106 protein-coding genes (2 of these 106 cut by a window edge) are annotated in these 111,634 nt (G+C 67.0%); 51 read left to right on the forward strand and 55 right to left on the reverse strand.

Annotation, left to right across the window (positions count from 1 at the left end; genetic code table 11):
- From AVME950_RS19065 to apaG, 4 genes are all read right to left on the reverse strand, one after another.
- Positions 1–500, reverse strand: partial view of a YbdK family carboxylate-amine ligase gene (locus AVME950_RS19065; RefSeq protein ID WP_284394324.1) — the beginning only. Its footprint begins 625 nt before the window's first position; the window shows 500 of its 1,125 coding nt (coding positions 1–500); the start codon lies at positions 498–500; its stop codon lies beyond the left edge, outside the window.
- Positions 490–1,749 carry a cation:proton antiporter gene (locus AVME950_RS19070; RefSeq protein WP_272565687.1) on the reverse strand — a complete coding sequence of 420 codons (1,260 nt, stop codon included), beginning with the start codon at positions 1,747–1,749 and terminating at the stop codon, positions 490–492. Before AVME950_RS19070 ends, AVME950_RS19065 begins: the two co-directional genes overlap by 11 nt.
- Before the next feature lie 190 nt (positions 1,750–1,939).
- Entirely contained in the window at positions 1,940–3,919 is a 1,980-nt protein-coding gene (tlpB, locus tag AVME950_RS19075; protein WP_284431012.1) for a transporter-like protein TlpB, read from the reverse strand.
- On the reverse strand, positions 3,916–4,323 hold the full coding sequence (gene apaG / locus AVME950_RS19080) for a Co2+/Mg2+ efflux facilitator ApaG/CorD (protein ID WP_272565684.1): 408 nt from the start codon (positions 4,321–4,323) through the stop codon (positions 3,916–3,918). The genes tlpB and apaG overlap by 4 nt, the downstream gene beginning before the upstream one ends.
- Positions 4,324–4,392: 69 nt before the next feature.
- Between apaG and rpe the strand changes: the two genes are divergently transcribed.
- On the forward strand, positions 4,393–5,073 hold the full coding sequence (gene rpe / locus AVME950_RS19085) for a ribulose-phosphate 3-epimerase (RefSeq protein ID WP_092745201.1): 681 nt from the start codon (positions 4,393–4,395) through the stop codon (positions 5,071–5,073).
- A gap of 38 nt (positions 5,074–5,111) precedes the next feature.
- Here rpe and AVME950_RS19090 read toward each other — a convergent pair whose 3' ends face one another.
- The 4 genes from AVME950_RS19090 to AVME950_RS19105 all read right to left on the reverse strand — a co-directional run bounded on the left by AVME950_RS19090 (position 5,112) and on the right by AVME950_RS19105 (position 7,498).
- Positions 5,112–5,528 carry a hypothetical protein gene (locus tag AVME950_RS19090; RefSeq protein ID WP_284431013.1) on the reverse strand — a complete coding sequence of 139 codons (417 nt, stop codon included), beginning with the start codon at positions 5,526–5,528 and terminating at the stop codon, positions 5,112–5,114.
- A gap of 152 nt (positions 5,529–5,680) precedes the next feature.
- A complete protein-coding gene (locus AVME950_RS19095) occupies positions 5,681–6,013 on the reverse strand; it encodes a DHCW motif cupin fold protein (protein ID WP_272565681.1) in 333 nt (110 codons plus the stop codon).
- A gap of 42 nt (positions 6,014–6,055) precedes the next feature.
- On the reverse strand, positions 6,056–7,099 hold the full coding sequence (locus tag AVME950_RS19100) for an NAD(P)H-dependent flavin oxidoreductase (RefSeq protein WP_284431014.1): 1,044 nt from the start codon (positions 7,097–7,099) through the stop codon (positions 6,056–6,058).
- Between the two features lie 66 nt (positions 7,100–7,165).
- Positions 7,166–7,498 (reverse strand): hypothetical protein, encoded by a 333-nt coding sequence (locus AVME950_RS19105; protein ID WP_284431015.1) that lies wholly within the window; start codon positions 7,496–7,498, stop codon positions 7,166–7,168.
- Between the two features lie 157 nt (positions 7,499–7,655).
- Between AVME950_RS19105 and ku the strand changes: the two genes are divergently transcribed.
- The 4 genes from ku to gph all read left to right on the forward strand — a co-directional run bounded on the left by ku (position 7,656) and on the right by gph (position 10,786).
- Positions 7,656–8,573 (forward strand): non-homologous end joining protein Ku, encoded by a 918-nt coding sequence (gene ku, locus AVME950_RS19110; RefSeq protein ID WP_284431016.1) that lies wholly within the window; start codon positions 7,656–7,658, stop codon positions 8,571–8,573.
- Positions 8,574–8,606: 33 nt separating this feature from the next.
- On the forward strand, positions 8,607–9,419 hold the full coding sequence (locus AVME950_RS19115; protein ID WP_284431017.1) for an exodeoxyribonuclease III: 813 nt from the start codon (positions 8,607–8,609) through the stop codon (positions 9,417–9,419).
- Positions 9,420–9,507: 88 nt separating this feature from the next.
- Entirely contained in the window at positions 9,508–9,984 is a 477-nt protein-coding gene (locus AVME950_RS19120; protein WP_284431018.1) for an RDD family protein, read from the forward strand.
- A 79-nt stretch (positions 9,985–10,063) separates the two neighbouring features.
- Positions 10,064–10,786: a phosphoglycolate phosphatase gene (gene gph / locus AVME950_RS19125; RefSeq protein ID WP_487088161.1), complete on the forward strand. Its 723-nt coding sequence runs from the start codon at positions 10,064–10,066 to the stop codon at positions 10,784–10,786.
- A gap of 30 nt (positions 10,787–10,816) precedes the next feature.
- Here gph and AVME950_RS19130 read toward each other — a convergent pair whose 3' ends face one another.
- From AVME950_RS19130 to AVME950_RS19155, 6 genes are all read right to left on the reverse strand, one after another.
- On the reverse strand, positions 10,817–11,458 hold the full coding sequence (locus AVME950_RS19130) for an NrsF family protein (protein WP_284431020.1): 642 nt from the start codon (positions 11,456–11,458) through the stop codon (positions 10,817–10,819).
- Positions 11,455–12,063: a sigma-70 family RNA polymerase sigma factor gene (locus tag AVME950_RS19135; protein ID WP_284431129.1), complete on the reverse strand. Its 609-nt coding sequence runs from the start codon at positions 12,061–12,063 to the stop codon at positions 11,455–11,457. The genes AVME950_RS19130 and AVME950_RS19135 overlap by 4 nt, the downstream gene beginning before the upstream one ends.
- 113 nt (positions 12,064–12,176) lie before the next feature.
- On the reverse strand, positions 12,177–12,446 hold the full coding sequence (locus AVME950_RS19140; RefSeq protein WP_284431021.1) for a pentapeptide MXKDX repeat protein: 270 nt from the start codon (positions 12,444–12,446) through the stop codon (positions 12,177–12,179).
- Positions 12,447–12,538: 92 nt separating this feature from the next.
- Positions 12,539–13,330 (reverse strand): molybdopterin-dependent oxidoreductase, encoded by a 792-nt coding sequence (locus AVME950_RS19145; protein ID WP_284431022.1) that lies wholly within the window; start codon positions 13,328–13,330, stop codon positions 12,539–12,541.
- Positions 13,327–13,947: a cytochrome b/b6 domain-containing protein gene (locus AVME950_RS19150; RefSeq protein ID WP_284426248.1), complete on the reverse strand. Its 621-nt coding sequence runs from the start codon at positions 13,945–13,947 to the stop codon at positions 13,327–13,329. Before AVME950_RS19150 ends, AVME950_RS19145 begins: the two co-directional genes overlap by 4 nt.
- Positions 13,948–14,212: 265 nt before the next feature.
- The gene (locus tag AVME950_RS19155) at positions 14,213–14,809 is read right to left on the reverse strand and encodes a chalcone isomerase family protein (RefSeq protein WP_284426249.1); all 597 of its coding nucleotides are present in this window, start codon (positions 14,807–14,809) and stop codon (positions 14,213–14,215) included.
- A 342-nt stretch (positions 14,810–15,151) separates the two neighbouring features.
- Between AVME950_RS19155 and trpE the strand changes: the two genes are divergently transcribed.
- Both trpE and AVME950_RS19165 read left to right on the forward strand, forming a co-directional pair.
- Positions 15,152–16,651, forward strand: a complete 1,500-nt coding sequence (gene trpE / locus AVME950_RS19160) for an anthranilate synthase component I (protein WP_284431023.1) — start codon at positions 15,152–15,154, stop codon at positions 16,649–16,651.
- Complete coding sequence (locus AVME950_RS19165; protein WP_284426251.1) at positions 16,651–16,986, forward strand: chorismate mutase; 336 nt, start codon at positions 16,651–16,653, stop codon at positions 16,984–16,986. The genes trpE and AVME950_RS19165 overlap by 1 nt, the downstream gene beginning before the upstream one ends.
- Before the next feature lie 43 nt (positions 16,987–17,029).
- On the opposite strand, the gene AVME950_RS19170 is transcribed toward AVME950_RS19165, so the two are convergent.
- On the reverse strand, positions 17,030–18,457 hold the full coding sequence (locus AVME950_RS19170) for a helix-turn-helix domain-containing protein (protein ID WP_284426252.1): 1,428 nt from the start codon (positions 18,455–18,457) through the stop codon (positions 17,030–17,032).
- A 633-nt stretch (positions 18,458–19,090) separates the two neighbouring features.
- On the opposite strand from AVME950_RS19170, the gene AVME950_RS19175 reads away from it, so the two are divergent.
- Positions 19,091–19,804, forward strand: a complete 714-nt coding sequence (locus AVME950_RS19175; RefSeq protein WP_272565656.1) for a winged helix-turn-helix domain-containing protein — start codon at positions 19,091–19,093, stop codon at positions 19,802–19,804.
- Between the two features lie 311 nt (positions 19,805–20,115).
- Here AVME950_RS19175 and AVME950_RS19180 read toward each other — a convergent pair whose 3' ends face one another.
- From AVME950_RS19180 to sctU, 8 genes are all read right to left on the reverse strand, one after another.
- Positions 20,116–20,571 carry a CesT family type III secretion system chaperone gene (locus AVME950_RS19180; protein WP_272549503.1) on the reverse strand — a complete coding sequence of 152 codons (456 nt, stop codon included), beginning with the start codon at positions 20,569–20,571 and terminating at the stop codon, positions 20,116–20,118.
- On the reverse strand, positions 20,568–21,590 hold the full coding sequence (locus tag AVME950_RS19185; protein WP_284431024.1) for a hypothetical protein: 1,023 nt from the start codon (positions 21,588–21,590) through the stop codon (positions 20,568–20,570). Before AVME950_RS19185 ends, AVME950_RS19180 begins: the two co-directional genes overlap by 4 nt.
- On the reverse strand, positions 21,587–21,850 hold the full coding sequence (sctS, locus tag AVME950_RS19190; RefSeq protein WP_284431025.1) for a type III secretion system export apparatus subunit SctS: 264 nt from the start codon (positions 21,848–21,850) through the stop codon (positions 21,587–21,589). The genes AVME950_RS19185 and sctS overlap by 4 nt, the downstream gene beginning before the upstream one ends.
- Positions 21,851–21,866: 16 nt before the next feature.
- The gene (gene sctR, locus AVME950_RS19195; protein WP_272565652.1) at positions 21,867–22,538 is read right to left on the reverse strand and encodes a type III secretion system export apparatus subunit SctR; all 672 of its coding nucleotides are present in this window, start codon (positions 22,536–22,538) and stop codon (positions 21,867–21,869) included.
- Positions 22,535–23,521 (reverse strand): type III secretion system cytoplasmic ring protein SctQ, encoded by a 987-nt coding sequence (gene sctQ / locus AVME950_RS19200; protein WP_284431026.1) that lies wholly within the window; start codon positions 23,519–23,521, stop codon positions 22,535–22,537. The genes sctR and sctQ overlap by 4 nt, the downstream gene beginning before the upstream one ends.
- 62 nt (positions 23,522–23,583) lie before the next feature.
- The gene (locus AVME950_RS19205) at positions 23,584–24,348 is read right to left on the reverse strand and encodes a type III secretion HpaP family protein (protein ID WP_284431027.1); all 765 of its coding nucleotides are present in this window, start codon (positions 24,346–24,348) and stop codon (positions 23,584–23,586) included.
- An 11-nt stretch (positions 24,349–24,359) separates the two neighbouring features.
- Entirely contained in the window at positions 24,360–26,414 is a 2,055-nt protein-coding gene (gene sctV, locus AVME950_RS19210; RefSeq protein WP_284406609.1) for a type III secretion system export apparatus subunit SctV, read from the reverse strand.
- A 26-nt stretch (positions 26,415–26,440) separates the two neighbouring features.
- On the reverse strand, positions 26,441–27,514 hold the full coding sequence (gene sctU / locus AVME950_RS19215) for a type III secretion system export apparatus subunit SctU (protein WP_284406608.1): 1,074 nt from the start codon (positions 27,512–27,514) through the stop codon (positions 26,441–26,443).
- A 247-nt stretch (positions 27,515–27,761) separates the two neighbouring features.
- Here sctU and AVME950_RS19220 point away from each other — a divergent pair, with 247 nt between their 5' ends.
- The 5 genes from AVME950_RS19220 to AVME950_RS19240 all read left to right on the forward strand — a co-directional run bounded on the left by AVME950_RS19220 (position 27,762) and on the right by AVME950_RS19240 (position 34,482).
- Entirely contained in the window at positions 27,762–28,298 is a 537-nt protein-coding gene (locus AVME950_RS19220) for a type III secretion protein (RefSeq protein WP_284426258.1), read from the forward strand.
- A gap of 7 nt (positions 28,299–28,305) precedes the next feature.
- On the forward strand, positions 28,306–29,169 hold the full coding sequence (gene sctT / locus AVME950_RS19225; protein ID WP_284394248.1) for a type III secretion system export apparatus subunit SctT: 864 nt from the start codon (positions 28,306–28,308) through the stop codon (positions 29,167–29,169).
- A 319-nt stretch (positions 29,170–29,488) separates the two neighbouring features.
- Positions 29,489–31,558 carry a pectate lyase gene (locus AVME950_RS19230; RefSeq protein ID WP_284431028.1) on the forward strand — a complete coding sequence of 690 codons (2,070 nt, stop codon included), beginning with the start codon at positions 29,489–29,491 and terminating at the stop codon, positions 31,556–31,558.
- A 253-nt stretch (positions 31,559–31,811) separates the two neighbouring features.
- Positions 31,812–32,267, forward strand: a complete 456-nt coding sequence (locus AVME950_RS19235; protein ID WP_284431029.1) for a hypothetical protein — start codon at positions 31,812–31,814, stop codon at positions 32,265–32,267.
- 49 nt (positions 32,268–32,316) lie between these two features.
- The gene (locus AVME950_RS19240; protein ID WP_284431030.1) at positions 32,317–34,482 is read left to right on the forward strand and encodes a hypothetical protein; all 2,166 of its coding nucleotides are present in this window, start codon (positions 32,317–32,319) and stop codon (positions 34,480–34,482) included.
- A gap of 150 nt (positions 34,483–34,632) precedes the next feature.
- Here the strand turns inward: AVME950_RS19240 and AVME950_RS19245 are convergent, their stop codons facing one another.
- Positions 34,633–36,096 carry a leucine-rich repeat domain-containing protein gene (locus tag AVME950_RS19245; protein WP_284431031.1) on the reverse strand — a complete coding sequence of 488 codons (1,464 nt, stop codon included), beginning with the start codon at positions 36,094–36,096 and terminating at the stop codon, positions 34,633–34,635.
- Between the two features lie 213 nt (positions 36,097–36,309).
- Between AVME950_RS19245 and AVME950_RS19250 the strand changes: the two genes are divergently transcribed.
- Both AVME950_RS19250 and AVME950_RS19255 read left to right on the forward strand, forming a co-directional pair.
- A complete protein-coding gene (locus AVME950_RS19250; RefSeq protein ID WP_284431032.1) occupies positions 36,310–37,050 on the forward strand; it encodes a hypothetical protein in 741 nt (246 codons plus the stop codon).
- Positions 37,047–37,775 carry a metal-dependent hydrolase gene (locus AVME950_RS19255; RefSeq protein WP_284431033.1) on the forward strand — a complete coding sequence of 243 codons (729 nt, stop codon included), beginning with the start codon at positions 37,047–37,049 and terminating at the stop codon, positions 37,773–37,775. The genes AVME950_RS19250 and AVME950_RS19255 overlap by 4 nt, the downstream gene beginning before the upstream one ends.
- A gap of 34 nt (positions 37,776–37,809) precedes the next feature.
- On the opposite strand, the gene sctN is transcribed toward AVME950_RS19255, so the two are convergent.
- The 14 genes from sctN to sctC all read right to left on the reverse strand — a co-directional run bounded on the left by sctN (position 37,810) and on the right by sctC (position 47,964).
- Positions 37,810–39,132: a type III secretion system ATPase SctN gene (sctN, locus tag AVME950_RS19260; RefSeq protein WP_284406600.1), complete on the reverse strand. Its 1,323-nt coding sequence runs from the start codon at positions 39,130–39,132 to the stop codon at positions 37,810–37,812.
- Complete coding sequence (sctL, locus tag AVME950_RS19265) at positions 39,125–40,519, reverse strand: type III secretion system stator protein SctL (protein ID WP_284431034.1); 1,395 nt, start codon at positions 40,517–40,519, stop codon at positions 39,125–39,127. The genes sctN and sctL overlap by 8 nt, the downstream gene beginning before the upstream one ends.
- Complete coding sequence (locus tag AVME950_RS19270; protein WP_284406598.1) at positions 40,513–41,136, reverse strand: type III secretion protein HrpB4; 624 nt, start codon at positions 41,134–41,136, stop codon at positions 40,513–40,515. The genes sctL and AVME950_RS19270 overlap by 7 nt, the downstream gene beginning before the upstream one ends.
- Before the next feature lie 40 nt (positions 41,137–41,176).
- Positions 41,177–42,016 carry a type III secretion system inner membrane ring lipoprotein SctJ gene (gene sctJ, locus AVME950_RS19275; RefSeq protein WP_284431035.1) on the reverse strand — a complete coding sequence of 280 codons (840 nt, stop codon included), beginning with the start codon at positions 42,014–42,016 and terminating at the stop codon, positions 41,177–41,179.
- Between the two features lie 24 nt (positions 42,017–42,040).
- Complete coding sequence (locus AVME950_RS19280; RefSeq protein WP_284431036.1) at positions 42,041–42,424, reverse strand: type III secretion protein; 384 nt, start codon at positions 42,422–42,424, stop codon at positions 42,041–42,043.
- A 27-nt stretch (positions 42,425–42,451) separates the two neighbouring features.
- Positions 42,452–42,928 carry an HrpB1 family type III secretion system apparatus protein gene (locus AVME950_RS19285; RefSeq protein WP_284431037.1) on the reverse strand — a complete coding sequence of 159 codons (477 nt, stop codon included), beginning with the start codon at positions 42,926–42,928 and terminating at the stop codon, positions 42,452–42,454.
- A gap of 226 nt (positions 42,929–43,154) precedes the next feature.
- Positions 43,155–43,355: a hypothetical protein gene (locus tag AVME950_RS19290; RefSeq protein WP_272565621.1), complete on the reverse strand. Its 201-nt coding sequence runs from the start codon at positions 43,353–43,355 to the stop codon at positions 43,155–43,157.
- Between the two features lie 76 nt (positions 43,356–43,431).
- A complete protein-coding gene (locus AVME950_RS19295) occupies positions 43,432–43,635 on the reverse strand; it encodes a hypothetical protein (RefSeq protein ID WP_284406596.1) in 204 nt (67 codons plus the stop codon).
- 82 nt (positions 43,636–43,717) lie between these two features.
- Positions 43,718–43,921, reverse strand: a complete 204-nt coding sequence (locus tag AVME950_RS19300; protein ID WP_284406596.1) for a hypothetical protein — start codon at positions 43,919–43,921, stop codon at positions 43,718–43,720.
- Between the two features lie 82 nt (positions 43,922–44,003).
- On the reverse strand, positions 44,004–44,207 hold the full coding sequence (locus AVME950_RS19305) for a hypothetical protein (protein WP_284406595.1): 204 nt from the start codon (positions 44,205–44,207) through the stop codon (positions 44,004–44,006).
- Between the two features lie 108 nt (positions 44,208–44,315).
- A complete protein-coding gene (locus tag AVME950_RS19310) occupies positions 44,316–44,741 on the reverse strand; it encodes a hypothetical protein (RefSeq protein ID WP_284431038.1) in 426 nt (141 codons plus the stop codon).
- Between the two features lie 18 nt (positions 44,742–44,759).
- A complete protein-coding gene (locus tag AVME950_RS19315; protein ID WP_272565616.1) occupies positions 44,760–45,023 on the reverse strand; it encodes a hypothetical protein in 264 nt (87 codons plus the stop codon).
- 26 nt (positions 45,024–45,049) lie between these two features.
- Entirely contained in the window at positions 45,050–46,042 is a 993-nt protein-coding gene (locus AVME950_RS19320; RefSeq protein WP_284431039.1) for a secretion protein, read from the reverse strand.
- Positions 46,039–47,964, reverse strand: a complete 1,926-nt coding sequence (gene sctC / locus AVME950_RS19325) for a type III secretion system outer membrane ring subunit SctC (RefSeq protein ID WP_284431040.1) — start codon at positions 47,962–47,964, stop codon at positions 46,039–46,041. Before sctC ends, AVME950_RS19320 begins: the two co-directional genes overlap by 4 nt.
- Positions 47,965–48,311: 347 nt before the next feature.
- Between sctC and AVME950_RS19330 the strand changes: the two genes are divergently transcribed.
- Together AVME950_RS19330 and AVME950_RS19335 are read left to right on the forward strand one after the other, a co-directional pair.
- The gene (locus tag AVME950_RS19330; RefSeq protein WP_284431041.1) at positions 48,312–49,826 is read left to right on the forward strand and encodes a methyltransferase regulatory domain-containing protein; all 1,515 of its coding nucleotides are present in this window, start codon (positions 48,312–48,314) and stop codon (positions 49,824–49,826) included.
- Positions 49,826–50,554: a lytic transglycosylase domain-containing protein gene (locus tag AVME950_RS19335; RefSeq protein ID WP_284431042.1), complete on the forward strand. Its 729-nt coding sequence runs from the start codon at positions 49,826–49,828 to the stop codon at positions 50,552–50,554. The genes AVME950_RS19330 and AVME950_RS19335 overlap by 1 nt, the downstream gene beginning before the upstream one ends.
- Positions 50,555–50,693: 139 nt before the next feature.
- Here the strand turns inward: AVME950_RS19335 and AVME950_RS19340 are convergent, their stop codons facing one another.
- The 5 genes from AVME950_RS19340 to AVME950_RS19360 form a co-directional block, all read right to left on the reverse strand.
- A complete protein-coding gene (locus AVME950_RS19340) occupies positions 50,694–53,396 on the reverse strand; it encodes a hypothetical protein (protein ID WP_284431043.1) in 2,703 nt (900 codons plus the stop codon).
- Positions 53,397–53,621: 225 nt separating this feature from the next.
- Positions 53,622–54,401, reverse strand: coding sequence for a hypothetical protein (locus AVME950_RS19345; protein WP_284431044.1), 780 nt, complete (start codon positions 54,399–54,401; stop codon positions 53,622–53,624).
- Complete coding sequence (locus AVME950_RS19350) at positions 54,383–54,895, reverse strand: GNAT family N-acetyltransferase (RefSeq protein ID WP_284431045.1); 513 nt, start codon at positions 54,893–54,895, stop codon at positions 54,383–54,385. Before AVME950_RS19350 ends, AVME950_RS19345 begins: the two co-directional genes overlap by 19 nt.
- Positions 54,896–54,905: 10 nt before the next feature.
- The gene (locus tag AVME950_RS19355; protein WP_272565598.1) at positions 54,906–55,286 is read right to left on the reverse strand and encodes an HrpB1 family type III secretion system apparatus protein; all 381 of its coding nucleotides are present in this window, start codon (positions 55,284–55,286) and stop codon (positions 54,906–54,908) included.
- Positions 55,287–55,327: 41 nt separating this feature from the next.
- Positions 55,328–56,953: a hypothetical protein gene (locus AVME950_RS19360; RefSeq protein WP_284431046.1), complete on the reverse strand. Its 1,626-nt coding sequence runs from the start codon at positions 56,951–56,953 to the stop codon at positions 55,328–55,330.
- A gap of 525 nt (positions 56,954–57,478) precedes the next feature.
- On the opposite strand from AVME950_RS19360, the gene AVME950_RS19365 reads away from it, so the two are divergent.
- The 7 genes from AVME950_RS19365 (at position 57,479) to AVME950_RS19395 (ending at position 65,970) form a co-directional block, all read left to right on the forward strand.
- Positions 57,479–58,048 carry an aminodeoxychorismate/anthranilate synthase component II gene (locus AVME950_RS19365; RefSeq protein ID WP_284394222.1) on the forward strand — a complete coding sequence of 190 codons (570 nt, stop codon included), beginning with the start codon at positions 57,479–57,481 and terminating at the stop codon, positions 58,046–58,048.
- Entirely contained in the window at positions 58,045–58,710 is a 666-nt protein-coding gene (locus tag AVME950_RS19370) for a LysE family translocator (protein WP_284431047.1), read from the forward strand. The genes AVME950_RS19365 and AVME950_RS19370 overlap by 4 nt, the downstream gene beginning before the upstream one ends.
- Before the next feature lie 20 nt (positions 58,711–58,730).
- Positions 58,731–59,765, forward strand: a complete 1,035-nt coding sequence (gene trpD / locus AVME950_RS19375; RefSeq protein WP_284431048.1) for an anthranilate phosphoribosyltransferase — start codon at positions 58,731–58,733, stop codon at positions 59,763–59,765.
- 87 nt (positions 59,766–59,852) lie between these two features.
- Positions 59,853–60,653, forward strand: a complete 801-nt coding sequence (gene trpC / locus AVME950_RS19380) for an indole-3-glycerol phosphate synthase TrpC (RefSeq protein ID WP_284394208.1) — start codon at positions 59,853–59,855, stop codon at positions 60,651–60,653.
- Positions 60,654–60,727: 74 nt separating this feature from the next.
- Positions 60,728–61,447 carry a uracil-DNA glycosylase gene (locus tag AVME950_RS19385; protein WP_284431049.1) on the forward strand — a complete coding sequence of 240 codons (720 nt, stop codon included), beginning with the start codon at positions 60,728–60,730 and terminating at the stop codon, positions 61,445–61,447.
- Between the two features lie 398 nt (positions 61,448–61,845).
- Positions 61,846–63,750, forward strand: coding sequence for a T3SS effector XopP-like protein (locus AVME950_RS19390; RefSeq protein WP_284431050.1), 1,905 nt, complete (start codon positions 61,846–61,848; stop codon positions 63,748–63,750).
- 39 nt (positions 63,751–63,789) lie between these two features.
- Complete coding sequence (locus AVME950_RS19395) at positions 63,790–65,970, forward strand: T3SS effector XopP-like protein (protein ID WP_284431051.1); 2,181 nt, start codon at positions 63,790–63,792, stop codon at positions 65,968–65,970.
- Between the two features lie 25 nt (positions 65,971–65,995).
- Here AVME950_RS19395 and AVME950_RS19400 read toward each other — a convergent pair whose 3' ends face one another.
- Positions 65,996–66,904 carry a LysR family transcriptional regulator gene (locus tag AVME950_RS19400; protein WP_284394199.1) on the reverse strand — a complete coding sequence of 303 codons (909 nt, stop codon included), beginning with the start codon at positions 66,902–66,904 and terminating at the stop codon, positions 65,996–65,998.
- A 229-nt stretch (positions 66,905–67,133) separates the two neighbouring features.
- Between AVME950_RS19400 and AVME950_RS19405 the strand changes: the two genes are divergently transcribed.
- Both AVME950_RS19405 and AVME950_RS19410 read left to right on the forward strand, forming a co-directional pair.
- On the forward strand, positions 67,134–68,063 hold the full coding sequence (locus AVME950_RS19405) for a Bug family tripartite tricarboxylate transporter substrate binding protein (RefSeq protein ID WP_284407013.1): 930 nt from the start codon (positions 67,134–67,136) through the stop codon (positions 68,061–68,063).
- Between the two features lie 40 nt (positions 68,064–68,103).
- On the forward strand, positions 68,104–69,723 hold the full coding sequence (locus AVME950_RS19410) for a gamma-glutamyltransferase family protein (protein WP_284431053.1): 1,620 nt from the start codon (positions 68,104–68,106) through the stop codon (positions 69,721–69,723).
- Positions 69,724–69,766: 43 nt separating this feature from the next.
- Here the strand turns inward: AVME950_RS19410 and AVME950_RS19415 are convergent, their stop codons facing one another.
- Positions 69,767–70,738: a LysR family transcriptional regulator gene (locus AVME950_RS19415; protein ID WP_272565574.1), complete on the reverse strand. Its 972-nt coding sequence runs from the start codon at positions 70,736–70,738 to the stop codon at positions 69,767–69,769.
- Positions 70,739–70,879: 141 nt separating this feature from the next.
- Here AVME950_RS19415 and AVME950_RS19420 point away from each other — a divergent pair, with 141 nt between their 5' ends.
- Entirely contained in the window at positions 70,880–72,085 is a 1,206-nt protein-coding gene (locus AVME950_RS19420; RefSeq protein WP_284431054.1) for a pyridoxal phosphate-dependent aminotransferase, read from the forward strand.
- A gap of 67 nt (positions 72,086–72,152) precedes the next feature.
- On the forward strand, positions 72,153–73,145 hold the full coding sequence (locus tag AVME950_RS19425; RefSeq protein ID WP_284431055.1) for a Bug family tripartite tricarboxylate transporter substrate binding protein: 993 nt from the start codon (positions 72,153–72,155) through the stop codon (positions 73,143–73,145).
- Positions 73,146–73,205: 60 nt separating this feature from the next.
- Here the strand turns inward: AVME950_RS19425 and AVME950_RS19430 are convergent, their stop codons facing one another.
- The 6 genes from AVME950_RS19430 to AVME950_RS19455 all read right to left on the reverse strand — a co-directional run bounded on the left by AVME950_RS19430 (position 73,206) and on the right by AVME950_RS19455 (position 79,629).
- Positions 73,206–74,084 carry a DMT family transporter gene (locus tag AVME950_RS19430; RefSeq protein ID WP_502869428.1) on the reverse strand — a complete coding sequence of 293 codons (879 nt, stop codon included), beginning with the start codon at positions 74,082–74,084 and terminating at the stop codon, positions 73,206–73,208.
- 54 nt (positions 74,085–74,138) lie between these two features.
- Positions 74,139–75,236 carry a tRNA preQ1(34) S-adenosylmethionine ribosyltransferase-isomerase QueA gene (queA, locus tag AVME950_RS19435; RefSeq protein WP_284431057.1) on the reverse strand — a complete coding sequence of 366 codons (1,098 nt, stop codon included), beginning with the start codon at positions 75,234–75,236 and terminating at the stop codon, positions 74,139–74,141.
- Between the two features lie 108 nt (positions 75,237–75,344).
- Positions 75,345–76,346: an alpha/beta hydrolase family protein gene (locus AVME950_RS19440; protein WP_502869429.1), complete on the reverse strand. Its 1,002-nt coding sequence runs from the start codon at positions 76,344–76,346 to the stop codon at positions 75,345–75,347.
- Between the two features lie 132 nt (positions 76,347–76,478).
- Positions 76,479–77,270, reverse strand: coding sequence for a fumarylacetoacetate hydrolase family protein (locus AVME950_RS19445; RefSeq protein ID WP_284431059.1), 792 nt, complete (start codon positions 77,268–77,270; stop codon positions 76,479–76,481).
- Between the two features lie 67 nt (positions 77,271–77,337).
- Positions 77,338–78,309: a helix-turn-helix transcriptional regulator gene (locus tag AVME950_RS19450; RefSeq protein ID WP_284431060.1), complete on the reverse strand. Its 972-nt coding sequence runs from the start codon at positions 78,307–78,309 to the stop codon at positions 77,338–77,340.
- Between the two features lie 33 nt (positions 78,310–78,342).
- Positions 78,343–79,629 (reverse strand): cyclic di-GMP phosphodiesterase, encoded by a 1,287-nt coding sequence (locus AVME950_RS19455; RefSeq protein ID WP_284431061.1) that lies wholly within the window; start codon positions 79,627–79,629, stop codon positions 78,343–78,345.
- Positions 79,630–79,753: 124 nt separating this feature from the next.
- Between AVME950_RS19455 and recG the strand changes: the two genes are divergently transcribed.
- From recG to ubiA, 10 genes are all read left to right on the forward strand, one after another.
- Complete coding sequence (gene recG / locus AVME950_RS19460; RefSeq protein WP_284431062.1) at positions 79,754–81,958, forward strand: ATP-dependent DNA helicase RecG; 2,205 nt, start codon at positions 79,754–79,756, stop codon at positions 81,956–81,958.
- 123 nt (positions 81,959–82,081) lie between these two features.
- On the forward strand, positions 82,082–86,809 hold the full coding sequence (locus AVME950_RS19465; protein ID WP_284431063.1) for an RHS repeat-associated core domain-containing protein: 4,728 nt from the start codon (positions 82,082–82,084) through the stop codon (positions 86,807–86,809).
- Positions 86,806–87,057, forward strand: coding sequence for a hypothetical protein (locus tag AVME950_RS19470; protein ID WP_284431064.1), 252 nt, complete (start codon positions 86,806–86,808; stop codon positions 87,055–87,057). Before AVME950_RS19465 ends, AVME950_RS19470 begins: the two co-directional genes overlap by 4 nt.
- Positions 87,058–87,429: 372 nt before the next feature.
- Positions 87,430–89,130 (forward strand): RHS repeat-associated core domain-containing protein, encoded by a 1,701-nt coding sequence (locus AVME950_RS19475; protein WP_284431065.1) that lies wholly within the window; start codon positions 87,430–87,432, stop codon positions 89,128–89,130.
- 11 nt (positions 89,131–89,141) lie between these two features.
- Positions 89,142–89,519: a hypothetical protein gene (locus AVME950_RS19480; protein ID WP_284431066.1), complete on the forward strand. Its 378-nt coding sequence runs from the start codon at positions 89,142–89,144 to the stop codon at positions 89,517–89,519.
- Between the two features lie 195 nt (positions 89,520–89,714).
- Positions 89,715–90,092: a DUF7684 family protein gene (locus AVME950_RS19485; protein ID WP_284431067.1), complete on the forward strand. Its 378-nt coding sequence runs from the start codon at positions 89,715–89,717 to the stop codon at positions 90,090–90,092.
- A gap of 1,014 nt (positions 90,093–91,106) precedes the next feature.
- Positions 91,107–92,072 carry a LysR substrate-binding domain-containing protein gene (locus tag AVME950_RS19490; protein WP_272566898.1) on the forward strand — a complete coding sequence of 322 codons (966 nt, stop codon included), beginning with the start codon at positions 91,107–91,109 and terminating at the stop codon, positions 92,070–92,072.
- 229 nt (positions 92,073–92,301) lie between these two features.
- A complete protein-coding gene (locus tag AVME950_RS19495) occupies positions 92,302–94,056 on the forward strand; it encodes a dipeptidase (protein WP_284431068.1) in 1,755 nt (584 codons plus the stop codon).
- Between the two features lie 153 nt (positions 94,057–94,209).
- Positions 94,210–94,734 carry a Dps family protein gene (locus AVME950_RS19500; protein WP_284394159.1) on the forward strand — a complete coding sequence of 175 codons (525 nt, stop codon included), beginning with the start codon at positions 94,210–94,212 and terminating at the stop codon, positions 94,732–94,734.
- A 116-nt stretch (positions 94,735–94,850) separates the two neighbouring features.
- Positions 94,851–95,726: a 4-hydroxybenzoate octaprenyltransferase gene (gene ubiA, locus AVME950_RS19505; protein WP_284431069.1), complete on the forward strand. Its 876-nt coding sequence runs from the start codon at positions 94,851–94,853 to the stop codon at positions 95,724–95,726.
- Between the two features lie 94 nt (positions 95,727–95,820).
- Here ubiA and proC read toward each other — a convergent pair whose 3' ends face one another.
- The 4 genes from proC to AVME950_RS19525 form a co-directional block, all read right to left on the reverse strand.
- Entirely contained in the window at positions 95,821–96,663 is an 843-nt protein-coding gene (gene proC, locus AVME950_RS19510) for a pyrroline-5-carboxylate reductase (protein WP_284431070.1), read from the reverse strand.
- Between the two features lie 76 nt (positions 96,664–96,739).
- Positions 96,740–98,272, reverse strand: a complete 1,533-nt coding sequence (gene glpK, locus AVME950_RS19515; RefSeq protein ID WP_284431071.1) for a glycerol kinase GlpK — start codon at positions 98,270–98,272, stop codon at positions 96,740–96,742.
- Between the two features lie 52 nt (positions 98,273–98,324).
- Complete coding sequence (locus tag AVME950_RS19520) at positions 98,325–99,089, reverse strand: DeoR/GlpR family DNA-binding transcription regulator (RefSeq protein WP_284394152.1); 765 nt, start codon at positions 99,087–99,089, stop codon at positions 98,325–98,327.
- A gap of 282 nt (positions 99,090–99,371) precedes the next feature.
- On the reverse strand, positions 99,372–100,643 hold the full coding sequence (locus tag AVME950_RS19525; RefSeq protein WP_284431072.1) for a porin: 1,272 nt from the start codon (positions 100,641–100,643) through the stop codon (positions 99,372–99,374).
- Positions 100,644–101,043: 400 nt separating this feature from the next.
- Here AVME950_RS19525 and AVME950_RS19530 point away from each other — a divergent pair, with 400 nt between their 5' ends.
- From AVME950_RS19530 to rplF, 13 genes are all read left to right on the forward strand, one after another.
- A complete protein-coding gene (locus AVME950_RS19530; RefSeq protein ID WP_284431073.1) occupies positions 101,044–102,126 on the forward strand; it encodes an ABC transporter ATP-binding protein in 1,083 nt (360 codons plus the stop codon).
- A gap of 1 nt (position 102,127) precedes the next feature.
- A complete protein-coding gene (locus tag AVME950_RS19535) occupies positions 102,128–103,204 on the forward strand; it encodes an ABC transporter ATP-binding protein (protein WP_284394149.1) in 1,077 nt (358 codons plus the stop codon).
- On the forward strand, positions 103,201–104,097 hold the full coding sequence (locus AVME950_RS19540; protein WP_272549419.1) for a carbohydrate ABC transporter permease: 897 nt from the start codon (positions 103,201–103,203) through the stop codon (positions 104,095–104,097). Before AVME950_RS19535 ends, AVME950_RS19540 begins: the two co-directional genes overlap by 4 nt.
- Positions 104,090–104,902, forward strand: coding sequence for a carbohydrate ABC transporter permease (locus AVME950_RS19545; protein WP_272549418.1), 813 nt, complete (start codon positions 104,090–104,092; stop codon positions 104,900–104,902). The genes AVME950_RS19540 and AVME950_RS19545 overlap by 8 nt, the downstream gene beginning before the upstream one ends.
- Positions 104,903–105,053: 151 nt before the next feature.
- Entirely contained in the window at positions 105,054–105,362 is a 309-nt protein-coding gene (locus AVME950_RS19550; RefSeq protein ID WP_284413575.1) for a DUF2160 domain-containing protein, read from the forward strand.
- 113 nt (positions 105,363–105,475) lie between these two features.
- Entirely contained in the window at positions 105,476–107,206 is a 1,731-nt protein-coding gene (locus AVME950_RS19555) for an ABC transporter substrate-binding protein (RefSeq protein ID WP_284394143.1), read from the forward strand.
- Between the two features lie 153 nt (positions 107,207–107,359).
- On the forward strand, positions 107,360–108,952 hold the full coding sequence (locus AVME950_RS19560; RefSeq protein ID WP_284431074.1) for a glycerol-3-phosphate dehydrogenase/oxidase: 1,593 nt from the start codon (positions 107,360–107,362) through the stop codon (positions 108,950–108,952).
- Positions 108,953–109,146: 194 nt separating this feature from the next.
- Positions 109,147–109,515 (forward strand): 50S ribosomal protein L14, encoded by a 369-nt coding sequence (rplN, locus tag AVME950_RS19565; RefSeq protein WP_025596343.1) that lies wholly within the window; start codon positions 109,147–109,149, stop codon positions 109,513–109,515.
- 9 nt (positions 109,516–109,524) lie between these two features.
- A complete protein-coding gene (gene rplX / locus AVME950_RS19570) occupies positions 109,525–109,845 on the forward strand; it encodes a 50S ribosomal protein L24 (protein WP_272549412.1) in 321 nt (106 codons plus the stop codon).
- Positions 109,846–109,854: 9 nt separating this feature from the next.
- Positions 109,855–110,394: a 50S ribosomal protein L5 gene (gene rplE, locus AVME950_RS19575; RefSeq protein ID WP_272566913.1), complete on the forward strand. Its 540-nt coding sequence runs from the start codon at positions 109,855–109,857 to the stop codon at positions 110,392–110,394.
- Between the two features lie 8 nt (positions 110,395–110,402).
- Positions 110,403–110,708, forward strand: coding sequence for a 30S ribosomal protein S14 (rpsN, locus tag AVME950_RS19580; RefSeq protein ID WP_272549410.1), 306 nt, complete (start codon positions 110,403–110,405; stop codon positions 110,706–110,708).
- Positions 110,709–110,728: 20 nt separating this feature from the next.
- Positions 110,729–111,124, forward strand: coding sequence for a 30S ribosomal protein S8 (gene rpsH, locus AVME950_RS19585; RefSeq protein WP_005793636.1), 396 nt, complete (start codon positions 110,729–110,731; stop codon positions 111,122–111,124).
- A gap of 24 nt (positions 111,125–111,148) precedes the next feature.
- On the forward strand, positions 111,149–111,634 hold the 5' portion of the coding sequence (rplF, locus tag AVME950_RS19590) for a 50S ribosomal protein L6 (protein WP_284431075.1). Its footprint extends 48 nt past the window's final position; only the first 486 of its 534 coding nucleotides appear in the window; the start codon lies at positions 111,149–111,151; the stop codon falls past the right edge of the window.

Raw genomic sequence — 111,634 nt, forward strand, 5'->3', positions numbered from 1 at the left:
GAGGCCGACAGCGCGATGAAGTGCGGGATGTAGCGCGACATGCGGTGCAGCATCAGCAGCGCCGCGTCGGCGTCCGGGCAGCCGATGTGCACGTGCTGCCCGAAGATCGTGAACTGCTTGGACAGGTAGCCGTACAGCTCCGACAGCTCGCGAAAGCGCGGCTTGTCGTAGATGCGCCGCTCGTGCCATTGCTGGAACGGGTGCGTGCCGCCGCCGGCCACGGCGATGTTGAGCTTGTCCGCGCTCTTGACCAGCGCATCGCGGATCTGCGTGAGCTGGCCCAGCACCTCGCTGCTGCTGTGGCACACGCCGGTGGAGATCTCGATCATGCTGTTGGTCATCTCGGGCACGACGCTGCCGGGCAGCGGCGTCTTGTGCATGAGGCGCAGCATGTCCTCGGCATAGGGCGCGAGGTCGTAGTCGTGCGTGTTGACGAGCTGCAGCTCCAGCTCGACGCCCAGCGTCAGGGGCTCGGAATGGTGGAAGGCTTCAAGACTCACGGCTGTTGTCTCCGTTGGCGGCGCGCGAGAGCGGCGCCCAGGGTTTCGAACTCTCGCCCGCGCGGTAGATGGCGACGGTGGCGATCACGGCCCCGAGCACTTCCATGACCAGGATGGCCGGCAGCGCCACGCGGGCGATCAGCTGGCCGGTGGAGGCGGAGGCCACCACGAACTGCGATGCGATCAGCAGCGCGATGGACGACATCGGCGTCATCGCGCAGCCCACCCACAGGGCCTGGCGCCAGCTGGCGCCGCTGCCCACGTTGCCCACCGCCACGCCCAGGGCCTTGGCCGCCAGGCGCACCACGATCAGGGCCAGCACGACGCCGGCCACCGGGCCGCTCCAGTCGGCCTGCGCCGCCACGGTGGAGACCAGCACGAACATCAGCATGGTCAGCAAAGACGAGGCCGTGCCCATCTGGCGCGGCCAGGCCCAGGGGCGCGGATTGAGCTGCTTGAGCAGCATGCCGGCCAGGAGCGCGGCCAGCGGCGCGGAGCCGCCCATGTGCGCCGCGACGGCCGTGCCGGCGGCGATGAGGGTGAGCAGCAGGAACGAAGTGTTCTCGCTCGTGGGGCTCATGAAGCGCAGCGCCATGCGCAGCACCAGGGCCAGCACGGCGCCGACAATGATCGAGACGCCCAGCACCACCATGACCGGGTAGATGGTGTCCATGATGCGCGCGGCGGGGCGGTTGATCAGCTCCGCCGTGGCGCTGCCCAGCGTCAGGGCGTACAGCGTGGAGAGCGTGGCCAGCACCATGGCGCGGTCGGTCACCGGGCCGGCGGCGCGCGTGTCGGCCACCACGCGGCTGAGCACCGCGGGCGAGGCGGCCAGGGCCACCAGGGCGAGCGGGCCGGCAGCGCGCTGGGGCACGTCCAGCCACATCAGCACGTAGTACACGGCGAAGTAGGTCAGGGCCGATTCGGCGATGCTCTGCACCAGCACCATCGGGTTGTGGCGGAACCAGCGCAGCGGAATGCGCCCGCCCGCCTCGAACAGCACCAGTGCGATGCCCAGTTCCAGCAGGAACAGGCTGATGCCCTGCAGCGGCCACACGGCGCCGGTGAAGCCCAGCAGGCCGGCGATGGTGCCGACCAGGGTGTAGCCGACCACCTTGGGCAGGCCGATATGGCGTTGGAAAAGGTAGCCCGATACCGCGGCCACTGCGAGCAGCAGCGACCATTGCACGGTGGGCAACCCGGCCGAAGGGCGCAACCATTGCGCCCAGAAGCTCAGGATTTCATCCATTCTTTGTATGTCCTCTTCGCGCAGGCGCCAGGCCTGCAGGGTTGGGTCGGCCTTCGCGAAGCCCCCTCGGCGCGCAGCGGCCCGACCCCGGGGTCGCCCGAATTTACCCGCTGGGGTGGCCCCACCCTGTAGGACGGAGGCCTCCATTCCGGGGCGTATCGGGGCGGCGGAAAAGACCTTTTAACAGGGCTCAGGCCGCGCGCCGGGCGGGCATGAAAAACTCCATCGGCGCGCGCCGCAGCCGCGAGCGCAGGGCCGCATAGACGCGGGCCCGCTCCACCCCCGTCACGCTGTGCGCGCGCAGAGCGAGCCGGAAGGCCAGGTAGAAGCTCACCGACACGTTCAGCGCGCCCAGCAGCGGGATCGTGGCCACGGCCCACCAGAACTGCGGCATGTGCAGCACCGGCAGGCCCAGCGCCGTGCTGGCCGCGCCCAGCTGGCCCGACGACAGCGTGACGTGGCGCACGTCCAGCCCGAGCCCGAAGAACGAGGCGATGGGCGGCACCAGCCCCAGCATGAAGCCCAGCGAGATGTTGGCGGCGAAGCCGGACAGGTTCTCGCGCAGGAAGTGCGCCCAGCGCGCGGCGCGCGCCGTGCCCAGCAGCCGGGTGATGCGCGGGTTGTATTGCACGGCCGAATCCAGGCGGTGCAGCACGAACCAGTTCTCCGCCCAGCCCGCGATGATGCTGGAGGCGAACAGCAGCACGCCGGTGAAGGCCGCGAACAGCAGCGAGGGCCCCAGCAGGTGCAGCGACTCCAGCACGTGGTGGGCCTGGGCCGTGCTGATGGCCGTCTGCCCGGTTCCCTTGGCGATCAGCAGCGTGATGCCGATCACGGTCGGGAACACCACGAGCACGTTGCCCAGCACCGCGGCCACCTGCGACCGCACCAGGTGCGTGACCTCGTCCACGAAGGACACCACGGCCTCGTCGGAGTGCAGGTCCTTGAGCTTGGCCGCCATGGCCGGCGCGGTCATCGCGGGCTGCTTGGTGGCCACCGTGAAGTGCAGCAGCAGGATCAGCACGAAGCTCACCGAATAGTTCACGCCCGCCCAGAAGCCGCCCCAGAAGGCCGACAGCGCCAGTGCCGCCAGGCCGAACTTCATGAGGGTGGTGAAGGCCATCACCAGGCCGCCGCCCGCGGCCTTGCCGACCATGGCGCGGTATTCGGCGCCGGTGCGCGTGATGTAGTGCTCGCCCGTCTCGGCGCTGCGCTCGGCCACCTTGGCCGCCAGCAGCGACGAGTTGGACGCCAGCAGCGCGCGCAGGCTGCGCCGTTCGCGGCCCACGGTGACCAGCCGCGCCATCAGGCGGGCGGCGGTGGGGGCGGGCGTGGGCGAGAGCAGGCAGTCCAGCAGCTCGCGCACGCGCAGGATGCGCTCGCGCAGCTGCCGCAGCCGGAACACCAGTCCCACCGAAATGCCGTTGTCCTCGAAGTGCGAATACACCGTGGCCGCGGCGGCGCGGCAGGCATCGAGCCGCTCGCGCAGGCGCTGCACGGATTCGTCGAGCCGGTCGGTGGTGCGCAACTGGTGCATCACCTCGACGCGCACGCTCTCCACGTCGCGGATCAGGGCGTGGAACGGCTGCGCGTCGCGCGCGGCTTCGCTCATGCGCAGGCGCAGTTCGGGCGCGAAACCGGTGGACAGGATCTGCCCCGCGCAATAGGTGATGGCGTCCAGCAGGGCGCGCTGCCAGCGGGTGGCGCCCGGCGCCTCGGCCGGGGCCATGGCCGACAGCAGCCGCACGAGCAGGGCCTCGTCCAGGGCCGCGAGCCACAGCGCATCGAAATCGTAGGGCAGCGCCAGCATGAACAGCTCGGACGCGTCGATGGTCTCCGGGCTGCCCGGCAGCAGCTTGTAGCGCAGGCGCTCCGCCACCTCGCTGGCGAGGGCCGTGCGCGGCGCGAAGCCGAAGTCGGCCAGCAAGGTGGTGATGTCCACCGTGCCGACGAGCGCGCTCCACCAGTCCTGCAGGCGCTGGCGCGCGGCATCGTCCTTTTCGATGGCCTCCACGAACAGCTGCATGCGGCCGACCGCGGCCTCGACCGAGCGGCGGTTGCCCCGCACCCAGTCCAGCAGCGCAATCAGCCAGAGGTGGCGCTGCGCCAGCGGCGCGCCCGCATCCAGCTGGGCCAGCAGGTGGCCCAGGTCATTGGCGTGGCGCTTCAATGCAGCACTCTGCCGTTCAGGGGGGCGCCCGAGGCGTCGCCGGACACGGCTTCCAGCACGAACAGCGCAATGGGGCATTCGAACGGCTCGCCGTCCTCGGCCACGCAGAAATAGCGGCCGTGCATGCTGCCGCTGGCCGTGCGCAGGCGGCAGCCGCTCGTGTACTGAAAGGATTCCCCGGGCTTGAGCAGCGGCTGCTGCCCGACGACGCCCAGGCCCTTGACCTCTTCGGTGTGGCCGCGCGCGTCGCTGATGACCCAGTGGCGGGAGATCAACTGGGCGGGGATGTCGCCCGTGTTCGTGATGGTGATGGTGTAGGCGAAGCCATAAAAGCCCTCGTCGGGCGTGGATTGCTCGGGCAGGTACTGGGATTGCACCTCGGCCTGGAACTGGTACTTCGGCATGGGCGCAATGGTACCCGGGCCGGCGGGCAAGCCTTCTGGATCGCCGCGGGCTGCTGCGACAATCGGGGGATGAGCCGCACCTACCGCATTGCCCCCTCGATCCTGTCCGCCGATTTCGCCCGCCTGGGCGACGAAGTGAAGAACGTCATCGCCGCCGGCGCCGACTGGATCCACTTCGATGTGATGGACAACCACTACGTGCCCAACCTGACGTTCGGGCCCATGATCTGCCAGGCGCTGAAGCCCCACGCCAAGACCCCGGACGGCCAGCCCGTGCCGATCGACGTGCACCTGATGGTCCAGCCCGTGGATGCGCTGGCCGCCGCTTTCGCCGATGCCGGCGCCGACTACATCAGCTTTCACCCCGACGCCTCGGCCCACGTGCACCGCAGCGTGCAGGCCATCCGCGCCAAGGGCGCCAAGCCCGGCCTGGTGTTCAACCCCGCCGAACCGCTCGACGTGCTCGACTGGGTGATCGACGACATCGACCTCATCCTCATCATGAGCGTGAACCCGGGCTTCGGCGGCCAGAGCTTCATCGACTCCGCCCTGCGCAAGATCGAGGCCGTGCGCCGGCGCATCGACGCTTGCGGCAAGGACATCCGCCTCGAAGTGGACGGCGGCATCAAGACCGACAACATCCGCCGCGTGGCGGATGCGGGCGCGGACACCTTCGTGGCGGGCAGCGCGATCTTCGGCAAGCCCGACTACGCCGGCGTGATCGGCGCCATGCGCACGCAACTGGCCTGACGCGGGCCGGCCGCAGTCTGGGCCTGCATTCACATCGATCAGCGCGCTGGTGGCGCTGGGGGCGGCGGCACGATGGTGGTCGTGGTGCTCTCGCGCAGCACGCCGCCCGCGGCGGGCGAGCCGGACACGGCACTCGGGCCCTTCACGCGGTCCAGGCAGGCGGAACGCTCTTCGGGCGTCTTGAACACGGCGCAACGGTCCACCGCATTGCTCTGCTCGGCCTGGGCGCCCGGATTGGTCAACTGGCCGGTGCGCGACGATTCCAGGGCCGCACCCGCTTCCTGCAGGCACACGGCCTGGGACTGCTGCGTGTTGCCGCTCAGGCAGGCCTGGCGGTCGCGCTCGTAGCGGGCCCGGGCGGATTCGTCCGGTGCGGCGTGCGCGGTGGCGGCGGCTGCGGCCAGCAGGGCGGTCGCGGCGAGCGCGGAAAAGCGGCGAAGAGAAGACATCGGCATGGTGATCCTTTGGTATGCGAACCGCCCCTGGCAGCCGGGCGAAGGCCCGGCCGGGGCAAGGTTTGCAGACTAGGCGTACACCGATGGAGCGTCTGTCGGACGGTGCGCAGCCGCCGTGCGGGCCGTTCGCCCGCCACAGGGCGGCCCAGGCGTCAATCCACGATGAAGAGCTGCGCGCCCGTGGCCGTCGACGACCGGTGGGCCGCATCGCCGAAGTCGGACACCTGATAGCTCATGCCGGCCGTGAGCGTGACACGGCGACCATCCTTCAATTCGGTTTCCAGCGTGCCTTCCAGCACGAACAGGATGTGGCCCCGGTCGCACCAGTGGTCGGCCAGGTAGCCGGCGGAATAGTCGACCCGGCGAATGCGAATGTCGCCCACGGTCTGGGTGCGCCACAGGGCCGTTCCGGTCTCGCCAGGGTGCTCGGTGGGTGCGATGAGCGACCAGTCCGTCGTCGTGAAGGGCAGTGCAGGAATTTTCATGTCAAAGCGGTGGGGCCGGTGAATCTGGAAACGGTCGGCCGCTCAGCGCAGGCCCTTCGCCAACGCGCGCGTCAGGTCGGCGGCGGACGCCTCCCGGCAGCCGCTCGCGTTCTGTCCGGACCACAGTGGTGAAAAGTCGCTGCGCCCCAAGGCTTCCGCCTTGGCGCGCAGCGGGGCCAGCGCGGCCGTCGCGAGGGGGAACTCCGGGGCTGCGGGGTTCAGTGGCCCCAGTTCGTGCATGACGCGGTTCATGATGCCGCGGGCAGGGCGGCCGGTGAACAGGTGGGTGAGGGCGGTGTGGCGCGCCGCGTCGCTTTGCAATGCGGCGCGGTGCACTGCGCTGGTGGTGGCCTCGGTGGCCAGCATGTAGGCGGTGCCGACCTGCACGCCCGAGGCCCCCAGCGCCATGGCCGCGGCCACGCCCTGGGCGTCCGCGATGCCCCCGGCCGCGATGACCGGGCACTGCACGGCGCCGACGATCTGGGGCAGCAGCGCGAAGGTGCCGGATTGCTTCGTCAGGTCGTGCGACAGGAAGTGCCCGCGGTGCCCGCCGGCCTCCAGGCCCTGCGCGATGACCGCGTCCACGCCCCGCGCCTGCAGCCAGAGCGCTTCTTCCACCGTGGTGGCCGACGCGAGGACTTTGGAGCCCCAACTTTTCACCTGCGCCAGGAGGTCGTCCGGCGGCAGCCCGAAATGGAAGCTGACCACCGGCGGCCGGAACTCCGCCAGCAGGCCGGCCACCTCGGCGTTGAACGGATGGCGTCCCGCACCGGCGGGGATGTCCTCCGAACGAAGGCCGAATTCGGCGTAATAGGGCGCCAGCGCCGTACGCCATGCCGCCTCCCGCTGCGGATCGGGCTGGGGCGGCGTGTGGCAGAAGAAGTTGACGTTGTAGGGCCGGCGGGTGGCCGCGCGGATGGCCGTGACTTCCTGGCGGATCAGGTCGGGCGTGAGCCCGGCGCAAGGCAAGGAGCCCAAACCCCCGGCTTCGCTCACGGCGATCACCATGGCGCTTCCCGACACCGCCACCATGGGCGCCTGGATGAGGGGAAATTCGGTGCCGAGGAGGTGTTGGAGCGTGGTCATCGGTGGGGCCTGTAGGGACGTGGTGGGCATTCTGCACCACCTCCTCCAGCCGCCACGCGCGGCGGTTCAGCGGGCGGGGCCGAATCCGAACAGGGAGGGTTTGGAGGGGGCCGGGGGATCGGCTGGTGGGCGCCCCGTCTGGGGCGCATCGTGCGATGGCGACACCCCTTTCGCGGCCCGCTTCACGGCAAGGCGAGGGCCGATGTCCAGGTCTTCGATCATGGCTTGCAACACCCGAAGCCCATCGGCCAGGGCCTGGTGGTAGGTGCCCGTGGCCGACGCGGACCGTTCCATCTCCGCCCAGGCACCGCCGCCTTCGCGCTCCATCAGCACCCAGCGGAAGTCCCCGGGGGACGGCTCTTGCACATGGATGGCGATGGGGCGGAGGGGGGACGGCATCACTCCAGCATAGGGGATCGCGGGGGATGGACCAAGGCCGTGCCGCCACCCGATTGGCAGGCAATGCCTACCGATGCGGCAAGCGGCCGCCTACAAGGGTGGCAGACCGATCGACGCAGACTGGGACGCACGGGTTTCCCCTTCGGAGAAAAGTCACATGGCAACTGGCAGTCGCACGCTCTGGAAGGGCGCCATCACTTTCGGCCTGGTCCACATCCCTGTCGGGCTGCACACGGCGGCGACGGAGCAGGGCGTGGACTTCGACTGGCTGGACAAGCGGTCCATGGACCCGGTGGGCTACAAGCGCATCAACAAGAAGACCGGCAAGGAAATCGACAAGGACCACATCGTCAAAGGCGTGCAGTACGAAGACGGCAAGTACGTCATCATCAGCCCGGAAGAGATCGAAGCGGTGTTCCCCAAGACCACGCAGACCATCGAGATCGAGCGCTTCATCGATGCGAACGACATGCCGTTCATCTTCCTGGAGCGGCCGTACTACGTGGCACCCGTCAACAAGAGCGACAAGGTCTATGCGCTGCTGCGCGAAACCCTCATCGCGACGGGCAAGGTTGGCCTCGCGAAGGTCGTCATTTCGACGAAGCAGCACCTGGCCGCGCTGGTGCCTTCGGGACCGGCGCTGGTGCTGAACCTGCTGCGCTGGGGCGACGAGGTCAAAACGCTCGACTCGCTCGAACTGCCGGCTGCCGGCAAAAAGAGTGTGAGCGCCGCGGAACTCAAGATGGCCAAGCAGCTGGTCGAGGAGATGTCCGGAAAATGGGACCCCGCCGACTTCAAGGACGAGTTCCGCATCCAGGTCATGAAGCTCGTGGACAAGAAGGCGAAGGCGGGCGAAGGCCACACGGTGATGGACCCGGAGGAAGAAGCGCCGCAGACCGGCGAAGTGATCGACCTCACGGCCCTGCTCAAGCGCAGCCTCAAGGGTGGATCCGCGCCTGCGCGCAAGGGGGCGGGCAAAACGGCCGGCAAGACGGCGGCCAAGGCGCCTGCCAGGAAGGCCGGTGCCAAAAGCGCCGCCGCCAGGAAGAGCGCACCGGAAAGAAAAGCGGCGTGAGCGATTCGGCAGCGTGTCCAGGCCGGTGACGCCATGCGCGTCGCCACGTGGAACATCAACAACGTCAACAAGCGGATCGACCGGCTGGTCGACTGGCTGCAGCGCACGCGGCCCGATGTGGTCGCGCTGCAGGAACTCAAATGTCCCACGGCGCAGTTCCCCGACGAGGCGCTGAGCGCGGCGGGCTACCGCAGCGTGGCCGTTGGCCAGCGAACCTGGAATGGCGTGGCGCTGCTCGGCCGCGGGCACGATCCCCTGCCCGTGTTGACCGCGCTGCCGGGCGATCCCGCCGACAAGGAAGCCCGCTACCTCGAAGCGGCCATCCACGGCGTGCTCTATGCCTGCCTGTACCTGCCCAACGGCAACCCGCAACCCGGCCCCCGATTCGACGCCAAGCTGCGTTGGTTCGAGCGGCTGAACCGCCGCGCCCAGGCGCTCTGGGCGTCTGGCCATCCCGTGGTGCTGATGGGCGACTGGAACGTCGTGCCGACGGATGCGGACATCTACCGGCCCGACACATGGGCGGACAACGCCCTGTTGCAGCCGGCGCCCCGGCAGGCCTATGCCGACCTGTTGGCCCAGGGGTGGACGGATGCCATCGCCAGGGTGCACCCGAAGGACGTGCCGTTCACCTTCTGGGACTACCGGCGCCGGCGCTGGGAGCGCGATGCGGGACTGCGCATCGATCACATCCTGGTGAGCCGCATGCTCCGCGTGGCGGATGCCGGCGTGGACCGGGACGAGCGCGGCAAGGCCAACGCCAGCGACCACGCCCCCGTCTGGGCGGAACTGACGGTGGCGAAGGCCCCCACGCGGCGCCGGGCGGCCAGGCCGGCCGGCGTTTGAATCGCCCCACAGGCCGGTGATCGCTGCCAGAATCCAGGGTGCCTCGACCCTTGGGGTTGCAAGCGTGCTTCACAAGGACAATGCTTTCATGAACGATCCCGGCGGCTTTCCCGATCTCGAATATGTCGGCTTCTGGGCGCGCGTGGGCGCGACGCTGATCGACACCCTGCTGCTGATCGTCGTGACGGTGCCGCTGCTGGTGGCGTTCTATGGCTGGGCGTATTTCGAATCCGAGCGCCTGGTCTTGGGGCCTGCGGATTTCGTCATCTCCTGGGTGCTTCCGGCCGTGGCCGTGGTGCTGTTCTGGCTGAGCCGGCAGGCCACGCCGGGCAAGATAGCCATCGGCGCCCGCGTGGTGGATGCCGCCACCGGCAAGCCGATGACCCCCGGGCAGTCCGTGGGCCGCTACGTGGCGTATTTCGCCTCCGCGATTCCGTTGGGTCTGGGCCTGCTGTGGGTGGCGTTCGACAGCCGCAAGCGAGGCTGGCACGATAAGCTGGCGGGCACGGTGGTCGTGCGGCCGAAGCGGCGTGGGACGCAGGCGGTGGGTTTTCCGCAGGGTTGAAGACGTTCTCCCCCCACCAGGACCGCCACGGCGCCACCCCGCCTTCATTCACTGCACGCCTGTTTTCATGGCCATGACGATGCAATCTGCCCCCTTTTCAGACTGGATTCCGCTGCCCCCCGCACAAGCCGATGCCGCGATCGTGGACCTGGACGGCACCATGGTGGACACGCTCGGCGATTTTTCCGAGGCGATCAACCGCATGCTGCGCGAGCTGGGGCTGCCCGGCATCGCGGCGCCCGACATCGAACGCATGGTGGGCAAGGGCTCGCAGCACCTGATTCATTCGGTGCTCAATCACGTTCTGGCGCATGATTCACTAGGGCGTATTGCTATCAAAACAGAAGCAATCTATCCCCAGGCCTGGGAAAGCTACCAGCGCCATTACGCCGCCGTCAACGGCCAGTTCGCCGCGCTGTACCCTGGCGTGGTCACCGGACTGCAGGCGCTGCGGCGGCAAGGCGTGCGCCTGGCCTGCCTGACCAACAAGCCCACGGCGTTCGCCGTTGCGCTGCTGGAGGCCAAAGGGCTGGACGGCTTCTTCGAGAAGGTGTTCGGCGGCGATGCCTTCGAGCGCATGAAGCCCGACCCGATGCCGTTGCTCCGGACCTGCGAGGCGCTGGGCACCGTGCCCGCGCGCACGCTGATGATCGGCGACTCCAGCAACGATGCCCGGGCGGCCCGCGCCGCCGGCTGCCCCGTGGTGCTGGTGACGTATGGCTACAACCACGGGCAACCCGTGCGCGAGGTGGATGCCGACGGCTATGTCGATTCGCTGGAGGCGCTGCGGCCCGGCCCCTGACGCGCCCTGCAGCGGCGGGGCGATGGCCCGCTACCAGCGCAGCAGCCGAGGCCCCAGCACGGCACCAGCGGCCACCGGCAGCGACATGCCCAGAACGTACCAGATGGCAATGAAAGGTGCGGCCAGCTCCGGGCAGTGCAGCGCATAGACCGTGGCGCCGGCCGCGCCGCCCAGGGCGCCGGCCCCTGCGCCGGCCCAGGCCGGGCGGACGGGCGCCATGCCCCGCAGCACCCAGATCGCGGCCAGGAACACCGGCAGCGACAGCATCGCGATATTTTCCGCGCACACGCGCCAGGTGCGGCTGAGCACCAGCTCCGGCAGTTGTGCCGCGGGGGCCTGCCACACCGCCATCAGCCCCAGGGCCCATACCAGGCCGATCGGGGTGGCCCAGCCCAGCCATGCGAGGCGGGTGGCAGAGCCCGGCTTCCCGAGCCGGGCGACCAGCGGCAACGCGGCCAGTGCCATCAGCAGCGGAGCGCCGAATTTCACCCAGAACATGGGCAGGGTGGCGTACTGGCCGAGCGCTGGATTGAGCCCGAGCCCATACCCCATCAGCCAGCCCGAAACCGGCACCGACAGGAGAAGGCCGAGCGCCAGGCGCTTCGCTGCGGCATGGCGAGGGACCGGCACCGTGTCGGCGGCCAATAGATGGATCAGATCGTCGGTTTTCATGGGAAGGCCTTTGGCTTCGCCGTGGGTGGGGACGAAGACGCGATGCGGCTCGCCAGCGCCTTCAGGCCCCGGTGGATGCCGATTTTCACGGCGGATTCCGTCATGCCGGTTTCCTGGGCCACGTCGGAGACCGACCGGCCATGCAGCTTGACCTGCTCGATGGGCAGGCGCTGGCGGTCGGGCAGGGTGGCGAGCAGTCGCCCGAGATCGCGCCGGGCCTCGGCGGCCGTGTCCTCGGTGTGATCGAAGAGGCCGGTGGCATCGTCGTCCAGAGGGTCGTGCAGCGCTTCGCGCGCCTGGCGCGCGCGCAGCAGATCGATGGTCTTGTAGCGCGCGATGGCGTGCACCCAGGCCGTGAGCGGCTCGGTGTGCTGGTAGGTATGGCGCTGGTTGTGCAGGGCCAGCAGGGTGTCTTGCACAAGGTCCTCCACGTCGTCGGGCCAACCGGACAGCCGCCGGCGGTAGAAGGACCGCAGGCGGGTTGCCATTTGCTGCAGGAATTGCCGGTACGCCGCCGCATCGCCCTCCAGCCCGGCGAGCATCAGGCTTCGCAGGCGCTGTTCGGTCTGGAGGTGCGCAATATCTCGAGGCGGTGGGGGTGCCATGGCCGCCTCAGGGTACACGGCATCGGCGCCACTCGCGCGCATCGCGCGATGGCGTGGGACACGGCCTGCGCTGACGGCCTGCATGGACCCGTTGCGTGCAGGCATGCCGTGGCTTATTTCTTCATCTCGTCCTTCTTCATCTCATCCTTCTTCATCGCGTCCTTTCCCATGGAATCCTTGGCCATGGCGTCGTGCTTCATGCCGTCTTTCTTCATTGCATCCTTCTTCATGCCGTCGTGTTTCATGGCGTCTTTCGGCGTGCCATCCTTGGCCATCGCGTCCTTGGCCATGGGGTCCTTTTTCATCATGTCGTCCGCCGCCATGGCGGAGACGGAGGCCGCGGTCAGGCAGGCGGCGAGCAGTGCGGTCGTGAGCTGGTTCATGTCGAAAGTCCTTTTGCAGAGGGAAGAGAAAAATTGCGCCGCGCCCGGGAATCGGGCACGGCCGCGCCGTCTGCGGCGCCGAGCCCGATCGCTCAGCTGCCGCCGAACCAGTTGTAGCCCTGGTCTTCCCAGTAGCCGCCTGGATAGGTGTTGGTCACGGACATCGCCATGACGTGTTTCGGGTTTTTGTAGCCCAGCTTGGTCGGTATGCGCAGCTTCAGCGGAAAGCCGTATTTCGGTGGCAATGGCTCGCCGTCGCAGGTCAGCGCGAGCAGCGTCTGCGGATGCAGCGCGGTCGCCATGTCGATGCTGGTGTGATAGTCGTCGGCACATGCGAAGCCGATGTACTTCGCGCTCAGGTCGGCGCCGATGCGCCGCAGAAAATCGCCGAAAGGCACGCCGCCCCACTTTCCGATGGCGCTCCAGCCCTCCACGCAGATGTGGCGGGTGACCTGCTCCTGCTGCGCGAGGGCGCGCAGCGCCGCAAGGGTCCAGGGGCGTTTTTCGGCCACCAGGCCGGCCACTTCGAGCCGGTAGCCTTCCTCTTTCACGATCCGGACTTCGTCTTCGCCGTAGTACGCATTGAAGGGAAACGGCCGGACGATCATGGATTCGGGATAGGTGGGTGCCAACCGGCCGGAGTCGAACAGCCATCCCTGGGCCCGGTCGTTCCAGCGCGAGATGCGCTGGAGCATGGCTTCCACATCCTCGTTGTCGCTGATGCTGCAGCCGGCCAGCAGGGACAGTCCGCCCAGCGTCAGGCTGCCGCGCAGGAAATGGCGGCGCGCGGCGGGCGCCATGCGGCGCTCCAGGAGCTTGCGCGCGTCGGCCACGGCCAGGTCCGCATCGGCATTGGACAAGCTCCGGCATCTGAAGAGGTTCATGCCGCACTCCCTTGGCGACCGGCGCTCAGCATGGTGAGCAGCGTGCGCGGCACCAGCGCCACCATCACACCGTGCAGGGCAATGAACCCGACCAGCAGCCCCATGGCCACGAAATGGATGCGGCGCGAGAACTCGTAGCCCCCCAGCCATTCCCGCAAGACGGGGAACTGCACGGACTTGAACAGCACGAGCCCGGACAGCACCAGGACGAGAAGGTCCAGCATCACGAACAGATAGGCCAGCCGCTGCACGCTGTTGTACTGGCGCGCATCCGTGTGGGCGAGCTTTCCGCGCAGGGCGTCCATGGCATCGCGCAGCACGGCGCGCGGCCAGACCGGAAAGAACCTGCGGGCCAGCCGGCCGCTGGCGAGGTTCATCGCCAGATAGAACAGGCCGTTGGCCGCCAGCAGCCACATGGCGGCGAAATGCCACTGCAGTGCACCTCCGAGCCAGCCGCCGAGGGTCAGCGCGTTGGGCAGCGTGAAAGGGAAAAACGGCGCCGCGTTGTAGATGCGCCAACCGCTGGCGATGAGGATCAGCACCGCCAGGGCGTTCAGCCAGTGGCTGATGCGTATCCACAAGGGGTGGATGGGCTGTGGTTTCGCGGATGCCGCCATGAATGCTCCTGAAAGAGGGCCCGGCGATCGGGCCTCGTCCAGTAGTTCGGGCGGAATGCGCCGCGGGTTACAGGCGGGTGAAAAAATTCCTGGAATTCAGGTGTCGTGCCGGCATCGCGGTTTTCTTCAAAGCGGTCGAATCATGCTCTGGCGCAATATGTACTAGGGCATCCAGCTATAAAATTAATAGCATTGGTTTGCGGGGCAGGAAAAGCGGGGGCCGGATGCCCGTGCGCCGCCAGCCGGAGGGCCGCGGACACCTGGGTCAGCCGCCCGCCTTGCCCAGCAGGGCGTCCTTGAGCTTCCAGTCCGCCGGCCGCTCGCCCAGCCAGATGCCCATCAGGGCGTCGAAGAATTCGGGCTCGCGGAACGGCTCGCCCTGCGCCACGCCCTTGACGCTGATCACGGTGCCCGTGCCGGGCAGCCAGTCCACGGTGAAGGTGTCGCCGGCCGAGAGCTTCTTGTGCTGGGAAAAGATCTCGCTCATGCGCAGCACGCCGGGCACCAGGCGGGAGAACGAGGCCTTGTCCATGTTGTCTTCCATGCCGCGCGAAAACAGCTTGCCCAGCTCGGCCGATTCGATGTCGCGCAGCATGGTGATCGACAGCCGCTTGGGACCGCGCAGGGCGGCCACTTCCTGCGGCGTGCCCGCCTTGCGCTCCAGGTACAGGCCCGCCGTGTACACCTTGAACACGGCCTTGTAGCGGATGCCCGCGCCATTGAGCAGCAAGGGGCTGCCTTGCAGTGGCAGGGCGGTGGCGTACTTCACATCGGCGACGGTCACGACCTGGGCCCAGGCGGCCCCCATGGTCACAAGAAGGCCGGCGAGGGTGGCTGCCAGCCACCGCTGCAGAAACATCATGGCAACTCCCAAAAAAAGAACGATCGTTCGTTTCTGATTGTTGCCGTGTGTCCGGGCGCGCACAACAGGGTTTTCAGCAAGGATTGCGGCAAGGCCCCTGGTTCGCCGGCCGCGGCGGGCGGGCGCAGGCGCTTTGCTACACTTTCTCCCCATGTTCATTCACCACGTGTTCATCACAGGTTGCAGCGACCGGGGAGCCTGGCCCTGGCGCAAGCCAGCCGCATCGAACGCCTGATGGCACCTGGGGCAATCCCAGCTGCACCCGTGGCCCTGACGGGCCGAACGCAATGAACTGCGGCGCCCCACGTCCTTGTGCTGGCGCTGCCCGACTGGGAAATTCCCGTGATTACAGAACTTGAATTCAAAAGCCTGGCCAGCGAAGGCTACAACCGCATTCCGCTCATCGCGGAGGCCTTCGCCGACCTGGAGACGCCGCTGTCGCTGTACCTGAAGCTGGCCTACAGCAAGGACGGCGGCAAATACAGTTTCCTGCTCGAATCGGTCGTGGGGGGCGAGCGGTTCGGCCGCTACAGCTTCATTGGCCTGCCGGCGCGCACCTTGCTGAGGGCCAGCGGCTTCGGGGCCGACGCCAAGACCGAGGTGGTCACCGATGGGCAGGTGGTCGAGACCGCCGCCGGCAATCCGCTGGATTTCATCGAGGCATACCAGAAGCGTTTCAAGGTGGCGCTGCGCCCCGGCCTGCCGCGGTTCTGCGGCGGCCTGGCGGGGTACTTCGGCTATGACGCGGTGCGTTACGTCGAAAAGAAGCTCGAAGCGAGTTGCCCGCCCGACACGATGGGCATGCCCGACATCCTGCTGCTGCAGTGCGAGGAACTGGCGGTCATCGACAACCTCTCGGGCAAGCTGTACCTCATCGTCTACGCGGACCCGGGCCAGCCCGAGGCGTATTCCAGGGGCAAGCAACGCCTGCGGGGTTTGAAGGACCAGCTCAAGTATTCGGTGGCCGCGCCGGTCGTCAAACCGACGGAGAGCCATCCTCCCCAGCGCGACTTTGCCAAGGCCGATTACCTGGCGGCGGTGGACCGTGCCAAGGAACTGATCGCCGCGGGCGACTTCATGCAGGTGCAGGTGGGCCAGCGCATCCACAAGCGCTACACCGAATCGCCGCTCTCCCTGTACCGCGCGCTGCGGTCGCTGAACCCCTCGCCCTACATGTTTTACTACCACATGGGCGACTTCCACATCGTCTCGGCGTCGCCGGAGATCCTGGTGCGGCAAGAGAGCACCCCGCAAGGCCAGAAGGTCACGATCCGGCCTTTGGCCGGAACGCGCCCGCGCGGCAACACGCCCGAGCATGACAAGGCCACGGAAATCGAACTGGTCAACGACCCCAAGGAGCGCGCGGAGCACGTGATGCTGATCGACCTTGCGCGCAACGACATCGGGCGCATCGCCAAGACGGGCTCGGTGAAGGTGACGGAGGCGTTCGCCGTGGAGCGCTACAGCCACGTGATGCACATCGTGAGCAACGTCGAGGGCCTGCTCAATGACGGCATGACCAACATGGATGTGCTGAAGGCCACGTTTCCGGCAGGCACGCTCACCGGCGCGCCCAAGGTGCATGCGATGGAGCTGATCGACCAGCTGGAGCCCGTCAAGCGTGGCCTGTATGGCGGGGCGTGCGGCTATCTCAGCTACGCCGGGGACATGGATGTGGCCATTGCCATCCGCACCGGCATCGTGAAGGACGGAACGCTCTATGTTCAGGCCGCGGCCGGCGTCGTGGCCGACTCGGTGCCCGAGCTGGAGTGGAAGGAAACGGAACACAAGGCCCGCGCTCTGCTGCGCGCTGCCGAACTGGTTGAGGAAGGACTCGAATGATGACCCGGGCGATCGACAAGGTGGAGCGCTGCAGCAGCATGGCGCAGGTGCGTGCGCGCATCGACGCGCTGGACGACATCCTGGTGCCGTTGCTGGTGGAGCGCGGCGGCTACATGACCCAGGCCGCATTGAACAAGCAGCGCGAGTCCCAGGTGCGGGATGAAGGCCGCATCGAATTCATCGTGCGCCGGGTGCGCGAGCGTGCGCTGGCCGAAGGCGGCCAGCCCGAGGTGATCGAGGCCATCTACCGCAGCATGATGGAGACCTACATCGCCTACGAACATGAAGAGTTCGCGCGGCTGGTCGAGCAAGGCGCCAAGACCTCCGTGAAGTGACGGCAGGGCGGCGGGCGGCTGTCGCGTCCCGCCAGCCGTGATATCAGTGCGCATCGGCGGGACGCCCGGCGGACAGCTTGAAGGCGTTGGCCAGCGTGGACCGGTTGCAGATGCCCCAGCGTGACGCGACGTCCAGCATGTGGGCCCGTCCGCCGGTTTCGCTCATCTCGCGCAGTTCGTCCTCGATGCGCTTCACGCGCTCGGTCCGGATCAACTCGGCAGGCGTCATGCCCAGGTGGTTGCGGAACGCCAGTTGCAGGGCGCGTTCGGTGACCCCCAGGCGACCTGCGATTTCACGCACCGAAAGGTTGGCGTCGTGCAGGTGCTCGACGATGTAGCGGTAGGCCGCGCGGTAGCGGGGCGGCAGGCGCAAGCCGGTCGTGTCCTGGGCCTGGGAGGGCAGGGTGGACGCGGCGCTGTTCATGCGCGCCAGCACCGTGTTGTGCACCACGCGCATGGCCTGGGCCACGTGGCGCTTGTACTGGCGCAGTGACTCGCCCAGCCGCCCTTCTTCCATGTGGATCTTGGACAGGCAGTATTGGATGTCCGACGCGTAAGGGTGCCGATCGACCTCGCGTTCGACGCTGGCCAGCGGCTGGATCACATCGCGGGCACCCGTGGCCGCCTTGTCGGTCAGCAGCGCGAGGCAGGCTTCCACCCGCACTTGCGATTCCAGGCCCGCCAGTTCGTGTTCGCGCAGCCAGCGCACGAAGCTCGCCACCGCCTCTTGCCGGCTGGCAGGGTGGTGTCCCAGCAAGCCGCAGCGCAGGTAAGCCAGGCGGGCCCGCAGCAGTTCGGGCGCGTGGGGGCTTGACTCGAGCGCCGCCAGTTCGGCCACCATCTCTGCCTCGGTCGGCAGATCGCGTGCCAGTGCCATGGCGGACTCCGACAGCGCATGGTCTGTCAGTTCTTCATGGCGCAGCAGGTGCACCCGGGCCAGCACCTCCAGGCGGATCGCCCTGGCGTGCGGCTCCAGCATGGCTGCGGGAGCTGACTGGCAGAGCGCTTCCGCCTGGCGTGCGGTGGCCAAGGCTTCGGCATGCTGGCCCAGGGCCTGCATCGACAGCGCCTTGCCGCAATGGCCTTCCACACGCAATTCGAGCGGGGCTTCGTGGTCGCTGGCCACGATCGACCAGCAGGCCACGGCACGGGCGGGCTTGTTCAGATGATGAAAGAGCCAGGCCTGGTCCAGTGCCGACTGCCAGCGCACGTTGCTGCGCGATACCTGGTCATAGGCCTTGAGCTGCTGGTGGAACACTTCGCTGGCGGCCTCTTCCATGCCAACCAGCAGCAGGCTGCGCCCGAGCAGCGCGCCTTCCTGCGGCGTGCCCGTATCGCGGCCATTGCGCTCCAGGCGCCGGCGGCCGATGCCCGCCGCGTCCTTGACGCGCATGGCGTGAATGAGATTGGAAAGCTCTGGCGCCTGGGCTTGGGCGCGCTGGCAGGTCAACGACAGAAGTGTGAGCAGCATGGGTCTTCGCGGTGTTGCCGCGCCTTTGATTGATGACCAGTCAATGCTAGGAACGGGCGTCCGGGCAATGCTCAACTTCCTTACGTTCAATCCTCAACTTTTGCTAATTGCCACGTTTTATGGTGAGTGCCTTCGGATACCTTTGCACGCGTTGCCTGAAGCTATTGGCAGCACATCCGCTCCCCTGTTCATCCAATGTTCATCGGCAAGTCATCGGTTTTTCATGAAGGGCTGCTTCGTCGTTCATGCGAGGTGCTTAGAGTGAAATCAGGCCGTCGAGGACGGGATTTGCAGCGAGAGAGGGGAGCGAGGCGAATCCAGAACGGCCAGTAAAAAAACAGGGACTGCTGCGCCAGCCAATTGAGCGCACAAAGCCTGGACCGGAGACTGATAAGGGACTGCTATGGCGTCGAATAGTTATTGCCTATAAGCAATTGACCTATCGAAAGGGCATACTGCAGAGAATATTTCGCTGATTCTGTTCCGCGGAAGGTTGGGAAAAAATTGCAAAATCTGTGACTATGTGTAGCAACCGGATGGCGCTTTTTTGGCACCCACGGTCCAGCTGAACAGGCCAAGGGGGCAGCGTGATGCGCCGCCATTTGTCGATATAAATTTGCGTCGAGGGATTCCATGAACATTGCTCTTCTTTCGCGTCGATCGACGGTGAACCAGTTCCTGGTGGACCTGCTTTCCCGTGGCGGAATTCAAGCCATGCTGCACGTCAGCATTGCGGCTTTTCGCATGCAAGTGAGACAGCAGGCCTTTGATGCCGTGATCCTTGAAGACTGCGGAGGCACTTTGGCGGAAGATCTGGGACTGATCAAAACCTGCGTCTCCGATCAGGTTCCCGTCGTGGTGGTGGGGGCAGAGTTGCACGCCGGCTTCGGCGTGGCCCTGGCCTGTGGTGCGGTGGACTACATCAGCCTTTCCCGCGTCGGGCATGACGAACTCAAGACCCGGCTGCGCGGCCACATGGAAGCCCAGGCGTTCCAGGCCGCCCACCCGATCGATGTCGACGGCTGCCGGCTCGACCCCGCCAGGCTTTGCCTCGTTCATGGAGACAAGACAGTGGGCCTCACGCACCGCGAATGTGAACTGGCCTGCCTGCTGTTTTCCAAGCCCAACCAGGTGGTGTCCTTGCCTACGATCATCGCCAAGGTGTGGGGGCGCTCGGTCGAGTCCAACAAACGCACCCTGGAGCAGCACATCTACAAGCTGCGCACCAAACTGCGAGAGGCCGGTTGCCAGCTGCGCGTCCAGGCGGCTTATGGACGGGGCTACCGGCTGCTGTCCCATGAGGGGACGGAGGCGGTCGGCAACGAATACACCGCGCTTTACTGGTAACGGCAGCAGGACCGTGCTCAATGTCTTTTTCGGGCCGTGCAGGTGACGTTTCGCAATCGGGTGCAAAGCGTGGTGCGCCACCCATTGCCTGGGACTTCGGCCAGCGCCACCACGCAGGCCGCTTGAAAAGGCATGGGTCCCGCGGGTTGGAGCGCAACCGGATGACGCAGCGTTCCGGCGGCTTGCGTGGGCACCCGCCCATGCGGTGCCACGGACCCCCACCCCGTCCGATTGCGTGCCAGCACGTGCTCCAAAAAAGACCTTGAACACGTTCTAGCCCGATCGGGGCATGGGCGGCGGGGGCCTGGGTTTCACACCTTGAGCCAGATGTAGTCCCCCGCACAGATGCCGTTGAAGGCTTCGTCGGTGGAACTCAGCACGTTGTCCTTCCAGTACCGTCCGTGCTCTGTGTAGTGGGTCAGTGTTTCGGCCAGCCAGGTCCCGGTGATTTCCGGCGTCATCGGCACCCGCACGATCAGGATGATGCCTCCTGTATCGGGGTTGATGCCTGCCTGGGCCTGATCCTGCGCATACACGGTGAGATTGGCCTCCAGCAGGAGCCGGAAGATGGTCAGCGTGCGCCCTGCGGTGACGATGCCGAAATGGAAGTTGAGATACAGCGCGGCAGGGTCGTTCTCATAGTGCGACAGCAGAACCTCGAACCCTTCGACCTCGATCCAGCCCTGTGCGAGCACCGCCTGCGGATCAGGCAAGTCGATGGCCTCGCACAGCTCGGTGACCAACTGGTTGTATTGATCGAGACTCATGGGCGAACGGGCCGTTTCAAGGATTGGCTGGCCTGCAATTGCCGCTCTGCAGCGATGCTTGCCTGGGACGGCGTGCGTGGGAGATCGGTGCTCAGCAAAGCCAGCGGCAGCAAGGCCTTGAGGTCTTTCATGCGAACGGTGTCACTGGCTGCATCGGGTGCGGGCCCCCCGCACAGCAACAACGCCATCTTGACCCGTTGCAGGGTGCCCAATGCACCCCGTTCTTCGTGGTTTTGAAGGTACGCCGCCATCTCCGCCATGCCCCGCGTGGGGGTGGCCGCGAAGTGGGGCTTTCGGCTGTGATCCCAAAGCCGCCGTGTAAGGACATGGGCCCGGTCTTGCGCCGTGCCGGCGTAATGCTGCTGCAAAACATGCTGGGCCGCCGTGGCACCCCCAGCCAGGCCTGGCTTGGCCATCCGGCTGGTTTGCGGGTTGTCACGCGAACTTCCTTGATCGCCTTTGCCGGAGCCCGACCCGGAGCCCGACCCGGAGCCAGAACCCGATCCCGAGCCGGATCCCGATCCGGACCCTGATCCGGAATTGCCGCCTTCGGAATTCTCCTGGGAATCCCCCTTGTCACGGCTGCTGCCTCCTTGTCGCAGGAAACTGTCCAGCGCCGCGGGCTCGTTCCCGGTGTCCCGGAGCGATTCCCGGTACCGCGCGTAGCGTTCTCCACGGTCGTCGTCGAGGGCCGCCTTCCACCGCTCCGCAGATCCTTGCCGTGCTTCGGATTCTTCGGGACCGGCCTGCAGGATTTCGAGCGGAATGTCTTGTCCCGGTGCCAAGAGCGGGGCATCGGGCTGGCCGGGGAGCCGGGCCTGCTTGGGTGGCAAGGGCAGCGGTGGGCGGGGAACCGTGCGGAAAATGTAGTCGCCGAACCGGCCCTGCTGCATGAGCGAGGCGTTGCGCGCGGCCTGCTCATGCTGCACTGCGATCAAATGATTGTGCTCGCGCAGGCGCAACTGCTTGAGCCGCTGCAGCTGCTGCAGCCCGCGAAAGAGCGGCGCATTGGGGTTCATGGCGTGAACGTGGCCGCGAGCAGCCTTTGGGAGAACTGCAGCACGGTGTTCCCGACCCATGGGGCGGAGACCGCAACAGTGACGGTCACGCAGATCAGCTTGATGCCCTGTGAAATGGCAGCATCCTGGAGCGATGTCACGGCTTGCACCAGCGCCACCAGCAAACCGACGATGGCCGCCACGGCCACCGCGGGCAGCGACAGAATGAGGCACAGCATGAGTGCCTCGGACGTCAGTTGAACGATGTTGTCGTGCGTCATGGGGTTGCGTGCTCCGTCATCGATAGGTCAGCACGAGTCCGTGCATGACCTGGGACCACCCGTCGAGCACGACGAACAGCAGCAGCTTGAACGGGATGGCGATGTTGGTGGGCGACACCTGAGACAGGCCCATGGCCAGCAGCACGTTGGCGATGACGAGCTCCACGATCACGAAGGCCAGATACAGCAGGAAACCGATGCGAAAGGCGGCCGTCAGCTCCGTCAGCAAGAAAGCCGGGGCCACCACGATCAGGTCGTCGACCAGAAGCGCTTTTGCGCGTTCCTGGGGCCATATCGCCTGTGCCGACTTCAGGAAAAATGCCTTTTCGGCCGGGTGCGCGTGCTTGACGAGGAATTGCCGGAACGGCTCCTTCGCGGCGGAGGCGGCTGCCAGCAGCTGCTGGGTGTTCGACGTCTGCGATGACGGCGGCCCGTTCTGGATCTTGTCGGCCGCCTCCATGGCGACCGGCGCCATGACGTAAATCGAAATGATGATGGCGATGCCGTTGAGCACCATGTTGGGCGGCACCTGCTGAATGCCCAGCGCGTTGCGCAGCAAGCCCAGCACCACCACCACCTTGGTGTACGAGGTGACCACCATGGCCGCGAACGGCAGCACCGCCAGCGCCATCAGGGCGATGAACAGCGAGATAGGGTCCAGCCCCTGGACGGATGACAGCGGGGTCATGGCAAATCTTGTGGTGGTGCTTCGGCCGCCAGGCTGAGCCCCATTCGCTCGATGCGCACGCCGAGTTGCTCGCCGATGACAATCAGGCGGCCGGTACCGATCACCTGGTCGTGGCACACGAGGCGCACCAGTGCTTCGCGCACGGGCATGTCCAGCGTGATGACCGAGCCTGGACCGAAGGCCGCGAGATCGTCGAGCCGGACGCGGGCGCTGTCTATCTCGAAGGCCACGGGGATGGACAGCTTTCCGATGGCACCGATTTCCGCACCCGCTGGCAGGTCGTGCTCCGGAATGGGTTCGCTGCCGGGCTCAGGTGTGCCGTCGAGCGTGGCTTGGTGCGAGTCGATATCGAGTTGTGCAGTGGTTTCCATGGAGACGCCCATTCCAAAAGACAAGTGGCAATGCAAAGAGGCCGAGGCGCCGGCGGGCAAGCCTGTGAGCAGCACATCGCCCGCACTGACCGACCCCAGTTCGGAGGCGCAATACGTTTTGCGCGCGAGCCGGATGCGGCAGGCCACGCGCAGGCCGAGCAGGTGGCTTGCGTCGCTTCGGACCGAGGCAGCCAGCAACGCCTGGATCTGTCCTGCCATCGCTTCGTCGATGGCCTGCAGCCCGATGCGGCGATTTCTCGCGGTGATCTCGAAAGGGGCAGCGCCGGAATCCAGCTGCATCCCATGCAGCACCAGGCCGGCAAAGCGGGACTGGAACGGGGCGAGCAGCTGGGCCAGCAGCGAGTGCACAACGTCCCGGGCCAGCGCGGGGTCTGGCAGGCGCGCAGCCATCTCCAGCGCAGGCCAGTCGGTCCTGGGTACCGACAGCCGCATCGTGCCCTGCGCCGACCGAAATTCCATGCTGATGCGTTTGCCGGATCGGCCGGGCGCCCGGCTGACCGACGCACCCGTTTGTCCCGAAAGGGCCCGAACCCACCGCACGAATCGCCGATCGAACATCACCCGCGCCAGACGGGCTTCGCCGTGGTCCATGGGCGGCAGATACCTTGCGAGGTCGCTTAAGGGGAAAGCCAGTGGCTTGACTGCGTTCAAGGTCATTCCAGGTCAATGTCGATGCTTCGGTGGGCCGTGCCCAGGCGGGCAAGCAACCCGTGCAGTTGATCGCGATGCTTTGAGATTAGGTGGCGGGACTCGGACGACATCGTTCGGAAGCGAAGCGTCATGGCATAGGACGAAAGACCCAGGGCCAGCTCGCATTCCGGCAGCACCTTGGGGTCCATGGGCACCGTGACGGCCCAGGATTGGAAAGCCGGGTCTGCCCGCAGGCACAGATCGGTAATGGTTTGCGCGGTATCTCGCAGCCACTGCGGCGGCTCCGCATCCGTGGCGGTGCCGGTGGCACCGACGGCGTGCACGGGTGGCCGGTCGTCGGGCAGGTCCTGCCCTGCTTCCCCGGGGGCGGGTGTGCGTGCCAGCGGCGGCGGAACGGTATCGCCCTGGATGAAGAAGTATTGCGGCGGCAAGGGGTCGGATGTCGCATCCTGCGGCGCAGGAGCGGGTGGTGCGTTGTTGTCCCGCTCTTCCTCGTTCGGCGAATCGCCTTGCGCATCGGTCTGCTCCCGAGGCTCTCCGTCGCTCGAATCCATGGGGTCGGGCGGGGTGCCCTCCGCAGCCGTGGCGAAGGGATCGGTGGACTCGATCACTTCGTCTTCGGCGGGGTCGTCCTGCGGGAGTGCGGGTGGAAACAGCTCGCGGCGAAACCGCTCTTGCGAGTTCGGCCGCAGTAGCGCGGGGGTGGCTGCCACTGCAGGGTGCGCGACGTGGCGCAGGGTGTGATCGGGGCGCTGGAGAGAGGTCATGGCCGCGGTCCTCAGGAAACGCGGCCGATAGGCCGCAGTTCCACCTGGGTTCCCAACTCCTGGAACGAGTACACGCGCAGCCAGTCGAGGCGGCTTTCGATCATCTTCTTGACATAGCGGCGAATGTCCATCGACGTCACCAAGGCGACGCCGGGCTGCCTGGCGGTATCGGCGACCGCGGCGATGCGCTCGGTCAGGTCGCGCGCGTCGTCGGGCGACATGGCCAGGTAGTTCCCCGCCGGCGTGGGCTTGATGCAGCCGCGGATCGCCTGTTCGATGTCCGGATCGAGCAAGATGGCCGACAGATGCCGCTGGCCACTGGTCGCTTCATGCGCGAGATAGCGGCCGAGGTCGGAGCGCACGTACTCCGTGAGCAGCAACAGGTCTTTTTCCTTGGGCCCCCAGACGATCAGGCTCTCGAAAATGCTGCGGATGTTGCGGATCGGCACCTGTTCTTCCAGCAGCCTGCGCAGCACCTCGGCCATGCGCTGCAGGGGCATGATCTTCTGCACCTCGGCCACGAGACCGGGGTATTCCGGCGTGCTGCGCTCGATCACCCACTGCACCTCCTGAACCCCCATGAACAGGTGGGCGTGCCGCTGCAGCATGCCCACGACTTCGCGCGCGATGACCTGCTCCACATCGATGCATGCGCCTTCTCGCTGGGCCATGGGCACGGCCTCCGGCGCCAGCCACAGCGAGACCTCGCTGCCCAGTGCGGGCCCGTGTGGCTGGGCCGATGCGGCCAGGGGCGATTGGGGGTCGAGCAGCAGCAGCATGCGGCCCGGCAGTTCGGGCTGCGCCACCGGAACGTCGTTGATCAGCACTTCGTAGCGCAGGCCGGTCAGCTCGATGTCCACCCACATCGCAGCGCCGGGAAACGGCAGGCCCAGCCTGGACTGCAGTCCTTCCCGTTCCTTGTTGAGTGCGCCGTTGAGCCGCTCTGCATCGATCAGCTTGCCCAACGCATCCGACATGCGGATCGACAGCGGCTTGGCGAACTCGGGGGCTTTTTGCTGTATGGAGGGCGCGTCTCCCTTGGCCCCTTCGCGCATCAGGGCCGCGATCGGCTTGGACAGCGAGTTGCCCGCGAGCTGGGTTCGTTTCTTGGTGAGGAAGTGCCCGCCAGCCACCAGACCGCCCGCCAGCAGGGCGAAAGGCACCATCGGAAAGCCCGGAATGAAGCCGAAGCCCGCCGTGAGCGCCGCGGCAAGGTACATCGAACGGGGGTTGCGGGTGAGTTGCTCGGTCATGTCCTGGCCGAGCGAGGTGGGCTTTTTCTTGTGCTCGTCGGTCACCCGGGTGGTGAGAACGCCGGCCGCCATACAGATGAAGAGGGCCGGAATCTGCGACACCATGGCATCGCCGATGGACAGCACCGCGAAGCGGTTGGCCGCTTCGCCGGCGGTCATGTTGTGGTACATGATGCCGACCACAACCCCTGCGAGGATGTTCACCATCGTGATGATCAGCCCGGCGATGGCGTCGCCTTTCACGAACTTCATCGCGCCGTCCATGCCGCCGTGCAGCATGCTTTCCATTCCGAGGTGAGCGCGTTTTCGCTTGGCTTCATCGGGCGTCAACAGGCCCGCGCGCAAGTCGGCATCGATGCTCATCTGCTTGCCTGGCAGGGCATCCAGCGTGAAGCGCGCGCCGACTTCCGCCACCCGCTCCGAGCCTTTGGCGATCACGATGAACTGGACGATGGTGATGACCAGGAACACCACGATCCCCACCACCAGATTGCCGCCCACCACCAACTGCCCGAAGCTCTCGATCAGGTGGCCTGCATCGGCATGCAGCAAGATCGCCTTGGTGGAGGCGATGTTCAGCGCCAGCCGGAACAGCGTGGTGAACAGCAGCAGCGAAGGAAAGGTCGAAAGCGACAGCGCGTCCGGTATGAACAGCGTGGTCATCAGCAGCAGGATGCTCACCGTGAGGTTGATGGCCAGCAGCGCATCGATGAGCATGGTCGGCAGCGGAAGGATCATCAGTGCGATCACGCCGACGAGAAAGCCTGCCATCGTCATGTCGTTGACCAGGGTGGAGTCGAAGCGTTTGGCCATGGGGTGTTCCTGGTGGTGAAGGCTTGTCAGGGAGGAGATGTGTTTGCGGCCGTGCCGCCGCCGAATTGGTCGAGTTCTGCGACCCAGCGCAGCACGACGGCAACGGACTCGAGCAGTTCTTCGGAAATGGGTTGGTTCAGCGGCAGGCGGTGCAGCGCGCGGGCCAGGGGCGGGTTGGCGATGATCGGAACACCATGCGTTGCGGCCAGGCCGCGGATCACCGCGGCCTGTGCATCCATCCCCTTGGCCACCACGATGGGCAGGGGCGTGACGCCTTCCTCGTAGAGCAGGGCCACGGCGTAGTGGGTCGGGTTGGTGACCACCACGGTGGCGCCGGGCACGCGTTCCTGCGGTGGACTGTTGGCCAGCTCGTCGCGCAGCGAGCGCTGCTGGCCCTTGACATGGGGGTCTCCGTCGCTGTCCTTGCGCTCCCGCTTGATATCGTCCTTGCTCATGCGCTGGTCGCGCATGAACAGCCAGCGCTGCAAGCCGAAGTCCACGGGACCGATGATCACGAACACCAGGCACGAAAAACCGATCAACCGCAGGATGGCGCTCCACGCCACCTGACCCGCGCCTTGGGCAGAAAGGTAGGCCGAGCCCACCAGCAGCGGCACGAGGCTGAGCACGATTTGCCAGATCACGGCCCCCAGTGCCACGGCCTTCACCACCGACTTGCAGAACTCGATGATCGAGCGTGCGTTGATCAGTTTCTTGAGGCCTTCGGCGGGGTTCAGTTTTTCGAATTTCGGCTGGATGGCTTCGAACGAAATGATCACCCCCACCTGGCCCATCATGGCAATGATCGCCACCAGCACGGAGACGATGACCAGGGAGAACGCGGCGATCGCGCCGTCCAGCACCATGGAGGAAATCAGCGCCAGAACCTCCTGCGTGTCCTGCGCCTGCATGCCTTGGTGCATGGCGGTTTTCACCACCTTCGCGATGTGGTCGTAGAGCATGGGGCCGGAGCCGATCAGCACCAGCAGCGAGGCCACCAGGATGGCCGCGGCCACGACGTCCTGGCTCTTGGGAACCTCTCCCTTCTTGCGGGCGTCCAGGAGCTTCTTGTCTGTGGGTTCTTCCGTTTTTTCTGACATGGCGTGGGCTCGTTGGTCGCGGTGCGCGATGGGTTCTTGCAATCTAGCTTTGCACGCCGCCTGGCATGCGATCCATGCGAAGTCCTTGCCCTCGCAGACGAACGTGACGGATCGCAGTCCTGCGCTGCGTGCCCACATTCGCATTGCCGTGACTGCCTTCGTTCGGGTTCCATGGCGCGAGGCCGCGCGCTTCTAGTCTTGCCGCCAGAAGGTCAATCGATGTCGGTTGGCCGCTGGAGAGGGATTCATGAGCACGATCAAGGGGTTGCGCATCCTGGTGCGCCTGAAGAAGCGGCGTGTCGAGCAGAGCGAAGCGGCATTGCAGGAGAGCGCCCGGCAGCGCGATCGCGAGCAGGCCGCGCACGAAGCGGCCGTGGCCGAGGAGGCGCAGGTGCGCCAGGCCGAGAGCGACCTGCGCGGCCGCATTGCCTCGACCACGGAGCGTCCGCAAGGCTTTCATGCGCAGGACGTGGTGACGCTGCAAATCCTGGTCAAGGAGGCGGAAGTGCGCAGCGCCGATGCCGGCAAGCTGACGCAGCGCGCGGCAGCGCAGGTGGAAGCCGCCGTGCAGCGGGTGGCCGAGCGAGAGTTCGCGCTGCGGCGCGCAACGCAGCAACTGGAGGCGACCGAGGCCCGGCTGGAGCGGGCCGTGCAGGAGGCTGAACGGGCCCAGGAGGACGCGCAGGACGAGGAGGCAGAGGAAACGGCCGTTGCTCGCATGCTGGCCTGCTCCCGTGCCGCTGCGCGCACGCGATTGCAGTTGGCGCGCGGCGCCAGGGCATGAGGTGGCAATGGACCCCTCCATGCAGCAGGGGCTGGGCCTTTTCCAGCTGACCCTCGATCTCAAGGGCTTCTTTGCCGTGCTGGCACTGTCCACTGCGCGCATCTATGCCGCCATGCTCGTCATGCCGGCAACGAACGACATGCTGCTGTATGGACGCACTCGCGGTGGGCTCGTGCTTGTGCTGGGCGCCTTTGTGGCCTGGGGCCAGCCGACCGAACTGCTGCATTCGCTGACCGCCGTGGACATGGCGGTGCTGGTGCTCAAGGAGGGCGTCATCGGAATGCTGATCGGGTTCGCGGTCGGCACCGTCTTCTGGGTGGCCGAGAGCGTGGGCATGCTCATTGACAACCAGACCGGCTACAACAACATCCAGCAGACCAATCCGCTCAGCGGCCAGCAGAGCACGCCGGTGGGCAACCTGCTGTCGCAACTGGCCATCGTAGGCTTTTACATGCTGGGGGGCATGCTGGTCTTCATCGGCCTGCTGTTCGATTCGTACGAGTGGTGGCCGCTCACGGGCGTCATGCCCAGTTGGTCGGTGCTGATGGAGCGGTTCCTGCCGACCGAAGTCACCAACTACGCCGAAACCGTGCTCAAGATCGCCGGACCGGTGATCGTGATCCTGATGCTCATCGACCTGGGCATTGGCTTGCTGGGAAAGGCCGCAGAAAAGCTGGAGCCCAACAGCCTCGCGCAGCCCATCAAGGGGGCGACGACCATGCTGCTGCTGGTGCTCCTGGTGGGCGTTTTCTTCCAGCAGGTGCGGCCGCAACTCACGATGCGGCCCGTGGCCGAGCGCATCAAGCGTTTGCTGTCGCCTGCGGCCTCGCCCCCTGCCTCACCCCAATCGCCGGCGGTGCCCCATGGGTAACGCTGAGGGCAACCGGCAGGCCGCGCAGTCCCGCCTTCGCAGCTGGGCTGCCAGCCTGTCCTGTGCACTGGCGGCGCGCCGATGCGCTGTGTCGGTGAGTTGTGGACGGCCCCTCGTGCCGTCGCGCCTGCAGTGTCCCAGTGAGGTGCACCGCGGGGCCGGGGTTTCCCACCACGTGTCGATCCGGTCGCCACCGCAGTCAGTCGCTTTCTCTGAACCCACGCCTTCGCGCAACACGGTGGATCCCTTCGCCGCATTTCTCTGTCTGAGCCGCCATGGGGTGGGCAGCTTTTTTTTCACTTTGCCTTAAGGAGTCAGTATGTCAGTCAATTTCCAAACCCAGACCACCTCCCGGTTCAACAACAACCTGGACTCTCTGTCGGACAACCAACAGAACTCTTCCCAGAAACTGCAGGACGAACTGCTCCAGCTGGTCGTGCTGGTGCTGCAGCAAGTCATGAAAGCGATGGACAAAGACGGTTCCGACAGCAAAGCGGGCGGCACGGATGGTGTGTCGGGCAAGGGCGGCGCGGGCGGCGCCAACGGAGGCGGCGGCGCGAACAAGGGCCAGGGCGTGGCCGGCCTGATCCAGCAGTTCGGCGAGTTGCTGCAGCAGATCGCCAAGTCCATGGAGCAGAACTCGCAGAAGAATCCTGCCAGCGATCTGGCCAAAAGCATTGCCGACAAGCTCGGCGGCGGTGGCGGCAACACGCTCGATGAAATGGGCAAGGACAGCGGCAGCGGTGGCAACCTGCTGGAGCAACTGGGCGAAAGCTATCTGCGCCAGATCCTGGACAAGATGACCACAGGCGGCACGGGCAGTGCCGGCGGCACGGGGCAAACCAACGGCGGCGGCAGCGGTGGCGACGGCAATACAGGCGCCAGCGACATTGGCGATCTGGCCAAGCAATTCATCGAAGCATTGCTGTCGGGTGGCTCGGGTGCGGTGGAAGACCTGGGCAGGAAAAACGGTACGGGTGGCACCGGAGGCACGAACGGTGCCGGCGGCACTGGCGGCCCTGAGGGCGCGGACGGCACGCAAAGCGGCGACGGCCAGTCGTCGATCCAGCAGCTGCTGCAGGTGCTCGAGCAGATTCTGCAAATCCTGCAAACCCTGCAGGGCGGAAAGGCGGAAGGCTCTGGTGGTGGCGGTGGGGCCGGCGGCACCAAGGACTCTGGCGGCACCAGCAATGCCGGTGGAACTGGCGGAACTGGTGATTCCGGTGGAGTCGATGGAACTGATGGTGCAAAAGGGCAGGGCTCGCCGGGCGACATGCTCAAGCAATTGGTCGAGGCCCTCATCAAGGGCGACAGCAGCGCATTGGACAAGCTGGCCAATGGCGACAAGCAAAATGGTGGCGCACAGGATGCAACCCAACAACTGATGGAGTTGCTGCAAAAACTGATCGAACTCCTGACGGGCAAGAAGCCGGACGAGTCCGATAGCGAGTCGGGTGGAGGCGGTGGCGGCGGCACGCAGCCTTCTGCTGGTGGTGGCGGCGGTACGCAGCCTTCTGCTGGTGGCGGCGGTACGCAGCCTTCTGCTGGTGGTGGCGGCGGCACGCAGCCTTCTGCTGGTGGCGGCGGCGGCACGAAGCCTTCTGGTGATGGCGGCGGCACGAAGCCTCCAGTGGGTGATGGCGGCGGTACGGAAAAGCCTTCCACCGACAAGCCTTCCACGACGGGCCCTTCTACCGGCACCAAGCCTTCCGAGACCCCTTCCACTACGGGTTCTGGCTCTGCCGGCAAGGTGACGAGCATTCCGCCGTATGACGCCGAGAAGATCCAGAACGAAACCATCGTCGTGAAGGCTGGGGAAACCTTCGATGGCCTCAAGGAATACGGCAAGATGATGCATCTCAAGGCCGGCCCTGCCCTGGGAGATGGTGGACAAGGCGAAAGCCAGAAACCGCTGTTCGTGCTGGAACCCGGTGCGACCCTGAAGAATGTGCAGATTTCGGGCGCAGATGGCATTCACACCATGGGCAATGCCACCATCGACGGCGTGTTCGGACGCGATGTGGGCGAGGACTTCATGACGAAGAAGGGCGAAGGCGACGTGGTGTTCAAGAACGGCGGCGCATCGAACGCCACCGACAAGACGTTCCAGCTCAACCACGGCGGCGCCTTCTCCATCGACAACTCCTTCTTCGATGGCACCAGCAAGCTGGTCCGCACCAACGGTGGCAAGGACTTCGCGACCGACATCTCGATCACCAATTCGACGATCAGGAACGTCAAGGAAGCCGTGGTGCGTACCGACGCGACGCAGGCCAACATCAAGCTGGCCAACAACGACATCGTTGGCGCGCCCCACGATGTGCTCGCACCCGCAGCCACCAAGGTGGAAGGTGCGGAAAACCGCGGTACGAAGGCCTTCACGGGCTGATGAAAAAGAGGCTGGAAGTCTGCTGCGCCATGCCAGCGGATCTTCCGGCCTTGCTTGGCCACAGCGGCTGGTGCATGCAGGCGTTCGCCTGCCCTGCCAGCCGCTGCGCCTGCGTGCGGCGCATCCCGCCGCCACACGGCCTGCTGCCTCGTTTTCAGCAGCAGCGGCAGTGCAATGTCTTTCCGTCGGTGCCACCTCCGTGCCCTGATTTCTCTCCCACACCCCCCCACTCAATTCGTCATAGGACACTCCCATGAGCGCCCCATCCACCGTTGCCCGCGTGCCCGAGGCCGCGACGCGCGCCCAGATCGATTTCCTGACCCAGTTGGCCGTGCACATCGGCCTGCGGGCGGAAGACGGCCTTCTCCTGGTGGCCCCGCGGGTCATCAGCGGGCCGGCCGGTTTGGCCGGCCGTTTCCATTTGCACCCCGAGCATGCCGCGGTGCTGCCCGAAGTGCTGCTGCCGGTCGCGGCGCAAGAGCTTGCCGGCCCGGAGGTCTTGAAGCTTTTGACGCTGCAGGCCGTGGTCCTGAAGGAGTTTGGCTGGTATCTGGGAGCATCCGCTGAGGGCATGCTGCAGCTCAGTTCGCTGTCCTGGATCGAGGCGCCTCAAGACGCGGCCACCGCCATGGACATGCTCAACGGCATCGGGGCCAGTGTGCTTCAGGCACTGCTGGACGAACCCGCGCCAGCGCCGTCCTCGGCTTGAGACCGGCGGACTCTCCGTTTCACGAACTTCTGGACCCAAGGACACTCCCATGGACCACCCGAACATCACTGGCCGCAGCATCCGGACCATCCCCCATCGGACCGATGCCAACACCACGGCCGCCAGCCACACGACCGAGCGGCCCCCGACGCAAACGCTCGAGCACCAGGGCTTGAGCCCGCGCGCCACGCCAGGCACCACCGAGTCGGCCACTCCGGTGCGCCGGACAGTGTTGCCCGAACGGAGCACCAACTCCCCGTCGGCGTCCGGAAGCTACGTCGCCATCGACATGCCATCTCCGAATGAAAGCCTTGCCAATGCCGGGACCTCCCGCAGCTGGATGGAGACCATTGGCCAGACCTTGCAGTCGGGTGGGTGGCGCATGGCGCAAGGCGTGGGGGCTGCATGGACCGGCGCCCATGCCCTGGCGGGACAGGTGGGATGGCGAGGCCAGACGCCAGAGCCCGCGACGGCCCAGGCGGCCGATGTGCAGGCGCCGGTGCAAGACATCGCCGTCGACAGGGTGGATCTGGAGGCCAGCATGCCGCATGTGGTGGTCGCCCCCCCGACCTCAGACCGTACCGCTCTGTCCGCGGGCGACCGCTTGGTGGCCTTCCTGCGTAACATACCGTTTCGCACAGAAAACGCGCAGCAGCGCGAAATGGCGGCAGTGTACGAGGAATGGGCCCGGCAGCATGCCAATGCGCAGGAGGCTGCCGGGGCCGGGGGCTACTCGCTGCGGGCTGGCGATGCGGCCTTGCCTGCAGGGTACGACTTTGGGCGGCAGTTGTTGAGTTCGATGGCGCGTTCGCCTGCCACCAATGCGATGGCCACCGCGATCGGTCCACGCTCGGGCCTGAACGCCGAAGGCCAATCGGTGAACATCGGAGAGTTGAGCAACCAGTACGACCCGGCGCTCGCAGGCGGCACCCTCGGGGGGCTCACCGCGCACATGGTCGATACCACGTTGCTGTCGGCCATGGACCGGCGAGCGGCCTTGGCCAACTTTCCCCAGTTCAAGGCCATCGATCCTCACGTGCTGGTCCCCGACCCTTGCCCGGTACAGATCCGGGTGGTGAACGAACGCAAGGAGTTCTGGAGGCCGGTGACGGCAGACTCGCTCGGTGGCCCGCGGCATTTGCCCACGATGAACGAGCTGAAGGCCCAGGCGGACCTGCGGCGCAAGTCGGTGACCGCGCTGCAGGCGGCACTGGATGGCAAACAGTGGGGGGTATTGGCCCAGCCGCTGATGACGGCGGGCTTCAATGTGCTGCGCCGGCAGGTGATGCCGATCTACGCGTTCACCAATCCCGCCTTGGTGTTCGCGCACTCGCTATGGGCTTCGGGGCTCGGAGGGGGCATGACCAAACTGGCATTGGGCATGGGCAAGTCGGTGGCCTATGCGAATCTGGATGATTTCGCCGGAGGAACGCGAAAGGCCAACGTGTTTGCCAGAAGCTTGCCCCAGCCCGGGTTGCCAGCGGCGGGGCTGGCCGACATCAAAGGGTTGCCTGGCTATGGAGCGGAGGTGGCCAAGGAAACGCTGGCATTGACGCAGCACTTTTGGGTCGGCCCCTGGCGCACCAGCGGATCATGGTTGCCCAATGGCGACGACGTTCGTGCCCGGATCAGCGACATGGGCCGGTCGCTGGCGTCCAATGTGATGGCGGGCGTTGCCTCGACCGGCATCGGCGCCTTGGTCGGGCAATTGGGGCGGGGCGGCTCCAATTCCGCCTTGCCAAGCGAATCCCTGCGATCGCAGGGCTACATGCTGCAGCAGGCTGGCCAGAGCTCCTCCAACGATTTTGTCTGGCAGGCGAGCAAGGAGTACCTGGGCGGTGCATCGCACAGCCTGACGGACTCCCTGGACAAGTGGCGAGACAACAAGCTGGTACGGCTGTCAAATGCGGCGTATCACGCGCAGAAGGGTGTGGTGGCCCTGGCTGAAGAGCTGCAGGGCGTGATTTCCGAGCAGGGGGGCGATGACGCGATGTACCTCAGTGCGGCGATTGACACGCTGGCTGGACTACGGGACGCCAGCAAGCCGGAATTGGCCGACCTGCAGATCGCTCAGCAGCTGTTGCGAGGCGGTGCGGCTGGCGCTGGTATCCACCGAGGCGAGATCGCGCAGATCCAGGGAATGGTCGATCAGACCCTTCGCACCCTGCAGCACCGGGATGAACTGACCCATTGGGTCAAGCCCAAATCCGATTGAGTGAGGGAGTGGGGGCCCTGCGGGCTGGCAACTGTTGCCTGCCCGACCATCGGACTGCACGCCAAGCCGAAGCAGGCATGCCTCAACGGCCGGGCCCTGCCCTGGCTTTGCGGCAGGAGCCTTCGGTTGATCCGGCGCTGCCGGAGTTCCTCAACCGAGGGCCGTCATCAATGCGCGATGCGTTTGCGCATACGCGCGGTTTCCCCGCTCGGAAAACGGGTTGCTCCACAGGTCCAGCGATGCCAGCGTGCGGTTGCCGGCCAACGCATGCGCGCCCGACTCGCCGATCCGGTTGCGGGCCAGATTCAGCTTCTGCAGCCGGGGATTGGCCGCCAGGGCCCGGGCACCGCCGGAGCCGATCTGGTGGCCCTCCAGATCGAGTTCGGTCAGGCAGGTGCTGGCCGCCAGGGCGCAAGCGCCGGCTTCCGTGATCTGCACGGTGCCGGCCATGTCGTTGCGCAGGACCAGGCGCGTCAGCGTGCGGGAGCGGCCCAATGCGCACGCGCCGGCATTGCCCACCTGGCAACTGCCCACATCCAGGCAGACGAGGGACGGGGCGTCGGCCAGCGCCTGGGCACCTGCATCGCCAATCGGGTTGTGGCGCAGGTCCAAGGTGGTCAGGGCGGTGTGCTGTGCCAGGGCTTGCGCACCGGCCGTGCCGATGCCGTTGCCCGATGCCACCAGCGTGTGCAAACGTGGCATGCGCGCCAGAGCGCCAGCGCCCTGGTCCCCGATCCGATTGCGTTGCATGTTCAGCGATTCCAGGAACGGGTGTGCCGCCAGGCTGCGGGCACCGTCTTCGCCGATCAGGTTGCCGCCCAGTACCAGGTGGGTCAGGCTGCGGTTGCTGCCCAGCGGGGCAATGGCCGGGTCGCGCAGCCGGTTGTCGCTCAGGTCGAGCGAACGCATGCCGTGGCTGCGGGCCAGGGCGCGGATGCCTTCGGCGCCCAACGTTGGGTTGCTGCGCAGCTCCAACACCTGAAGGTGGGGGTTGGCGGCCAGGGCGGTGGCGCCCGCATTGCCAATGCCGCAGTCGTTCAGCCGCAACGTTTGCACGCCGGGGTTTCGAGCCAGCGCGCGAGCGCCTTCATCGCCAATCGGGTTGTGGCTGAGGTCCAGGCAGCGCAGCGTGGGATGGCCTGCGAGGATCGCGGCGCCTTGCGCATCGATGTGAAGATGGCGGGCCGTGAGCGAGCGCAGATCCAACTGGCAAAGTTGTGCAAGGCCTGCGGAACTGATGCCTTTGCAATGCAGCAGTTCCAGCTCCTCAAGCGACCCGGGCAGGTGCTGCAGATCCGCGTCGCTGAACTCACCCCGCAGCACCATCTTGCGCAACCCGGGGAAAAGTCCGTCCTCGCAGATGTCGAGCAGGCCCTGTGTGCCACGCACCACCGGCACGCCAGCCTGCCCCTCGGACAGGTCCCGCACGGGGTGCTCGGCCGGCCGGGCGGCTGCTTGCTTTGCGGCAGGCGCCAAGGACGCGCCACCCATGCGATGGGACGATGCGCGGCGCAGGCGATGGGCGCTGGAGGCCTTGGCGCTCAGCCAGGCGAAGAGGCCGCCCGCTACCGGGCGCAGTTCTGTAGGGGGGCTTTTCAGGATAAGGCTGTTCATGGCGTTCTCGCGTTGATCGGGATGCCTCCAGGGTAGGCAGCCATACCCAGCGCAGGCAGCCGGCATGCGAAGCGATCGACCGACAAGCGAGCGGGCCAGGCCAGCGGTGGCCGATTGCACGGGGTGTCATCAGCCTTTCATACGGGCTGGCGATCATCCGACCCCATGTCTTTCGATATGCAGATTCGGCGCGCTGCGCCGGCGGGCTCCTGGATGCCGTCGCGCAGCGTGCGTTCGCCAGCCATGGCGCCCCAGGGCATTGCTCGGGTGGCGAGCAGGCCCCGTGCGCGGTTTTTGGGGCTGGACGACATTCCGCAATTGCTGCGCCTGGAAGCCCGGCAATGGACGCCGGAGCAAGCCGCCGACGAAGCGGCTCTGCGCAGTCGCATCCTGGCCCATCCCGATCTGTGCGTGGGTGCGTTCTGCCCGAAAACAGGAGAGGCGCTGGCGTCGCTCTTCATGAAGCCGGCCTGCCGCGAGGCGTTGGTGGCCGCCCGGTCCTGGCACGATTGCGCAGGACAACCGGTCGGCGCGAAGCCTGGCCGCAGCCTCTTCGGGATCAGCCTGACCAGCGTGGACCCGGAAGCGGCCTGCCAGTTGATCCGGTTCTTCTGGCCCCATGCGCTTCGGCATGGCTGGCGCGACATCTATCTGGGATCGCCAGTGCCCGGATTGCGCCGGGCCTTGCAGGAAGGGCTTGCGCCCGATGCGGAAACCTATGTGCATTCGCGCCGCGGCGGCCTGCCGGCCGATGCCCAGCTGCGGTACTACCATCGCAAGGGCTTTCGCGAGATCGTCGGCGTGCGGCCGGACTACTTCCCGCATGCGGAATCGCTGGACCACGGCGTTCTGCTGCGTGGCACCGTGCCGCTCGCGGCGGCATGGCCGCTGTGGCGCATCCTGCCGTTTGCGGTGCTGCGACGTGCCACGCACTGGGCCGGAGCGCTGCTTTGAGCGCTACGCAAGCCCGTGTGGTGCCCTGGAATGGAGACATGTTCCGCACGCGGTTCTTCGACGCCCTGTCGCTGTTGCTGCCGTCCGGCGAAGCCTTCGTGATCGATGCCATCTCCGATGCGCTCCAGGCCGACGGCGGGCAAGGCGTCTCGGCTCCCGCACTGCGTGACGAGGCCCTGCGCTTCGTGCGGGAAGAAGCCACCCACCAGCGAGCGCACCGCCGTTACAACGAGCGCCTGGCGCAGACCGGCGTGCCGGTATCCAAATTGGAGGGGCGGGTCGCGGCGGCGGTCCAGGACCTGGCCGGTCTGCCGCTGCCGACACGCCTGGCGCTGGCCGAGGCGTTCGAGCACCTGACTGCGCTGCTCTCAGCGCAGGTGCTGCAGGGAACGGCCTGGCTGCAGGGCGATGGCCGTGAGGCGCGGATGTGGCGCTGGCATTGCGAGGAAGAGGTGGGGCATCGCCATGTGGCCTCCGATGTGGCCCGCGCGTTCGGTATTGGCCATGTCCGGCGTGTGGCATGCCTGGCGCTGGCGGCGCTGTACCTCGGCATCGATCTGTCGCGCCTGCTGACGGGGCTGTTGTGGCGGGACATGGTTGACGGCCACGTGCGCCCGCTGGGCCTGCTGGGGCAGGCAGCGCGGTTCGCATGGCGCACGGCGCCCGGCGTGGGCCGCATGGCCATCGCTTCGCTCGCCGGTCTCTTGCCCCGCCGCCTGGCCTGACCGTTGGCCGGATCCCGGCTGGCGGGCCGTGGGGTCAGCCGTTGGCCACGTGTGCCAAGGTGCCCACCGATCGGTCGAAATCCCAGAGATCCGATGTGGCCTGGTTCAGGAAATCCAGGATCTGGGGCATTTTCTGCATGGCCTCGTCCGCGAGCGCATCGTTGCCGGGCTTGTATTCCCCCATCTGCACCAGCGGTTCGATCTCGTCGTATTTCGCCATGAGGCGGCGAAAGTGTCCGCCCGCCTGCTGATGGTCCTTGGGCACGATCTGCGACATCACGCGGCTCAGGCTGCCCAGCACGTCGATGGCCGGGTACTGGTTGCGGGCCGCGATCTTGCGTGACAGGATCATGTGGCCGTCCAGAATGCCTCGCACTTCTTCGGAGATCGGGTCGCCACCGCTCTCGTCCTCGTAAAGAATGGTATACAGCGCCGTGATCGAGCCCACCGCACCCATGCCGGCCCGCTCCAGCAGACGGGGGATCTCGGCGAACACTGAGGGCGGGAAGCCGCGCCGCGCAGGGGGCTCGCCCGCAGCCAGGCCGATTTCCCGCTGAGCGCGGGCGAAGCGCGTGAGCGAGTCCATCATGAGCAGTACCTTCAAGCCCTGGTCCCGGTAGTACTCGGCCACGGCGGTGGCCACATGGGCTGCCTTGGCGCGTTCGCTGGACGACCGATCGGAGGTGGCGCACACCACCACGGACCGCGCCATGCCTTCTTCACCCAGAATGAACTCGACGAATTCGCGCACTTCGCGGCCTCGCTCGCCGATGAGCGCGATCACGCTGATGTCGCACTCCGTGCCACGCGCCAGCATGCCCATCAACGTGCTCTTGCCAACCCCCGCCGGCGCGAAGATGCCCATGCGCTGGCCTTCGCCCAGGGTGAGCAGGGCATCGATGGCCTTCACGCCGGTGGGCAAGGGGTGCTCGATCATTTCCCGCTCCATCGGCGTGGGCGGAAGGGCGAACACCGGGCGCCGCTCGAGGCAATCGAGCGGACCCTTGCCATCGATGGGCTGGCCCAGGCTGTCGATCACCCGGCCCAGCAGCTTGGGTCCCACAGGAACGGACAGCACCTCGCCCAGGCCGACCACCGCCGAGCCGCCCCGCACGCCGAGGATCGATCCGAACGGTGACAGGATGCTCTGGCCGTTGGCAAAGCCGATCACTTCGGCGGCCTGCAGCAGGCCACCGCTTTCATCGAGCACATGGCACAGCTCGCCGAGCTTGGCGTCCAGGCCGGTCACGCGCATCAAGGTGCCGATCACCTCGACGACCTTGCCACTGCGGCGAACGATGGTCGCGGAGGCAATTTCCTGCTCCATCCATTGGGGCAGTCCGGAGACTTCAAGCATGGTGCTTTTCCTCGTCGTCATCGTCATCGTCATCGCCGTCGCCGGCAGTCCCGCTCATCGGGTCCAGGGTTTCGAGCCAGTCCACCGCATCGTCGTCGTTGTGCAACGGCTTGGCGGATGAGAACCAGTTGGGCGAGTCGTTTGCCCTCTGGGCCAGAGGCGGTGCAACGGATGCCAGGGTTTGCTCGGGCACCGACTCTTCGGTGTCCAGCGGGTCCTCGGCTACGAGAGGCTCCTCCGACTCCGCCTCCGACTCCGCCTCCGACTCCGACTCCGACTCCGACTCCGACTCCGACTCCGACTCCGACTCCGACTCCGACTCCGACTCCGACTCCGCCTCCGCCTCCGCCTCCGACTCCGCCTCCGCCTCCGCCTCCGCCTCCGCCTCCGCCTCCGCCTCCGCCTCCGCCTCCGCCTCCGCCTCCGCCTCCGCCTCCGCCTCCGCCTCCGCCTCCGCTTCCGCTTCCGCTTCCGCTTCCGCTTCCGCTTCCGCTTCCGCTTCCGCTTCCGCTTCCGCTTCCGCTTCCGCTTCCGCTTCCTCGGCTTCGGCTTCGGCTTCGTCCGCCTCCAGCCACTCCGTGGCTTCGTGGGCGGACGTCAGCTGGACCTCATGCAAAGGTTCCATCTCGATCTCTTCGGGGTCTGGCGGCGTGCTGGCTTCCTGCGAAGCATTGGCCATCGCCAACCGGGTGGCCCGCTCCAGTGCAGAGCGCACGCCAGCGAGCTGCACACCGAGGCTGGTGTCGAGCCGGCCGATGTCGGACTCGAAGATGCAGGAGCCCAGCGCGAGCGATGCATCGGTCTCGACGCGCACCTCGGGCTCGTTCGGCCCACGCACGGCCGAGGCGATGGCGGTGCGTGCCGCCTCGGCCTCGTCCGGATGAACGCGCAGGCTGGCCGTTCCTGCCTGGCGCAGCGCATCCTTCACGGTCCACAGGGCGCGCTGGAACAGGGCTTCGCGCGATTCGGATTGCACGATGCGCTCGACGGCCAGCGCGACCACGCCGGCCAGTTGGGTGCCCATGGCGTGCCATGCGGCTTCATGCGTGGCCTTGAGCTGCGCGAAGCGGCCGTGCCACCGCGCGGCGGCTTCGCGCTCGCCGTGGGCATAGCCCAGCTCTCGCTCGGCAGCCGCCTCGCGCCGTGCCTCGTCCACCAGGGCTTCGGCCTCTTGCCGCGCCTGCTGCAACAGGGTCTGGGCCGACTGTTCGGCTTCGTCGGCGGTGCGTTGAGCCTGGGCCCGGGCTTCCTCGCGGATGGCGGCGCATTCATCCCGGACGCTCTCCAGCAGCCCCAGTACGCCGGTCACCGTGGGGATTTCATGGGCCCGGAGGATGCCGGTGTCGGTGCGCAGCTGGGCGCGGTTCGGGTTGGACCAGATCAGCATGGTGTGCCTTCGAACAGCGATTCCAGCCGCTCCAGGCGGGCATGGGCCGGGCTGAGTGCCGCCGGCACATGCCGGGCGCGGGGCTCGTCCTGCCGCGACAGGGGCAGAGACAATCGGGCCAGCCGGCGCAATCCCCGGTCGGGCCACACGCCTTCCCGCACCAGTTCGCGGTAACCGACCCAGGCCCATGCGAGGGGTGTCCACGATGCGACTTCACTGGGCACGGGTGTGCCTTCCTGAAGGCCTCGCAGGGCCCCGTAGGCCGGCCCCAGGCATTGCTGCAGCGCGGCCCGCGACGTGCGCTCGACGCAGCAGCGCAACACACCGGGCCGGCCCATCAGGGCGAGAGCGCACAACCGCGACAGCATCTTTGTCCGGTCCATCAGCGCAAGCCGGCTGGCAGGGTGCTCCAGGGAGGGCAGGGGAGGCAGGGGGCCACAGCTGCGTTCATACAGCGCAATGGACATGCGCTGTCCCACGGCACCCTGGTCCCAGTCCTGGGCGGACTGCGCCAGGCCGAGCGGGGCGCGCCAGCTCGGGTCCATGCCTTCGTGCAGGGCTTCGAGCCGCAACTGGAGCGCCTGCGCCAGCGAGGCAAGTTGGCTGGCCCGGCTCATGGCCGCCGCCCCAGGCCGTCGGCCGTGTCGGGGAGGGGGGTCATGCCGAGGCTCCCGCGGGCGCCGTGGCTGGCGCGGGGTTGGGTTTGGCGGCCTCCACGGCAGGCTGCGATGCGCTGGCTTCCTTGCGCCGCAGCGGCGCTGGCAGCCAGGCGGGGCGCTTCCAGGCCAGCCATCCACCCGCCGCGGCAAGGACGAACAGCAAGGCGGCCAGGCCGATCCACAGGCTGTTGTTGGACTCTTCCTTCAGCACGGCAGGGCTCAGAGGCATGCCTGGCACGAGTGTGACGGTCACGTTCTCATAGGCCAGCCCTTCGACGCTGCGTGCCACCATGTTCTTGATGCCGGCGACCAGCCCTGCCAGGTTGGCGCTCTCGCGGTACTTGATGAAGACCGAGGCGCTGGCCGGCTTGACCGAGGATGCCAAGGGGTCGTTGTTGGGCAGCACGATGTGCACCCGTGCGGTGACGACGCCGTCGATCTGCGACAGCGTGGCCTCCAGCTGCTGGGCCACACCATAGATGAAGCGCACCCGCTCCTCGGTCGGCGTGGAGATAAGGCCTTCCTTCTTGAACATCTCGCCGAGCGTGACGTGGCGCTCGCGGGGCAGGCCATAGGACCTCAACACGGTCAGCGAGCGCACCACATCGTCCTGGTCGACCTGCACATTCCAGGTCTTGCCGGCATCCGTGGTGGCCTTGCTCACCTGCACGCCGCTTTCCAGCAGGGCGGCCACCATGTCGTTGGCATCGGTCTCCGTCTGCTTGGTGTAGAGGTCCGTCTTGCAGCCGGTGAGGGCCAGCAACAGTAGCAGCGGGATCAGTGCGCGGCGCGCGAACTGGCGATAGGTCGCCGCGCGGGAGCAGAGGGATGGCGCCATGATGGGTGCTTCGCTGAAAGGGGTTTATTGGTTGCGCATGAGCGTTTGCAGGCCGGTCTTGGCGGTTTGCGCAAGGCTGCTCATCGCCTGGACCTGGAAATGGGTGCCGGCGAACTGGTACATCAGAGTGACCTGGTACGCCGTCAGGTCCACCCCGGGCGGCTGCTGGATCGCGGCCTGCATGAGCGCCGCCGTGTCCTGAATCTCCTTGCGGATGGACTCGTCCTGATTGATCAGCATCTTGCCCAGCGTGGACGGGCTCTCGCTCTCCACGGAGGACAGTGGGGGCGTGTCCTTCATCATGCGAGCGAATTTCTCCGCGACAGCGCTCATGTTCATCGAGGGGCTGGACGCCTGATCGACGATGAGGGAACTGGATGCCGCGCCAATGCTGCCGATGGGGTCCATGATGGATTCTCCGGAAATGAAGGGGTGTCAGGCGCGCATGAACATGAAAGGCATCTGGAACGCGGAAACGCTGGCAGCCTCGGCGGGTTTGGGGGCCTCGGTGGTTTCCTGGAACGTGCCCGCGGCCCTGGCCCGGTTGATGACCAGGCCGCTGACCAGTTCGAGTGCGTCCGGGCCGGCGTTGCCTTGCTCCAGCTCGTTCAGCGTCATCTCCCAGCCGCGATCGCCCAGCATGTATTGGCAGTTGGCGATCATGGCTTTCGCGGAACCCCACTGTTCCGGGTGGTTCTCCAGGGTGCGCACGAGCTGGATGCATTCGCGGTAGGCGCCGCGCCGGAAGGAAATCCAGCCATCGATCATGTCCAGCTCCGCCACCTTGGGGCGCAGCGTGCGGATTCCGGCAAGGATGTCCGACGCCTCGTCGTTCATGCCCTGGGCGATGGTCCGATAGACCAGTTTGATCAGCGCGGTAACGAATTCCTTGCGCTCAAATTTCGGATTCATAAAAACACTCCTGTTTCTTCTGCATAGACGGCCTGGGCTCGCGTACAGCCCTGCGCCGGCGTCGGTCGATGGTCCGCCTCGGCGCTCACCAGTACGACGTACGAAGCGCAAGCCAGAAGGGTCACGATCGTGGTGATGAAAGGTGGCATGGCCTGCGGCGGCTGCGGGCAGGCTTGCAATCCATGCGCGGGGGAAACGCCTTGGATCCAAAGAGGATCCGATCGCTTCATCCCGCAGCCTGCGCAAGCTTGTCCGTCATGCTCTTGGAGCTTTTCTGGAACGCGTCGGCCATGTTGGAGATGACGGAGTTGCGGCCTTGCCTCTCGCTCAGCTTGGCTTGCAGTTCCGTCATGGCGTTCTGGTTGTCCTGCTGCTGCTGCATGCGGGCCATCAGGGCCTTGGTGTCGCCATCTGCTTTGTTGACCATGGGGGCTCTCCTGTGAGGGAAAAAGTAAAAGGCTTTGCTGCGCCATGAGCGGTGCGGCCCATGGCGCGATGCAGCATCAGCCCGCGCCTTGCGCTTGTTTGTCCGACAAGGCCTTGGAGTTCTTTTGGAACGCATCGGCCATGTTGGAGATGACGGCGTTCTTACCTTGCTGCTCGCTCAGCTCGGCTTGCAGGGCCGTCATGGCGTTCTGGTTGTCCTGCTGCTGTTGCATGCGGCTCATCAGGGCACGGGTGTCGCCATCGGCTTTGTTCGTCGACATGATTGGATTCCTTGAAAAGTTGAACGTTGGAAAAGAGAAAGTGCAGCACCATGAGCGCCTGGGCCCATGGCGCGATGCCGCTTTAGCCCGCGCCTTGCGCTTGCTTGTCCGACAGGGCCTTGGAGTTCTTCTGGAACGCATCGGCCATGTTGGAGATGACGGCGTTCTTACCTTGCTGCTCGCTCAGCTCGGCTTGCAGGGCCGTCATGGCGTTCTGGTTGTCTTGCTGCTGTTGCATGCGGCTCATCAGGGCACGGGTATCGCCATCGGCTTTGTTCGTCGACATGATTGGACTCCTTGAAAAGTTGAACGTTGGAAATGAGAAAGTGCAGCACCATGAGCGCCTGGGCCCATGGCGCGATGCCGCTTTAGCCCGCGCCTTGCGCTTGCTTGTCCGACAGGGCCTTGGAGTTCTTTTGGAACGCATCGGCCATGTTGGAGATGACAGCGTTCTTACCTTGCTGCTCGCTCAGCTCGGCTTGCAGGGCCGTCATGGCGTTCTGGTTGTCTTGCTGCTGTTGCATGCGGCCCATCAGGGCACGGGTATCGCCATCTGCTTTGTTCGTGGACATGTTTGAATCCCAGGTGAAGTGCGGAACATTCCGCGTTGCTGAAGGCCACACCGCGCGGCCTCCATTCGGTGAGGCATGACGGCCGGATGCCGCCGTGCCAATTTCGGTTCAGTGCAGGGAGGCCCCCCGGCCTTGCTGGCCCACGTACTTCAGCACTCCGAAGGCGGCTTCGCGCACCTCCTGGTCTGCGTGGGTGGCCAGCACGTTGTCGATCCAGTAGCGCCACCCCCTGTCGCCGCCAAAGAGCATCGCGACGGCCATGGCGATCTTGTTCTCGCCGTTCTGAGGCTCTTCCTCGATGCGCGCTGCGAGGGCCTCCCGCGCTTCGCCCAGCTGGCCGGCCATCGCCATGGCGACGGTGCGGTACAGCGAATAGCCGTGGGTGTCTTCGAGCGTCATCTCGACGGTGGAGTGGATGGTTTGCGCGTCTTCGCCCACCCGGTAGATCGTGCCCAGCAAGCCCACGGTCATGAGATTGCGGTAGATCACCGGATATGCGCTCTTGGCCGCGGTGGGTGCTTCGAGGACCAGCATGGAGGGGCTCCTTGTGTCTCAGACGGCCAGGGTGGTGCCGTGCAGGGTTTCCCAGATCCGCTGGATCACGCGCTGCGATGCGTAGAACGCCTGGATCAGCTGCGTGACGAGCTGGCGCTCGGCGTCCACCTGGGTGGACTTCAGCATGGCGCTGCTCTCATCCGCGATCTCCGCGAAGTAGCGGATCATGGCCCGCGCACGGTCGCCACTCTTGTCCTCGGTGAGCGCCTGGTCCAGGTTGGCGAGGTCGCTGAAGATGATGGATTCGTTGGAAGCAGTCATGGTGTTGGCGTTCGTTGGGTGAAGGGTTAACGGGAAACCGACCAGTCGTTGGCGGCCAGGCTCTCTGCATTCGGTGGCGAGAGGTGTTTCACGCCGTCGCGTGTCTGTACGTACTGCAGGTCCCCTGCGTTCATCAGCGCGCTCATGCGCTTGACGCCTGCAGGGGGAAGTTCTGCCGCGCTCACGTCGATCCGCTTGACCAGCGGTGCCAGGTCGGACGCGATGCGCGTGGCGCTGTCCTTGAGCGCCGACAGGTTCTGTGTGTCTCCGGTGACGTTGAAGCGCCCTTCGCCCAGGTGATGGACGCGAATGCCCGGGCGTGCAATCGCGTCGGCGATGCTTTGCTCCACTTCGTTGCTCGTCGCATAGGCGTGCACGATGCGTTCCGATTTGAAAGGCGCCAGCAGTTGGCGAACGGTGTCCGCATCCGAAGCTTCGGCCAGCAGGCCGCGCACGACGACGCCATCCGCCTGGGCCACCACCTCCAGCCCGGAGACCGGAGCTGTCGCCAGGGCGCGCTGAACCCGCACCAGGAGCGGTTCCTTGGGCACCGCCTCGCGGGCAACGGAGTCGGTGGCGGGGCGATCCTTCTTGGAGGGGGTCAACGGCGCGACGGCCGCGCTCAACGCCGCAGTCATGAGCGCGGTTCCCACCACCGCCGAAAGGATCATGGGCGACATCTTGCGGCTGTGGGGCGCCACCACGGGTACCTGGTTGAGACGGGCGATCAGATCGACGCTGGCGGGCCAGGTGGCGTTGCCGGGGCCGGTGCACAGCACGATGTCACCCATGCGATGGGGCGTGAAGTCCTCCATGGGCAGCCATGCCGGCGCAGGGCCTTGTGGCGACAGCGCGAACTGAATCATTCCGTCCTCTCCCGCTTCGATCAACATCGCATCCGAAGTCCAGTCGGTGAGCTGGATATCTGCTGCGTCTTCCGCGCTGATCAGGTAGCGCGTTGAGGTCAAATTTATCTGTGCGCCGGCATGCTGGCCGGTCAGTATGCGAAGCTGCTTCATGGCTTGCGAACCTCATTCAAGAAGGCGACAGGAGCAGGCGAGGCGGCGTTGAGAAGGCGCGGCGTGATGAGGAAAAGCCGCTCGGTGCGCTGCGTCTGGCGCTCGTTGTTGCGAAATGCCCCGCCCACGAGCGGCAGCTTGGAAAGTCCGGGAACGGCGTTGTTCTGGGACTGCTCCGATTCCACGGTGATGCCCCCGATGAGCAGGCTCTCGCCCTCGCGCACATGGGCTTCGGTGCGGATCTCGGTTTTCTTCACGATGGGGACCTGGTCCACCACGTTCGTCTCGAACGCTCCGTCTTCGATGTAGAGCGTGAGCTTGATGTTGTTGCTGCCATCCATGCGGGTGACCTGCGGCGTCATCTCCAGCAGCGTGCCGGCCTCGATCTGGAACAGGTTGGCTTCCAGATTGCCGGCCACCCGCACGGTGGCCACGCGTTTTTCGCGCATGACCGCGGTCCGGTTGGCCACGCCCATGACGGACGGCTTGGACAGGACGCGGGCCTTGCCTTCGCCCTGCAGGGCATTGACGCGGGCCAGCAGATGGCGTCCCGCGTCGGCCACGATCGTGCCCAGCGCTGCGGCAGGCATGAGGCTGTTGGACAGGTTCATGCTGATATTGGTGTCACTGCCGCGCAAGGTCCAGTTCACGCCCAGCGCGTCCACACTGTCGGAATTGACCTCGATGATCGTGGCCTCCAGTTCGACGAGCTGGGGTTTCTGGTCGAGGCGGCGGATCAGGGTCTCGAACTCCGCCATGCGGTCGGCGCGCCCGAAAACCACGACCGAGTTCGTGCCTTCGTCGGCTTCGAAACGCGGTTGGTTGTCTTCTTCCGGGTTTTTCGCAGGGGGCGTGAGCGGCCGCAGGTCGGAGGCCGGCGTGCTGGCGTCCTGGTTGGTGGCGCGCGGCAGCGGCGGCAGGAACTGGTTGGCCGAAGGCAGGGGGATGTACGCGCCGAGTTTCTTGCGCGTGTTGTCGTTGTCCTTGTCCATCATCCGCACCAGGGGGGCGATGCTGGCGCCTTCCTTTTCGCGCTCACCGTAGAGCTTGCGCAGCATGGTGGCCACGCCCGGCACGGTGGTGTTGCCCACGGCCCGGTCGCCTGCAGAGGCGAATTGGAGCGAGAAGACGCGCGCCGTGCGAGCGTTGTTGTCGGTCACGCCCGCGTCGAGCGCTTCGAGGGCCGAACTCACCAGTTCCAGATGCCGGGGTGGGCCGGACGCATACAGCGTGCTGCTGGCCTCGTTGAACCGGATGGGGTAGCGCTTGTCGCCCAGGTCGAACGACTGCAGCAGCTCCGCCACCTGTTCCCGGTTGAAACCCTTGAGCCGGAACATGCGGCTTTGCATGGAGCGGCCCGGATAGAAGTACAGCGCCGAGCCGTCGTGATACCACAGCAGGTTGTAGGCCCGGGAGACGCTGTCAAGGAATTCGCGCGGCTTGAGATCGAAGTTGGCGTTCACCACGCCGTCCACGCCATCGGCCACGATGGCGGGGGTGCCGCGGCTGGCGGCGAAATCCTGCAGCACGTCCGCGATCCGCTTGTTCTCCGCCCGGTAGACGAATCGGCCCTTCTCCCAGGCCGCTGCTTCTATGGCGCTGGGGGGCAGGGGCAGGGGCTGCGCGGCCGACAGCGATGTGGCCCGGGCCGATGGCATCGCGACGGGCCGGGTGGCCACGGCGGCATCGCCCTGCGCCCGGTCCGTCGCCGGAGCGGCGAAGGGGCTGGCGGAGGCGGAAATGCTGGAGAGGCTGCCCAGCTGATGGGACATTTTCATGTAGCCCATGGAGGGCTGTGCGAAAGCGGACCCGGTGAGAGACAGGGCAAGCAGCACGGCGGCGAGGGTGTCGCGCTGAACGGCTCCCATGCCGCAGGCCGGGGTGGCGGATGGCTTGCGAGAGATGGGGACGGTGGACTTCAACGCAGTACTCCGGTTCGTTGGCTGGCAAACGAAGAGTAGGTGGGGGCCACCGCCGTCGCGGCACCGCAGGCGAAGACACGGCCCGCGGCGCGAAGGCCTTGATTCCGGTGGTTTCAGGGCCCGTACCCAGTCCCGCCGGGAAGGGTGCCGCAGGGGCGTCGGCATGCGCGGCATGGGTTGGGGCAGGGGACGACATGACGCCTCTGCTTCGCCTTTCCGGCCATCGTTTCGACTGTTGGACCGGCCTGGCTGCGCGTTGCGGCTGCAATGGGCGCAGCTTTTGGTGCCTTTCGCGAAAGCGAAGGTGCACACGCCCTGTCACCGTCCCAACGCTCAGAGGAAGACCGATGAAATCACCCCAGCCCGCCGTGCTCGACGTGCGCAGCGAACCCTATACCCGCGGCTACTACCGCGCCCTCTCGCCCGCGCAGATGAGCGTGGCCCTGGAGTCCCGAGGCGTGTGCGGCCCCGATCTGTCAGCCCCCCTGAACTGCTTCGAGCTGGGCATGGGGTTCGGCCTGCCGCTGGTGGCGCATGCGGCTTGCTTTCCGCACATGCGCTTTTACGGCAACGACTTCAACCCCCATCACGTCGCCTATGCCAACGAACTGGCCAGGGACGCGGGGCTGTCGAACGTGGAGGTGTTCGAAGACGCCTTCGAGACCTTGCTCGATCGTGACCTGCCGCCCATGGACATCATCTCCATGCACGGCGTGTATTCCTGGATCTCGCCGCCGCTGCGCAAGGTGGTGATGCGTTTCATCGCCGAGCGGCTGCGCCCGGGAGGCGTCGTCTTCGTGAGCCACAACGCACTGCCCGGCTGGGCCGCGCAGATGCCGCTGCGCGAACTGGTGAACCTGCATGGATTGCGCCAGGTTCCAGTCAGCGCAACGCCGATCGAGCGGTTGTCGCAAACGCTGGATTTCCTCGACGATTTCGCCAAGGTGAACCCCGCCTATTTCTCGGACGACCTCTCGGTGCAGGCCCGTCTGTACGGGCTGCGGCGGCTCGATCCGCACTACGCTGCGCACGAGTATTTCAATCCCGACTGGCACCCCATGCACTTTCACCAGGTCGCCGCCGAGATGGCCGAGGCGGGGCTGGAGTTCGCAGCGCCCGCGGTGCTGTCCCAGCAGGTGGATGCGGCCATCCTGCCCCCGGCCACGCGGGAGTTGCTGCGGAGGGTCGATGACCCGGTGCTGCGGGAGACCCTGCGCGACTTCGCGGTGAACCGGTCCTTCCGTTGGGATCTGTACACCCGTGGCGCCCCCCAGGCCAGCGCGCAGCAGCATGCGCAGTTCCGCCTGGACAGGACCTGGATCCTGGCCACCGCGCGCAGCGAAACCCGGGAGAGCCCGTTGTCCGATGCCGCCGCCGACCATGTGGACGGCGCCACTGCCCTGCGCCTGCTGGACGCGCTGGCAGAAGGCCCCGCCACCGCCCGCGAACTGGCCCGCCGGCCCGAGCTGGCATCGCTGGGCGCGGATTTCATCGTCGACGCCCTGATGCTGCTGGAAAACGAAGCCCAAGTGCATCCCGCGCTGCCCGTGGCACTGCGCGAGAGCGCCCGGGAATCGGTGCAGCGCTTCAACAAGGCGGTCATGCAGCGGCCGGACGACGATGGACTGCATTACCTGTCCTGCGCCGCCAGCGGCCAGGCCATGGGCTGGTCTCCGCTTGCCATGGCGCAGATCCGTGCCGCCTGCCAGGGCGCGCAGACCGCGGACGAAATGGTCCAGGCCATGCAGGCCCGGTTCGAAGGCGAGGGCGAGGGCCAGATGCCTGCCGAACGCCTGGCGCACAGCGCCCGCTGCTTCTTTGCCAGCCGTGCCCCGGTGCTGCGCCACCTGGGGCTGTTGTGATGGTGCGCTGGCAGCGTCACGCGCTGGTGGCAGCGGCGGCGCTGCAGGCGTGTGGCGCCAACGCACTCATCGCCTACGACTGCTGGGTGAAGGGGCCGGAGTCCGATCCGGTGCGCGTGGCGTTCGACATCGCCAAGCGCTATCCGGCCATCGTGGGGCAATGCCGGGCGGTCGAGCTGCCCGACCCGCCGGCCGACCCGGCAGACGTGGACGATCCCGTGGCCAGCGCGGCCGCCGTGGCGAGCGTGCGCGTGATCCGTGCCCCACGCACTGCTGGTGCCGTGCCGTCCGGCGCGGTCTGGCCCACGGCGATGGTGACGCCCCGTTGGCGCCACGAAGCGCTGTGGCCAGTGATCGAGTCGGCCGCCACCCGCCATGCCATCGACCCGCACCTGGTCCAGGCCGTGATCGAGGTGGAGTCGGCCTACGCGCCCAACGCACGGTCTCCCAAGGGCGCGCTGGGCTTGATGCAGCTGATGCCGGCCACGGCCGCGCGCTTTGGCGCGCCGTCCTCCGCCGACCTGTTCACGCCCGCCGTCAATGTCGAGACCGGGGTGCGCTATCTGCGCTTTCTGGCCGACAAGTTCAGTGGCCAGACCGAACTGGTCCTGGCCGCTTACAACGCGGGCGAGGGGGCGGTCGTGCGGCACGGCTACAAGATTCCCCCTTTTCGCGAGACGCAGGATTACGTGCGCAAGGTGCTGGACAGGTATCCCGCCACCCGCTGATTTCCCTGATTTCCACGAGGGCCGCGACATGATCGCCGGCCCTTTTTTTCGTTCGCTCGGCAGCGGCGGGCAAGAAAAAAGGACGATGGCCTGGGGCATTGCCCAGGCCATCGTCCCCATTGCGTCTTCGAGGGGTCGATCAGGCCTTCACGGAGACCTGGACGCTCACGCTCACCCGCAGCTCGATCTGCACGATGCGCTGCTGCTCACGGGACTGAAGGCCCTGAAGCACCTGGGCCAGCAACTGGAGAATGCCGGCGCTCGAAGCCGGCGTGCCACCCACGCCAGGCACTTCGCCGCGCGCGGCGGCCAGCAGATTGCCGACACCCGATCTGCCATCCGCGCCAGGCACATCGTGGGTTTCGATGGCCTTGTAGGTGTCGGGGTTCTGGAGCATGAACTTCGCGGCTGCGGCGACTTGGGGCGGTGCCTTGCCGCTCTCGGCGAGCTGGTAGAGGCGGTCCGGTGTCATGTCCTTGCCGCCGAAGGCCTTCGCCAGCAGTCCGGAGTGGCATTCCAGCATGTGATCGGCCAGGATGCGCGCGGCGCCTTGCCCGTCCAGCGGCGATGGCTGCACGGGCCGGGTGGGCCGTGAAGCGCCGTTGGACTGCGCGGTCCCCTGGCCCGTGAGCAACTGCAGGAGTTGCAGCAGCGCATCGAGCACGGAGCGGCTCGCGCCTGCGGTGCGTTGCGCCGAGCCGCCTTCGACGCCAGGGATCTCGCCGCGCGCGGCCGCCAACAGGTTGCCCAGGCCGGACTTGCCGTCGGCGCCTGGCACGTCGTGCGTCTCGATGGCACGGTAGACGTCGGGGTTCTTGAGCATGAACTTCGCGGCGTCGGCGACCTCGCCTTGGCCCTGGCTCAGCTGGTAAAGGCGGTCGGGCGTCATCGCGCCGCCTTGCTGCAGCAGCAGATCGGCCAGTGTGTGCGCAGCGCTCTGGCCATCCAGTGGCGGCCGGGTGTTCGAGGTGGCCTTGAGCAATTGCACCAGCAGTTGGAGCAGTGGCAGGAGGGCCTGTGCGGAACCGCCGGCCCGGCCCGGAACACCGGGGATCTCGCCGCGGGCGGCGGCCAGCAGGTTGCCCAGGCCGGACTTGCCGTCGGCACCGGGCACGTCGCGCGTTTCGATCGCGCGGTAGGTGTCGGGGTGCTGGAGCATGTACTTCGCGGCTTCGGCCACCTGGCCCTGTCCCTGGCTCAGCTGGTACAGGCGGTCCGGGGTCATGGGCTGGGTCTTGGGCAGAAAGCGCTTGCCGAAGAGGTGGAGCGCGCCACCGGCTTCCTGCACCATGTGGTTAGCCAGGACGCGTGCCGCGCTCTGGCCATCCAGCGGTGGGCTTGGCTCCGCGTGCGCCTTCAGCAGCTTCAGCAGTTGCTGCAGCAGCTTTTGCAGGCTGTCCAGGGAGTCCGTTGCGCCCTTCACGGCAGGGATCTCGCCGCGGGCGGCGGCCAGCAGGTTGCCCAGGCCGGACTTGCCGTCGGCACCGGGCACGTCGCGCGTTTCGATCGCGCGGTAGGTGTCGGGGTGCTGGAGCATGTATTTCGCGGCTTCGGCCACCTGGCCCTGTCCCTGGCTCAACTGGTACAGGCGGTCCGGCGTCATGGGCTGGGTCTTGGGCAGAAAGCGCTTGCCGAAGAGGTGGAGCGCGCCACCGGCTTCCTGCACCATGTGGTCGGCCAGGACGCGTGCCGCGCTCTGGCCGTTCATCGGCTGGGCCTGCGCCGGCTGCGGCTGACCGCCCTGGCCCTGGAGCTGCGCCAGCAATTGCCGCAGCAGTTGCAGGACGCCGCCGCGGGCGCTGGAGGCCTGGCCGCCCACGCCGGGGACCTCGCCCCGCGCGGCCGCCAGCAGGTTGCCGATGCCGGATTTGCCGTCCGCGCCAGGGACGTCATGGGTCTCAATCGCGCGGTAGACATCGGGGTTCTGGAGCATGAATTCCGCAGCCGCCGCCACCTCGGGCGAGGCTTTTCCGCCCTCGGCCAGCTGATACAGCCGCTCGGGCGTCATCGCCTGGGGCTTGAACAGGCGTGCCAGCGGCGACGCGTTCCCCTGGAGCATGTGATCCGCCAGGATGCGGGAGGCATCCCGCGCGTCCATGGGCGGCTCGGCAGGGGCGGACCGTTGCTGGGCGCGGGGTGCCACCGGCGCCACACGCTCCGGGTCGGCCAGGGGCTGCAGCGTGGAGCCGCCGGTGGGCTGGGGCGACGAAAGCCCTGAAAGGGCGCCCTGTGCGGCCGCCTCGAAGTCGTCCGATTCCGACAGGCCGTCGGCTGCGCCCCCGTCGTTCGTCTCGATCTGGCGATAGGACTCGGGGTTCTGGAGCATGAACTTCGCCGCCGCCGAGACGGTGGGCGAGGTGTCGCTGTTGGGCCGTTTGGCCAGTTGGAAAAGCGTGTTGGGGTCGATGGAGGGCACATGGTTTTGCCGCATGAAGGCCGCGATGGCGCCGGAGGCGGCCTGCTCGTTCATGGGGACCGCGCTCTCTGGCGTGCTGTCCTGCAGTTGCGCGTCGTAGCCGCCGCGCGCCGCGAAGTCGAAACTGGAGACGTCCGCGGTACCGTCACCGCCGGAAGGGTCCAGCAGCGCGTAGACATCCGGGTGGGTCAGCATGAAATTCGCCGCTTCCGAGACGTCCTCGGGCGTTTGGCCCGAGGTGTTGCGGGCCAGCCCGTAGAGCCCATTCGGCGTCTGCGCTTCGATGCCGTTCTGGTGCATGTATTTCGCCAGGGCTGCCGCGGCCTCCTTGGTCTGCGCGGCCGTGTTGCCCGCCGTCTTGCCGGGCTGGGAGCGCCCGATGGTGATGCTGAGAGAGGCTGTGTAGCCGTTGACCGTGGTGTTCATGGACGCCGCCTTCGTTGGACAACGGAGGCGACCGCTTGCGGCCACGCTCCCTGCCAGGGTTGAGAAAGGTGTCTCGGAGTTCGAGACGGAATGAATGGGAAAACGTTGTGCTTCGCGACCCCGAAAATCACTGCGTCGACAGCGGTGCCGCGTGGATCGGATGCGGCCTGCAGCAGGCCTGCCACGGGGCCCGGAACCCCTGCGGTGGGTGCCGGGCCACCAGGGTCAGGTGGTGGGCAGGGCCTGGTCGCGAAACGGCAGCGCCGCATCGGTGAGCAGCCACTGGATCAGGTGGGCCGGGCTCAGATGCTCGGCCAATGCGATGGCTTGCGCCGACAGCTGGACCTTCGTGTCGCCCAGCCCTTGCTGCACCAGGGCGCGCGCGGCTTCGAGCACCAGGGGCCTGGCCGCCTCGATCGTGCCCGCGGGGTCGCCAGCGTCCACCAGCCGGCGGCGTGCATGCACCGGCACCTCTGCCAGCCGCACGATCGAGGCGATCAGCGCGGCTGAAGGGGCCATGCCTCCGGGGTGAAAGCCTTTCTGGGCGTCGACCAGCAGCCATTCGCGCTCTTCGTCGATGCACGCGATCGCGTCGCCGCAGACGGGGGGCACGGCTGGGCCCGACAGGCCGCTGGGAGCACTCAGGCGCTCGAAGTCCGCGCTGTTGGCGTGCACCTGCGAAAGCCGGTTGTCCGAGAACAGGCGAAGGGTGCGGTTCAATTCCCGCCCCTCCTGGCCTGCCAGCGCCTCCAGCCGCACCAGCAGGCCCTGCACGGCCATGTGCCGCTGCGTCAAAGCGCTTTCGCAACCGGGCAGCAACAGGTTGCTGGACACCCAGAGCCCGGAAGAGCGGGGGAATCCGTCATCCAGAAGAATGGGGGGCTGGACCATGGACACGAGCCGCAGGCGAACGCCCGCGCCGTCATGGGGAACGATCCGGTGCGCGCCAGCGCCCCAGGCCTGGGGCGGCTGCCTGTCGGCGGCGCTCATTGAGGGTGAAGGCATGGCGATGCTCCGAAGAAGGCGGGACCCGCCGCGCGCGCGGCTGGCGCGCCATTGCGGTGGGGGCGCGGGTACTCGGTCTTGCGCAGGCCGCCCTGCGGCGTGATGCGGTAGATGATGTCGTCGCCGCGGGCTTCGATCCGCTGCCAGCCATGGCGCTCCATGAAGCGCAGGCAGCGGTGGTTGTCGTTCTCCACCGCGACCAGAATCTCGGCTTTCAGCGAAAACAGCCACTGCAGCGCTGGCTTGAGCAGCAGGGCCCAGAGGCCGTGGTAACGCGGCAGCACCGCGATGTGGGCCTGTTCTCCATCGAACAGGATGCCGCCGATCGGCGCGCCATCGGACTCGAAGCCGATGGATGGGCATTCGGCGTAGAACGCGGCGAAGGCATCGCGGGTGACCGTCTGCGTGTAGTCCTGGGCGCAGCCCGCTGCGTAGCGGGCTGAATCCGCGTCGTAGAACACGCCCAGGTCGGCCTGGGGAGTGAGCTTCAGCATGGCGGCGGCCCTATGCGAGATCGCCAGCGATCTCGGGCTCCAGCTGGAGCAGTTCGCGCATGGATTTGCGCACGTGCTCGTCGCCGCTTTCCAGGCAGCTTTGTGCGTGGTAGTGCCAGGTCGGGTCGCCCAGGATGTTCAGGCACAGGGCCTTGAGTTCCGGGGCGGTGTCCTCGCCCAGCGTGTTCAGGTACTGAAGGGCCTCTTGCGTGTAGCCCCGCTGGATCGCGATGAGCACCGGAAAGATCAGGTACTCCTCGGTGTCCGGGCTGAGCGCATTCAGCTCCTCCAGCATGGTTTCCGCTTCGTCCAGCTGGTTCTCGCGGATGGCGTTGACCAGGGAGACGGCCAAGGCGGCGATGGGATCTTCGTGAACATTGGAGTCGTCCATGGTCATTGCCTTTCAAAAGAATGGAGGAAGAAGCGTCCGCGTCAGGCGCGGATGTGCATGTGCATGTCGATCGACACGCGGGTTTCGGTGGTGCTGGCGGGCAGCTGTGGCAGGCCCTTGCCGAGGGACAGGCCCGCGGCCACCCCTTGGTTGGCGGTGTCGATCACCGACTGCATCACGCCGCTGATCACGTCCTTCACCACGGACTGGATGCGGTCCTGGATGCCGGCACGCAGGTCCGAGCCCAGCTGGCTGCCCACGCCGCCAGCGCTCGGCGACGATGCGCCGCCCGTCGGTTGCAGGCCCTGCAGGCCCTTGGCCATGACCTGATCGACGATGCCCTGGATGGCCTGGTCCGCCACGCCGAGCAGCTTTTCCTGGATGGAGTTCTGCAGGCCTTGCTTGAGGTCCGAGGCCACCTGGCGGCTGCCCGACTTCAGGCCCGTCGCGTTGCGCGGGCTGCTCACGTTGGACAGCGTGTCCTCGAGCACGCCCTGGCCGAGCGCTGCCAGCGCGCTGTTCTGGTCGAGCCCCAGCTTGGGCAGCAGCGTATACAGGGCGGCTTGCACAGCGGCCTGGATGGCCATGTCGACGGCGTTGTGCACCGAGTTCTGCACCGATTCCTTGACGGCCTCGCGGCGGGTCTGCGGCGGCACTTCGTCCGGGCCCTGGGCCTGGCGCGAGCCATCCGCGCCGCGGCGGCCGCGGGTCTGCACGGCCGTGCTGGCGGCGTCCTGCAACGCACCGCCGACCAGGTTCGTGCCGGTGCCGACCACGTTCGAGTCGTTGTTGGGGTCCAGCGTCTGCTGCAGGCTGAGCATCAGCTTGTCGATGGTGCTCTGGACGACCGTGTCGACCGCATCGCGGGCCGCGGTTTCGGCAGCGTCTCGCGCGCCCTGGCGGAAGCCCGTCGGAGGCGTGTCGCACAGTTCGTCCACGCCCTGGCGGTTGGTCGTCAGGCGCGTGCCGGACAGGTCGTCTCCGTCCTGGCGCAGGCCGGGCGAGCGGGTGTCGGGCAGGTCATTGGCGCCCTTGCGGAAGCTCTCGCCATCGGCGAAACGGCCCGCGCGCGAGGAACTCAGGCCGCCGCTGGTGGCCGCGCCGATCGTGTCCACCGCCAGGCCACCCAGCAGCGATGTGCCGTTGGGGTCCAGCACCTTGGACGCGGCCTTGGTGACCTCCTGCGTGGCCAGGTCGATGGTGGAGTCCACCGCCAGGCGCGCCACGTTCTTGGCGATGCCGCCGGGCCCGAAATTGGAGGCGGTTTCCATGGCGCCCAGCGCCAGGTCCTTGATGCCGTTCAGGGCCTGAGACAGGTTGCCTTTGGCAATGCCCTTGGCCAGGCCCACGGCGCCCTTCTTGATGCTCGTGAGGCCGCCCTCGACGCTGTCCACGGCGGTGTCCACCACCTTCTGGGCGACGCTCTGCACCTTCTTGAGCACCTTGTCGAGCGCCCCGTCCAGTAAGGTATTGGCCGCCAATGCGGCCGGCGTGAGGTTGATGGCGCCGCGGGCGATGTCTCCGCCCGCCTCTCCCAGCTTCTTGAGACCGGCCGCCGCCCCTTTCAGATCGAGCGTGGCCAGGCCTTTGGCAATCTGCCCTACGCCCTGAACAGCCTTTTCAATGCCCTTCGCGATTGATTTGAACGCGTTTTTTATCGCACCCATGGATTGACCCCTTGCAGTTGATGAAGAAATGCACTGGACGGCAATCGGCCTTTTCGGAACGGAAAGGGGGCGGTTGCAGGACCCAACGCGGAGGTTCCGACTTTCCGCGTGGCAAGCGTATGTAAACGCTCTGTATGCGATGCGGATTGCGGCCATGCGAAGTGCGGCGGGCTCCGGCGTGGCGCGGGAGAGCGGCGCGCCGCAGGGCTCGTTGGGGCGCCTGCGAGGCGTCGCAGGGGCCGGTGCCCCGCGAATCCGTCCTTTGCACTGCGGGGTGGGCAGGCAGGTGATAATCGCCGCCATGCCTCATCCGCGTCCTTGCCTGGCGGCACCCTTCCCCCTTCGTTGGCGCAAGCCTGCGAACTGAAACCCCTGGTGCGCCCGCGCGGGCGCGCATCCCAAAAAGTCTCCCTCCGCTGCCTCGGCAGCCGCGGACGCGCCCGGACCGGGCCGCGCCGTGTGACGGGAGTGCGTTTCCCAACGGGGGCCGGGCCCGGCACCCCAAGCATTCAAGAGGTCAAAGCCATGCTGCTGATGGTCGACAACTACGACAGCTTCACCTACAACATCGTCCAGTACTTCGGAGAGCTGGGCGCCGAGGTCGAGGTGTACCGCAACGACGAGATCACGCTGGAGGGCATCGCCGCACGGGCGCCCGACCGGCTCGTCATCTCTCCCGGGCCGTGCTCGCCGGCCGAAGCCGGCATCTCGGTGGCCGCCATCCACCACTTCGCCGGCAAGCTGCCCATCCTGGGGGTGTGCCTGGGCCACCAGGCCATCGGGGCGGCATTCGGCGGCACCATCGTGCGGGCCCAGGAACTGATGCACGGCAAGACCAGCGTGATCACCACCACCCAGCAAGGCGTGTTCGCCGGCCTGCCCGAGCAGTTCACGGTGAACCGCTACCACTCGCTGTCCATCGAGCGGGCCACCTGCCCGGACGTGCTGGAGGTGACGGCCTGGACCGACGACGGCGAGATCATGGGCGTGCGCCACAAGACGCTGGACATCGAGGGCGTGCAGTTCCACCCGGAAAGCATCCTCACCGAGCATGGCCACGCCATGCTGCGCAACTTCCTGCAGGCGCGGCCATGATCGAAACGCACCAGCTGCTCCTGTTCATCGCGGCCGGATGGCTGCTCAACCTCACGCCCGGGCCGGACGTGCTCTACATCGTCACGAACGCGCTGAAATCCGGCGTGCGCGCCGGGCTCGTCGCGGGCTTCGGGATCACGGCCGGGTGCTTCGTGCACATCGTCGCGGCGGCCGTGGGCGTGGGGGCGTTGCTGGCCGCGTCGGCCGCGGCCTTCACGGCACTCAAATGGGTGGGGGCCGCCTACCTGCTGTGGATGGGCGTTCGCATGCTGTGGGCCAGGGCCCCTGCCGGCGCGGCCGATGGCGCCGATCTGGCCGCCGCGCGCGCCGCGTCCTCGGCGCCAGCTTCGCTGAAGAAGGTGTTCCTGGGCGGGTTCTGGACCAACGTGCTCAACCCCAAGGTGGCCATCTTCTTTCTGGCCTTCGTGCCCCAGTTCATCGCACCGGGCACCGAGAACAAGGCCTGGGCCTTCGTGCTGCTGGGCGTGCTGTTCAACATCAACGCCATTCCGGTCAACGCCGGCTGGGCGCTGGCGGCGGCGTGGATGGCCCGCCGCCAGGGTGCGATCCAGCGAGGCATGCATTGGCTGGACCGCGTGGCCGGCGCGATGTTCATCGGTTTCGGCATCCGGCTTGCGCTCTCCGAGCGTCCCGGCGCCTGAGTTTCATTCGAGGAAACGGAATGTCCATTACCCCCCAGGAAGCGCTGCAGCGCACCATCGAGCACCGCGAAATCTTCCACGACGAGATGCTGCACCTGATGCGCCTCATCATGCGCGGCGAACTGTCGCCCGTGATGACGGCGGCCATCGTGACCGGCCTGCGCGTCAAGAAGGAAACCATCGGCGAGATCGCTGCCGCCGCGCAGGTCATGCGCGAGTTCTCCAACAAGGTCCACGTGCCGGACACCACGCACATGGTGGACATCGTGGGCACGGGCGGCGATGGCGCCAACACCTTCAACATCTCCACCTGCGCGATGTTCCTGGCCGCCGCTGCCGGCGCCAAGACCGCCAAGCACGGCGGGCGCGGCGTCTCCAGCAAGAGCGGCAGCGCCGACGTGATGGAGTCGCTGGGCGTGCACATCAACCTGCCGCCCGAGGCCATCGCGCGCTGCATCGCCGAGGTCGGCATCGGCTTCATGTTCGCGCCCAACCACCACCCCGCCATGAAGAACGTGGCGCCGGTGCGCAAGGAAATGGGCGTGCGCACCCTGTTCAACATCCTCGGACCGCTCACCAACCCGGCGGGCGCGCCCAACATCCTCATGGGGGTGTTCCACCCCGACCTGGTGGGCATCCAGGTGCGCGCGCTGCAGCGGCTGGGCGCCGAGCACGCCGTGGTGGTCTATGGCCGCGACGGCATGGACGAGGTCAGCCTGGGCGCGGCCACGCTGGTGGGCGAGCTGAAAAAGGGCGAGATCACCGAATACGAAATCCACCCCGAAGACTTCGGCCTGGCCATGGCCAGCAACCGGACCCTGAAGGTGGACACCCCCGAGCAGTCGCGCGAGGTGCTGCTGGGCGTGCTGCGCGGCCAGCCCGGCCCGGCCCAGGACATCGTCTGCCTGAATGCCGGCGCGGCGCTGTATGCCGCCAATGTGGCCGACTCGATCGCGGACGGCATCGTCCGCGCCCGCGCCGCCATTGCCAGCGGAGCCGCCCTCGCCAAGCTGGAGCAACTCGTCGCGCGCACCCATGCGCTGGCGGCGGACTGAGGGGGGCCCTATTGCGGAGGGTCGGGTGCCCGCCGCGGTCGTCCATCGATACAAAAGAGGCTCTAGGAGCCGGAGAAGGTTTTCGACATGAGTGACATCCTGAACAAGATCATTGCCGTCAAGCGCGAGGAAATCGCGGCAGCGCAAAAGAAAGCGCCCCTGGCCGCCATTCGCGCGGATGCGGAAAGCCGCGTGCTCACGCGCGACTTCGAAGGGGCGCTGCGCGCAAAAATAGCCAAGGGCCAGGCGGCGGTGATCGCCGAGGTCAAGAAGGCCAGCCCGTCCAAGGGCGTGCTGCGCGCGGATTTCATTCCCGCCGACATCGCCCAGAGCTATGCCGAGGGAGACGGCAAGGTGAGCGCGGCGTGCCTGTCGGTGCTGACCGACCGGCAATTCTTCCAGGGCCAGCCCGACTACCTGAAGCAGGCGCGCGCCAGCTGCCAGCTGCCGGTGCTGCGCAAGGATTTCATGGTGGACGCCTACCAGATCTATGAATCGCGGGCCATGGGCGCCGATGCCATCCTGCTGATCGCGGCCTGCCTGGACGATGCGCAGATGGCCGATTTTGAGGCCATCGCCCGCAGCCTGGACATGGCGGTGCTGGTGGAGGTGCACGATGGCGCCGAGCTGGACCGGGCGCTGCGCCTGAAAACGCCGCTGGTGGGCATCAACAACCGCAACCTGCGCACGTTCGATGTGTCGCTCTCGACCACCCTGGCACTGCAAAAGAACGTGCCGGCCGACCGCCTGCTGGTGACCGAGTCGGGCATTCTCTCGCCCGCCGACGTGCGGCAGATGCGCGATGCGGGCGTGAACGCCTTCCTGGTCGGCGAGGCCTTCATGCGGGCGCCGGAACCCGGCGAGGCCCTGGCCAAGCTGTTCGCCTGACACCGGTTTGCTGGATGCTATTAAATTAATAGCTATATGCCCTAGATCTTATTGTGCTGGAGGCTGTTTTGAGCATGAATGATTCCGTGGCGCCCTCCACCCAGCTGCACAGCGCCGATCCTGCCGACTGGCCCGTGGCGGCCGGATGGCAGCCCCTGATGGATGCCTTTTTCGCCGGTGCGCGGGGGCAGGCGCTGCTGGCGTTTCTGAAGGCACGGCTGGTGGATGGCGCCGCCATCTTCCCGCCCCGGCCGCTGCGCGCGCTGGAGCTGACCCCGCCCGATCAGGTGCGCGTGGTCATCCTGGGGCAGGACCCGTACCACGGCCGCGGGCAGGCCGAGGGCCTCGCGTTTTCGGTGGCGCCCGGCGTGCAGCTGCCGCCTTCGCTGCGCAACATCTTCAAGGAGATGCAGCGCGACCTGGGCACCCCCTTTCCCGCCTGGCCCGAGCCGGGCGGCAGCCTCGCCAAATGGGCCAAAAATGGCGTGCTGCTGCTCAACACCTGCCTCACGGTGGAAGAGGGCCAGGCCGCCAGCCATTCCGGCAAGGGCTGGGAGGAGCTCACCGACGCAGTGATCCGCCATGTGGCCGAGGGCGATCGGCCGGTGGTGTTCATGCTGTGGGGCTCGCACGCCCAATCCAAGCGCGTTTGGATTCCGGGCGACCGGGGCCATCTGGTGCTCGCCGCCAACCACCCTTCGCCGCTGTCCGCGCTGCGCCCGCCGGTGCCGTTCATCGGGTGCGGGCACTTCGGCAAGGCGCGGGAGTTTCGCCAGCAGCACGCCGAGAAGTAGCCACGGCGTGAGGGCTGGGCGGGCCCCCACGCTTTGCAAAGGGGGCTTCGCCAGCCCCTGAGCTGCTTCGGGTTTTGAGAGTCTTTCCGCAGTACCACAGCCATCCTTCAGGCTGTAGATTGACTTCGTCAAGGTTTTCCATGCCCTCAGGAAATGTGAACCGTCGCGGCCATGCCGCAAGGGCACCGTCGGGTCCTGCCACCACGCCACCTTCGCAAGGCGCGTCTCCCTCGGCCAGTACATCGGCAGGGCGGCAGCGCGGCTCCTCGGTCCACCAAGGCGGGCCTTCGGATACTTTGCGCTCGCGCAGCGGTGCGGAGGCCAGTGGCTCTGCCAACGCCGCGGCACAGCGTCCCCGAACCAGCGCCCTCCCGCAGCGCGGTGTCTTGGAAACAGCGTTGGCGCGCCCTTCGCCTGCAGCCCTGGCGGCGGGCAGAACCATCGACGAGGCGGTTCCCTTCCTCCAGCAATATCACACGGCCTCGGACAGGATGTCGATGGCGACCCATGCTCCGGCCATGCGCTTCACATCGTCCCGTGCTTTCCCGAGAGCCCAGGCTGCCATGGAGGCGCTGGGCAAGCTGACGATGGGCCAGGCGCAAAAGCTCGGCCCACTCTTTCCGGTCTTTATTGAGCAGCAGCGGACGATGGCTGCTTATCGCCTGGTCATGACGACGCCCAAAGTTGACGTCAAGCCGCTGCGGGATAAGCTTCTTTCTTATCCTGACATGGCGACCGCCCGGGCATTGTGGACCCGCTATATCGAGCAAACGGATACGCAACTCAAAGAGCTGGAGCCTTGTGCCGTCGCGTTGGCAGAAACCCTGAAGTCGCTAGGGAAGCGGGAAACGTTCGAATCGACGGCCGGTGCCGAAACAACGCTCAAGGCTGCAGTCATGGGCACGGCCGAGAGCCGGCTCATCGCCATCAATTCGCACGTGGATCGAGTGATGCTGAGCATCATGATGCTGACGCTGGCCGACGAGACTGAAAGCGTGACCGGCCAGACCCGGGAAATGCAGAAAGGACTCGTCGGCGATGTCGTGCGCATGCGTGGCGTCGTGGATCTGCTGCAGGACGCGCGCGTCGGGCCCCTGCCTGGCAAGGAGGCATGGCTTCAAAACTACGTGAAGGTGCTGGAACACCACGCGCACGATCACCTCACGGCCGCGACCCGGGATCTGCCGCCGGACCAGGACCTGGCCGCATCACCGGTCGGCAGGGCGGCGCTGGAAATGGCGGCGAGCATCCGGCTCCTGACCACCGAGATCGGCGAGGTGCTCAACGCGTACAAGCTTTCGCCACAGATCGCAGAGCGCGTCCATGAGTTCACTACGGAGGGGCAGGCAACGACCGCGCGTGAGGCTCCGCTCGAGTCGGAAGAGCCCGCCGCCGCAGCGCAGGAAGCCGCGGCCTCCGATCAGGCGGCTCAGGCGCAGTCGTCCAGGCCCGGCCGCAAATCCCGCCGCCATGCGAAGGCCACGCACTCCGCATCGGGGGCATCGGCTGCCGCGGCTTCGAAGCCCGGCTTGTCGGTGCAGCAGCAGGTCTGCATCGAACTGGCGCAAGCACGCGTCAACCAATTCCGCAAGCCGCCAGCGGCGCCGTCCGGAGCGCGCTTCGACTTCTTCGCCCTGGCGGCGTCGATGAAGCAGGACACGAAGGACATCCGGGCTGCGCTCGACGCCGGCACCGATCCCGTTAATGCGGGCCAGATGATGCGCCGCGCGCTGGTGGAATGGTTCGGCCAGCCCGGCATCTGGGCCCAGCGCAGCCAACAGCTTGACGGTTTGACCGGCGTCGAACTGGAGCCGAAAACGGTCGAGTTGCAAAAAGAGGTGGCCCAGCGCGCTGTACAGGTGCAGACCTTGCACGACCAGGTCAGTGCGTTCGAGATCGATCTCGTGAAGCAATACGCGCTGCCGAGGGCAAACCATGTGTCCATGTTGCTGAACTCCGGCGCGGCCGTGCCGGACGGGGCGGTCCGCAAGCTGCCGTCCGACGGCGATCCGGATGGCGACCACGGCACGCTGTTCGAAGTGCGCCTTGCTGTGAAGCCACTGTCGAACGGGCAGCCAGCGGCACCTCTCTATGTGCACTTCCATACCAAGAACGTGGTGGGAACCGATGCCATCGCCAATATCTCCCCCGGCGAGCTTGCGGCAGTGCATGTCAAAACGGCCGAACAGCGCGCGCTGGGCCCCAAGTGGGAAGCCCTCAATGCCGCGTTGCTAGGACCAGTGCACCGTGGCGCTTTGACGGATCAGGTGCTGGTGGATCTGCAAAAGTCCATGAAGGCATGAGTTTGCAGCCCTTGCCCATCGTGTTCGAAGGGTAGGCCCGTGTCCGGCGAACGCGTGCAATCGGCAGGCACCTCTCGGAACGACCGCGGCCATCGCGCTGTGCAGGATCAGGCGGCAGTGCCCGCTGACGACCAGCATGCCAGCGTGTCGGCCAGCCCATCCAGCCACTTGACGGAGCGCCTTGTTCCCCGGTCCAGCGGCGCCGCGGCGAGCCATGGGGCGCCTGCGCCCCGTGCGCAGTTGCCCGCGCAGCGGGTACTGACGCCGGCGCAGCAACAGCAGATTGAGAAACACGAAAAAAAGCAGGTAGCCATGGCCGCTGCCCAGACGGTTGACGGTGCAATGGCTTATCTCCGTACTTTCGACCAGCTTTGGACGCGCGGGCTCGTCACGGTCGAGAAACAGCAGCGCACGTTGTGGATGGCCTTTCAGTCGGCAGATCGCGGCATTGCGGCCTTCAAGGAGATGACCGAACTTCACCGGGCCGGTGAGGACGGACGAACATCGTTCGTGGCCCTCTACAACAAGCGCGCAGCGCTGGCCGCCACCTTGGTGGGCTACCTTCCCCCATTGCCTGCCGAAGCAGGCTACTCGCTTTCACAACGCATGCTCCAGGCGCGCTCGGAGCCAGTGGACCTGCCAGCGCTGGACCGCGACCTGCATGCCTACCTCGGTCAGGTTGATCTCGCCGTCGAGGCGATCGAACCTTATCTCCGTGCGACTTCCGAGGCGATCGAAAACCTGAGTGCGCCCGCCCATCTCAAGGCCTATCCGACGATGACCGAGAACTTGAAGGAGGCCATCCTCACGCTCACGAATCTGCGGCTGAGAGCGTTCGATCTGCACAAGGAGCAGATCTGGACATTGTGCAATCGCATGGTGGTTGCAGAAGGCTTGAATGGCACGGAGATTCTGCGAGAGACCGTCGCGCTGCTGACCTGTGCGGCAAACCTGTCGGACGCCCCTGCGATCGACCTGCTGCAGGATGCCCGCATCCCCCGGCAGCAACCGATGGTGGGCCGCATGGAAAACGGCGCTTTGCTTTTGCGTGAGCACGCCGAGACATTCATCGTGCTCGCGAGCCGCCACTTCGACACCGAAACCGGTGCTTCGCAGTCCGGCGCTCTCGACTTCGCCAAGCGGCTGGTAGCCGCCGTCGGCGCGCTGGCCCAGCAGTGCGATGCGGTGCTGAACGCCCACAAAGTCTCCTACACCGTTGGCAAGCTGTTGGAAGGCAACACATTCCTGGGACATCCGACGCGACGCGAAACCGCAGCGTTGCCGGACGACGATGCGCAGAGCGATTTGGTGTTGGAAGAAACCGCTGCGTCCGGTTCCGCTTGCGCAACACGGCCCACGCGATCCGGTATGGGCAAGGCACGCAAAGCCTTCGCGCGCAACAAGGCGGATCAGGAGACCGCCCCTGCGCTGTCCCTGCGACAGACGGTCGTGCTGGAGCTGGCCCAGGAGCGTCTGAAAACGTTCCCTGCGCCAAAGCTCGGCGGCCTGCGCGGGCCTGGCGACTTGTTGGCGCTGGCCGAATCGATGCACAAGGACGCTTCTGCAATCAGCGCAGCGATGGACCCGCGCACCGAACCGCTGAGCGCCGTGCGGCAGATGCGGCAAACGCTCGATGGATGGTTCGGCGTACGGGGGCAGTGGCAGGCCCGGCGCGAGCAGCTGGCGGCGGCGGGCGTGGCGGGGATGCCATCGGTCTCGGACGCGCTCCAGGCGCTGAATGAGCGCATCGCGGCGATCGAGGGACTGCACCGTTCCGTCGATGCCATCGGGGCCGATCTGATCAAGACCTTTCCGTACCCGGACCTGAAGCATGTGTCGCACCTGCTGAACATGGCGACTGACGCCGAGTCGCAAGGGTCGGCCCCGCGGATCGGCGCTCCCCGCAAGCTGCCATCGCACGGCGACCCCGACCACCGCCACGGCACCCTGTTCGAGGTGAAGATCGATACGGGAAAGCTGGCGGATGGCCGGCCCGCGCCCGCGCTCTACGTGCATTTGCATGCCAAGGCGCCGATCACGGCCGAGGCGTGCCGCACCGTGCCTTTCGAAGCCCTTGACGCGTTTCATGTGAAAACTGCCGATCAGCGGGGCAAGGGTCCGACCTGGGAGTTGCTCAACGACGCCCTGCACAGCGTGCACCGGGGCGTGCTCGACGCCGAGGTGCTGAAAGCGCTGCAGCACCGCATGGCAGGCCCCTGATCCTGCAGGCCTGCCCTGCCGCCTGTCACAGCCCCGGCAACTCTTGCTTCAGCCGCTCCAGAAAGGCCTGTGCAGCCACGGGCAACGCGCGGCCGGCGAGGGTCTGCACTTCGATGTCGCGCAGGTCCATGCCCGGGTCGCCGAGGGGCCGGGCCACGATGGCGCCTGCGGCCACGGCATGGCGCGTGGCGATTTCGCTCGATACCGATACGCCGCCGCCATGCGCCACGAACTCCAGCACCGTGCGGGCGTGGTTGCTGACCAGCACGGGCTCCAGCTGCAGGCCCTGGCGGCTGCAGGCCATGTCGATCATCTGGCGCACGATGGTTTCCTGCGGCGGCAGCACGAGCGGGAACCGGGCCATCTGCGCCAGGCTGACGCGGCTGGCGCCAGCCAGCGGATGCCCGGGCGGCAGCATGGCCAGCACGGGCGCGCTCTGGCGGTGGGCCACCTGGATGCCGGGCTGCGGCGCGCGGCTGAAGCACAGGCCGATGTCGGCCACACCCGTGCGCACGGCCTCCGGCACCTGCGCGGTGGGCAGCGCCGTCACCGTGAAGCGGATGCCCGCATGCTCGCGCTGGAACGCCACGCACAGCCGGGGCACCAGTTCGTTGGCGAACACATCCGAGGTGGCCAGGCGCACCTGGCCCGCACGCAGCCCGAGCAGCGCGCCGATCTCGCCCAGCGCGCGCTCCGCGTCCAGCCCGGTGCGCCGCGCATGCGTGGCGAGGATCTCGCCGGCCGCCGTCAGCACCATGCCGCGCGGGTGCCGCTCGAACAGCGGCGTGCCCAGCTGCGCCTCCAGCCCCGCGATCTGGCGGCTCAGGGCCGATGCGGCCACGTGCAGCCGGGCGGAGGCTTCGGTCAGCGATCCGCATTGCGCCACTTCGAGGAAGTAGCGCAGGGCGGTGTCTTGCAGCAGGTGGGCTCGCATGGTGGAGAAAGGCGCAAACGGCTTTGAAGGGGCTTGGAAGGGGTTTGCTCGGGAATGTGCAAAGTATCGAGTGCTTTGCCGTTGCGGCAAAGGTCTTTGCCGAATTGCTGTTGGTCAGCAGGCGCACCGATTCCTAAGATGGCCCCTTTTGCCGCGTGCCCGATCGGAGTGCTCCATGCGATTCGTGAATTTCACCCGTTGCCTGTTCGTTGCGTTGTCGCTCGCCGCGATGGCCGGCGGGGTCTCTGCGCAGGCCTGGCCCAGCCACCCCGTGCGCGTGATCGTGCCGTTTCCGGCCAGCGGGGCCACCGATCTGGTGGCGCGCGTGGTCACGCAGCGCGTGTCGCAGGACCTGGGCCAGCAGATGGTGGTGGACAACCGGCCCGGCGCGGGCGGCACCATCGGCGCGGCCGAGGCCGCCAAGGCGCCGGCCGACGGCTACACGCTGCTGCTCACCACCAGCAGCACGCACGCGATCTCGCCCCACCTCATGCCGCGCCTGGCCTATGACCCGCGCAAGGACTTCACGCCCGTGGCCCACGTGGCGGACGCCGCCAGCGTGCTGCTGGTCACGCCCTCGCTGCCCGTCAAATCGGTGGCGGACCTGATCGCCTACGCCAAGGCGCACCCCGGCCAGCTCAACTACGCCAGCAGCGGCAACGGCACCATCGTGCACCTCAACGCCGCGGCCTTCAGCGCGCAGGCCGGCATCGAGATGACGCACGTGCCCTACAAGGGCACGGCCCAGTCGATCGCCGACCTGGCGACGGGCCAGGTGCATGTGCTGTTCGACTCGATTCCCACCGGCATGCCCCACGTGAAGAGCGGCCGCCTGCGGGCCCTGGCCGTGACCAGCCAGCAGCGCAGCGCGCTCGCGCCCGAGCTGCCCACGCTGGCGGAGTCCGGCCTGCCCGGCTATTCGTCGGTGACCTGGTTCGGCGTGTACGCACCGGCCGGTGCGCCGCCTGCGCTGGTGGAGCGCATCCACCAGGCCTTCGCCAAGGCCATGCAGGCCCCGGACGTCATCGCCAGCCTGGCCAAGCTGGGCGTGGAGCCGGCCCGGCCCAGCACGGCCGCGCAGTTCGCCGCCATGGTGCAGGCCGACAGCGCACGCTGGGCCGCCGTGATCCGCGAGCGCAAGATCACCCTGGAACAATGAGTCCGCCCCGAGCGCCTTTCCCAACCCAAGGAGACAAGACATGACCCAAACGCCCCCACCGAACGCCACCGCCCTCGACTGGGGCCAGCCCTACGCCTCGCACCGCAGCCCCGTCATGGGCCGCAACATCGTTTCCGCCTCGCAGCCCCTGGCCGCCCAGGCCGGGCTGCGCATGCTGATGGCCGGTGGCAACGCGGTGGACGCGGCCATTGCCACGGCCATGGCGCTGACGGTGGTGGAGCCCACGGGCTGCGGCATCGGCAGCGATGGCTTCGCCATCGTGTGGGATGGCCAGGAACTGCACGGCCTCAATGCCTCGGGCCGCTCGCCGGCGGCCTGGACGCCCGAATACTTCGCCCAGCGCGGCGGCATTCCCGAGTCCGGCTGGAACGCCGTGACCGTGCCCGGCGCGGTCTCGGCCTGGGTTGCGCTGTCGAAGCGGCTGGGCAAGCTGCCGTTCGCGCAACTGGCGCAGCCCGCCATCGAATACGCGCGCGGCGGTTTTCCGGTCTCGCCCATCATCGCCACGCAGTGGGCGCTGGGGGCGGACCGGCTGGGTGCCCAGCCGGGTTTCGCGGAGTGCTTCATGCCCGGCGGGCGGGCGCCGCGCGCGGGCGAGATCTTCCGCAGCGAAGCGCATGCCCGCACGCTGGAGCTGATCGCCGACACCGGTGGCGAGGCCTTCTACCGCGGCACGCTGGCCCGCCAGATGGCCGCCCACGCGCAGGCGAATGGCGGCGCGATGACCGAGGACGACCTCGCCGCGCACCAGGCCGACTGGGTGGGCACGGTGAGCCAGCCGTTCGGCGATGCGGTCGTGCATGAAATCCCGCCCAACGGCCAGGGCATCGCCGCGCTGATCGCGCTGGGGCTGCTCGACGCCGTGGGCATCGGCACGCGCCCCGTGGACGACGTGGAGACGGTGCATGCCAGCATCGAGGCCATGAAGCTCGCGCTGGCCGACCTGTACGAGCACAACGCCGACATTGACGCGATGCGCGTGGCGCCGCACGACCTGCTGGACCCGGCTTACCTGCGCGAGCGTGCCCTGCACATCGATCCGGCGCGCGCGGGCGATCCCGGCCATGGCGCGCCGCGCCGCGGCGGCACGGTGTACCTGGCGGCCGCCGATGCGTCGGGAATGATGGTGTCGTTCATCCAGTCCAACTACATGGGCTTCGGCTCGGGTGTGGTGGTGCCGGGCACCGGCATCAGCCTGCAGAACCGGGGCCACGGCTTCAGCCTGGTGCCGGGCCATGCCAACGAGGTGGGCCCGCGCAAGCGCCCCTCGCACACCATCATTCCGGCGTTCGCCATGCATGCCGACGGCACGCCGCGCATGGCCTTCGGCGTCATGGGCGGCCCCATGCAGTCGCAGGGCCACGTGCAGATGGCGCTGCGCGTGCTGCGCTACGGCCAGAACCCGCAGGCCGCCGCCGATGCGCCGCGCTGGCGGGTCACCGGCGGCCGGGGCGTGGCCGTGGAGCCGGGCTTCGATTCTGCCGTGCTGGCCGAACTGCGCGCGCGCGGCCATGAGGTCACCGTGGAGTCTGGCCACGGCGTGTTCGCCTTCGGCGGCGCCCAGCTCGTGCTGCGCGAAGGTGGCATCTACATCGCGGGCTCGGACCCGCGCAAGGACGGGCACGCCGCCGCGTTCTGATCGGCGCGTCGGGCACCCGCCATCGCCCGATGCCGCCTGCCGCTCAGGCCTTGGGGGGCCGGCGGCGGCCGGGCGGTGAGGGCTTGGCGGGCCTGGCCGGCGGGTTCAGGGAGGCCTGGTTGGCTTTCAACGAAAAGTCGCACACCTGGGCCGCCAGATCGACCATGCGCCGGATCGGCAGGCTGAAGCTGTCGGCCCGGTAGACCGCGCTGTAGACCATGGGCGGCGGCATGGGATCGCTTTTGACGATGCGCAGCAGCCCCTGCCGGATGTCCTCGCGCACATAGTCCAGGGCCAGCTGGCTGATGCCGAAGCCGCTGATGGTCAGCTCGCGCAGCACCGTCGTGCTGTTGGTGGCGAAAACCTGGTTGAAGCGAAAGCCGTGCTCTGCGCGCCAGGCGGCGTAGAAGCGGTTCTTGGAGGCGCCGGTGGACTGCTCCAGCATCGGGTAGGCCTCGAACTCATGCGGCAGCAGCGGCCGCTTCGGGATCTTCAGGCGCGGGCTGGCCACCCACAAATCCTCGACCTGCCCGACCTTCACGGTTTCGTACTCCGCGCCCCAGAACGTGCCCGGCATGATGGCCAGGTCGATGCGGTTGGCCTCCAGTCCCTCGAACAGTTTCAGCCCCGCATCCACCACCGGCTCCAGCATCAGCGCCGGGTGCTGCTCCTGCACGCGCTGGATGAACCGGGTGAGCCAGGTGAGCGCCGTCAGCTCGGTCACGCCCACCCGGAAGGTGCCGCGCAGCGGATGGTCGGCGCTCACCTCCTGCTCGATGCGAACCCGCAGGCGCTGCGATTCCTCCGCCAGCGGCACAAGCTGCCGTCCGGCATGCGTGAGTTCCAGGCCGCGCGGCGTGCGGTGCAGCAGCGGCGTGCCGCAGCTGGCCTCCAGCTCGGCCACGCGCTTGGAAATGGCGGACTGGGTGGTGTGCAGGCGCGCTGCCGCGGCACTGAAGCTGCGAAGCCGGGCGCTGAAGAAGAACGCTTCGAGTTGCCGGAAGGTGATGTTCATGCCGCGCCACTGTACGGCAGCCCCCCGGCAGGAAGAAATGGAATGGGCGCACCTGCCAATTACTCGTTTGTGCCGCTGCGGTGCGCGCCGGATACTGGCCCTCACCCCGGTCCGCCGGCCTTTGCGAACACCGCCCCTTCCATGCTCCACATCGCGCCCCGCCTTCACCGCATCCAGCCATCCCCCAGCTCCATGGCGGGCCAGCGCGCCCGCGCCCTGCGGGCGCAGGGGCGGGACATTCTTGGCCTGACGGCCGGCGAGCCCGACTTCGATACGCCCGATCACATCCGGGAGGCGGCCGTCCGCGCCATGGCCGCGGGCCAGACGCGCTACACCGACGTGGGCGGCACGCCGGCGCTGCGCGAGGCGATCGCGCACAAGTTCCGGGCCGAGAACGGGCTGGACTACGGCGTGAACGAGATCATCGTGGGCACGGGCGCCAAGCAGGTGATCTTCAACGCCCTGATGTGCACGGTGGCCGAGGGCGACGAGGTCATCGTGCCCGCACCCTATTGGGTGTCCTACCCCGACGTGGTGCGGCTGGCGGGCGGCGTGCCCGTGTTCGTGGAGGGGCCCGAGGCGCTCGGCTTCAAGCTGCAGCCGGCCGACCTGGAGCGGGCCATCACGCCCAGGACGCGCTGGCTGGTCCTCAACTCGCCCAACAACCCGAGCGGTGCCACGTACTGCGCCGCCGAACTGGCCGCGCTGGCCGACGTGCTGGAACGGCACCCGCATGTCTGGGTGCTGACGGACGACATCTACGAGCACCTCATCTACGACGGCGCCGCCTTCGCCACCATCGCCCAGGTGGCCCCCGCGCTGAAAGCCCGCACCCTCACCGTCAACGGCGTGTCCAAGGCCTATGCCATGACCGGCTGGCGCATCGGGTACGGGGCCGGGCCGGCGCAACTCATCCAGGCCATGGTCAAGCTGCAGTCCCAAAGCACCTCGGGCGCCAACGCCATCGCGCAGGCCGCAGCGGTGGCGGCGCTGACGGGCCCGCAGGATTTCGTGGCGCAGAGCCGGCGCATCTTCCAGGAGCGCCGCGATACCGTGCTGCAGGCGCTGAACGCCATCGATGGCCTGCACTGCCACCGGCCGCAGGGCGCCTTCTACCTGTTCGCCTCCTGCAGCGCGTTGTGGGGCCTGCGCACGCCCCAGGGCACGCCCATCCGCAGCAGCGACGACTGGATCCTGCACCTGCTGGAGTCCGAAAACCTCGCCGCGCTGCAGGGCAGCGCGTACGGGGTCGGCACGCATTTCCGCATCTCGTTCGCCGCCGGCACCGACGAGCTGCTGGAAGGATGCCGGCGCATCGCCCGCGCCCGTGCATCGCTGGTCGCCTGATGCCTCGGCCACTGCGTCTCCCGCTCCGCCCCGTCCCGTCCCACCACGCCCCGTTCCAAGGATCGCCATGAACCGCCTGTCGCTTCGCCCCTTCCTCGCCCTCGCCTCGGTACTCGGAGTGGCCGCCGCGCTGCAGGCCACGGCCGTGCGGGCCGCGGACCCGTTTCCCTCCAAGCCGGTGCGCATCGTCGTCGGCTTCTCGCCGGGTGGCTCCAACGACATCGTCGCGCGGCTGATCGCCCCCAAGCTGGCCGACGCCCTGGGCCAGCCGGTCGTGATCGACAACCGGCCGGGCGCTGGCGGCAACATCGCCGCCTCGGCGGTGCTGTCGGCCCCGCCCGACGGGACCACGCTGCTGATGTGCACCACGGGCACGCTGTCGATCCAGCCGCACCTGATCAAGTCGCTGCCCTTCAATCCCGAGACGGATCTGCTGCCCGTCACGCAGATCGCCAACGCGCCTTACCTGCTGCTGGTGAATGCCGCGCTGCCGGTCAAGACCGTGGGCGAACTGGTCCAGTACGCCCGGCAGAGGCCTGGCGAGCTCAATTTCGCGTCGTCCGGCAACGGCACGGGTGGCCACCTGGCCGGCGAAATGCTCAAGTCGCGCGCGGGCATCGACATCGTGCACATCGCCTACAAGGGCACCGGCAGCGCCATGGCCGACGTGCTGTCGGGCCAGGTGTCGATGATCTTCGACCAACCGGTCAGCTCGATGCCGAACGTGCGCTCGGGCAAGCTGCGGCTGCTGGCCGTGGCCAGCGCCCGGCGGCTGCCCGGCTTTCCCGATGTGCCGACCGTGTCGGAGACGGGTGTGCCGAATTTCGACCCGGTGACCTGGACGGGCCTGTGCGCCGCCAAGGGCACGCCACCCGCGGCCATCGCGCGCGTGCAGCAGGAAGTGGCCAAGGTGCTGGCCATGCCCGAGATCGCCCAGCGCCTGGTGCAGGACGGGCTGGAGCCCGTCGGCAGCACGCCACGGCAGTTCCGGGAATTCCTGGTGGCGGACAAGCAGAAATGGGGCCGCGTGATCCAGGACGCCGGCGTCAAGCTCGACTGAGCACCCGCGGCGTCACGCCTCGGCCCGACCTCCGTTCCGAAGTCACGGGGAAGGCAGGGGCTACCGCGTCTCGCGCACGGTGAGCCAGGCGCTGGCGGCCCCGCTGAGCACGATGGCCGCGATGCCCGCCAGCGACCAGGCGTCCGGCACATGGCGGAACAGCAGCCAGCCGGCGAGCATCGCGAAGCCGATCTGGCTGTAGAGGAACGGCGCGATCGTCACCGGCGTCGTGCGCGCATAGGCCTGGAGCAGCAGCATGTGCCCCACGGCGCTCGACAGGCCCATGGCGAACATGCCGGCCCACAGCCATGGGTCCGCGATGGCGGTCCAGGCGAACGGCACGCCCACCGACACCAGCGCCGCGGCCAGCCAGCCGGTGTAGAGCTGCGTGGTGGCGGGGCTCTCGTGCCCCGCCATCTTGCTGCTGATGACCTGGTAGCCCGTGCCGGTGGCCAGCAGGCACAGCGGCCAGAGCATGGCCCAGGTGAAGGCCTCGCCCCCCGGGCGGATGATGGCCAGCGTGCCCGCCAGCCCCAGGACCACCAGCGCCCAGCGCGGCGCGCTCACCCGCTGGTGCAGCCACAGCGCCGCCACCACCGTCACGCACAGCGGCGTGGCCGCCACGATGGCGGTGAACTCGGCCAGCGGCAGGTGCTGGATGCTGATGAAGCCGAAGAGGCTCGTGGCGGCGAACAGCACCGCGCGCAGCGCCTGGAACCGCGGCTGCGTGGTGCGCAGCACGGCCGCGCCTTCGCGCTGCAGCACGAACACCGTGGTCAGCAGCGCCTGGAACAGGTAGCGCAGCCACAGCGCCATGAAGAGCGGCACGGCGGCGCTGACCCATTTGGTGGTGGCGTCCAGCACCGCGAAGCATGCGCAGGCGCCCACGGTGAGGCCGATGCCCGCGACGGCCGCGCCGCGGCTGCGCAGGGCGTGCAGCGGCGGCGGGGACGGCGTCTCGGAGCGGTTCGTCACGGCGCGGGCGCCCCGCGTTCAGTGCGCCGGCTGCGGGCGCTGCAGCAGCATGGCGTCGCCGTAGCTGAAGAAGCGGTACCCCTGCGCGATGGCGTGGCGGTACAGGCCCATCACGTGCTCATAGCCCGCGAAGGCGCTCACCAGCATCATCAGCGTGCTCTTGGGCAGGTGGAAGTTGGTGACCAGCACGTCCACCACCTGGAAGCCGAAGCCGGGCGTGATGAAGATGCGCGTGTCGCCCGTGGCCTGGCCGCTCAGGGCCCACGATTCGAGCGTGCGCACGGTCGTCGTGCCCACCGCCACCACGCGGCCCCCGCGCTGGCGGCAGCGCTCCAGCGCGGCCAGCGTGGCCAGGGGCACCTCGTACCACTCGCTGTGCATCTGGTGCTCGGCCAGGTTCTCGGTCTTGACGGGCTGGAAGGTGCCGGCGCCCACGTGCAGCGTGACGCTGGCGCGCTCCACGCCGCGGGCCTCCAGGTCGGCCAGCACACCCGCATCGAAGTGCAGCGCCGCCGTGGGGGCTGCCACCGCGCCGGGGGCCCGGGCGAAGACGGTCTGGTAGCGCTGTGCGTCCTCGGCGGCATCGGGGTCGTCGCCGCCCTCCTGGTGCCGCTCGATGTAGGGCGGCAGCGGCAGGTGGCCATGCCGCTCCATCAGGTCGTAGGGCGTCTCGCCCGCGGGGCCCCGCAGCGCGAAGCGAAACAGCGGGCCGTCGTCCTCCGGCCAGCGCGACAGCAGCGTGGCGTCGAAGCCGCCACCGGCCAATCCGCCCGCCAGATGCACCACGGCGCCGGGCAGGGGCTTCTTGCTCACCTTCATGTGCGCCACCACCTCGTTGCCGGTCAGCACGCGCTCGATCAGCAGCTCCAGCTTGCCGCCGCTGGCCTTCTCGCCGAACACGCGGGCCTTGACCACGCGCGTGTCGTTGAACACCAGCAGGTCGCCCGCGCGCAGCAGCCCGGGCAGGTCGCGAAAGACCCGGTCGGCCGGCTCGGTGCTGCGGCCGTCGAGCAGGCGCGAGGCGCTGCGTTCGGGGGCGGGGTGTTGGGCAATGAGCTGCGGGGGCAGCGTGAAGTCGAAATCGCTGAGCGTGAAGGTGCGGGGGCTGGCAGGCATGGGGGCTTGAGGGCCGGACGGGCCCGTTCCAAGGAAAGAACGACCAAAAACAGCGGGCGATTGTCCCATGGGCCCCTGGGGCGGTGCTGGGCGCGGCTGCGCCTGCCCCTAGCGTGCCGAAGGACCGCTGGCTCCGGCCGGCGCCAACTGCTGGCGCAGGAACGCGATCACCTCGCGGTGGAACGCTGCATGGAAGGCGATGCGGTCGAAGCCGGGCGCATCGCGGCAAAGGGCGGGCAGCCGCTCGGCCAGGGCGGCGGAGCAGGGCGCGAGGAACGCGAAATGCCCCGCCTGGGGCACCCCATGCCATTCGGGGGCGGCCGGCAGCGCGCGGCGCAGGGCCTCGACACTGCCGGGCGTGACGCCATCGCCGCCCAGCGCGGAGGCCCACAGCTGCACGGGGGCCTTCACGGCCTGCAGTGTCTCGGGGGTGAAGAAGTTCAGTGGGTCGGCGATCACCGCGGCGCGGATGCGCGGGTCCGGCGCGGGCATCGCGGGCCAGGAGCGGTTGCGGATCTCGGTGCACAGCGGGATGGGCGAGCCGGCCGGGCACAGCTCGGGGCGCTGGGTGAAGTCCGGCACCGCGCCCAGGGCCACGAGCCCCGTGGTGCCGCCGCGCGAGAACCCGAAGAAGCCGATGCGCCCGGGGGCCAGCTCCGCGTGGCCGGGCCAGGTGCCCAGCAGGTAGTCGGTGAGCCGCCGCATGTCGGCCGGCCGCGTGGCGAAGGCGGAAAGCTGGCCCTGGCGGCTCAGGTCCTGCGCGTTGTCGCCCGGGTGGCTGATGGCCGCGACGGCAAAGCCCGCATCGGCCAGCGCCGCGGCCGTGTCGTGGTGGCTGAAGGCGGTGCCGCCCGAGCCATGCGAGACGATGACCAGCGGCAGCGGTGCACCCTGCACGGGGCAGTCGCGCACCGCCTCCAGGGTGAGCGGGCCGATGCCGACGGGCCCCGGCGGCGTGGCGCAGGGCGTCCAGATCGCGCCGCGCAATGCCGGGCCCTGGGCATCGGCGGGCACCTCGATCATGCGCAGGCCCGCCGCCTGGTTCAGCCCGGCGGCCAGGGCCAGCAGCGGCAGGACCAGCCAGCGGGACCGGAAGGCGGCATGCGCCATGAGGGCAACGACGGCGCGTGCCGCGCACCCACGGCGGTGCTCAGGAGCGGAAGGAGAGGTCATGGCGGGGCAGTGTGCCACCGCCACGCCGGCCGGCCTGCCAACGCCTTTTCGGCGCCGCTGCGGCCCGGTTCAGACCACGCGCAGCGAGAGGTCCGGCAGGCCGTCGATGTGCGCCACCATGAGGTCCCCGCGCACCACGGCGCCCACGTTTTCTGGAGTGCCGCTGTAGATCAGGTCGCCGGCCTTGAGCTCGAACGCCTGCGACAGGTTGCTGATCTGCTCGGCCACGCTCCAGATCATCTGCGCCAGGTCGGCGCTCTGCTTGACCGTGCCGTTCACCGACAGCGTGATGGCGCCCTTGGGAAAGTGGCCGGTCTGGGCCGTGCGGTGGATCGGGCCGATGGGGGCCGACAGGTCGAAGCTCTTGCCGATCTCCCAGGGCTTCTTCTGGTCCTTCATGTCGCTTTGCAGGTCGCGGCGCGTCATGTCCAGGCCCACGGCATAGCCGTACACGTGCTGCAGCGCCTGCTCCGGCGCGATGTTGCGCCCGCCGCTTTGCAGGGCGGCCACCAGCTCCACCTCGTAGTGGTAGTTGCGGGTGAGGGCGGGGTAGGGGTGGTCCACCGTGGTGCCCGGCGGCACGAACTGCACCGCGTCGTTGGGCTTTTGGAAGAAGAACGGCGGCTCGCGCGTGGGGTCGGACCCCATCTCGCGCGCATGGGCCGCGTAGTTGCGGCCGATGCAGTAGATGCGGTGCACCGGAAAGACTTCGCGGTTGCCGGCGATGGGCACGGCCGGCACGCTCAACGAAAACGGCGTGGGCTGGGACGGGGTGGCGGTCACGCTGGCGCAGCCTGCGGCCAGGGCGCCGCCCAGGGTGGCGGAAGAGGTCATCAAAAGGTCTCGGCGGTTCAGGTCCATGAAAGCGTCTCCGTTGTTTTGGTCAACGGAAAGCTTAAGGTCCGCCGCCGCGGCGCACCCGGACGATTCAGCGCAAGACTTGGACGGAACCGGGCACCGCCACGGCCGTGCCCTGCAGCTCGCGCAGCCGCTGCGCGCGCCAGGCGCTGGGGCTCAGGCCGTGCCACTGCCGAAAGCGCCGGGCGAAATACGCTTCGTCGGCAAAGCCGCAGCGCCGCGCGATCTCGCCGATGCGCTCGCCCGTGGCCAGCAGCAGTTCCTGCGCCAGGGCCAGCCGGCGTTCGGTCAGCAACTCGGTGAAGGTCTTGCCGGTTTCCTTCTTGATGAGGTGGGCCAGGTAGTTGGGCGACAGGCAGGCGGCCTCGGCCGCGTCGGCCAGCGTGGGGTCACCGGCCAGTTCGCCGCGCAGGTAGCGCAGCAGCCGGGCCATGGCCGCGCGGCGGCTGCCGCGCTGCGCCTGGGCCGCGGCCAGCGCGCGCAACTCGCCTTCCCAGCGCTGGCAGGTCAGCGCCAGCAGCTGCAGCAGGCCACCGCGGATGCACGCCAGCGAGGCCAGGCGCCGCGCCGCGTTCTCGCGCTGCAGGGTGTCCAGCAGCGCCTGCACGGCCTCGAAGCCGCGTTCGTCGAAGGTGAAGTTCAGGTGCTCCTGGAACTGGAACGGCGCCAGCTCCGGCGCCAGGGCGAGCGGCACGTCTTCCAGGTCGAGCGGGTCCACGGCCAGGCCGGGCCACAGGAAGCGCTGGCTGAAATTCACCACCAGCCATCGCGTGCCCGGCGGGTGCGGCACGAAGTGCATGCGGTGCGGTAGCACGAAGCTCAGGGTGCGCGCGGTGAACGGCCGGGCCACGCCGCCGATGTGGTGCTGCGTGTGGCCTTCCAGGTTCACCTGGATCTGGAAATACTCGTGCTTGTGGGGCTGCGTGAGCGGCGTGCGGCCGCTCTGGTCGCGGATGTCGAAATCGAGGTGGCTGGAGCGCTCCACCATCGCATAGGTGCGCACGGCACCCGCGGGATCGTTGCTGGCGCGCGGCGGGGGCATGCGGGCGGCCGGTGGCGCGTCAGGGCCGGGGCGTCAGCGCGGCACCGACGGCATGCCGGTCCACAGCTCGTTCAGGTCCGGAAAGCGCCATTTGTCCGGGTCTTCGCGGGCCACGATCTTCTCCGGGCAGCCGGGCTGGGCCAGGTCGATGATCTCGGGCGGAATGCGCAGGTCGGACTTGGTGGAGAAGAACACCTTCACGCGCGGCGACACCAGCGAGGCGGCCTGCTCCATCACCACGCCGATGCGCCCCGAGGTCAGCCGCACGAGCGAGCCCACGGGGTAGATGCCGATGCTCTTCACGAAGGCCTGGAACAGGCGGGGGTCGAAGTGCCCGTTGGTCCACTCGGCCATGCGCCGCAGCGATTCGGCCGGGTCCCAGCCGCGCTTGTAGGGCCGGTCGGAGGTGACGGCGTCGTACACGTCGCAGATCGAGGCCATGCGCGCGGTCAGGCTGATCTGCTCGGCCGGCAGGCGGTGCGGGTAGCCCGAGCCGTCCATCTTCTCGTGGTGGTGCAGGCAGGCGTCCAGCACCTCGTCCTCCACACCGCCCCCGCATTCCAGCAGCATGCGGTAGCCGTGCTCGGAATGGCTGCGCACGATGTCGAATTCCTCGTCGGTGAGCTTGCCGGGCTTGTTCAGCACCGCCAGCGGGATGGCCGCCTTGCCGATGTCGTGCATCAGTCCGGCCAGGCCGGAGGTGCGGATGCGCGCGGCGTCCAGGCCGATCTGGCGCCCCAGGGCCACCATCAGCGCGCACACCGCCACCGAATGCATGTAGGTGTAGTCGTCCGCCGTCTTCAGCCGCGCCAGGCTGATGAGCGCCGAGGGGTGGCGGGTGATCGAATCGGAGATTTCCTGCACCAGGCTGCGCGCGTCGCTGGAATCCACCGCGCGGCCCATGCGGGCTTCGTGGAACATCGAGGACACGGCCTGGCGGGCATGGTGGCAGATCGACGCCGCATGGCCCAGCTCCTCGGCCATGCTGGTCGGTGCCAGCGAGCGCACGCGCTGGGACGGGGCGGGCGGCGGGGCGGGCGCAATCTTCAGATCCGGCATCTCCTGCAGCTGGCTGAAGTCGGTATCGAGGCGGGCCTCGGCCTCTTCGGGCGAGGTGGTGGCCACATCGGAGGCCACGTCCAGCCCCTTGGAAACGTCGATCCAGACCTCGGCGATGGTGGTGCCGTGGATGCGTGCCAGGTCCGCCGGGTCCTGGAGCACGAAGCCGGTGCGCCAGAACGGGTGGTCCATCCAGGAGCCACAGAACTGGTGCAGGTACATGCCCAGGGCAAGATGTTGGACGCTGATTCGCTTGAGCATGGGACCAGTGGGTAACGCGGGTGCGTCCGCAAAAAACGCCGAACGACGGCGCTGGCATGTTAGCCTTTTCTGCCCATGCCGGTTTCCTCTTGTTGCGCATTGTTTGCGCCCGCTTCCCCTTCCCATGACCGACCGTAGCGCCGCCGCCACTGCCGCCGCCGGTTCCGCGGGCGCGCCCGGGCGTGCGGGGCCCCCCAGCCCCTCCGGGGCCCGGCCCGCCCCCAGCCCTGCCCAGAAGGCCCTGCAGAAGCTGGGGCTGGTGCGCGACATCGACCTGGCCCTGCACCTGCCCCTGCGCTACGAGGACGAAACCCGCATCACCCCCCTGCGCAGCGCCCGGGACGGCGACACCGTGCAGATCGAGGCCACCGTCGTCTCCAGCGAGGTGCAGCTGCGCCCCCGCCGCCAACTGCTGGTGCAGGTGGACGACGGCACCGGCACGTGCGAACTGCGGTTCTTCAGCTTCTACCCCTCCCACCAGAAGACCCTGGCCGTGGGCGCGCGCCTGCGCATCCGGGGCGAGGTCAAGGGCGGCTTCTGGGGCCGGCAGATGCTGCACCCGGCCTTTCGCACGGCCAGCGGCGACCTGCCGGCCGCGCTCACCCCGGTCTACCCGACCGTCGCGCAACTGCCCCAGGCCTACCTGCGCCGCGCCATCGTGAGCGCCCTGCAGCGCGTGGAGCTGTCCGAGACGCTGCCGCCCGGCGTGGAGCCGCCGGTGGGCCGCGTGCATGGCCAAAACGGCCTGGCGCCGGGGTGGAATCTGCGGCAGGCGCTCACTTTTTTGCACCACCCGGCGCCGGACGTGGCCATCGCCACCCTGGAGGACCACAGCCACCCCGCCTGGCAGCGGCTCAAGGCCGAGGAACTGCTGGCCCAGCAGCTGTCCCAGCAGCAGTCCAAGCGCGAACGGGCCCGGCTGCGCGCGCCGGTGCTGCAGGCACCGCCGCCCGGCGACGGCGGCCTGACGCTGGCCGAACAGCTGCTGGCCGTGCTGCCCTTCGGCCTCACGGGCGCCCAGCGCCGCGTGGGCGAGGAAATCGCCCGCGACCTGGGCCGCTCCGTGCCCATGCACCGCCTGCTGCAGGGCGACGTGGGCTCGGGCAAGACCGTGGTGGCGGCCCTGGCCGCTGCCGTGTGCATCGACGCGGGCTGGCAGTGCGCGCTGATGGCCCCCACCGAAATCCTGGCCGAGCAGCACTTCGCCAAGCTCGTCGGCTGGCTGGAGCCCCTGCTGGCCGCGCGTGGCCAGCGCGTGGCCTGGCTGGTCGGCGGGCAAAAGAAAAAAGAGCGCGCCGCCATGCTGGCCCTGGTGGAAAGCGGCGAGGCCGCGCTGGTGGTCGGCACCCATGCCGTGATCCAGGAGCAGGTGCGCTTTCGGTGCCTGGCCCTGGCCGTGATCGACGAGCAGCACCGGTTCGGCGTGGCGCAGCGCCTGGCGCTGCGGCAAAAGCTCGAAGGGCAGGGCATGGAGCCCCACATGCTCATGATGAGCGCCACGCCCATCCCGCGCACCCTGGCCATGAGCTACTACGCCGACCTGGACGTCTCCACCATCGACGAGCTGCCTCCCGGGCGCACCCCCATCGTCACCAAGCTCATCGCGGACAGCCGCAAGGACGAGGTCATCGAGCGCATCGCCGCCCAGGTCGCCTCGGGCCGGCAGGTGTACTGGGTGTGCCCGCTGATCGAGGAAAGCGAGGCGCTGGACCTGTCCAACGCCACCGCCACCCATGCCGAGCTGAGCGAGGCCCTGCAGGGCGGCATCGCGGCAGGCCAGGCGCCCGTGCAGGTGGGCCTGCTGCACTCGCGCATGCCCAGCGCCGAGAAGAAGGCCGTCATGGCGCTCTTCACCAGCGGCGCCATGGGCGTGCTGGTCAGCACCACCGTGATCGAGGTGGGCGTGGACGTGCCCAATGCCTCGCTCATGGTCATCGAGCACTCCGAGCGGTTCGGCCTGTCGCAGCTGCACCAGTTGCGCGGGCGCGTGGGGCGGGGCGCGGCCGCCTCGGCCTGCGTGCTGCTGTATTCCACCAACGACAGCGGCCGGCTGGGCGAGACCGCCCGCGAACGCCTCAAGGCCATGGCCGAGACCAACGACGGCTTCGAGATCGCCCGGCGCGACCTGGACATCCGCGGCCCGGGCGAATTCCTGGGCGCCCGCCAGTCCGGCGCGCCGCTGCTGCGCTTTGCCGACCTGGCCACCGACACCCTGCTGCTGGAGTGGGCGAGGGAGCTGGCGCCGCACATGCTCGACCGGTTTCCCGCCCTGGCCGAGCGGCATGTGATGCGGTGGCTGGGCGGAAAATCGGATTATCTGAAGGCGTGAAGACAAAAGGCCTGGCGCATTTTCAGTGCAGGTCGCGGGTAATGTAACTCCCTGTATCTCGATGTTCGGGTTTCTGCGCAGTCGATAAAATGCGTAACTCAAGATCAAATGGGAGAGGGATTCATGAGGGTTGTATGGGCCGCCTGCATCGCATTGCAGGCCATGGGTTATTGGGGCGTGGCAGAGGCAGGGGGGATCGACAGAAGCAAGCCGTTTGGGTATGGCATCGAGTCCACGGGAGGGCCCGACATGCGCTACACGGTGCTGTCCGGCACGGTGGCAGGCGTGTGCGGTGCATTGCCCGATGGGCCGCATCGGTTCTGCGCGCAGTCCATCTGGGGGCGCAACCGGTGCCAGCTCATGCCTTCGCTGGGCGCCCCGTGCGAGGGCGAAGATGGATTGGGCGACAGCATCGCGCCCATCTGCAACCGGCCCCAGAACGAGCACCCCGAATACCTCTACAACCCGGCGGGCTGGACCCAAAGCCGCGGCAAATACGATTACGCCACCGACCAGTTCTCCTGTGTCTGCCGGAATGCGGAACGCGGGGATGTCCGCGACTCGGAAATCAGCGGCTGGTGCGGCCCCAAGCAATTGATCGACCCCGATCCGCCACCACCGCCCCCACCGCCACCCCCACCGCCGCCACCTCCTCCCCCACCCCCGCCGCCCCCGCCGCCGCCGCCACCCCCAGTGCCGCCGCCCGGCGACGGCTACCGGAGTGTCTCCGTGTTCCCTGGCGGGCAGGACGGCATGTGCGTGGGCGACCCCGTCATTCCCGCCACCGGGGAGAATTTCCAGGAGATCGTGGACCACCAGGACCCGTGGGGCGGCAGCCTGGACTTCGTGCGCATCTACCGCAGCCACTGGGCGCTGGACTCCGCCCGCGCCAGCCGGGGCTTCGGCCGCCAGTGGGGGCACAACCACGCCATCAGCCTGCGGGTGTCCGAGGGCGTTGCGACCGTCATCTTCGGCAACGGCGAGGAGCGGGGCTTTCAGCGCGCGGGCGCCCAGCAGGACTGGGTGGGCGACCAGCGCAGCGACACGCTGGCCCAGGCCGATGGCCTGTGGCGCTTTCGGAACGCCAGCGACGACTCCGTGCTCACCTTCGACAGCGCGGGCAAGCTCCTGAGCCGCAGGGCGCGCAACGGCTGGGTCACCACCTACGGGTACACCTACGGGCGCCTGACCACCATCACCAACGCCTTCGGCAAGACCCTCACCCTCGTCTGGGGCGATCGGCTGATCGAACAGATCATCACGCCGGACTACCAAACCACCACCTACCGGTACAGCTACCAGGACGGCGTGGGCGACCGGCTGGTGTCGTCCCGCCTGCAGGACCAGTACCAGAAGACCTACCTGTACGAAGACACCGGCAACCCGTTCCTGCTGACCGCCATCGTCGATGAGAACGGCAGCCGTTTCGCCCAGTTCAGCTACGACGCGCTGGGCCGCACGCTCAAGGCCGCGCATGCAGGCGACGCCCTGGCGCACCAGTTCGACTACACCGACATCGCCTCGGGCCAGGTCGGCGTGAAAGACCCGCTCGGCCAGATCCGCCGGTACGGCTATACCGTGCAGAACAAGGCGCTGGCCGTCACCAGTGCCTCGTCGGCGCCGGGGCTGGCCTACCGCCCGGTCAACCGCCGGGTGCAGAACGCCGCCGGCCTCGTCACGGCGGAGGTGGACTTCGCTGGCCGCCAGACCACCTACGAATGGGACAACGACCGCCAGCTGCCCCTGCTGGCCACCCACGCCCAGGGCACCGCGCAGGAGCGCCGGGTCGCCACGCAGTGGCACCCCACCTACCGCCTGCCGGTCAAGGTCACCGATGGCCACCGCGTCACCGAATACACCTACGACGCGGACGGCAACGTCCTCACCGAGCGGGTGTACGACGCCAGCCTGCCCGACGGCGCAGCCCGTGCCGCCGTCCGCCGATGGGAATACCAGGGCGGCCTGGTCACCGCCGAAATCGATGCCCTGGGCGTGCGGCGCACATACACCTACCACAGCGACATGCCGCTATTGTTCGAATCCACCGACCCGTTCGGGCGGCGCACCAGCCACAGCTACAGCGATGGCCGCCTGGTGGGCAAGCTCCTGCCCAACGGCCTGGAAATCCAGTACGCCTATGGCAACAACCCCTGGAACCTGCTCGGCAACGTCTCGGTCCTCGGGATGCAATGGACCCACCAGTACAACGCCATCGGCAAGCGGTCCCGCACGACGCAGCCGGACGGCTACCAGATCGACTACGCCTACGACAGCGCGCACCGGCTGGCCTCGTGGAAGGACAACCGGGGCGCCTCGGGCAGCTATGGGTACGACCTGTTCAACAACGTCATCCTGCAGGAAGTCAAAGACGCCGCGGGCCAGACCGTGTGGCGCCAGGAGCGGGGCATCAACGCCGCCAACCAGCTGGAAACCGTCAAGGCCGGCAGCCAGGTGGACCGCTACGCCTACGGCCCCAACGGCGAGCGCATCACCGCCGAGAACGCCCTGGGCCAGCGCTACCGGTACGCCACCGACCCCCTGGGCCGCGTCGCGGAAATCACCGACCCCCTGGGCAAGGTCGCCTCGCTGTCCTACGACGGGCTGGGCGCCGTGCAGGGCGCCAAGGACTTCGCGGGCGTGGCCACCACGTATGCCAACGACATCCGGGGCAACGCCACGCGGGAGACCTCGGCCGACAGCGGCGCGGCCAACGTGCAATACGACGCACTGGGGCGCCCCACGCAGGTGAGCGATGCGCTGGGCCGCACCACCGGGCTCACGCGGGACGCGGCGGGGCGCCTGACGCGCATCCTCTTCAAGGACGGCAAGCAGAGCGTGTGGCGGTACGACCTCACCGGCGCCAGCTACAACGCCCCCGGCACGCCGCAGGCCAGCATCGGGTCCTTGAGCGAGATCCAGGACGCGGGCGTCACCACGCGCTGGCAGCGCGACCCGCTGGGCCGGGTCACCGCCCGCACCCAGGTGCTGGCCAACGGCGACAGCCGCACCCTGGCCCAGGCCTATGTGCCGGCGGGGCCGGACGGCGCCCGCAATGGCGGAGCCGGGCAGATCGCCACCCTCACCTACGCGAGCGGCAAGAAGCTGCAGTACCAGTACGACACCACGGGCCAGCTCACCGGGCTGCAATGGAACGGCCAGCCGCTGCTCACCGCCATCACCTGGAACCCGCTGGGCCAGCCCACCGGCTGGAAGTGGCCGGCCTTCGGCCTGGCCGAGCAGCGCAGCTACACCCTGGCGGGCCAGTTGGCCGCCAGCCGGCTGCTGCCGCAACTGGCCTGGGACAGCGCCGGGCGCCTGGCCCAGGTGCAGCAGCGGCACGCCTTGCGCGGTGCCACGGGGGCGCAGCAGGCCGTGATCACCAGCGCCAACACCTACGACGCCACGGGCCGGCTCACCGCCAGCGCCCACAGCGCGCCGGCCGGCCTCACGCTACCCACGGGCAGCGCGCTGAGCGACACCCTGGGCGCCAACACCAGCGGCTACGCGTGGGACGCCAACGGCAACCGTAGCCAGAGCCACTACAGCAGCACCACGGCGGCGGGCACGGCCACGCTCAAGCGCAACTACGTCGCCGTCAGCGGCAGCAACCGGCTGCAGAACTACACGCAGACGTTCCAGCCCGCCAGCGGCAGCGCGCAAACCAGCACCGTGGCCTACAGCCATGACGCCACCGGCTCGCTCACCAAAAAAGGCGACAACTACCTGCACTACGGCAGCGACGGCCGCATCGCCAAGGCCGGCCTGAACGCCGATCCGGCGAACACCCTGGCCGTGAGCTACACGTACAACGCCCTGGGCCAGCGCGTGTTCAAGAGCGATGCGCGGCTGTCGGGGGCGAACAACCCGGCCATCACCCAGCAGACGGTCTACGCCGAAGACGGCATCGGCAGCACCGTGCTGGGCCAGTACGGCAACCGCAGGAGCAGCAACAGCGCCGCGCCGGCCGGCGAGATGGACAGCACGGAGGTCATCTACCTGCCCACGGCCAGCGGGCCGATGCCGGTGGCGGCGCAGATCAATGGGCGGCTGTACGCCATTGACGCGGACCACCTGAACACGCCGAGGCGCATGACGAACACGCAGGGCCAGGTGGTGTGGCAATGGCTCATCACGGGATTCGGAGAGGCGAACCCGACGACCGGGGCGACAGGCTATGCGCAGAGTGGGCAGGGCAGCGCCAACTATTCAGAGGCGGTGAAGTTTGACCTGCGGTATCCGGGGCAGGTGTTCGATGAGGAGACGGGACTGGCGTACAACCTGAACCGGTACTACGACCGGGAGGGAGGGCGGTACATCCAGGCCGATCCGATCGGGCTGAATGGGGGGTGGAACCGCTACCTCTATGCAGGTGGCACGCCAACGAATCTCGTCGATCCTTCTGGATTGGCGAGCGTGATGCCGGGTGGAGGGTATGGAGACTCTCCGTTGCTGGACAACGGGTCAAGTTGCTCGCCGATGTTTCAGCAGCCACGGGTGGATGATGGGGGGTGTATTTCCAGCAGAGGTGGGACGAATATTTGTATTGGCCCTGGGGTTATCAAGGGAGTACTGCCGGGCGCCGCCGCAAAGATTGACCCAGTCGTAATTCGAGAAATCGAACAGATTGTGAGATCAGGAGGCTCGGCATTTCCGCTTGAAGCGGGCGCTCAACTTCGAGCGGTTGCTGAATCTTTTGCTGGAAAAATACGTAATGCGGGGACACCCGCGCAGGCCGCTCATATTAGAGACGTTGGTTTAGGCGCTATTGATCGACTTGATAGATTTGACGCTCTGACGCCGGCTGCTAGACAGCAATTACGAGAAATTATTAATGGAGCATTCAGGCCATGACCGAATCAAATGATCCAATTGCAAATTTGGCATTTACCGAATTAATAATAACTTGTCAAGCGGATGGATGCTTGAATCTATTTCAAAAAAGTTTGGATGAGCCCGCAACTGATCCTGTGGAAAAGTGGTCTGTAAAGATGGCTGGCTTGGCTCGTGATGCAGGCTGGGGCTCTGACGCTATGGGAAAAGTCTTGTGTCCAGTTCATGCGAATCCGGCAAAAATAGTTGACGATTCGGGTCGAAAGTAATTCGTTGTAGGTGCGATTCGGTCAGTGGCAAAAAATGCCGCTGAACAGAAACCAAAGAAGGATTAGGTCGCAGAATTATGCAGGGCTTGATTAATGGTCTTGAAAATTCAGAAAGCGTTTCGGCACAAATGGAGGTTATGAACTGCATGGATGATGGGAGATGACTTTCGCAGCCTCAACACTTTTGGCCGAAAGGAAATTCTGATGGATTCGGAGTCAACGCAACCCCTTGAACCCATGCCCTTCCCTTCGCAGGCAATTTCGCTCAAGCCCTCTTGTTTTGCTATTTATTTAATAGCATCATTGACATGATTCACTAAGGCATGAGGCCTGTTTGACCTCGTATCAGGCCCACATCAAACGGGAGGATTCATGAGGGTCGTCTGGGCCGTCTTCATCGCATTGCAGGCCCTGGGCAATGTGGCCTCGCTGTCCTACGAAGTCCTGGGCACCGTGCAGGGCGCCCAGGACTTCGCCGGCGTGGCCACCACGTATGCCAACGACGTCCGGGGCAACGTCACGCGGGAGAGCTCGGCCGGACCCGCGCCCGGCCTGACCGAGCAGCGCAGCTACACCCTGGCGGGCCAGTTGTCCGCCAGCCGGCTGCTGCCGCAACTGACCTGGGACAGCGCCGGGCGCCTGGCCCAGGTGCAGCAGCGGCACGCCCTGCGCGGCGCCACGGGGGCGCAGCAGGCCGTGATCACCAGCGCCAACACCTACGACGCCACGGGCCGGCTCACCGCCAGCGCCCACAGCGCGCCGGCCGGCCTCACGCTACCCACGGGCAGCGCGCTGAGCGACACCCTGGGCGCCAACACCAGCGGCTACGCGTGGGACGCCAACGGCAACCGAAGCCAGAGCCACTACAGCAGCACCACGGCGGCGGGCACGGCCACGCTCAAGCGCAATTACGTCGCCGTCAGCGGCAGCAACCGGCTGCAGAACTACACGCAGACGTTCCAGCCCGCCAGCGGCAGTGCGCAAACCAGCACCGTGGCCTACAGCCACGACGCCACCGGCTCGCTCACCAAAAAAGGCGACAACTACCTGCACTACGGCAGCGACGGCCGCATCGCCAAGGCCGGCCTGAACGCCGATCCGGCGAACACCCTGGCCGTGAGCTACACGTACAACGCCCTGGGCCAGCGCGTGTTCAAGAGCGATGCGCGGCTGTCGGGGGCGAACAACCCGGCCATCACCCAGCAGACGGTCTACGCCGAAGACGGCATCGGCAGCACCGTGCTGGGCCAGTACGGCAACCGCAGGAGCAGCAACAGCGCCGCGCCGGCCGGCGAGATGGACAGCACGGAGGTCATCTACCTGCCCACGGCCAGCGGGCCGATGCCGGCGGCGGCGCAGATCAATGGGCGGCTGTATGCCATCGATGCGGACCACCTGAACACGCCACGGCGCCTGACCAACACGCAGGGCCAGGTGGTGTGGCAATGGCTCATCACGGGGTTTGGAGAGGCCAACCCGACAACGGGGGCGACAGGCTATGCGCAGAGCGGGCAGGGGAGCGCCAACTATGCGGAAGCCATCAAATTCGACCTGCGGTATCCGGGGCAGGTGTGGGATGAAGAGACGGGACTGGCGTACAACCTGAACCGGTATTACGACCGGGAGGGAGGGCGGTACATCCAGGCGGATCCGATTGGGCTGGAGGGGGGGTGGAACCGGTTCTTGTATGTGGGAGGAAATCCGGCCTCCTATACCGACCCGACAGGCGAGTTCGCAATCGCCATTCCGTTCATTCCAGCGATCATCACTGGGACAGATATTGCTATCGGAACGGGTTTAGGTGCGTTGAGCTATGGGTTGGATCGCATGTTTGCGAAACCAGGTAATGAATCCCGTCCATCTGATGCACCAGCTGGTACAAAACCTATTGACCAAACCGGCCTCGGGCGTGGCGACATCCATGATATTAAAGAGGGGGCGGGTGCTGGAGCACGCGACTGGACTGGAATAGCGCCGAATGGCGACGTGACTACCAGTGGGCGAAATGGGCGGGCGACTAACCATGGCCCTGCTGATCAATTTACAAATCGTCCAACTGGACTCTGTCGTTAAGGATTAAAGCGATGACAACCCATATGAGTCTCCAGATGAGACATGAATTTCAAGATCTTTCGAAATTAGGGGAGGCTTTGGAGTTTCCAGTCGCAAGACTTTGGAAGTCTGGCGATAAATGTAGATCTCCTAATGGTGATTTGCTTGGAGGGTGTTACGAAGAGTCTTATTTGGCGCTAAAAATTAAACCCCCTTCAAAGAGCATTCCAGAGGCTATTGAATTAATACGGATCGCTTTTGCCAAGATTCCTGTTGAGCTGCTGCCAATTATTAATGATCCGACTTTGAGAAAAATACTTTATTGCACGATTGAATCAGGAGGGGAGGAGCTAAGGCTTCCTGAGATAAAAGTTCTTTTTGATTTGGGGATTGAGCTTGGTTTTGATTGAAGTCTGAAAATGAGAGATTGAATTTCTCAAAATCTTCAGATTGGATTTTTTGGTGTCGTAATTGGTTGGTTAATTTCGAGGACTCTTGAAGCTCTTAATTCTCGATTGATGGACTTGAAAAACTCTTGGGCTGCGGCGTCTTTCTTGAAGCTATGCTGCATGGAAGTGAAGAAGTACTAAGAATGGAGGATTTTAATGGGTTTCCCCAATATTTTTTATAAAGATATTTGCCGGCCGCTCTTCTTTGGTGTTTTGATGAAGCCATTTGCAGCCCTCCTGGATGCTGGAGATCCTGAGTGGCATGACGTCTCATGGGTAAAGCAAAAAGTGGTTGAGTTGTTGGAGAAGGGTTGTGGTTATTTTGTTTGTTATGGTGAAACCTCTGAAATGCTGCATGATTTGATTGATGAGGTAATCGAAGGTCATGAATTTTCAAAAGTCATCACCACATATCATTGTCATGAATCCCGGCCTGAAGTCGCCAGTTTTTTTAAATTGGTAGCGATGGAGGGGATGAATCAAGGGTTGATCGTTGTTCGCAACATTGAAGGGTGGCATTTGGCTATGCATTAATAATGAAAGACGAGGGGTGGGTTTTTAATAGGGAAATTAATAAATTGTCATGACGTGCACGTGCCCAGCTCGGATATCATCATGCAGACGATGAAACTGATTCAAAAATTTATCTATGTCAATGGCTCTGGAAAAAATATGCAGATATTTTTGGAGCCATAGGCAGAGCAATTTGAGATTCCTCCGGGGGAGAGAGTTGAGATTTCTGTGCATGCGCCTAGTGAATCGGTAGCTGGCATCTTGGAGATTGAGCAATTGGAAGATGGGTTGATTGTTTATGGGTATGAAGGTTGTGTTGTTTATTCGACTCTGCGCGGTGGTGATTTGCCGCCTTCGGAGTAGATCAAATAAGCATTCCATATAGAAATGCCTTGATTCGGTCGCCATGGCGGCAACAGTCGCGCCGTCACGAGCAGCCTGTACCGCTCACCGCGGCTGACGATGAGCTACCAGACCCAGTACAGTCCCCTAGGCCCGCAGGTGTTCCACACCGCTACGCCTCCAAGCGATAAGTGAAAAGCGAGACGAACAGCACGAAAGTCATCTGATCGTTTATGTGGCAAATCAATTTGCCTTATGGCGCCTTCAGCCAGCAGCAGTTTCCATAGCGATGCATGGTGGCGGAGCACGAATGTCCCGGGCTTCAAACAAAGACGGAATCCATCCACTGAGCCTCCGGCTCGCCGCAACCAAATGCTGGATCAAACCCGTTTCGTGCACTATATTTTTGATAGCAACACAGCCATGATTTTCTAGGGCATGGGGTCTGTTTGGTCATGAACGAAAGCGCGGTAAAGGCGGCCGGCAAGCCCCCGCATGCGCAAAACACATGTCTCGGCCTTCAGCGTTTTCGCGGGAGTGAAATACACGTCTTGAAAGCCCCTGGCCCGCCCCGCCACCCAATGTGAAGCCAGGGTAAAGTTCCTTCCCCCCCACCGAACTCCCCGCGAACGGCTGACCGACAAGGGTTTCATCTCGGCGCACAATGTCGCGTTCGCCAATCCGCATCCAACAATGACCCTCACGGAACTCAAATACATCGTCGCTGTGGCCCGGGAGAAGCACTTTGGCCGGGCGGCCGATGCTTGCTATGTGTCGCAGCCCACGCTGTCGGTGGCCATCAAGAAGCTGGAAGACGAGCTGGAGGTCAAACTTTTCGAGCGCAGCGCGGGCGAGGTGTCGGTCACCTCGCTGGGCGACGAGATCGTGCGTCAGGCGCAGAGCGTGCTGGAACAGGCCGCCGCCATCAAGGAAATCGCCAAGCGCGGCAAGGACCCGCTGGCCGGGGCGCTCACGCTGGGCGTGATCTACACGATCGGTCCCTACCTGCTGCCCGAGCTGGTGCGCCATGCCATCGCGCGCACGCCGCAGATGCCGCTCATGCTGCAGGAGAACTTCACCGTCAAGCTGCTGGAGATGCTGCGCACCGGCGAGATCGACTGCGCGATCATGGCCGAGCCGTTTCCCGACACGGGCCTGGCGATGGCGCCGCTGTACGACGAGCCGTTCATGGCGGCCGTGCCCAGCAGCCACCCGCTGGCCGAACAGAAATCCATTTCCGCCGCGCAGCTCAAGAGCGAGACCATGCTGCTGCTGGGCGCGGGCCACTGCTTTCGCGACCATGTGCTGGAGGTCTGCCCCGAGTTCGCGCGCTACGCGAGCAATGCCGAGGGCATCCGCCGCACGTTCGAGGGCTCCTCGCTCGAGACGATCAAGCACATGGTGTCGGCCGGCATGGGCGTGACGCTGGTGCCGCGCCTATCGGTGCCGCGCGATGCCTTGCACACGGGGTCGCGCCGGCGCAAGAGCGACGACACGCACATCCGCTACCTGCCGATCCAGGAGGCCGACGGCAGCCCGCCGCCCATGCGCCGCGTGGTGCTGGCCTGGCGCCGCAGCTTCACCCGCTACGAGGCCATCGCCGCGCTGCGCAACGCGATCTACGCCTGCGAGCTGCCGGGCATGACGCGCCTGTCCTGACCGCAGGCCAGCGGCCTCTTCCGTTTCTTTTGGCGGGCCTGGCGGCCCGGTGGCCGGCGCTGGCCGCCGCGCGCGCGGGCTGCCGGCTTCACCGAAACGCCTCGGGGCAGGGCTAAACTTCGCCCCGCGCGCGGCCGGTGGGTGGGCATCCTCCACCCCGGCCTGGCGCGGGCCGCGCCACATGCGGTCCGCGCGGGGCGCCGCGCTCTCCACAATCCCGAGGACATTCATGAAGAAGCTTTTGATGGCGGCCGGCCTGGCCCTGGGCCTTTCGGCCTGCTCCAGCGTGACCGCGCCGACCGACGCCGCGCCCCTGGCGGGCACGCTCAAGAAACCCGATCTGGACCGCCTGGTGGTCGCCGAGACGGGCGCGCCCAGCGGCGATTTCAGCGCGTTCCTCGAACGCGCGGTGCGCACCTACCCTGCGCTGGCGCCCAGCGTGAAGGCGTATGGGTCCAAGGCCACGCTGGCGGGCGACGACCTGGTGAACATCAGCCGCCTGCTGGGCCTGTACAACCGGCTGCACCACCACACGGCGGTGATCGACACGACCGCGAAGATGGTGGCCATTCCCACGGTGCGCTCGGACAAGGTGCCGCCGCACGAGGACCGGGCCATCATCGCCTTCGGCACGCTGGTCGAAGGCATGGCCAAGGACTTCGGCCTGCAGTACCGCAACGTGGACAACCGCATCTTCGAAGTGAAGCTGCCCGGCACGGGCACCGAAGAATTCGGCATCCTCACGCACGCCGACGTGGTGCCCGTGGTGGCCGACGAATGGGTGCTGGACGACGGCACGCGGCTGGACCCCTTCAAGCTCACGCGGGTGGGCGGCAACCTGTACGGCCGCGGCTCCATCGACGACAAGGGCTCCATCGCCGCGGTGCTGTACGCGATGAAGGCGGTCAAGGACAGCGGCCTGCCGATGGCGCGCACGATCCGCCTCATGGTCGAGACGACCGAAGAGACGGGCGGCGACGCGATGAAGTACTACCGCGCCAAGACCCAGCTGCCCGAGTACAACATCGTGCTGGACAGCAAGTACCCCGCCGTGGTGGCCGAAAAGGGCTCGGGCGCGCTGCGCGCCTCGTTCGCCCTGGCACCTGCCGCCGCCGTGCCGGCCGGTGCGGTCACCATCGCCGCGATGGCGGGCGCCGCCTCGGCCAACGCCGTGCCGCAGACGGCCACCGCGCGCCTCACGGGCGGTGATCTGGCCGCCGCGGCGCAGCGCCTGGGCGCGGCCCGCGAGGCCTTCATCGCCAAGTACGCGGGCCAGGGCGGCCCCTTCGCCATCGACATCGTCCAGGACGGCGCCGCGCTGACGGTCAAGGTCACGGGCACGTCGGCCCACGGCTCGCGCCCCGAAGAGGGCGTAAACCCGCTGCCGCGCCTGGCGCTGTTCCTGCAGGAGTCCGGCGTGCCGCTGGCGGCCAACGGCTATGCGGGCGCGGTGCGCTACATCGCCGACCTGTACGGCACCGATTACCTGGGCCGCACGATGGGCCTGGCGTACAGCGACGACTTCATGGGCCCACTCACGATGTCGCCCAACCTGGTGCGCGAGAAGGATGGCAAGGTCGATGTGCTGGTGAACGTGCGCATGCCGCGCGGCAGCACCGCCGACGTGCTGACGAAGGCCACCGCCGCGCGCATCCAGGCGTGGGGCGCGCAGGCCGGCGTGGCGGTCGAGGTGGACCACAGCCAGGGCGAGTGGATGGCGCGCGACCCCAAGGGCGCCTGGCTTTCCACGCTGCTCAACACCTTCGGCGACACCACGGGCCTGGAGGCCAAGCCCGTGCCCACGGCCGGCAGCACCACGGCCAAGCTGATGCCGAACGCGATCAACTTCGGCCCCGCGATGCCGGGCAAGAAGTACACGGCCCACAACGCGAAGGAATTCAAGGAAGTGGCCGACCTCGACGCCGACATGCAGATGTTCACCGAGATGCTGGTGCGCATCGGCAACCTGCCGCAGATGCAGTGACCCCGGGCGGCCGCTGGCCGCCCTGCATGCGCTAAAGTGTTTCAGGCGCCCGGGCGCCACGCCTCCCCGGCAGCGGCGGGGGCCCGCCCGGGCCGGCAAGATGGCAGCGGCAACGCAACGCATCGTTCAGTTCAGCACCCGAAGGAGTTCTCCATGGCCAAGACCCCCAAGACCCCCCTTGCCCGCGCCGGCGCCAGCGGCGCACCGCGCATCAACATCGGCATCAGCGACAAGGACCGCGCGGCCATCGCGCAAGGCCTGTCGCGCCTGCTGGCCGACACCTACACGCTGTACCTCACCACCCACAATTTCCACTGGAACGTGACGGGCCCGATGTTCAACACGCTGCACACCATGTTCATGGGGCAGTACACCGAGCTGTGGAACGCGGTGGACCCGGTGGCCGAGCGCATCCGCTCGCTGGGCCATGCGGCGCCGGGCTCCTACGCCCAGTTCGGCAAGCTCACCTCGCTGCCCGACGCGCCCACCGAGCCGCCCCACGCGCTGGAGATGGTGCGTATCCTGGTCGAGGGCCACGAGGCCGTCGCCCGCACGGCGCGCGAGCTGTTCCCGGTGGCCGACAAGGCCAGTGACGAACCCACGGCCGATCTGCTGACCCAGCGCCTGGCGGTGCACGAGCAGACCGCCTGGATGCTGCGCTCGCTCCTGGAGGAGTAAGCCGGCCGGGCCTTGCACGGCCCTGCCCAGCCAGCGCCCGCCCACCCGTGCGGGCGTTTTCGTTTCCCGGGTCGCCTCTCTTTCTCTCTTTTTCTTTCCTCTCCTTTGTCCGCGCCATGCAGCTTTCCGCCCCCACGCCGTCGCGCCTGTCGCTCTACCTCGACCTGATCCGCTGGAGCCGCCCGGCCGGCTGGCTGCTGCTGCTGTGGCCCACGCTGTCGGCGCTGTGGGTCGCGGCGGGCGGATTCCCCGGCTGGCACCTGCTGGCCGTGTTCACGCTGGGCACGATCCTGATGCGCAGCGCGGGCTGCTGCGTGAACGACGTGGCCGACCGCCGGTTCGACCGGCACGTCAAGCGCACGGCGCAGCGGCCAGTGACGAGCGGCGCCGTGTCCCCGCGCGAAGCGCTGGCCGTGGGCGCGGTGCTGGCGCTGGTCGCCTTCGCGCTGGTGCTCACCACCAATGCCATCACCATCGCGTGGTCGGTGCCGGCGCTGGCGGTGACGGTGCTGTACCCGTTCACCAAGCGGTTCTTCTCCATGCCGCAGGCGGTGCTGGGCGTGGCGTTCAGCATGGGCATTCCGATGGCGTTCACCGCCGTGCGCGGCGAGGTGCCGTGGCTGGCGCTGTGGCTGGTGCTGGGCAACCTGTTCTGGGTGCTGGCCTACGACACCGAATACGCCATGGTGGACCGCGACGACGACCTGAAGATCGGCATGAAGACGTCGGCCATCACCCTGGGCCGCTTCGACGTGGCGGCCATCCTGGCGTTCTACCTGCTGCTGGTGGCGTTCTGGGGCGTTTCGCTGGCGCCGCTGGGGCTGGGCGCGGCGTTCCACCTTGCGATCGGCGCCGTGCTGGCCCAAGTGGCGTGGCACTTCGCGCTGATCCGCCACCGCACGCGCGAAGGGTGCTTTCGGGCCTTCCGCGAGAACCACTGGATCGGGTTCACGCTGTTCGCCGGCATCGCCGTGGGTTACGCGTTGCGGTAGTTTGCTATTGTTTTTATAGCGATATGCCCTAGTACTTATTGTGCTGGAGGGCGTTCTGGCTTGAAGCCGGCGGGGCGCCCGCCCGCGCTGGCGATCAGGCGCCGAACTCGTCGCCCAGTTCGCGCGCCCGCGAACGCGCGGCCTCCAGGGCGCGCATGAAGCGCTGGGGCACTTCGTCCTGCTCCATCGACTGCAGGGCGGCGTAGGTGGTGCCGCCCTTGGAGGTGACGCGCTGGCGCAGCACTTCGGGTGGCTCGTCGGAGCGGCGGGCCAGTTCGGAGGCGCCGGCGAAGGTGGCCACGGCGAGCTGGTGGGCCTGGGCGCGGCTCAGGCCCATGGCGGCGCCGGCCTCGGTCATGGCCTCCAGGAAGCGGAACACATAGGCCGGGCCCGAGCCAGACAAGGCGGTGACGGCATCGAGCTGCGGCTCGTCGTCCACCCACAGGAATTCCCCCGTCGTCGCGATGATCCGCTCGATGGCCGCGCGCTCGGCGGCGGTCACCTGGGGGCGGGCGTAGAGGGCCGTCATGCCGCGGGCGATCAGCGCCGGTGTGTTGGGCATGGCGCGCACGATGCGTTGGCTGCCCAGCCACCGGGCGATGCTGTCCGAGCGGATGCCGGCGGCCACGCTCAGGTGCACGGCGCCGGCGGTGTAGGCGCGCGCCTGCCGGGCCGCTTCCTGGAAGGTCTGGGGCTTGACGGCCCACACCACGGTGCCGGCCCGGGCCAGCGCGGGGCCGGCCGCTTCGTGCGCCGTGATGCCGTGCTGCGAGAGCAGGGCGGCGCGGGCCTCGGCCCAGGGCTCGACCACTTCGATCTGCGCGGCCGGCACGCCCTGGCGGATCAGCCCGCCGATGATGGCGCTGGCCATGTTGCCTCCGCCGATGAAGGCGATGGCGGAGGAGGGCGAATCGGTCGCGGCGGGTGTGGCGTTCATGGCGGCGGTGGGCAGGTGGAGGCGAAGCGCAGGATGTTAGCGCCTGCGCTGTGGCCGGGGGCCGGGGCGGCGGTTTTCAGTCGAGCGAGGCCTGCCGCACGGCGTGCTCCCAGCGCGCCATGAGTTCGCGGGCGCGGGGGGCGCCCAGCGTGGGCATGAAGCGGCGCTCGGCGCGCCACAGGTCCGACAGCTCGTCGGTGCTGCGGTACACGCCGCTCGACAGGCCGGCCAGGTAGGCCGCGCCCAGCGCCGTGGTCTCGATCACCGCGGGCCGCACCACGGGAATGCCCAGCAGGTCGGCCTGGAACTGCATGAGCAGGTCGTTCACGCAGGCGCCGCCGTCCACGCGCAGCTCGCTCACCGGCGCGCCGCCGGCGGCCACGGCGTCGCGGCTCATGGCCTGCAGCAGCGCGGCGCTCTGGTAGGCGATGCTCTCCAGCGCCGCCCGCGCGATGTGGGCGAGCGTGGTGCCGCGCGTGAGGCCGGTGATGGTGCCGCGCGCGTCTGGCTTCCAGTAGGGCGCGCCCAGGCCGGTGAAGGCGGGCACCATCATCACGCCGCCCGAATCGGGCACGCTTTCGGCGAGCGACTGCACCTCGTTGCTGGCCGAGATGGCGCGCAGGCCGTCGCGCAGCCACTGCACCACGGCGCCGCCGACGAACACGCTGCCTTCCATGGCGAACTCGGGCGTGCTGCCGGCCAGGCTGAGCGAGGCCGCGCCGGGCGGCGCCGTGCCGATCTGGGCCGCGCTGGTGGTGAGCAGGCCGTTGGTGGAGGTCTGGAACTTCTGCCCCGTGTGCATCAGCATGAAGCAGCCGGTGCCGTAGGTGTTCTTGGCCATGCCGGCCTTGAAGCAGGCCTGGCCGAACAGCGCGCTCTGCTGGTCGCCGGCCACGCCGCCGATGGGCAGGGCGCTGCCCAGCAGCTCGGGGTGGGTGTCGCCGAAGTGGGCGCTGGAGGGGCGCACCTCGGGCATGAGGGCGCGCGGGATCTGCAGCAGCTCCAGCAGTTCGTCGTCCCACTGGTTGGTGCGCACATTGAAGAGCATGGTGCGCGCGGCGTTGCTCACGTCGGTCACGTGCACCTGGCCTTGCGTGAGCTGCCAGATGAGCCAGCTGTCCACGGTGCCGAAGGCCAGTTCGCCGCGCTCGGCCTGGGCGCGCGCGCCGGGCACGTGGTCCAGCAGCCAGCGCAGCTTGGTGCCCGAGAAATACGCATCGATCAGCAGGCCGGTCTTGGCCTGGATGGTGCCGGCCAGGCCGCGCTCGCGCAGCTCGGCGCACAGCGGCTCGGCGCGGCGGTCCTGCCAGACGATGGCGTGGTGCACGGGCTCGCCGGTGCGCCGGTTCCACAGCACCGTGGTCTCGCGCTGGTTGGTGATGCCCAGCGCCCGCACGTCGCCGGCCTTCAGATTCGCCTGGGCCAGGGCCTGCCGCGCGGTGGCCAGCTGGGTGCGCCAGATCTCGCGCGGGTCGTGCTCCACCCAGCCGGGCTGCGGGTAGATCTGCGGCAGCTCCAGCTGTGCCTGCGCGACGATGTGGCCGCGCTCGTCGAACACGATGCTGCGGGAACTGGAGGTGCCTTGGTCGAGGGCGAGCAAATAGGTCATGGTGGATTCTGGAGGGAGAGGGCCGGCAGGGTGCCGCGGGACGGTGGGGGCGTCATCCAGCGACGGTGCAGTCCACGCCGGCATCGCGCAGCAGCGCGGGAAAGGGCTCGGGTGGCGGCGCATCGGTGAACAGCCGGCCGATCTGCGCCAGCGTGGCGGCCTGCACCATCGCCGCGCGGCTGAACTTGCTGTGGTCGGCGGCCAGCCAGACCTCGCGGGCCTGGGCGATGATGGTCTGCGCCACCTTCACCTCGCGGTAGTCGAAGTCGCGCAGCGTACCGTCCGACTCGATGCCGGAGATGCCGATGAGCGCGATGTCCACCCGGAACTGGCGGATGAAATCCACCGCGGCCTCGCCCACGATGCCGCGGTCGCGCGAACGCACCACGCCCCCGGCCACGATGACTTCGAAGTCGGGCTTGCCGCTCAGGATGGCAGCCACGTTCAGGTTGTTGGTGATGACGCGCAGGCCGCGGTGGTGCATGAGCGCGCGGGCGATGGCTTCGGTGGTGGTGCCGATGTTGAGGATCAGCGAGCAGTCGTTGGGCACCTGGGCCGCCACGGCGCGCGCGATGCGGGCCTTGCCGTCGGCATGCAGGGTTTCGCGCTGCGTGTGGCCGAGGTTCTCCACGGTGGAGGTCGGCACCCGCACGCCACCGTGGAACCGCCGCACCAGCCCCAGTTCGGCCAGCCGCTGCACGTCGCGCCGCACCGTCTGCAGCGTCACGCCCAAGGTGTCGGCCAGCTCCTCCACGGTGGCGGATTGGCGGGAGCGGACCTCTTCGAGCAGGCGCAGTTGGCGGGGGTTGGTGTTCACGGAAAGGATTCGGGTGGCGAAGCGAAATCGAAAAGAAATGACAGCGCAGGGTCCGCAGCGGGACTGCCCGACTTTAAAGCGAACCAAAACGAACCGTTCCAGGGTAAACCTTGATGGGAAACGATCAAGAAGCAACAATCCCGATCCGGATCGAACGCCGAGGCGGAGGGCGCCGCGGTCGGTGCCCCGCAAGGTTTTCGGTGGCCCCGGACGAAAAAAATCCCCCTTGCGGGGGATTTGTCTCGGCGGCCAAAGGCTTCTCTTGGAAGACTGCGGAGCGCGTCAGAACCGGTGGCGAATCGACAAGGCGATGCTGTTCACGTCCTTGCCTGGGGAGGCCGCCACGCCTCCGATGAAACCGTTGCCACCCAGAAAGTCCTGCGAAGTGTTCTTGTTTTCCAGATGCGTCAGCACGGCGCTCACGTCGGTGCGCTTGGACAGCGCGTAGGTGTAGGCCGCGCCGTAGGAGTAGCGGTCGGCATTGAACGGGCGCTTGTCGTTCATGTTGTTGTAGGCCACGGTCACCGTGTGCACGCCGCTGGTGATGCGGTAGCCGACCTGGAACAGGCGGGCGTCCTGCTTGAAGCCCTGGATGAACGCGTTCTGCACCAGGCCCGCCACCGGCGCCGTGGCCGGGTTGGCCGACAGGCTCGCGGCGATGGTGGACAGGTCGCTCGGGTGGTCGTCCTTGATGACGGCGTACTGGCCGGACAGCGTGCCTGGGCCGATGTCCAGCGTGGCACCCAGGATCCCGGTGGTGAGCGACTTTTCGCCCAGTTCGTTGTTGCGGGTGTTGTAGCCGCCGCCGAACGAATAGCCGTCGCCCTTGTAGATCGCCATGATGCCAAGCAGGCGCCGCGCGCTCGGCTTGCCCGCCACCTCGCCGGCGGCGTACATGGCGGTGGCGGTGAGGCCGTCCTTTTGCAGGGCGTACTGGATCGAGTTGCTGACCCGGATGTCGAACGAGTTCGGGATCGCCACCAGTTGTCCCAGGGACAGGCTGGACTCGGTCTTCATCACGTCGAAGTTGCCGGTGGCCAGGTAGCCGGGCGTGTACTGGCGGCCGAACGTGAAGGCGCCGAACGGGGTCACCAGACCGCTGAATATCTGGCGGTCGAAGAAGGTTTTGTTCAGGTTGACGCCGATGTTGGAGCCGATCTGATTGGCCACGGCGGTCACCGCGGGCTGCAGGGCCGCTGGCAGGCCCAGCGAGGTGGCCGTGCTCAGCCGGTCGGGCAACTGGCCCAGGGACACGGGGCGGTTGCTGGTGTCGCCGGTATCGGCCTCGATCCGCGCTTCCATGGTGAAGATCGCGCGGTAGCCACCGCCCAGGTCCTCGTTGCCCTTGAAGCCCAGGCGCGAGCCTTCCATGTTGCCGCTGATCAGCCGGGTCTGGTTGCCGCCGGGGCCGCCGGTCACGTGGCTGACGCCCAGGTCCACGATGCCGTACATGTTGAGGCTGCTGCTGCCCGCCATGCCCGACGTGCTTTGTGCCATGGCGACCGACGATAGACAGGTAAGAACAGCCACCGACAGCACACGCATTTTGTTCATGACATCTCCCAGATACGAAATTGGACGGGAGCGCCGCCGACACCGCCGACGCTCGTGAATGAAGCCCGAGACTAGGGGCAATGTTTCAAGCGGTAAAGGGTGTGAATACCGAGCAGGGCGTTTGCGACACAGGGGAAAACCCGGAACCTCCAGAGCACGGAGTGCGCTGGAGACGCTGTTTTCTGGCCATCGCCCTCGCTGCAGACGTCTTTCGCTGCACGGCGCGCTGACGGTGGGGCGGGGCGCGCCACTGGCGCCAAGCGAACAAAAACGAATCAATCAAGGGTAAACCTTGATTCAAAACGATCACAAAACAACAAAAATGATCGCAATCGAACAACGAAGACTTGGCCGTGCGCGCTCTGCGCTGCGGCTTGGGTCGCAGAAATGGGGTAGCTGCATGCAGCTGGCACTTGAGAGCATCAACAAGCGGGTAGGGGCCCAGACCTGGCTGCATGGCATGGACATGGCGCTGCAAAGCGGCGCGGTGACCGTTCTGCTGGGCGCCACGCAGGCGGGAAAGACCAGCCTGATGCGCATCATGGCGGGGCTGGACAAGCCGACCGAAGGCACGGTGCGCGTGGATGGTGTGGACGTGACCGGCGTGCCCGTGCGCGAGCGCAACGTGGCCATGGTGTACCAGCAGTTCATCAACTACCCCTCCATGACGGTGGCCGACAACATCGCCTCGCCGCTCAAGCTGCGGGGCGACAAGGGCATCGCCGAGCGCGTGCGCGCCCTGGCCGAGCGGCTGCACATCGACATGTTCCTGAACCGCTACCCGGCCGAGCTGTCGGGCGGGCAGCAGCAGCGCGTGGCGCTGGCCCGGGCCCTGGCCAAGGGCGCGCCGCTGATGCTGCTGGACGAGCCCCTGGTCAACCTCGACTACAAGCTGCGCGAGGAACTGCGCGACGAACTGACCCAGCTGTTCGCGGCCGGCGACTCCACCGTGGTCTATGCCACCACCGAGCCGGGCGAGGCCCTGCTGCTGGGCGGCTATACCGCCGTGCTGCACGAGGGCGAACTGCTGCAGTACGGCCCCACGGCCGAGGTCTTCCATGCCCCGAGCTCGCTGCGCGTGGCCCGCGCCTTCAGCGACCCGCCGATGAACCTGATCGCCGCCGATGCGGCCGCGGGCGGCGTGCGCATGGCCGGTGGCGGCCTGCTGGCGCTGCCGCAGGGTTTGCCGGCGGGCAGCGCCGCGACGGGCCTGACCGTCGGCGTGCGGGCGAGTGCCCTGCGTCTGCAGGCACGCCCCGGCGACGTGGCGGTGGCCGGCATGGTGGAGCTGGCCGAAATCTCGGGCTCGGACACCTTCGTGCATGCGCACACGCCCTGGGGCGAACTCGTGGCGCAGGTCACGGGCGTGCACTACTTCGACCTGGGTGCGGCCATCACGCTGCACCTGGCACCAGGCGAAGCCTATGTCTTCGGCGCCGACGGCGCCTTGCTGCTGGCGCCCGCGCGCCGGGGAGGGCGCTGAGATGGCGCGCATCAATCTGGACCTGGCGCACGCCTACAAACCCAACCCCCAGCAGGACAGCGACTACGCGCTGCTGCCGCTGTCGATGGAGTTCCGCGACGGCGGCGCCTATGCCTTGCTGGGCCCCTCGGGCTGCGGCAAGACGACCATGCTCAACATCATGTCGGGCCTGCTCGTGCCCTCGCAGGGGCGCGTGCTGTTCGACGGCAAGGACGTCACCCACGCGAGCCCGCAGGAGCGCAACATCGCCCAGGTGTTCCAGTTCCCGGTGATCTACGACACCATGACGGTGGCCGAGAACCTCGCCTTTCCGCTCAAGAACCGCAAGGTGCCCGAGGCCCAGATCCGCCAGCGCGTCGGCCAGATCGCCGAGATGCTGGACATGAGCGGGCAGCTCGACCAGCGCGCCTCGGGCCTGGCCGCCGATGCCAAGCAGAAGATCTCGCTCGGGCGCGGCCTGGTGCGCTCCGACGTGGCGGCCGTGCTCTTCGACGAGCCGCTGACCGTGATCGATCCGCACCTCAAGTGGCAGCTTCGCCGCAAGCTCAAGCAGATCCACCACGAGCTCAAGCTGACCCTGATCTACGTGACCCACGACCAGGTGGAGGCGCTGACCTTCGCCGAAGAGGTGGTGGTGATGACGCGCGGGCGCGCCGTGCAGGTGGGCGCGGCCGATGCGCTGTTCGAGCGGCCGCAGCACGTGTTCGTGGGCCACTTCATCGGCTCGCCGGGCATGAACTTCCTGCCCGCGCAGGGCGAGGCGGATGCCATCGTCGTCGCGGGCCACCGCCTGGCGCGGCCCGCGGGCAAGGCCCTGCCGGCCGGCGCGCTGCAGGTGGGCGTGCGCCCCGAGTACCTGGCCATCGCCGCGGCAGGGCAGCCCGGCGCGCTGCCCTGCACGGTGGAGAAGGTGCAGGACATCGGCACCTACTTCCTGCTCACCGCCCGCGTGGGCGAGCACACGCTCAAGGCCCGCCTGGGCACGGGCGAGGCGGTGCCTTCGGCGGGCGACACGGTCTGGCTGCAGGTGCTGGGGCGCCACACCTGCTTCTACCAAAACGAGGAACTGCTGGCATGAGCACCACGACCAAACCGGTGAACCAGAAGGCCTGGTTCCTGATCCTGCCCGTCATCCTGTGCGTGGCCTTCTCGGCCATCCTGCCGCTGATGACCGTGGTGAACTACTCGGTGCAGGACATCATCTCGCCCGAGCGGCGCGTGTTCGTCGGCACCGAATGGTTCGCCGCCGTGATGCGCGACGAAGAGCTGCACGCGGCCCTGTGGCGCCAGATCACGTTCTCGCTCGCCGTGCTGGCGGTGGAGATCCCGCTGGGCATCTGCCTGGCGCTGTCCATGCCCGCGCAGGGCTGGAAGTCCTCCGCCGTGCTGGTGACGGTGGCGCTGTCGCTGCTGATCCCGTGGAACGTGGTGGGCACCATCTGGCAGATCTATGGCCGCGCCGACATCGGCCTGCTGGGCGCCGCGCTGCAGTACATCGGCATCGACTACAGCTACACCGGCAACGCCACGCAGGCCTGGCTCACCGTGCTGGTGATGGACGTGTGGCACTGGACGCCGCTGGTGGCGCTGCTGTGCTTTGCCGGGCTGCGCTCGATCCCCGACGCCTACTACCAGGCCGCGCGCATCGACGGCGCGAGCAAGTTCGCCGTGTTCCGCTACATCCAGCTGCCCAAGATGCGCGGCGTGCTGATGATCGCGGTGCTGCTGCGCTTCATGGACAGCTTCATGATCTACACCGAGCCCTTCGTGCTCACCGGCGGCGGGCCGGGCAATGCCACCACCTTCCTCAGCCAGTACCTCACGCAGAAGGCCGTGGGCCAGTTCGACCTGGGCCCGGCGGCGGCGTTCTCGCTGATCTACTTCCTCATCATCCTGCTGCTGTGCTTCATCCTCTACAACTGGATGCAGCGCGTGGGCACCGACGCACAGACCGGAGCCGGCCATGAATGAAAAGCGCTTTCGCAAGCGGAGCCTCTTCCTTGCGGCCTACATCGTCTTCGCGTTGCTGCCCATCTACTGGATGGTCAACATGAGCTTCAAGACGAACGCGGAGATCCTCTCCACGTTCTCGTTCTTTCCCCAGCATTTCACCTGGGACAACTACAAGACCATCTTCACCGACGAGTCCTGGTACTCGGGCTACATCAACAGCCTGATCTACGTGGCCATCAACACGGTGATCTCGCTCACCGTGGCGCTGCCGGCGGCCTATGCGTTCTCGCGCTACCAGTTCCTGGGCGACAAGCACGTGTTCTTCTGGCTGCTGACCAATCGCATGACGCCGCCCGCGGTGTTCCTGCTGCCGTTCTTCCAGCTCTACACGACCGTGGGGCTGATGGACACGCACATCGCCGTGGCGCTGGCCCACCTGCTGTTCAACGTACCCCTGGCGGTGTGGATCCTGGAAGGCTTCATGACCGGCATCCCGCGGGAGATCGACGAGACGGCCTACATCGACGGCTATAGCTTCCCGCGCTTTTTCCTGACCATCTTCCTGCCGCTCATCAAGGCCGGCGTGGGCGTGGCGGCGTTCTTCTGCTTCATGTTCAGCTGGGTCGAGCTGCTGTTGGCGCGCACGCTCACCAGCGTGAACGCCAAGCCCATCGTGGCGACGATGACGCGCACCGTGAGCGCCTCCGGCATGGACTGGGCCACCCTGGCCGCGGCCGGTGTGCTCACCATCGTGCCGGGTGCCATCGTCATCTGGTTCGTGCGGCACTACATCGCGAAGGGTTTCGCGATGGGCCGGGTTTGACGTGTGAAAGGGAGCACAGCCATGAATCACACACTTTCACCGCAGAGCGCGCGATGCGTCCAACGCCAGCGGCAGCCGTGGAGCGGGCCTTGCCCGGCCACACGCTGCGTCCCCCTCAGGGTAAGTGCCGCAGGCGCTCACGGGGGTACCCATGTTTGAGTGGATGGCCTGGACCACGCCGGTGGCCGTTTTCTTCCTGTGCATCGTGCTCATGCTGGCCGGCATGACGGTGTGGGAAATCAAGTCCCCCACCCTGCTCCGGCGTGGCTGGCTGCCGCTGGCGACGACGCGCGGCGACCGCCTCTTCATCGGCCTGCTGGCCGCCGCCTATGTGAACCTGGCCTTCGTGGGCATCAGCGGGCACTTGGTGCAGTGGTTCTCGCTGTCGGCCGAACCGTCGATCTGGATCAGCTTCGTGCTGTCGATGGCCTTGCTGGTGCTGATCCTGCGCAAGGGCTGACGGCCCGGCTGCCGGGAGTTTTTTCTGCCGCCGGTCCGACCCATCCCCCGGACCCGGCGGCCGCTGGAATGCAAAGGGGAGTCGATTCAACTGACTATCAGGAGACAAGCACTATGAAGATGCAGTATTCGGCGCTGGCGTTGGCCGTCGCGGTCCTGGCCGGCAACACGGCCATGGCGGGCGAGGCGGAAGCCAAGAAGTGGGTGGACAGCGAATTCCAGCCGTCCACGCTGGCCAAGGACCAGCAACTGGCCGAGATGAAGTGGTTCATCGACGCGGCCAAGAAGCTGCAGGCCAAGGGCGTGAAGGAAATCTCGGTGGTGTCGGAAACCCTGACCACGCACGAGTACGAGTCCAAGACGCTGGCCAAGGCCTTCGAGGAGATCACCGGCATCAAGGTCAAGCACGATCTCATCCAGGAAGGCGACGTGGTCGAGAAGCTGCAGACCTCGATGCAGTCTGGCAAGTCGATCTACGACGGCTGGATTAGCGACTCCGACCTGATCGGCACGCACTACCGCTACGGCAAGATGATGAACCTGACCGACTACATGTCGGGCGCCGGCAAGGAATTCACCAACCCCGGGCTGGACCTGAAGGACTTCATCGGCACCAAGTTCACCACCGCGCCGGACGGCAAGCTCTACCAGCTGCCTGACCAGCAGTTCGCCAACCTGTACTGGTTCCGCGCCGACCTGTTCGAGCGCAAGGACTTGAAGGACAAGTTCAAGGCCAAGTACGGCTACGACCTGGGCGTGCCGCTGAACTGGAGCGCCTACGAAGACATCGCCGAATTCTTCAGCAACGACGTGAAGACCATCGACGGCAAGGCCATCTACGGCCACATGGACTACGGCAAGAAGGACCCCTCGCTCGGCTGGCGCTTCACCGACGCATGGCTGTCCATGGCGGGCGCTGCCGACATCGGCACGCCCAATGGCCTGCCGATCGACGAATGGGGCATCCGCGTGGCGGCGGACAAGTGCACGCCCGTGGGCGCCTCGGTGTCCCGCGGCGGCGCGACCAACTCGCCCGCGGCCGTGTACGCGCTCACCAAGTACGTGGACTGGATGAAGAAGTACGCGCCCAAGGAAGCCATGGGCATGACCTTCGGCGAATCCGGCCCCGTGCCCGCGCAAGGCCAGATCGCCCAGCAGATCTTCTGGTACACCGCCTTCACCGCCGACATGGTCAAGCCCGGCCTGCCCGTGGTGAACGCCGACGGCACGCCCAAGTGGCGCATGGCGCCCGGTCCCAACGGCCCGTACTGGAAGCCCGGCATGCAGAACGGCTACCAGGACGTGGGATCGTGGTCGTTCTTCAACGGCCATGACGCCAACAAGACGGCCGCTGCCTGGCTCTACGCCCAGTTCGTGACCGCCAAGACCGTCTCGCTCAAGAAGACCATCGTGGGCCTGACGCCCATCCGCGAGAGCGACATCCAGTCCAAGGCCATGACCGACATGGCGCCCAAGCTCGGCGGCCTGGTCGAGTTCTACCGCAGCCCGGCCCGCGTGGCCTGGTCGCCCACCGGCACCAACGTGCCTGACTACCCCAAGCTCGCGCAGCTGTGGTGGAAGAACGTGGCCCAGGCCGTTACGGGCGAGAAGACCCCGCAGGGCGCCATGGACACGCTGGCCGACGAGATGGACCAGGTCATGGCCCGCCTGGAGCGCGCCGGCATGGCCCACTGCGCGCCCAAGCTCAATCCCAAGGGCGATCCTGCCAAGTGGCTGAGCGACAAGGCCGCCCCCTGGGCCAAGCTGGCCAATGAAAAGCCCAAGGGCGAAACCATTGCCTACGACCGCCTGCTGCAGGCCTGGAAGGACGGCAAGGTGCGCTGACCCGGCAGGATGGGCCGGCGCCCACGCACCGCCGGCCTGATTTGCCCACCTCCCGCCCTCGTCCTTGTCTGCAAGGGCCTGGGCGGATTTGTTTTTTGCGGTGAATCAAGGGTTAACCCTTGGTTCTTCCGAGACGCATGGACAATCGATCCCATGAATACCGTGACCACCCCCCTGTACACCAAACGCTCCGAACTGCTGGCTCGGCTGGCCGAGCCCCGCCTCTACGACCTGGCGGTGATCGGGGGCGGTGCGACAGGCCTGGGCGTGGCGCTGGACGCCGCCGCGCGTGGCTTCAGCGTGGTCCTGGTGGAGTCGCACGACTTCGCCAAGGGAACATCCTCCCGCGCGACCAAGCTGGTGCACGGAGGCGTGCGCTATCTGGCGCAGGGCAATATCTCCCTCGTGCGCGAAGCGCTGCACGAGCGCACTACGCTGTTGAACAATGCCCCCCACCTGGCGCAGCCGCTGCCGTTCGTGATGCCGTCCTACCGCTATTGGGAAACGCCGTTCTACGGCGTGGGACTCAAGGCCTACGACGTCCTGGCGGGCAAGGCCGGCCTGGGCGCCACCGAATTCCTCGGCCGGGAAAGCACCTTGCGCCTGCTGCCCACGGCCCGCAAGGAAGGGCTCAAAGGCGGGGTCAAGTACTGGGACGGCCAGTTCGACGACGCCCGGCTGGCGCTCGCCTTGGCCCGCACGGCGGCGCAGCGCGGAGCCTTGCTCGTCAACTACTGCTCCGCCCGCGAACTGGTGCACGAGGCCGGCAAGGTGGCGGGCTTTACGTGCGAGGACCGCGAAACCGGCACCGCCTATACCGTGCGCGCGAAGTGCGTGGTCAATGCCACCGGAGTGTGGGTGGACGCGTTTCGCCAGCAGGATGCCGCGGCGCTCGGGCGCCCCGCCAAGCCCATCGTGGCACCCAGCCAGGGCGTGCACATCGTGGTGGACCGCGAATTCCTGCCTTCCGACCATGCGCTCATGGTGCCCAAGACCGCCGATGGCCGGGTGCTGTTTGCCGTGCCGTGGCTGGGCAAAGTCATCCTGGGGACGACCGACAGCCCGCGCCAGGACCTGGCCCGCGAGCCCTTACCGTTCAAGGAGGAAGTGGCGTTCATCCTGAGCGAATCCGCCCGCTACCTGACGCGGGCGCCGGGCCCTTCGGATGTACGCAGCATCTGGGTCGGATTGCGTCCTTTGGTCAAACCGCAGGACGACGACGGTGACAACACGAAGAGCATCAGCCGCGAGCACACCGTCATCGCCAGCGCGAGCGGACTGGTCACCGTCACCGGTGGAAAATGGACCACGTACCGGGCCATGGCGGAGGACGTGTTGCAAAAATGCTTCACTGCGGGGTTGCTGGCGGAGCGCCCCAGCGGCGTGACGCGCCATCTTCCCCTCGTGGGCTCGCCCCAGCAGGCGGTGCAGCACCGCATCAGCGCGCCCCAAGGCCTGCACTCCTATGGCAGTGAGGCATCTTTCATCGACGGCTTGCCGGGCGCGGACGCCGCGCTGTCAGAGGGGCTGACCGAGGCGATGGTGCGATTTGCCGCCCGCTACGAGTACGCCCGCACGGTGGAAGATGTGCTGGCCCGCCGCAGCCGGATGCTTTTCCTGGATGCGGCCCAAGCCGCTCGTCTGGCCCCGCGCGTGGGCGAGATCCTGCGCGAGGAGCTCGGCCTCGACCCCCAGCTGGAGGTGTTCCAGGCGTTGGCCCGGCAGTATTTGGACGTCCCGTTGTGAAGTGCTTGACGTCAGTTGCGCTTTTTGACAAAATCGAGGGCTTCGCGTTTCAAGCGCGAGGTTTCTGCCCAGCGGGAAGTGCTGCAAATGGTTTGCGGCATGGACGACGGGCCCAAGACTGATTGGCTGATCTTCAGCCCTTGAGACGTTCTCTGGGGCTGTCAATCCTGCCGGTGCAAGTTGGGAATATTGAAATGATCCAGACAGAATCTCGGTTAGACGTTGCCGACAACACCGGCGCGAAGTCCGTCCTGTGCATCAAGGTGCTGGGTGGTTCCAAGCGTCGCTACGCCAGTGTCGGCGACATCATCAAGGTGAGCATCAAGGAAGCCGCTCCGCGTGGCCGCGTCAAAAAGGGCGAGGTCTACAGTGCAGTGGTGGTTCGTACGGCGAAGGGTATTCGCCGTGGCGACGGTTCGCTCGTCAAATTCGATGGCAACGCAGCAGTGTTGCTCAATGCAAAGCTGGAGCCCATCGGCACCCGCATCTTCGGGCCCGTGACGCGTGAACTGCGTACCGAGAAGTTCATGAAGATCGTGTCCCTGGCTCCTGAAGTTCTCTGAGGACGCGCCATGAACAAGATTCGCAAGGGCGACGAAATCGTTGTGCTCACCGGGCGCGACAAGGGCAAGCGCGGCACGGTGTCGCTGCGCAAGGATGACTCCTATCTGGTCATCGACGGCATCAACCTGGTCAAGAAGCATGTCAAGCCGAACCCCATGAAGGGTACGACCGGCGGCATCGTGGAAAAGGCCATGCCGATCCATCAGTCCAACGTGGCCATCTTCAATGCGGCTACCGGCAAGGCTGATCGTGTAGGTATCAAGGTGCAGGCTGATGGTGCGCGCGTTCGCGTGTTCAAGTCCAGCGGCGCTGAAATCAAGGCGGCCTAAGGAGTCAACATGGCACGACTGCAACAACACTACCGCGAAAAAATCGCCCCCGAGCTCGCTAAGCAGTTCGGTTACACCTCTCCGATGCAAGTCCCTCGGCTGACGAAGATCACCCTGAACATGGGTGTGAGCGAAGCCGTGTCGGACAAGAAGGTGATGGACAACGCCGTCGCAGACCTGACCAAGATTGCTGGCCAGAAGCCTGTGGTGACCAAGGCCAAGAAGGCCATCGCCGGTTTCAAGATCCGCGAAGGCCAGGCCATCGGCTGCATGGTCACCCTGCGTGGCGTTCAGATGTACGAATTCCTGGATCGTTTCGTGACCGTGGCTCTGCCCCGCGTCCGTGACTTCCGCGGTATCTCTGGCCGGGCCTTCGACGGCCGTGGCAATTACAACATCGGTGTCAAGGAACAGATCATTTTCCCTGAAATCGAGTACGACAAGGTGGATGCCTTGCGCGGTCTCAACATCAGCATCACCACAACGGCGCGTAGCGATGAAGAAGCGAAGGCGCTTCTCGCTGGTTTCCGTTTCCCGTTCAAGAACTGAGGCAGCGTATGGCTAAAGTAGCTTTGATCCAGCGCGAACTGAAGCGCGAAAAATTGGCCGCCAAGTACGCAGCAAAGTATGCGGAATTGAAGGCAGTTGCCAGCGACATGAAGCGCAGCGATGAAGAGCGTGAAGCAGCCCGTCTGGGCCTGCAAAAGCTCCCACGCAACGCCAACCCCACGCGTCAGCGCAACCGTTGCGAAATCACCGGTCGCCCACGTGGCACGTTCCGCCAATTCGGTCTGGCTCGCGCAAAGATCCGTGAACTGGCTTTTGCCGGCGACATCCCTGGTGTCACCAAGGCCAGCTGGTAAGCGGGCAGGAGAGATACAACATGAGCATGAGTGATCCCATCGCTGACTTGCTGACCCGCATTCGCAACGCGCAAATGGTGTCCAAGGCAACCGTGCTGGTGCCGTCTTCCAAAGTGAAGATCGCCATCGCCCAAGTGCTGAAGGACGAGGGTTATATCGACGGCTTCCAGGTCAAGACCGAAGCCGGCAAGTCCGAACTTGAAATCGCACTGAAGTACTACGCCGGTCGTCCGGTGATCGAGCGTATCGAGCGCGTGAGCCGTCCTGGCCTGCGTGTGTACAAAGGCCGTGATTCCATCCCGCAAGTCATGAACGGTCTGGGTGTGGCAATTGTCACGACGCCCAAGGGCGTGATGACCGATCGCAAAGCGCGCGCTACCGGTGTCGGCGGCGAAGTGCTTTGCTACGTCGCTTAAACGTGGCATTGAGGAGTAACTGAAATGTCCCGCGTAGGAAAAATGCCGGTGACCATCCCCGCAGGTGTGGATGTGTCCATCAAGGACGACCAGATCAACGTGAAGGGTACGGGCGGCACGCTGTCGCTGACCCAGAGCGCGCTTGTGAAGGTCTCCATCAAGGACGGCAAGCTCAGTTTTGAGCCTGTTGACGAGTCCCGTGAAGCGAATGCCATGAGTGGCACGATCCGCCAGTTGGTGAACAACATGGTGGTGGGTGTCAGCAAGGGCTTCGAAAAGAAGCTGAGCCTGATCGGCGTGGGCTACAAGGCCCAGGCTGCAGGTGCCAAGCTGAATCTGAGCGTGGGTTACTCGCACCCCGTGAACTTCGAAATGCCTGCTGGCATCACGGTTGCGACTCCAACCCCGACCGAAATCGTGATCAAGGGTGCCGACCGCCAGCGCGTTGGCCAATTGGCCGCTGAGATCCGTGCCGTTCGTCCGCCCGAGCCCTACAAGGGCAAAGGCATC

The organism is Acidovorax sp. SUPP950, assembly GCF_030158935.1.
Classification (GTDB): domain Bacteria; phylum Pseudomonadota; class Gammaproteobacteria; order Burkholderiales; family Burkholderiaceae_C; genus Paracidovorax.

Bases quoted from the DNA above. Each gene is read 5' to 3' on its own strand.
- AVME950_RS19360 (WP_284431046.1), bottom strand. From the start codon at position 56,953: ATGGGTGCGATAAAAAACGCGTTCAAATCAATCGCGAAGGGCATTGAA.
- AVME950_RS19070 (WP_272565687.1), bottom strand. From the start codon at position 1,749: ATGGATGAAATCCTGAGCTTCTGGGCGCAATGGTTGCGCCCTTCGGCC.
- AVME950_RS19280 (WP_284431036.1), bottom strand. From the start codon at position 42,424: ATGGACCCCATCGGCAGCATTGGCGCGGCATCCAGTTCCCTCATCGTC.
- gph (WP_487088161.1), top strand. From the start codon at position 10,064: ATGCAATCTGCCCCCTTTTCAGACTGGATTCCGCTGCCCCCCGCACAA.
- AVME950_RS19175 (WP_272565656.1), top strand. From the start codon at position 19,091: ATGAACATTGCTCTTCTTTCGCGTCGATCGACGGTGAACCAGTTCCTG.
- AVME950_RS19320 (WP_284431039.1), bottom strand. From the start codon at position 46,042: ATGAAGCAGCTTCGCATACTGACCGGCCAGCATGCCGGCGCACAGATA.
- AVME950_RS19540 (WP_272549419.1), top strand. From the start codon at position 103,201: ATGAGCACCACGACCAAACCGGTGAACCAGAAGGCCTGGTTCCTGATC.
- AVME950_RS19370 (WP_284431047.1), top strand. From the start codon at position 58,045: ATGATCGAAACGCACCAGCTGCTCCTGTTCATCGCGGCCGGATGGCTG.
- rpsH (WP_005793636.1), top strand. From the start codon at position 110,729: ATGAGCATGAGTGATCCCATCGCTGACTTGCTGACCCGCATTCGCAAC.
- trpD (WP_284431048.1), top strand. From the start codon at position 58,731: ATGTCCATTACCCCCCAGGAAGCGCTGCAGCGCACCATCGAGCACCGC.
- rpe (WP_092745201.1), top strand. From the start codon at position 4,393: ATGAGCCGCACCTACCGCATTGCCCCCTCGATCCTGTCCGCCGATTTC.
- apaG (WP_272565684.1), bottom strand. From the start codon at position 4,323: ATGCCGAAGTACCAGTTCCAGGCCGAGGTGCAATCCCAGTACCTGCCC.
- glpK (WP_284431071.1), bottom strand. From the start codon at position 98,272: ATGACCTATTTGCTCGCCCTCGACCAAGGCACCTCCAGTTCCCGCAGC.
- rplX (WP_272549412.1), top strand. From the start codon at position 109,525: ATGAACAAGATTCGCAAGGGCGACGAAATCGTTGTGCTCACCGGGCGC.
- AVME950_RS19480 (WP_284431066.1), top strand. From the start codon at position 89,142: ATGACAACCCATATGAGTCTCCAGATGAGACATGAATTTCAAGATCTT.
- AVME950_RS19155 (WP_284426249.1), bottom strand. From the start codon at position 14,809: ATGATGTTTCTGCAGCGGTGGCTGGCAGCCACCCTCGCCGGCCTTCTT.
- AVME950_RS19140 (WP_284431021.1), bottom strand. From the start codon at position 12,446: ATGAACCAGCTCACGACCGCACTGCTCGCCGCCTGCCTGACCGCGGCC.
- AVME950_RS19295 (WP_284406596.1), bottom strand. From the start codon at position 43,635: ATGTCGACGAACAAAGCCGATGGCGACACCCGTGCCCTGATGAGCCGC.
- AVME950_RS19330 (WP_284431041.1), top strand. From the start codon at position 48,312: ATGAAATCACCCCAGCCCGCCGTGCTCGACGTGCGCAGCGAACCCTAT.
- AVME950_RS19350 (WP_284431045.1), bottom strand. From the start codon at position 54,895: ATGCTGAAGCTCACTCCCCAGGCCGACCTGGGCGTGTTCTACGACGCG.
- ubiA (WP_284431069.1), top strand. From the start codon at position 94,851: ATGCAGCTTTCCGCCCCCACGCCGTCGCGCCTGTCGCTCTACCTCGAC.
- rpsN (WP_272549410.1), top strand. From the start codon at position 110,403: ATGGCTAAAGTAGCTTTGATCCAGCGCGAACTGAAGCGCGAAAAATTG.
- AVME950_RS19485 (WP_284431067.1), top strand. From the start codon at position 89,715: ATGGGTTTCCCCAATATTTTTTATAAAGATATTTGCCGGCCGCTCTTC.
- AVME950_RS19400 (WP_284394199.1), bottom strand. From the start codon at position 66,904: ATGCGAGCCCACCTGCTGCAAGACACCGCCCTGCGCTACTTCCTCGAA.
- AVME950_RS19355 (WP_272565598.1), bottom strand. From the start codon at position 55,286: ATGGACGACTCCAATGTTCACGAAGATCCCATCGCCGCCTTGGCCGTC.
- AVME950_RS19305 (WP_284406595.1), bottom strand. From the start codon at position 44,207: ATGTCCACGAACAAAGCAGATGGCGATACCCGTGCCCTGATGGGCCGC.
- AVME950_RS19440 (WP_502869429.1), bottom strand. From the start codon at position 76,346: ATGGCGCATGCCGCCTTCCGGTCCCGCTGGCTGGTCCTGCCGCTGCTG.
- AVME950_RS19220 (WP_284426258.1), top strand. From the start codon at position 27,762: ATGAGCACGATCAAGGGGTTGCGCATCCTGGTGCGCCTGAAGAAGCGG.
- AVME950_RS19165 (WP_284426251.1), top strand. From the start codon at position 16,651: ATGACCCGGGCGATCGACAAGGTGGAGCGCTGCAGCAGCATGGCGCAG.
- sctR (WP_272565652.1), bottom strand. From the start codon at position 22,538: ATGACCCCGCTGTCATCCGTCCAGGGGCTGGACCCTATCTCGCTGTTC.
- sctT (WP_284394248.1), top strand. From the start codon at position 28,306: ATGGACCCCTCCATGCAGCAGGGGCTGGGCCTTTTCCAGCTGACCCTC.
- AVME950_RS19290 (WP_272565621.1), bottom strand. From the start codon at position 43,355: ATGGTCAACAAAGCAGATGGCGACACCAAGGCCCTGATGGCCCGCATG.
- AVME950_RS19105 (WP_284431015.1), bottom strand. From the start codon at position 7,498: ATGCCGTCCCCCCTCCGCCCCATCGCCATCCATGTGCAAGAGCCGTCC.
- AVME950_RS19230 (WP_284431028.1), top strand. From the start codon at position 29,489: ATGTCAGTCAATTTCCAAACCCAGACCACCTCCCGGTTCAACAACAAC.
- AVME950_RS19475 (WP_284431065.1), top strand. From the start codon at position 87,430: ATGAGGGTCGTCTGGGCCGTCTTCATCGCATTGCAGGCCCTGGGCAAT.
- AVME950_RS19285 (WP_284431037.1), bottom strand. From the start codon at position 42,928: ATGAATCCGAAATTTGAGCGCAAGGAATTCGTTACCGCGCTGATCAAA.
- AVME950_RS19145 (WP_284431022.1), bottom strand. From the start codon at position 13,330: ATGAACCTCTTCAGATGCCGGAGCTTGTCCAATGCCGATGCGGACCTG.
- AVME950_RS19095 (WP_272565681.1), bottom strand. From the start codon at position 6,013: ATGAAAATTCCTGCACTGCCCTTCACGACGACGGACTGGTCGCTCATC.
- AVME950_RS19415 (WP_272565574.1), bottom strand. From the start codon at position 70,738: ATGAACATCACCTTCCGGCAACTCGAAGCGTTCTTCTTCAGCGCCCGG.
- sctS (WP_284431025.1), bottom strand. From the start codon at position 21,850: ATGACGCACGACAACATCGTTCAACTGACGTCCGAGGCACTCATGCTG.
- queA (WP_284431057.1), bottom strand. From the start codon at position 75,236: ATGCCTGCCAGCCCCCGCACCTTCACGCTCAGCGATTTCGACTTCACG.
- sctV (WP_284406609.1), bottom strand. From the start codon at position 26,414: ATGGCCAAACGCTTCGACTCCACCCTGGTCAACGACATGACGATGGCA.
- AVME950_RS19240 (WP_284431030.1), top strand. From the start codon at position 32,317: ATGGACCACCCGAACATCACTGGCCGCAGCATCCGGACCATCCCCCAT.
- sctU (WP_284406608.1), bottom strand. From the start codon at position 27,514: ATGTCAGAAAAAACGGAAGAACCCACAGACAAGAAGCTCCTGGACGCC.
- AVME950_RS19465 (WP_284431063.1), top strand. From the start codon at position 82,082: ATGAGGGTTGTATGGGCCGCCTGCATCGCATTGCAGGCCATGGGTTAT.
- AVME950_RS19130 (WP_284431020.1), bottom strand. From the start codon at position 11,458: ATGAAAACCGACGATCTGATCCATCTATTGGCCGCCGACACGGTGCCG.
- AVME950_RS19300 (WP_284406596.1), bottom strand. From the start codon at position 43,921: ATGTCGACGAACAAAGCCGATGGCGATACCCGTGCCCTGATGAGCCGC.
- AVME950_RS19545 (WP_272549418.1), top strand. From the start codon at position 104,090: ATGAATGAAAAGCGCTTTCGCAAGCGGAGCCTCTTCCTTGCGGCCTAC.
- AVME950_RS19310 (WP_284431038.1), bottom strand. From the start codon at position 44,741: ATGCTGGTCCTCGAAGCACCCACCGCGGCCAAGAGCGCATATCCGGTG.
- sctL (WP_284431034.1), bottom strand. From the start codon at position 40,519: ATGCTGATCTGGTCCAACCCGAACCGCGCCCAGCTGCGCACCGACACC.
- AVME950_RS19345 (WP_284431044.1), bottom strand. From the start codon at position 54,401: ATGCCTTCACCCTCAATGAGCGCCGCCGACAGGCAGCCGCCCCAGGCC.
- AVME950_RS19205 (WP_284431027.1), bottom strand. From the start codon at position 24,348: ATGACCTCTCTCCAGCGCCCCGATCACACCCTGCGCCACGTCGCGCAC.
- AVME950_RS19180 (WP_272549503.1), bottom strand. From the start codon at position 20,571: ATGAGTCTCGATCAATACAACCAGTTGGTCACCGAGCTGTGCGAGGCC.
- AVME950_RS19560 (WP_284431074.1), top strand. From the start codon at position 107,360: ATGAATACCGTGACCACCCCCCTGTACACCAAACGCTCCGAACTGCTG.
- AVME950_RS19365 (WP_284394222.1), top strand. From the start codon at position 57,479: ATGCTGCTGATGGTCGACAACTACGACAGCTTCACCTACAACATCGTC.
- AVME950_RS19410 (WP_284431053.1), top strand. From the start codon at position 68,104: ATGACCCAAACGCCCCCACCGAACGCCACCGCCCTCGACTGGGGCCAG.
- AVME950_RS19535 (WP_284394149.1), top strand. From the start codon at position 102,128: ATGGCGCGCATCAATCTGGACCTGGCGCACGCCTACAAACCCAACCCC.
- ku (WP_284431016.1), top strand. From the start codon at position 7,656: ATGGCAACTGGCAGTCGCACGCTCTGGAAGGGCGCCATCACTTTCGGC.
- AVME950_RS19425 (WP_284431055.1), top strand. From the start codon at position 72,153: ATGAACCGCCTGTCGCTTCGCCCCTTCCTCGCCCTCGCCTCGGTACTC.
- AVME950_RS19135 (WP_284431129.1), bottom strand. From the start codon at position 12,063: ATGGCACCCCCACCGCCTCGAGATATTGCGCACCTCCAGACCGAACAG.
- AVME950_RS19315 (WP_272565616.1), bottom strand. From the start codon at position 45,023: ATGACTGCTTCCAACGAATCCATCATCTTCAGCGACCTCGCCAACCTG.
- AVME950_RS19235 (WP_284431029.1), top strand. From the start codon at position 31,812: ATGAGCGCCCCATCCACCGTTGCCCGCGTGCCCGAGGCCGCGACGCGC.
- recG (WP_284431062.1), top strand. From the start codon at position 79,754: ATGACCGACCGTAGCGCCGCCGCCACTGCCGCCGCCGGTTCCGCGGGC.
- rplE (WP_272566913.1), top strand. From the start codon at position 109,855: ATGGCACGACTGCAACAACACTACCGCGAAAAAATCGCCCCCGAGCTC.
- AVME950_RS19115 (WP_284431017.1), top strand. From the start codon at position 8,607: ATGCGCGTCGCCACGTGGAACATCAACAACGTCAACAAGCGGATCGAC.
- AVME950_RS19500 (WP_284394159.1), top strand. From the start codon at position 94,210: ATGGCCAAGACCCCCAAGACCCCCCTTGCCCGCGCCGGCGCCAGCGGC.
- AVME950_RS19470 (WP_284431064.1), top strand. From the start codon at position 86,806: ATGACCGAATCAAATGATCCAATTGCAAATTTGGCATTTACCGAATTA.
- AVME950_RS19530 (WP_284431073.1), top strand. From the start codon at position 101,044: ATGCAGCTGGCACTTGAGAGCATCAACAAGCGGGTAGGGGCCCAGACC.
- trpC (WP_284394208.1), top strand. From the start codon at position 59,853: ATGAGTGACATCCTGAACAAGATCATTGCCGTCAAGCGCGAGGAAATC.
- proC (WP_284431070.1), bottom strand. From the start codon at position 96,663: ATGAACGCCACACCCGCCGCGACCGATTCGCCCTCCTCCGCCATCGCC.
- AVME950_RS19250 (WP_284431032.1), top strand. From the start codon at position 36,310: ATGCCGTCGCGCAGCGTGCGTTCGCCAGCCATGGCGCCCCAGGGCATT.
- sctJ (WP_284431035.1), bottom strand. From the start codon at position 42,016: ATGGCGCCATCCCTCTGCTCCCGCGCGGCGACCTATCGCCAGTTCGCG.
- AVME950_RS19120 (WP_284431018.1), top strand. From the start codon at position 9,508: ATGAACGATCCCGGCGGCTTTCCCGATCTCGAATATGTCGGCTTCTGG.
- AVME950_RS19270 (WP_284406598.1), bottom strand. From the start codon at position 41,136: ATGAGCCGGGCCAGCCAACTTGCCTCGCTGGCGCAGGCGCTCCAGTTG.
- sctQ (WP_284431026.1), bottom strand. From the start codon at position 23,521: ATGGACCACGGCGAAGCCCGTCTGGCGCGGGTGATGTTCGATCGGCGA.
- AVME950_RS19445 (WP_284431059.1), bottom strand. From the start codon at position 77,270: ATGGACCTGAACCGCCGAGACCTTTTGATGACCTCTTCCGCCACCCTG.
- AVME950_RS19525 (WP_284431072.1), bottom strand. From the start codon at position 100,643: ATGAACAAAATGCGTGTGCTGTCGGTGGCTGTTCTTACCTGTCTATCG.
- AVME950_RS19455 (WP_284431061.1), bottom strand. From the start codon at position 79,629: ATGCTCAAGCGAATCAGCGTCCAACATCTTGCCCTGGGCATGTACCTG.
- AVME950_RS19450 (WP_284431060.1), bottom strand. From the start codon at position 78,309: ATGCCCCCGCCGCGCGCCAGCAACGATCCCGCGGGTGCCGTGCGCACC.
- AVME950_RS19170 (WP_284426252.1), bottom strand. From the start codon at position 18,457: ATGCTGCTCACACTTCTGTCGTTGACCTGCCAGCGCGCCCAAGCCCAG.
- AVME950_RS19385 (WP_284431049.1), top strand. From the start codon at position 60,728: ATGAATGATTCCGTGGCGCCCTCCACCCAGCTGCACAGCGCCGATCCT.
- AVME950_RS19405 (WP_284407013.1), top strand. From the start codon at position 67,134: ATGGCCGGCGGGGTCTCTGCGCAGGCCTGGCCCAGCCACCCCGTGCGC.
- AVME950_RS19420 (WP_284431054.1), top strand. From the start codon at position 70,880: ATGCTCCACATCGCGCCCCGCCTTCACCGCATCCAGCCATCCCCCAGC.
- AVME950_RS19150 (WP_284426248.1), bottom strand. From the start codon at position 13,947: ATGGCGGCATCCGCGAAACCACAGCCCATCCACCCCTTGTGGATACGC.
- AVME950_RS19100 (WP_284431014.1), bottom strand. From the start codon at position 7,099: ATGACCACGCTCCAACACCTCCTCGGCACCGAATTTCCCCTCATCCAG.
- AVME950_RS19185 (WP_284431024.1), bottom strand. From the start codon at position 21,590: ATGAACCCCAATGCGCCGCTCTTTCGCGGGCTGCAGCAGCTGCAGCGG.
- AVME950_RS19340 (WP_284431043.1), bottom strand. From the start codon at position 53,396: ATGAACACCACGGTCAACGGCTACACAGCCTCTCTCAGCATCACCATC.
- rplN (WP_025596343.1), top strand. From the start codon at position 109,147: ATGATCCAGACAGAATCTCGGTTAGACGTTGCCGACAACACCGGCGCG.
- AVME950_RS19495 (WP_284431068.1), top strand. From the start codon at position 92,302: ATGAAGAAGCTTTTGATGGCGGCCGGCCTGGCCCTGGGCCTTTCGGCC.
- AVME950_RS19490 (WP_272566898.1), top strand. From the start codon at position 91,107: ATGACCCTCACGGAACTCAAATACATCGTCGCTGTGGCCCGGGAGAAG.
- AVME950_RS19550 (WP_284413575.1), top strand. From the start codon at position 105,054: ATGTTTGAGTGGATGGCCTGGACCACGCCGGTGGCCGTTTTCTTCCTG.
- AVME950_RS19245 (WP_284431031.1), bottom strand. From the start codon at position 36,096: ATGAACAGCCTTATCCTGAAAAGCCCCCCTACAGAACTGCGCCCGGTA.
- AVME950_RS19090 (WP_284431013.1), bottom strand. From the start codon at position 5,528: ATGCCGATGTCTTCTCTTCGCCGCTTTTCCGCGCTCGCCGCGACCGCC.
- AVME950_RS19555 (WP_284394143.1), top strand. From the start codon at position 105,476: ATGAAGATGCAGTATTCGGCGCTGGCGTTGGCCGTCGCGGTCCTGGCC.
- sctN (WP_284406600.1), bottom strand. From the start codon at position 39,132: ATGCTTGAAGTCTCCGGACTGCCCCAATGGATGGAGCAGGAAATTGCC.
- AVME950_RS19335 (WP_284431042.1), top strand. From the start codon at position 49,826: ATGGTGCGCTGGCAGCGTCACGCGCTGGTGGCAGCGGCGGCGCTGCAG.